Source organism: Arthrobacter sp. TJ-240, assembly GCF_058269195.1.
This window is the reverse complement of record NZ_JBZCNG010000001.1, coordinates 113773-227706: the sequence shown is the minus strand read 5'-3', so window position 1 is coordinate 227706 and position 113934 is coordinate 113773. Positions and strand designations below refer to the sequence as shown.

Sequence of the window (113934 nt, the reverse complement as noted above, 5' to 3'; positions counted from 1 at the left end):
TCCTCAGCAGGGCCAGGCGTTCCGGAGCCGAGGGCCCCTCCCAGGTACGCGGTGCTGCTGTCCCGCTCATGCTCCCACTCCCACTGCCCGCGTTGCGGATTCGTCGTCGTCGTCCTGTCCGGCTGCCTCCTGCGGGAGGTCCTCGAACGATGCGTCCGGGGCGTTCGCCGCGACGTCGAGCGCCTGGTCGAGGTCCCACAGGATGTCGTCGAGGTCCTCGAGGCCCACCGAGATGCGCACCAGGTCCTCGGGGACGCCGGCCGCGGCGAGCTGCTCGGCCGAGAGCTGCTGGTGCGTCGTCGAGCCGGGGTGGATCACGAGCGTGCGCGCGTCGCCCACGTTCGCCAGGTGCGAGGCGATCTGCAGCGACTCGATGAACTTCTGGCCGGCCTTGCGTCCGCCCTTGACGCCGAAGCTGAACACCGACCCGGGTCCCTGGGGCAGGTAGGTCTTCGCGCGCTCGTGGTGGATGTGCGTGGGGAGTCCCGCGTAGTTCACGTATTCCACGCGGGGATCGGCCTGCAGCCATTCCGCCACGGCCTGCGCGTTCTCGAGGTGCTCGTCGAGGCGCTGGGCCAGGGTCTCCACCCCCTGCAGGAGCTGGAAGGCCGACGACGGCGAGAGCGACGGCCCGATGTCGCGCAGCTGCTCGGTGCGGAGCTTGGTCAGGAACCCGTACTCGCCGAAGTTCGCCCACCACTGGATGTTGCCGTAGGAGGGCACCGGCTCGGTCATCATGGGGAACTTGCCGTTGCCCCAGTCGAACCGTCCGCTCTCCACCATCACGCCGCCGAGGGTGGTGCCGTGCCCGCCGATGAACTTGGTGGCGGAATGGATGACGATGTCGGCGCCGTGCTCGATGGGCCGCACGAGGTAGGGCGTGCTCAGCGTCGAGTCGACGATGAACGGGATCCCGGCGTCGTGCGCGACCTTGGCCAGCCCGGCGAGGTCCGCGATCTCGCCTGAGGGGTTCGCGATGACCTCGGCGTACACGGCCTTGGTGTTCTCGCGGATGGCGGCGGCGTAGTCGGCCGGATCGGTGCCGGGCACGAAGGTGGTCTCGATACCGAAGCGCCTCAGGGTGACGTCGAGCTGCGTGACCGTCCCGCCGTACAGCTGCGACGCGGCGACGATGTGGTCGCCCGCCTGGCACAGCGCCGCGAAGGTGATGAACTCCGCGCTCATGCCCGACGCCGTCGCCACCGCGCCGATACCGCCCTCGAGGGACGCGATGCGCTCCTCGAAGGCCGCGACGGTGGGATTGCCGATGCGCGAGTAGATGTTGCCGTACTTCTGCAGCGCGAAGAGGTTGGCGGCGTCGTTGGTGTCCTTGAACACGAACGACGTCGTCTGGTAGATCGGCACGGCGCGCGCGCCGTGCGTGGCGTCGGGGGTACCGCCGGCGTGCAGGGCACGCGTGCGGAAACCGAAGGAACGTTCTGCCATCAGATACCTGCCTTGGTGGATTCGTGGGTTGCGAGGGTGGCGTCCGGATCGAAATCGACTCCGGCGGAGCGCGCGGCGTCCGCCTCGAGCTGCCGCACGATCGGCAGGATGTCCGTGCCGAAGGCAGCGACTTCCTCCTGGAAGTGCAGGTAGCAGGTCAGGAGGAGATTCACGCCGATCTTCTTGTACTCGACGATGCGCTCGGCGATCTGCTCGGGCGTGCCGATGAGCCGGGTCCTGAAGCCGTCGTTGTACTGGACGAGATCCTCGAACGAGGAGTCGGCCCACATGCCCCTGCCGTCCTTCGTGGCCGCTCCGGCCTCCTGGACGGCGTCGCGGAAGCCCTCGACGGCGGGGCGGTGCGCCTTCGCGACGATCTCGCGCAGCGTGTCCCGGGCCTCCTTCTCGGAGTCTCGGGCGATGACGAACCCGTTGAGCCCGTACCGGGGGTGCCGGCCCGCCTGGGCAGCGGAGGCCCGCACGCCTGCGATGTTCTCCCTGAATCCCTCGAGGTCCTTGCCGTTCGAGAAGTACCAGTCCGCCACCCGGCCCGCGGTGGCCTGCGCCGCCGTCGAATTGCCTCCGAAGAAGATCTCGGGGTGCGGACGCCCGGGCACGTCGACGGGCGCAGGGCTGAGCGTGAAGTCGGTGATGTCGTAGTACTTCCCCGACTGGCTGTACCCCTCCTCGGTCCACAGACCGCGCAGCACGCGGATGAACTCCTCCGTGCGGACGTACCGTTCGTCGTGCTCGAGCCAGTCGAGGCCGAAGTTCACGAACTCGTCCTTGAGCCAGCCGGAGACGATGTTGACGGCGGCACGGCCGTTCGAGATGTGGTCCGCGGTGATGATGAACTTCGCGAGCACGCCCGGGTGCCACATGCCGGGGTGCACCGCGGCGATGACCTTCAGCTTCTCGGTCGCGGCGAGGAGCGCGAGGGAGAACGACGTCGCCTCGTGCTGCTTGTCCGCGCCGTAGGACGCGGCGTAACGGGTCTGCGACAGGGCGTACTCGAAACCGGCGTCCTCCGCGATCCGGGCGAGCTTCCGGTTGTACTCGAAGTCCCAGCCGGTGCGCTGCTCGATGGTCGAGACCACGAGGCCGCCGCTGACGTTCGGCACCCAGTAGGCGAATTTCAGCGGGGTGGAAAGGTCGGCGACGCTCATCATGTCCTCCATCGGTCTGGCAGTAGCACCCTACTGTCGCCACGGATCGCGGAGGCCAGGGTTGCTGCGGCGTCAGTGAGCCAGATCTCTCAGCCGCTCGGGATGGTCAGAACGAGTGTGACACCGTGCACTCGCGGAACCAAACAATGTGTCCCCCGAAGAGCTCGCCCTCGACATGAGGAGCAACGATGCTCAACATCTCCAGAACGTGCGCCATGACCCTTGCACTCGCAGGGGTCCTCGCGTCCACCGCCTTCGCCGCGCTGCCGGCGTCGGCCCACGGGCCCGCGGGAGGATCAGGAGCGGAGTCCTCCGCCACCGAGTTCTACGTCCCGAAGACCGACCACGAGGCACAGCGCCAGATCGCCGGGCTGCGGTCCTCGGGTGACCGCCGGACGGCGGACAGCCTCAGTGCGATGGTCTCCACGCCGCAGGCCGTGTGGGTCACGGACGGCGACCCCACCACGGTGACGCGGGAGGTCCGCGCCACCACGCATCGCGCCGCCGGCAAGAAGCAGATGCCCGTGCTCGCCGCCTACAACCTGCCGTTCCGCGACTGCGCGCAGTACTCGGCCGGCGGGGCGACCGACGTCGCCGGCTACAAAACCTGGATCGACGCCCTCGCGGCAGGTATCGAGGATCGGGCCGCGATGGTGGTGCTCGAGCCGGACGGGCTCGGGATCATCCCCTGGTACCGCGGGCTCGACGGCAACCTCGAGTGGTGCCAGCCGGCGGAGGCCGACGCCGCGACCGCGGCCGCGGAACGCTTCGAGATGCTCGACTACGCGGTGGACCGGCTCAAGGCGCTGCCGAACACGAAGGTCTATCTCGACGGCACGCACAGCGCCTGGCTCGGCACGGGGGAGATCGCCAGCCGCCTCATGAAGGCCGGCGTGCAGAAGGCGGACGGGTTCTTCCTCAACGTCTCCAACTACGAGCTCACCGAGCGGCAGCTGAAGTACGGCTCCTGGGTGTCCCAGTGCATCTACTACGCCACCGAGATCGACCCGGGCGCCTACGGCTCCTGCGCCAGCCAGTTCTACCCGGCCTCACCCTCCGGCTTCTCGACGTGGGGCCTGACGGATGCCTGGTACGCCCAGAACGTGGCGGGTGCCCGCAACGCGCCGACGTCGGAGGACCTGGCGCACTTCGTGGTCGATACCAGCCGCAACGGCCGCGGGCCGTGGGTGCCGACGGCGACCTACCCGGATCCGCAGGTCTGGTGCAATCCTCCGGCTCGCGGACTGGGCCATACGCCCACCACGGACACGGGCAACGACCTCGCTGACGCCTTCCTGTGGATCAAGGTGCCCGGCGAGTCGGACGGCGAGTGCAGCCGCGGCCTGACCACCGACGGCGGAGTCGATCCCGAGTGGGGCCGGGTGGACCCTGCGGCAGGCGGCTGGTTCCCGGAGCAGGCCCTCGACCTGATCAGGAACGCCGGCGCCCCCGCCCGGCGCTGATGCACGAGTGGCGTGCGCGGTCCCAGGACATTGCGCACGCCCCTGCCGCCTAGGCTGGAGGACATGGAGAGCTGGAAGAACGCGCAGCGTGCCCACGAGCGGAGGCTCTGGGGCACGCTGCTCTGGGTCGGCGTAGCGCTGACGGCCGCACTGTCCAGCAGCCTCATCGCTGCGGCGATCAGCGCGGAACCAGGGGCGGCCCCCTGGTTCCATCTCCAGCAGTCCGTCCTGCTCGTCCTCACCGTGGCAGGCACCGCGCTCGCCCTCCGCCGGTGGCGATCGGCCCGCATCGGAGGGGCAGGATAACCGCCGTTACGGGAATGTGACAAAACGTTCGAGCAGTAGCTATGTTCTTCTGGTGCCTCTGCCCATGAGAGGTGCTCCTGGACGGAATGCCGAGCCCTGCCGTCGTCCGGGATACGTTCGCAATCACCACGGCGGGGACGGGGGAACCACAGTTCCAGTGGACGCGCAGTTCTGACTGCGGACGTCCTTGGGGTTAAGTCGCACTGCGCACGCCGACCAGGTGATGCGCGCGACCGGGTGACTCCCATCCGAACCCGACAGCTCACCCCGCAGGCATGGGAGAGGTATACATCCATGTCACGAAACATCTCTTCGGCGCGCCACCGTGCCGATATCGACGGCAATCTCGCGCTGCAGGGCCTGTCCCGCGCCGCCAAGGCCAACGCCACCATGATCGGCCGTCCCGTTGCCATCGTCGCCGTCACGTCGGGCCTCGCGCTCAGCGCCGTCGGCACCGCCAACGCCGGCACCTACTCGGACCAGGGCACGACGACGGCTCCCGCCGCCGTAGCAGCCCCGGCCGCTCCCGCAGCAGTAGCGGCCCCGGCCGCTCCCGCTGTCGCCCCCGCTCCGGCAGCAGCTGCGACCGGTGCGACCCACACGGTCGTCGCAGGGGACACCCTCGGCGCGATCTCCGCCAGCTACGGTGCCGACCTGACTGCGGTCCTCGCGGCCAACGGGCTCTCCCTGGCATCGATCATCTTCCCGGGTGATTCCATCGCTATCCCCGCGGGTGGATCGGCCCCGGCGCAGACGGTCTCCGTCCCTGTCGCCGTCGCTCCTGCCGCTCCCGTGGAGCAGGCAGCGGTCGTCGCCCCGGCGCCGGTCGTGCAGCAGGCAGCAGCCGTCGCCCCGGCGCCGGTCGTGCAGCAGGCAGCAGCCGTAGCTCCGGCTCCGGCCGTGCAGCAGGCAGCAGTCGTCGCCCCGGCGGCGTTCGTGTAGCAGGCAGCAGCCGTCGCCCCGGCGCCGGTCGTGCAGCAGGCAGCAGCCGTAGCTCCGGCTCCGGCCGTCTCGACGGACCCGGGTTCGGGCGTCTACCTGGCCTCGGCCGCCGCCACCCCGGCAGCCGGCGGCGTCGGNAGCAGGCAGCAGTCGTCGCCCCGGCGCCGGTCGTGCAGCAGGCAGCAGCCGTAGCTCCGGCTCCGGCCGTCTCGACGGACCCGGGTTCGGGCGTCTACCTGGCCTCGGCCGCCGCCACCCCGGCAGCCGGCGGCGTCGGTGCGACCCTCCTGGCCTCGGCGCAGGGGCAGCTTGCAGCCGGAGCCGTCTATGACTGCACCGTGCTCGTGGAGAACGCGCTGCGCGCCGCCGGTATCGCCGCGGGCGACCTCGGCCCGTCGCAGTTCTTCCAGTTCGGCTCGACCGTGGCGACCCCCGCCCCCGGCGACATCGTCATCACCGGTGGCCACGTGGCCATCTACGCCGGTGGCGGCCAGGTCATCAGCAGCGGCATGAACGGTTCGAACCTGACCATGCAGCACCCTCTCTCGGACCTCCCGGGAGCATCCTTCGTCCGGGTGTAACACCTAGGCGGACCACACACGGGAAGCGGCAGGTGCTTGGACGGGGCACCTGCCGCTTCCTTGCGTTAATAACGGGTGCCGGCGGGCCTGACGGGCACGGACCCGTCAGGCCCGCGCGGCCAGCACGTCCTGGATCCCGGGGATGCACCCCTCGTTCTGCAGCGACGTCGTATCCCCGAGCGGCGCGCCCTCGTAGAGCTGCGTGAGCAGGCGCCGCATGATCTTCCCGGACCGCGTCTTCGGGACATCGGGCACGACGACGACGGCCGAGGGCCGCGCGATCGGGCCGATGGCCTCCGCCACGTGGGCGCGCAGTACAGCGACGACGTCGGCCTCCGGGTCCGCACCCGCCGCGAGCACCACGAAGGCCGCGATGGCGTGGCCGGTCAGCGGATCCGGTACGGGGCAGGCACCCGCCTCGGTGACGAGCGGATGGGCCACCAGCGCGGACTCGATCTCGATGGTGGACAGGCGGTGCCCCGAGACGTTGATGACGTCGTCCACCCGGCCCAGGATCCAGGTGTCGCCGTCGTCGTCGTACCGGGCGCCGTCGCCCGCGAGGAACCAGCCCTGCCGCGCGAACATCCGCCAGTAGGCGTCCAGGTAGCGCTGCGGGTTCCCCCACACCGTCCTGGCCATGGCGGGACCGTGCCGGTCGACAACGATCAGCCCCTGCTCGCCGGGCGGGACGGTCCGGCCGTCCTCGTCGACGATGCGCGTGCTCACCCCGGGCAGGGCGCGTGCCGCGCAGCCGGGCTTGAAGTCGGTGTCGGTGGGGCTGGGGGAGAGCACCGTGGCGCCCGTTTCCGACTGCCACCAGGTGTCGACGACGGGCACCTCGTCGCGGCCGAGGTGCCTCCGGAACCAGCGCCATGCCTCGGGGTTGACGGCTTCGCCCACCGTGCCGAGCACGCGGATGCTCGAGAGGTCGTAGCCGCGCGGGACCCCGTCAGGGAACCAGCCCATGAGCGAGCGGACCAGGGTGGGCGCGGTGTAGTAGCTCGTGACACCGTAGCGTTCGATGATCTCGAAGTGCCGGCCGGGGTGCGGCGTGTTCGGGGTGCCCTCGAAGATGACCTGCGTGGCGCCGTTGGAGAGCGGCCCGTACAGCTCGTAGGTGTGCGCGGTGACCCAGGCCAGGTCGGCGGTGCACCAGTGCACGTCATCGTCCCGCTGTGCTGCATCAGGGTTGCTGAAGAGGTGCTCGAAACTCGACGACGCCTGCGTCAGATACCCGCCCGAGGTGTGCACGAGGCCCTTCGGCTTCCCGGTGGTTCCCGAGGTGTACATGATGAACAGCGGCGCCTCGGCGTCGAAGGCCTGCGGCGTGTGGCGCGGTGAGGCCGGGTCGACGACGTCGTGCCACCACACGTCGCGGCCCCCGGTCCACGCGACGGCCGAGCCCGTCCGGCGGACCACGAGGACGTGCTCGATGCTGTCCACACCCTCGACGGCGGCGTCCGCGTTGTCCTTGACCGGGACGGCGGTGCCCCGGCGGTACTGGCCATCGGTGGTGACGAGCAGTTTGGCCGCGGTGTCCTCGACGCGGAAGCGGAGCGCCTCGGCCGAGAACCCGCCGAACACGAGGGAGTGCACGGCCCCGATCCGGGCGCAGGCGAGCGTGATGACCACCGTCTCGACGAGCACGGGCAGGTAGACGACCACGCGGTCACCCGCCTCGATGCCGAGCTCGAGGAGTGCGTTGGCGGCGCGGGACACCTCGTCCTGCAGCTCGGCGTAGGTCACGCTGCGGCGGTCACCCGGTTCGCCCTCGAAGTGCAGGGCCACCCGGTCGCCGTTGCCGGCCCGGACGTGCCGGTCCACGCAGTTCGCGGCGACGTTGAGCGTACCGCCGGCGAACCACTCGATGACGGGCACGGTGAGTGTCCCGTCCTCCTGGGGGACGGCCTTCCTGAACGTGTGCAGGGTGTGCCACGGGGTGTCCCACTCGAGCCGCTGTGCCTGCTCCGCCCAGAACGCGAGGCGGTCGGCCTCGTCCTGCGCCATCGCCGGCCGGTCTGCCGCCGTCGTGCCCGTCGCACTCACGCCCACCGGCGCACCGCCCAGCGCTCGGCGACGCCGAGGAGTGCGTCCGTGGTCTTGCCGATCACGGCCAGCAGGATGATCGCCAGGATGATGCGGTCCACGCGGCCCGTCTGCTGGGAGTCCGTGAGGAGGAAGCCGAGGCCCATCGACGAGGCGATGAGTTCCGCGGCGACGAGGAACAGCCAGGACTGCGCGAGGGCCAGGCGGAGGCCGGAGAACAGGGCGGGCACCACGGCGGGCAGCTGCACCGTGGTCAGCAGCCGGACGCCGTTCAGGCCGAAGGCCCGCGCCGCCTCGACGAGGTTGCGGTCCACGTGCCGCAGCCCGAGGTAGAGCGTGGTGAACACGGGGAAGAACGCACCGATGCTGATCAGGGTGACCTTGGAGTCCTCGTTGATCCCGATCCAGAGGACCAGCAGGGGGACCCACGCCAGGGACGGCACGGCCCGCAGAGCGCCGACGGTCGGGGTGAGCAGGACGTCCGCGATGCGGGAGAGGCCCAGCAGCGCGCCCGCCAGCACGCCGAGCACGGAGCCGATGAGGAACCCGAGGACCACACGCTGGGTGGAGATCAGGATGTGGTTGGCCAGCTGCCCGCGCTCGATCAGGTCGACGGCCGCCGCGAGCACCGACGCCGGCGACGGGAGCTGCGAGGGTCGGAAGAACCCCGAGGCGGTGCTCAGGTGCCAGGCGAGCAGGATCAGTGCAGGGACGATGAGCCCGAGCAACACGATGACCACACGCCGACCGGCCGTGCCGGTCCTGCCCGGAGTCCTGCCGCCTCCGTCCGAGCCGGTGAGCGGAGACCCGGTGGACGCGAGGCCCTCCTTGCTGATGGGAACGGCACTGCGTCCCGTCAGATGCTCAGCACTCATGAGTCGGAGCCGATGGACGCCGGGTCGGCCTTCTCGACGAGCGAGGCATCGAACAGGGTGTCCAGTGCCTCGTCGATCTGCTCCTGGCTCTGCACGTCACCGGTCTCGACGAACACGGGACCGATCTTCTCGAGCACGCTACGCTGCGCATCGCCCGGAGCGGGATCGACGTCGAGGTTCGTGCGGTCGATGATGACCGAGCTGGCGACGGCCGGGTCGATCGCGGCGACCTCCGCGAGGATCGCGGCGGTCTCCTCAGGGTTCTCCTTGGCCCACTCCCGGGCCTTCTCATAGGCGCTCACCACGGTCTGTGCGACATCGGGCTTCTCGGCCAGGAAGTCCTCCGTGGCGTTGAGGAAGCCGTAGGTGTTGAAGTCGATGTCACGGAAGAACAGCTGCGCCCCGTCCTGTTCGGCCGCCGCCATGATCGGATCGAGGCCCGACCACGCATCGACGGCGCCGCTCGCGAGGGCCGCACGCCCGTCGGCGTGCTGGAGGTTCTCGATGGTGACCTCCGACTGGTCCACACCTGCGGATTCCAGGGCCTGCAGCAGGAAGAAGTACGGGTCCGTACCGCGGGTCGCCGCGATGGACTTGCCCCGCAGGTCCTCCACGCTGGTGATGCCCGAGTCGGGAAGCGTCACCAGTGCAGCCCACTCCGGCTGCGAGTAGATGTCGACGGCCTTGATGGGGGAGCCGTTCGAGCGCGCGAGGAGGGCCGCGGAGCCGGCCGTCGAGCCCACGTCGATCGCGCCGGCCCGGAGCGCCTCGTTGGCCTTGTTGGAACCGGCTGACTGTACCCAGTTGACCGTGATGTCCTGCGCTGCGAGTTCGTCCTCCAGCCAGCCCTGCTCCTTGATGATGAGGCTGAGGGGGTTGTAGGTGGCGAAGTCGATGTTCAGGGTTCCGCCCTGTGTGCCACCCTCGGCTACGGCCTGCGTGTCGGCGGCGTTCTCGCCGGCCATGCACCCGCTGAGGCTGAGCGAGAGGGCGGTGGCGAGGGCGAGATTCGGCAGGAGAGCGCGGCGGTTCATGGTGGTCCTTTGCTGGATGGAGCGGCAGGGGAGAGACAGGGAGAGACAGGGTGGCGCCGGCCGTCGGACGACGGCCGCACCGGGTGGGCGGGAAGCCGGGCTAGTGCCCGGTGACGCCCAGCATGGAGAGCAGCGAGCTCCGGAGGGACCCGAGGTCCGCGGAGTTGCGGTCGCGCGGGCGGCTCCCGGGAACGGCGACGAGCTCGGCGACGCTGGAGCCCGCCGCATCGTCGTCGCCGCGTCCGAGGACGAGGATGCGGTCGGCGAGCTGGAGGGCCTCGTCGACGTCGTGGGTGACGAGCAGCACCGTGGTGGGCTGGGCGCGGTGGATGTCGAGGAGGAGGTCCTGCATCTTGATGCGCGTGAGGGCATCGAGGGCGCCGAAGGGTTCGTCCAGGAGGAGCACACCGGGATTGCGTGCCAGCGCACGCGCCAGCGAGGTGCGCTGGGCCATGCCCCCGGAGACCTCGCGGGGACGATGCTTGGCGAAGGTGTCGAGGCCCACGAGCTTCAGCAGCTCGAGGACCTTCGCCTTGCCCGCGCTTGCGCTGGAGGACTTCGGCAGCCCGATCGCCACGTTCGCCTGCAGCGTGTGCCACGGGAGCAGCCGGGGTTCCTGGAAGGCCACGGCACAACGCTCGTCGATCCCCGTGACGGGGGTCCCGTCGATGAGGACCTCACCGCGGTCGGGGACGTCGAGTCCCGCGGCGGCGCGCAGGAGCGTCGACTTCCCGCACCCGCTCGTGCCGAGAATGGCCAGGATCTCGCCCGGCTTAACCTCCACGGTGACATCCCGCAGCACCGTGCGGCGATCTGCGGGCGAACCGAAGCTGCGGCCGAGGCCGGCGAAGCGGACGCCGAGGGCCTGCTTGGTCGAGGTATGGGTGCTGCCGGGTGCCAGAACTGCGGTCATGGTGTCTCCATCGGTCCTGGCGGTAGCACCCTACGGACCGAGCCTTCACCACCGCTGCGCGGTGGTGCCCGTGGCTCGGACCTCGTTATCGCCCGATGTCAGGGGACGTCGGACGACCAGGGTTGCTGCGGCTTCACTGATCCAGGTCTCTCGGCCGCTCGGGATGGTCACTCCCATGAAACGCCCGCGGCGGATCAGGAGCAAAATAGGGCGTGTAACAAAGGCTGTAACAAAACGCGGCGGCGGACGCCGCGGGGGACCGCACGAGGAGCAGGAGGCGCCGTGGCGCACGTGAACGATCCGCAGGTGATCAAGAGGCTCCTGACCGAGCCCGGCCGGTGGGCGGTGGTGGGGTTGTCGAACAATCCGCGCCGGGCCGCCGTCGGCGTCTCACGCTTCCTCATGGACCGTCTCGGCATGCAGGTGGTCCCGGTGAGTCTCAAGGGCGACGACGTCCACGGGCAGAAGGGCTACACCCGCCTCGCGGACGTCCCCGGGACCATCGACGTCGTCGACTGCTTCGTGAACTCGACGCGCGTGGGCGCCGTGGTGGACCAGGCCATCGCCGTGGGTGCGCGGGCCGTGTGGCTGCAGCTGGGCGTCATCGACGAGGACGCCGCCCGCCGCGCCGCGAAGGCGGGGCTCGACGTCGTCATGGACACCTGCCCCGTCATGGAGGCACCGGCCCTCGGCCTGTAGGAGCCCGTCGCGGCCTGTAGTGCGGGGTGCCTACAGGCGCTGGTACTTCGACCGGATCGCCATGAACACGCCGTAGGCCATCAGGCCGAGCGCTACGGCCCCGAGGAGCCAGATACCGAAGGGCTGGTCCCGCAGAGTCTTCAGGGCGCCGTCGAGCCCCGTGGACTGCTCGGGGCTGTTCGTGATGGTGGCGACGACCACGAGCACTCCGAGGACGCCCAGCGCGAACCCCTTGGCGATGTAGCCCACGGCCCCGAGGACCACCACGGCCTTTCCGGGTCCGCCCGCCGGAAGGCTCGCGAGCTCCCGGCGGAACCGGCGGGTGGTGCCGCTGTAGACGAAGTAGCCGCCCACCACGAGGATGCCCACACCGATCGCGAGCAGGAGGGCAGCGCCTGCGGGGTTGGACATCAGGGTTGCGCTCATCGACCGCGAACTGCTGCTGCTGCTGCTCGAGCCGCCCAGCGCGTACTGACCGAACGCCGCGCCGATCACCCCGTACGCCGCCGCCTGGCCACCGCTCTTCAGGCGGGCCTTCAGCCTGTCCCTGCCGCTCCGCCCCCTTGCACCGAAGAAGATCTCGCTGAGCTGGAAGAGGGCGAGCGCCACGCAGCCGATGAAGCAGAACCACAGGAGCGCCGTCCCGCCCGGGTTTCCCGCGAGTTGCCCGATGGCGCCGCTCTGGTCAGCGCTCCCGGATCCGCCGCGCGCGAGCCCGAGCGCGATGAGCCCGATCATGAAGTGCAGGACGCCGGCGGCCACGTAGCCGGCGCGGGCGGCCAGCTCGAAGCCCTTCGAGTTCACGGCCTCCTCGGCGGCATCCGTCGCTTTCTCGCCCGCATCCCTGTGGCCGCTGTTCGTCCTGCCGTGCCTGTCGTGCTTGTTCTGCTTGTTCGACGCCATCCCTGATGCCATGGTGGTCCGCCTTCCTCGCGGGTCCGGGCCTTCATCCTGCCACTGCTTCCCGTGGTCCGCGCCCTTTCGGGCTAGGTTTGTTCGCAGAACCGGGCGGCGACTTCCCGGAGCCGCAGCTGCAGGGAAGAGGCACGCATGGACCAGTTCACGTACGACGAGCGCGGCGCCACCGACCGGCCCTTCCCCGAGCAGTTCGACGGCGGCTGGCCCTCCGGCTACACCGTGATGGTGGAGTCCCACGAGATCCCGGCCGATGACCCCTCCGCGGCGTTCGTCGCCCTGGCCGAGGGCATCCTGACGTGGGACCTGCACCGGCGTGCCGGGCTGACCATGCAGCCCGATGCCGAGCGTGCCGCCCCCGGCGTCCGCGTCGTGTCCGGATTCGGAGTCGGGCCCGCACGGATCAAGGCGCCCTGCCGCGTGATCTGGTCGCGGGTGCCACAGCTCGACGGCGCCGGCCGAGCCGTTCCCGGCCAGCGCGGGGGGTTCGGCTACGGTACGCTGCCCGGGCATCCGGTGAAGGGGGAGGAGGGCTTCTATGCCGAACTGAACGCCGACAACCGCCTGTTCTTCGTCTGCTCCGCCTACAGCGTGCCGGCCACACCCGTCTTCAGGCTCGCCTCGCCCGTGACCAGGCTGACTCAGCGGTACGTGCTGTCCCGGTACGTGAAGGCCGCGCGTGAGCTGGCGCTCGGGGCATAGCACCTCCGGCCCCGGGGTCGCCGTGATGCCAAACCGTTATGCAACGGAAGCGGGACTTTTCGTTGCCCGAGTCACGTAATCGCTCTAGGTTGAGGAGTACAGCGGTCGCCCAGCCCGTTCCCAGGATTATCGGGATCGGGTGGATGCGGCGATCAGCGGATCATGGATAGTGTGCGCGGCGCCCTCCTCACGGAGGACGCCGCTTGCGTGTGGGGCCGCAAGCTGCGCCGTCGGGGATGGCCCGGGGGATACTACGTGTTTCAGGAGACGCGCATCATGATCGTTGCTAAAAAGTGGGTTGCTGCCGGATCGACGGCCACCCTTCTCGCCGGTGGACTGTTCCTCGGCGCTCCCATGGCCTCCGCCGCACCCGGCGACGCCGCCTGCCTGCAGGCATCCACCCAGTTCAACGCGGCGCTCGGTGCTGCCGGTGTCGACGTCACCTTCGTCAACCAGTTCGAGCTGGCGACGGCCGCCGTCGTCACGGCCGCCCAGAACCTCGAACTGGCTACGCAGGCCGCGCTGACCTCGCAGGCAGCGCTCGACGCCGAAGCCCTGCTGGTACAGGCCGAGACGGACTACACGGCCGCCGTGGCAGTCGTGGTGACGGAGCAGGGCCAGTACGACAGCGCCCTCGCGGCCGCCACTGCTACTGACCAGCAGGGCGACGCAAACCCGTTGAATGACGACGCGGTCGTCGCGGCGCAGGGAGAGCTGACGCTGGCCCTGGCCGCTCAGGCGACGGCACTGAACAACGCGGAGCTCGCCGCAGTCGCCTACGAGACTGCGATCAACACGCCCGACATCCAGGCGGCAACCACCGCCCTGGAGGCCACCGGCGCCCAGGCCGACGCCCTCCTCGCGCAGCTCAGCGGGAACGAAGCCCTCGCGGCCGAGCTCCTCGAGCTGTTCAAGGGCTTCCTCGCGGCCTGCGACGCCAGCGCCATCGGCGTCGACCCCGTCGTCCCCGCGGTCGTCACCCCTGTCGGCCAGGCACCCGTCGCCCCGGTCACCGGTGTCACCGCCCCGACCGGCACCACCGCCCCGACCGGCACCACCGCCCCGACCGGCACCAACAAGGGCCTGAACGTGCAGACCGCCGTCGTGACCGAGGACAACAGCGCAGCTGTCGCCCTCCTCGCGGCACTGCTGGCAGTCGGCGTCGCGGTTCCCGTGGCGACCGCAGCCCGCATGCGCCGCCTCGAGCGCGTACAGCGCTAGCACCCCGGCCGTTCCGCTGCGGGGCTGCGATCCACGGATCGCAGCCCCGTGCGGGGCGGCCCTCTTCTCCTCGACCCCAGGACGGCGCAGCACATGGACCACCACCGGATGCCGGACCTCTCCGCCGCGCAGGAGCCGGCGCCTGCACAGGCGCCGGGCCGGAAGCGCGGCGGCAGGCGCTGGCTGGCGCTCCCGCTCGTGGCAGCCGCGGGCCTCGCACTCGCCGTCTCGGTGCTGCCCCCGGACTCCACCGGAGCGCCCTCCGCAGCGCCGTCGTCGTCCATCTCCGCCGCGGCGACACCGTCGCCCGCTCCTACGGCGCCGTCCGCCGGCCCGGTGGCGCCCGCGAAGGATCCCGGCCCGGCCGCCGCACGGCCCACCGGCTTCTCCTTCCCCGCCGCCGGGATCGACATGACCGTGCTACCGCTGACCCCCAGCGACGCGGATCTCGCCTCACAGACCCTGGTGCCGCCGCTCACGATCGACGCCTACTGGCTCACGTCCTACGGTGTGCCCGGTAAGGGCTCGAACAACACCACCTATATCGCCGGCCACAGCTGGGACGGCAAGGAGGCCCCCTTCAACCGGTTGAGCGACGAGTCCCTCCTGGGCAGCGAGTTCACCCTCACGACCGAGACCGGGGACCTCACCTACGTCGTCGACTCCGTGACCACGCACGACAAGGACACGCTGAAGGACAGCGAGATCTGGAACATCGTGCCGAACCGCGTGGTGCTCATCAGCTGCTACACCGAGGACCCCTGGGGGAAGAACGTGGTCGTCACCGCGATGCCCAAGGTCACCTGACGCGCTGGATCGCGACCCCGGGTCGCCGCAGCACCTGCTGACCGAGGCCGGCATGGGCTACCGGTTCGTGCCGGGGTGAGCGTCGTCAGGAGGCCATGGCGTCAGGCGAAGTGCTTCGGCAGGGTCCCCTCGTGCGCCTCGCGGAGCCGGTCCAGCGGCAGGTTGAAGTAGCCCTGCACGTCGAGCGCCCGGTTCTCCGTGTCCACCACGCCGATGCGCATGGTCGGGAAGTTCCGGGCCGTGCACATGTCGTTGAAGCGGACCTCCTCCGAGCGGGGGACGCTGACGACGGCGCGGGCCTGGCTCTCGCTGAACAGTGCGGTGAACGCATCGATGCCGTCACGCTCGCACACCTCGTCGAGGCCGATGCGCGCACCGACGCCGAAGCGAAGCGCCATCTCGCTCAGGCCGGCGGCGAGCCCACCCTCGGAGAGGTCGTGGGCGGCGTCGATCATGCCGTCGCGCGAGCAGTTCACGAGGATCGCGGCGAGCGTCTTCTCGGCGGCGAGGTCCAGTGCCGGAGGCTGCCCGCCGAGGTGGCCGCGCAGGTTGGCCCACTCCGAGCCGTCCAGCTCGTCCGCCGTCGTCCCCAGCAGGTAGACGGCCTGGCCGTCCTCGCGCCAGCCCGACGGCGTGCGGCGCGCGACGTCGTCGAACACGCCGAGCACGCCGACCACGGGGGTCGGGTGGATGGCGACGCCGCCGGTCTGGTTGTAGAGCGAGACGTTGCCGCCGGTCACCGGCACCCCGAGTTCCTGGCAGGCGTCCGCGAGCCCGCGGACGGTCTCGGCGAACTGCCACATGACCTCCGGGTCCTCGGGGGAACCGAAGTTCAGGCAGTCGGTGACGGCGAGCGGAACGGCACCCGCGGTCGCCACGTTGCGGTACGCCTCGGCGAGAGCCAGGCGCGCGCCTTCGTACGGGTTCAGGTACGAGTACCGCCCGTTGGCGTCCGTGGAGATCGCGACGCCGAGGCCGGTCTCCTCGTCGACGCGGACCACGCCGGCGTCGTCGGGCATCGCGAGCGCGGTGTTGCCCTGGACGTAGCGGTCGTACTGGTCGGTCACCCAGTCCTTCGCGCACATGTTCGGCGAGGCCATGAGCTCGAGGACGGCCTCGCGCAGGTCGGCAGGCCGCCCGGAACCCGCAGGCGAGGCGGTGAAGGCATCCGCCTGGACGCCGTCGAGCCACTCGGGGCGGTGATAGGGGCGTTCGTAGACGGGCCCCTCGTGTGCGACGGTGCGGGGGTCGACGTCGACGATCTTCTCGCCGTCCCACTCGATGATGAGGCGGCCGGTGTCGGTGACCTCGCCGAGCCAGGAGTACTCCACGGCCCACTTGTCCATGATCGCCTCGAACGCGGCCACGTTCTCGGGCGTCACCACGGCCATCATGCGTTCCTGCGACTCCGACATGAGGATCTCGCCGGGGGTGAGCGACGGATCGCGGAGCAGCACGTTGGTGAGCTCCACGTGCATGCCGCCGTCGCCGTTCGAGGCCAGCTCCGAGGTCGCACAGGAGATGCCCGCCGCGCCGAGGTCCTGGATGCCCTCGACCACGGAGGCCTTGAACAGCTCGAGGCAGCACTCGATGAGCACCTTCTCCGCGAACGGGTCGCCCACCTGCACCGCGGGGCGCTTCGAGGGCTTCGAGGAGTCGAAGGACTCCGACGCGAGCACCGAGGCGCCGCCGATGCCGTCCCCGCCGGTACGGGCACCGAAGAGGACCACCTTGTTGCCGGCACCGGAGGCGTTGGCGAGGCGGATGTCCTCGTGCCGCAGCACGCCGACGGCGAGGGCGTTGACCAGCGGGTTGCCCTGGTACACGGAGTCGAAGACCACCTCGCCGCCGATGTTCGGCAGGCCGAGGGAGTTGCCGTAGCCGCCGATGCCGGCGACGATCCCGTGCACGAGGCGTGCGGTGTCGGGGTGGTCGATCGCCCCGAAGCGCAGCGGATCCATGACCGCGACGGGGCGCGCACCCATCGAGATGATGTCGCGGACGATCCCGCCGACGCCGGTCGCGGCGCCCTGGTAGGGCTCCACGAAGGACGGGTGGTTGTGGCTCTCCACCTTGAAGGTCACGGCCCAGCCGTCACCGATGTCGACGACGCCGGCGTTCTCGCCGATGCCCACGAGCAGGTGCTCCTTCATGGCGTCGGTGACCTTCTCGCCGAACTGGCGCAGGTGCACCTTGGAGGACTTGTAGGAGCAGTGCTCGCTCCACATCACCGAGTACATGGCGAGTTCGGCGCCGGTGGGGCGGCGGCCGAGGATCTCCTCGACGCGCCTGTACTCGTTCTCCTTGAGGCCGAGCTCGGCCCAGGGGAGCGACTGCCCCGGGGTGGTCTCCGCGTTCGCGACCGTGTCGATGTTGAACTTCCGCGTGGTCTCCGCAGTCATTTAGCCCACCAGTTTCTTGAGTACCGAGGTGAAGATGCCGAGCCCGTCGGTGCCGCCGCGCACGTCCACGGCGCCGCGCGCCGAGGAGTCGGGGCCGAAGCCCGCCTCGACGGCGTGCTCGGGGTGCGGCATGAGACCGACGACGTTGCCGGCGGCGTTCGAGATGCCGGCGATGTCGCGGCGCGAGCCGTTGGGGTTGCCGTCGACGTAGCGGAAGACGACGCGGCCCTCGCCCTCGAGCTCGTCGAGGGTGCGGTTGTCGGCGACGAACTGCCCGTCCTGGTTCTTGAGCGGGATGACGAGTTCCTCGCCCTGCGCGAACTCCGAGGTCCACATCGTGTCGGCGTTCTCGACGCGCAGGCGCTGATCGCGGCAGAGGAAGTGCAGGGAGTTGTTCTTGATCATCGACCCGGGCAGCAGGTGCGCCTCGGTGAGGACCTGGAACCCGTTGCAGATGCCCAACACGGGGAGGGCGTCCGTGCCGCCGGAGGCCGCTGCCGTGATCTGCTCCATGAGCGGCGCGAAGCGGGAGATCGCGCCGGCGCGCAGGTAGTCACCGTACGAGAAGCCGCCGGGGATGATGACGGCGTCGACGCCCCGCAGGTCGTGGTCGCCGTGCCAGAGCTGGACGGCGCTGCCGCCCGCGAGCCGCACGGCACGGGCCGCGTCGCGGTCGTCCAGGGTGCCGGGGAACGTGACGACGCCGACGGTGACACCGTCGAGCGGGCTGTTCCCGCTGTCGGCAGCGAGCGGCTGGGGTCCACCGATCAGGGGAGTCTCGACGCTCACTGGTCGTCCTCCTCGAGAACCTCCACGCGGGTGACGTCCTCGATGACGGGATTGGAGAGCAGCGTGGTGGCGGCGTGGCGGGCCTGCTCGAGGAGTTCGTCGGTGACCTCCCCGTCCACGGTCAGCTCGAACCGCTTGCCCTGGCGGACGCCGGCGAAACCGGTGAGGCCGATCCGGGGGAGTGCCCCTGCGATCGCCTTACCCTGCGGGTCGAGGATCTCGGGCTTGGGCATGACGTCGACAACAATCCGGGGCATCCGGCAACTCCTGTGAGTGAGCAGTGGGTAAGCAGTAGCCCGGAAGTGCCGTCTCACGCCGTGTCGAGACCATCTAGGTCGACACCGGCGCTCCGCGAGCTTGCGCGTCCAGTCTACCGGGGTTTCGCCGGGCACCCGTGCCCGCCGGGCCCGCGCCGCCGCCCTGCCGTAGGATGCGGGCCATGGCGGAGTCCCTCGAGGCGTGGTCGGAGTTCAATGTCGCCATGGTCGGGGCGACTGCGGCGCTCGCCGGCCTGCTCATCGTGGCCATGTCGGTCAACATCTCCGCGATCATCGGGTCGCCGGCGCTGCCGGCCCGCGCCGCCGCGGCGATCGGCACGCTCACACTCGCGATCGTGGTCGGTGCGATCGGGCTCGCCCCGGCCCAGCCGGCCTGGGCCCACGGACTCGAGGTGCTCGCCGTGGGGTGTGTCCTCGCGGTCGTCGGGGGGATCCTGTTCTCCTGGGTCGCCCTCGTCGAGGTGCTCCGCTGAGTAACCCGTGCCCGCGGAAGCCCGGCCCGATCCCCTACAGCGTCCCGGGTGCCCCCAGCAGGTCGCGGGCCTTGTCCCAGCGGGAGATCTCGCAGCCGTCCGTCAGGGCGAAGGACGCGAGGACGGACGTGCCGTTGAAGTCACCCGTGATGCTCGCGGTCTGCGGCCCGGCGTACTGCTGCGTGCACATGACGTCCTTGTTCGGCTGCGCCGTGAAGAACGCCGTACCGAGCCGGGCGAGGGCCGCGCAGGCCGCCTCGGCGCCCGGGAGGGTCGAGGCGGGGCCGGGTGCGCCGTCGACGCACTCGAGGACGTACTGCACGGGCTCCGCACCGGCATCCTGCCGGAGGGAGATGGTGAGCAGGGCATTGTCCGCGGCGGCGGCCGGCGTCGAGGGCGCGTCGGTCGGGGCGGCGGGCGCCGGGCTGCCGTCCGCCGTGGGGGTGCCGGTGGGCGAGGGCTGGGGAGTGGAGGACTGCACGGCGGTTTCCTGATCTGTCGGTTCGGCCGGTGGTCCGCCCTGGGTACAGGCCGACAGGGCGAGGGAGAGAGCCGCGAGGGGGAGGGTGAGGCGTGCGACGGCGCGGCTGGGTCGACGCCTGGTCGATGTCGGGTCGGGTGTCATCAGTGGGTCCCCTTCGGCTGGCCTCCAGCGTAGCGGCTGGTGGAAGCACAACGAAGGACGACGGCAGGGAGTCCCGCCATCGTCCTTCCCCGTCGTCAGACGAGGGCCAGCGCCTGCTCGAGGTGCTGGAGGAGCGTCCCCCGGAGCGACTGCGACTCCTCGGCGAACCCGCGCTGCAGGCGCACGTACTCCGCCTTGCCCTCGGGCGTCTCGATCCTGATCGGCGTGTAGCCCCATGCGTCGAGGTCGTACGGCGAGGCCCGCATGTCCATGGTGCGGATGCGCCAGGACAGCTCGAAGCAGTCCATGACGAGATCGCTCGGCAGCAGGGGCGTGAGCTTGTACGCCCACTTGTACAGGTCCATGTTCGCGTGGAGGCAGCCGGGCTGCTCGAGGTCGCGCTGGGTCTCGCGGGTGGGGGCGTGCTCGTTGAGGGGGACGGCTTCCGGGGTGTAGAAGCGGAAGGCGTCGAAGTGGGTGCAGCGGATGCGGGAGGAGTCGACGACGGCGTCCGTGCCTCCCGCACCGAGGCGCAGCTCCAGGTACTCGTGCCGTACGCCGTTGACGGACGACCGGTAGGCCATGGCCCACTCGTGCAGCCCGAAGCAGCCGAACTGCGCGGGCCGCACCGCGGTACGGCCGAGGATCAGCCGGGCGAAGTCGATGGCGTCGCGGCGCTCGCGGGCGAACCGCCCGACGTCCACCCGGATCCCGTCGTCGGCGGTGTAGTACTTCCAGCCGCCCCGCTCGGCTGCCGCCGGTCCCATGAGGACGACACCGGCGCCGGGGTGCCAGCGCAGGAGCTGACCCGGCTTCTGGTTGTAGTAGGTGAAGAGGAAGTCCTCCACGGGGTGCTTCTCCCCGCGCGATCGCCGCTCCAGGTAGGGTCCGGAGAAGTGGGCCACCCGGACCTGGTGCTCCCGCTCGCGCTCCTGCCACTCGGCCTCGGGGAGGCGGGTCAGGAGGCCGGCGTGCATTGTTCCATTATCACCCCGCCCCCGATTGGTACATGGCCTGTGTAAATTCTGGGAAACATGCCCGCGGCGGACTGGTCACGGTGTGTTGCCTCAGGTAAGTTGTGACTGCTGTGGCGGTTGTGATCATGATCACAAGCGGGGGATCCTATCCAGGAGTCCACGGCGTAGGGGGAACGGTCACGGCCGGCCCGCACTTTCACGAGAGGCACTACCTTCCAATGACACAACGGAGAAAAGCCGGGCCGGGGCGCAGCACCCTGCGCACTGCCACGGCTATCGTTCTTGGTCTGCCGCTGCTGGTGACATCGACGGCCGTGGCGCCGGCTGCTTTCGCAGCCCCTGCTCCGGCCACCTCGGTCGCGCCCCAGAAGGCGCCGGCCAAGGAGCTCGACCCCGCGCAGTACCCGGATGGCAAGTACATCGTCGTGCTCGCCGACAAGCCGGTCGCCACCTACGAGGGCGGCGTCGAAGGCATCGCGCCGACCAAGCCGCAGCAGGGCACGAAGCTCGACGCCGCCGCTGAGAACGTGCAGCAGTACTCCGAGTTCCTCGAGACCAAGCAGCAGGAGGTGGCCGCCGAGAAGAACATCGAGATCAACCACACCTACACGGCCGCGCTCAACGGCTTCGCCGCGGACCTCAGCACCGACCAGGCCGTGGAACTCGCCAAGAGCGACAAGGTCCTGCTCGTGGCACCGGACGTCGAGAACGCCCCGGACTACTCGAGCATCGACTTCCTCGGACTCAACGGCAACAAGGGCATCTGGAAGAGCCAGTTCGGCGGCGAGAAGAACGCCGGTGCGGGCACCGTCGTCGGCGTCATCGACACCGGCTACGCGCCCGACAACCCCTTCTTCGCCGGCAGCCCGGTCAAGCCGCTCAAGGGCAACTCCAAGCCCAAGGTGGGCGAGCCCTACCTCAACGCAGCCGGCGAGATCGCCATGCTGAAGTCGGACGGCAGCACCTTCGTCGGTGACTGCCAGGTCGGCGAGGACTTCGACGGCAGCCTCTGCAACTCCAAGGTCATCTCGGCGCGCTACTTCGCCGACACGTTCCTCGCGAGCGTCCCCGAAGAGGACCGCGCACCCCAGGAAGTCATCTCCCCCGTCGACATCGACAACCACGGCACGCACACCGCCAGCACGGCGGCCGGCAACGCGGGCGTCACGCAGACCGTCGACGGCCGGAACTTCGGTGTCTCCTCGGGTGTGGCCCCGGCCGCCAAGATCTCCGTCTACAAGACCTGCTGGGAGGACAACGACGCCAGCACCGGTGGCTGCTACTCCTCCGCATCGATCGCGGCCATCAACCAGGCCATCCTCGACGGCGTGGACGTCCTCAACTACTCCATCTCGGGCAGCACGACGACGACGACCGACCCCGTGTCCCTCGCCTTCCTCTCGGCCACGTCCGCGGGCATCTTCGTCGCCGCATCCGCCGGCAACTCCGGCCCCACCCCGAGCACCGTCAACCACGGCGCTCCCTGGATGACCACGGTCGCCGCGAGCACGTTCAACTACGAACTGCAGGGCACGGCCGAGTTCTCCGACGGCTCCAAGTACCGCGGTGCCTCGATCATGCGCACCGGCGTCCCGGCCAGCCCGGTCGTCGTCGCCGCGAACGTCGCAGCCCCGGGTGCCGTCAACCCGAACCTCTGCGGTCCCAACACCCTGGATCCCGCGAAGATCGCCGGCAAGATCGTGGTCTGCGACCGGGGCGTCGTCGACCGCACCGCCAAGAGCGCCGAGGTCAAGCGCGGCGGCGGCGTGGGCATGATCCTCGTGAACCTGGTCGACTCCTCGACGGACACCGACCAGCACGTCATCCCCACGGTGCACGTGAATGCTCCCGAGGCCCTCGAGCTCAAGGCGAAGGTCGCGGCCAACCCGTCGATCACGGTCGCCCTGAAGCCCACGGACACCACGGGCAAGCCGCTGCCCCCCACCCCGCAGGTCGCCGGGTTCTCCTCGCGCGGCCCGCTGCTCGCCACCGATTCCGATCTCCTGAAGCCCGATGTCACGGCTCCCGGCGTGGCCGTCCTCGCGGGCGTCTCCACGGTGGGCTCCAACGGCGCGCAGTTCGGCTTCCTGTCCGGAACCTCCATGGCGTCGCCCCACGTCGCCGGTCTCGGCGCACTCGTGCTGAGCAGGAACCCCACCTGGTCGCCGGCGACCGTGAAGTCCGCCATGATGACCACGGCCACCCCGCTGAAGACCGCCACCGGCGGCGTCGAGACCGACGTCCTCGCCGTGGGCGCCGGCCACATCAACCCGGCCTCCGTCCTCAGCCCGGGGCTGGTGTACGACCAGAACGCCGATGACTACCTGCGCTTCATCGCGGGCACCGGTGTGGAGCTCGGCATCCCGGGCCTCCAGCCCGTCGCCGCCAAGGACACCAACGTCCCGTCGTTCGCGCTCGGGAACCTCACCGGTCGCACCGAGGTGACCCGCACGGTCACCGCCGTCACGCCCGGCCTCTACCGCGCCACCGCCAACGTCCCCGGAGTGAAGGTCACGGTCACGCCGTCGATCCTCAACTTCAGTGCCGCCGGCGAGACGCGCACGTTCAAGGTCTCCTTCGAGAACCAGAGCGCGCCGTTCGGCGAGTTCGCCGCCGGTTCGCTCACCTGGGCCGGCCAGGGCAAGACCGTCACCTCACCGGTGGCCGTCCGCCCCCAGGCCGTCAACGCTCCCGCCGAGGCGGCCTTCACCTCCGCCGGCCCCGACGGCAGCGGAACGTTCGAGGTCACCTCGGGGACGAACACCCCGATCAGGATGACGCTGCAGGGTCTCGCCAAGGCGGACTCCTCGGCCATCAACCTGGTTCCCGGTGGCCTGGCCAACGGGAACGACGCCTCCAACGCCGTCAAGGACGTCACCGTCCCCGCAGGCGCCCCGGTCGCGAAGTTCTCCGTCCTCTCCAGCGACCCGACTGCCGACTTCGACATGTTCCTCGTCACGCCGGCCGGCACCGTCACCCAGGTGGCGACGTCGGACGCAAGCGAGACCATCACGCTCGAGAACCCGGCACCGGGCAACTACCGGATCATCGCCAACCTGTACGCCAGCACCGGCAACGCGCCGACCGCCGGTACCATCGACGCGGCGATCCTGACGGGCGCGGAGAAGAACGCGACCCTGACGCCCAACCCGCTCGCCCTGGCGAACGGCACCAAGGGTTCCGTGACCCTCAACTGGACCGGCCTCGCCGCCGGATCCTACGTGGGCCGCGTGACCTACGACGGTTCCTCGGCCGTGACCTACGTGACGGTCGTCGTCGACGGGAAGGGCGCCGCTGCGGTCCAGCCCGCCGCTCAGCCTGCGGCCGAGCTCCCCACCGTCAGCCCGGCGGACAAGCTCGTCACCGGTCCTCGCGAGTCGACCACTCCGACCGGCGGCAAGTAGCACCGGCAGCAGTGACCGCCCGTAAGGGCCCATGACGAAGGCCGGTGGATCATCGATCCACCGGCCTTCGTCATGTCGGCGCCGTCGTCGTTCCTGCCTTCACCGGCGAGTGCCCGGGTACCCCCGCGCGTCGGCCTCCGAGACGCACTCCGGTGTCGAGAACCAGGAACGACGGAAGGTCAGGCCGGCACCGGCACCGGCGGAACCGACGGAGTGGGTGGTGTCAGCGCCCGGAGCCGGCGTAGACGGTGGCCGTGGTGTCGCCGTCGAGCTCGAAGGCGGCATGGACAGCGCGGACGGCGTCGTCGAGCAGATCGGCGCCCGTGACCACGGAGATGCGGATCTCCGACGTGGAGATCATGTCGATGTTCACGCCGGCATCGGACAGGGCGCGGAAGAACCGGTACGAGACACCGGGGTTGGAGCGCATGCCCGCGCCGATCAGGGAGAGCTTCCCGATCTTCTCGTTGTACTCCACCGTCTCGAAGCCCACGCGGTCCTGCGCGGCACCGAGCGCGGCGAGGGCCTCGGCGCCGTCGACGATCGGCAGGGTGAACGAGATGTCCGTGCGGCCCGAGCCGTGGGTCGAGACGTTCTGGACGATCATGTCGATATTGGTGTTGGCACCCGCGACGATCCCGAAGATCTCCGCCGCCTTGCCGGGGATGTCGGGCACGCCGACGACGGTGACCTTCGCTTCCGAGCGGTCGTGGGCTACACCGGAGATGATGGGCTGTTCCAAGGGTTCTCCTTCTTGAATCTTGATCTGGTCGTCAGGGCTGGGCAGCACCCAGGTGCCCTCGTTGTGGGTGAAGGAGGAGCGGACGTGGAGGGGCACCCCGAAGCGCCGCGCGTACTCGACGCAGCGCAGGTGCAGGATCTTCGCGCCCGAGGCGGCCATCTCCAGCATCTCCTCGCTGGAGATGGTGTCGATCTTCTGCGCGGACGCGACGACGCGCGGATCCGCGGTGTAGACACCGTCGACGTCGGTGTAGATCTCGCAGACGTCGGCGTCGAGGGCTGCAGCGAGCGCGACGGCGGTGGTGTCGGACCCGCCGCGGCCGAGGGTGGTGATGTCGTTGCTCTCACGGCTCATGCCCTGGAACCCGGCGACGATCGCGATGTCGCCCTTCTCGATGGCAGTCAGGATGCGGTGGGGCGAGACGGCGATGATGCGCGCCTTGCCGTGGATCGCATCCGTGATCATGCCGGCCTGGCTGCCGGTGAAGGACTGGGCGGAGGCGCCGGCCCCGTGGATGGCCATGGCGAGCAGTGCCATGGAGATACGCTCGCCCGCGCTCAGCAGCATGTCCATCTCGCGGGCGTCCGACGTCGGGCTGACCTGGGCGGCGAGGTCGAGCAGCTCGTCGGTGCTGTCACCCATGGCGGAGACGACGACCACCACGCGGTGGCCCGCGGCCTGCGTGTCCACGACGCGCCGCGCGACCCGCTTGATGCCCTCGGCGTCGGCTACGGAGGATCCGCCGAATTTCTGGACTATGAGGCTCATGCACTCGCTCACTGGGGACGACGGCGGACCTCGCCGTGCTGATTTGGAATCCAGGGGCGGCAGCACCGGCGCCTCGGGGACATCGGACGGGAATCCAACACCCGTGCCAGTGTAGCGGCGGGCCGTTTGCGCGCTCAAAGTCCGGGTCGGATTAAGAACAGCCCCGCAGGGCGGCCTTTTCGTGCCGCCCTGCGGTCCGGATGCGGCGGTGTCGCCTACGCTCGTACCATGACAGACGAATTTGGGGGAATCGTTGTCGAGGGGGTTGCACGGAGCTTCGGCTCGGTGCAGGCGATCCGCGACATCGATTTCGTGGCTCCGCCCGGGGAAGTGACCGCTCTGATCGGTCCCAACGGCTCCGGCAAGACGACTCTGATGCTGATCATGGCGAGCCTGCTGGCGCCCGATCTCGGTACCGTGCGCGTGGCGGGTTTCGATCCCGTCACGCAGCCGGGGGAGGTGCGGAGCCGGATCGGCTGGATGCCGGACACGCTCGGTGTGTGGGAGTCCCTCACCGCCGTCGAAGTGCTGAGGACCGTCGGTGCCCTCTACGGCATGAGCGGCGCCGACAGCGCCCGGCGCGCCGAAGAGCTGCTGGTCACCGTGAACCTCACCGAATTCGGCCGGCGGCCGGCGCGCGTGCTCTCGAGGGGACAGCAACAGCGGCTCAGCCTCGCCCGGGCCCTCATCCACGACCCGCAGGTACTGCTCCTCGACGAGCCCGCGTCCGGGCTCGACCCAGGATCGCGGGTGGAACTGCGATCCCTCCTGCGCGCGCTGGCCGCGGCGGGCAAGACCGTCGTCGTGTCCAGCCACGTCCTGTCGGAGCTCGACGAGATCGCCGACCGTGCCGTCTTCGTCAGCCGCGGGCAGTCCGTCAAGAGCCAGACGCTCGACGAGGCCGGCAGCCAGACCCGCCGCTACTACGTCCAGGCACAGCCCATGACGGTGCTCGCGGAGGCACTGCAGAGCTACGGGGTCCGGTTCGAGAGGCGCGGGGACTCCCGGCGTGAGGAGTTCCTCGTCCAGCTCGGCAGCACGGCGGAAGCCTCCTGGCTGCTGCGCACCCTGGTCATGGCCGATGTCGTCGTCACCGCCTTCGCGCCCGCAGGAGGCGCCCTCGAAGAGACCTACATGAGCCTGGATACGGACCGACTATGAGCACTGTTACCGAACCCTCCTCACCGCAGCCCGTCCGGTCCTCCGCGAGGCTGCCCTTCCGGTCCGCCGTCATGACCGTGTTCTCCCTCGAGATGCGCCAGCGCCTGCGGGGCAGGGGCTGGTACTGGATGCTCGCCATCTGGTTCGTCGTGATCGCCTTCATCTTCGTGCTCGGGACGGCGTTCCTCGGGGCGACCGGCAACGAGGGCGGAATCCTGTTCGACCTGGTGGTCGGCTTCGTGCTGCTGTTCGGCCTCCTCGTCGCTCCGGGGCTGTCCGCGAACGCCGTGAACGGCGACAGGGCGGGCGGCACCCTCGCGATCCTCCAGGTGACCCTGCTGACCCCCGGGCAGCTGCTCATCGGCAAATGGCTCGCCTCCTGGGTGGGATCACTCGCGTTCCTCGTCCTCAGCAGCCCCTTCATCTTCTGGGCCCTGGCGCTGGGAGGGGTCAACGCCGCGGAGGCGCTGGTCTCGCTCGTCATGCTCGCGGTGGAACTCGGCGTCGTCTGCGCCATCGGCGTGGGCGTCTCGGCGCTGGCCAACCGGCCCCTGTTCTCGATCGTCAGCACGTACATGCTCGTGGCGCTGCTGGCGGTCGGCACCGTGATCGTCTTCGGGCTGAGCACCACGCTCGTGATGGAGGAACGCACCGTCCGGTCCTCGTACTACACCTATCCGGAGAGCAGCCTCGACAGCATGGGCATCCCGGAAGAGGGCGCCGAGGCGGTGTGCCAGACCCAGACCTACACCTCCGACCTCCCCGACACGCAGTACATCACGTGGCTGCTCGCGGCGAACCCGTTCGTGGTGGTCGCCGACGCCGTGCCGTACAACCTTCCCGAAGCGGACGTCGACCCGGCGGCGGGCGGGATGGCCGGCGGCTACTACGCGCCGGGCGTCATGGAGACGGTCAGCCAGGGGGTGCGCTCCGCCCAGGCGGGGCCGGACCTCGAGGTCACCTGCGAGGAGTCGATGGGCGGGCGCCAGCCGCTGCCGCAGGGCGTGCCGATCTGGCCGCTGGGCCTCGGACTCCAGCTCCTGCTGGCCGGAGGGCTCCTCCTCGTCGGCCGCCGGAGACTGACCATGCCGGCCAGGCGCCTGGCGCAGGGCACACGCATCGCCTGACGGTCCCCGTGTCCTGATGGCCGCTGTCCGACGGGGCGTCCCGATCCGCACGGACCAGGGTCGCCCCGCGTCAGGCCCTCGTCGGCGCTGTCGGCGGGTCTCGGGGCCGATCGTGTCAGGACATGGCGCGACGGCCCTCGAAGGCCCGTCCGAGGGTGACCTCGTCGGCGTATTCGAGGTCGCCGCCGACCGGCAGGCCGGAGGCGAGGCGGGTCACCGGGATGCCGATGGTCTTCAGCATGCGCACCAGGTAGGTGGCCGTCGCCTCACCCTCGAGGTTGGGGTCGGTGGCGATGATGATCTCCTGGACCTGCTCGTCCGAGAGACGGGACAGTAGTTCGCGGATGCGCAGCTGGTCCGGGCCCACCCCGGCGATGGGATTGATCGCGCCTCCGAGGACGTGGTACCGGCCACGGAACGAGCGTGTGCGCTCGACGGCGATCACGTCCTTGGATTCCTCGACCACGCAGATCATGGACGGGTCGCGGCGGGGGTCGCGGCAGATGGCGCACTTGTCCTGTTCCGCGACATTGCCGCAGATGGTGCAGAACTTCACGCGTTCCTTGACCGTGGTGATCGCGGTGACGAGGCGCTTCATGTCCTCGCCGTCCGCCTCCAGGATGTGGAACGCGAGGCGCTGGGCCGACTTCGGCCCTACCCCCGGCAGGCGTCCGAGCTCGTCGATCAGCTCCTGCACTGCACCTTCGTACACGATGGTCCCTTTTCTGCTGTCTGGTTGACCGACTTCGTCGTGGCCGTCGGCATGCTGCTCGCCACCCCGCGACGGGCACGGGAGCGCCCCTCCATTGTCCGCCCTGCACGGCCGCAGGCAGGTCGCACGGCAGACCGATTCCGCCCTCGGCATGCCCTTACGCGCCGAGCGGCGTCACTGACCGTCGATGCTGCGTTCCTCGACGAGCCGACCGTTGAGGATGCGTTCGATCGCCGTGCGGCCCACGAGTCCGGACTCCTCGATGGTCTCGTCGTCCGCGCTGGGCTCGTCCACCACGAAGCGCCTGTCCACGGCACCGCGGGCGGCCGCAGCCTCTTCGGCGCGCTTCCGCTCGGCCTCGTCGAGGAGCTGCTGATAGCGGCTGATCGGCTTCGGCCGGATGGTCCCGGCGGGAGCCGGACGATCAGGGGCAGCGGTTCCAACCGATCCGGAGGGGGCGACGGGCCGGGTGGGCCCGGTGCCGGTGCCGGCCGTGGCTCCTGCGGCTCCGGTGGACCCCGCGGGATCGGTGGATGCGGCGGATCCTGATGACCGGTCCGGCACGGGGCCGCGTGCACCCGAGCCTGCCAGGCCGCGAGGCGGCGGGGTCGCGGGCGGCGTCGTGGCTGCGGGAGGACTCCAGACCACCGACCGGGACGGTGCCGGTTCGGCAACCTGTGCCGCAGGGGTGGCTCCTGGCGCTCGCTGCGGTGCCGGCGCCGACGCAGGCTCGGCCGGAACGCCGCTGCGAGCCGGCGAGGGAGCAGGGGCAGGACGCGTTGCCGCTGCCTGCGGTTCCCGGGAGCGCCGCTCGTAGGGATCGTCCGGCACCTGCCCCCAGTCGTTCCCGGGGTCGAAGGCTTCCTCGGGAGGCTCGACGAGCGCCCATGAGTCGTCCGACATCGAGGGATCCCACGCGCTGACGGACTCCGACCCCGGGCCGTCGGTGGGCGCGGCGGCCCGACCCGGTCCTCGGGTGTCCGCCCGGCGGGAACCTGTGCTGCCCGGCCTGCTCTGCGGGGCGTTCCCCGGAGTGCCGCCCTGCCGGTCCGGGGTGCGGCCCGGCTCGACGCCTCGGACCACGGGACGGGTTGCCGGGTGGCTGCCGTTGCGGGTCGATGCGGAGGGCGGCTGAGCCTGTTCGCGGGTGGACAGGGCGTCCCCGGAAGGGGTTCCCGCCGCGAGCGCTGATGGCGGCACCGATGGCGGCACCGACGGAGCCGCCGGCCGCTCAGCGGCAGGGGGCAGGGCTTCCGCCCCGGCCACGGCCGCCGTGGCGGGTCCATCGGCAGAAGAGTTCACCCCACCGGTGCGGGCACCGTCAGCGCCACTGCGAGCGATCGACGGCGCGGGAGTGCCGAGGCCCGGGTTACTGCCCGGGGCCGCCTGACTGGCCGGTACTTTTGGGCCCGACTCACCTGCCCCGCCGGCGTCGTGGACCGCCTCGATGGAACACGTGAGCCCGAGGACCGTGTGGATGGCCTGTTTCACGTTGTCCACGTGGGGGCCGCGCTGGAAGCCGATGGCGTTGCCCTGGTTGGCGAAGGCCAGCACCAACTGGTTGCCCTCGAAGGAGCGCGGCTTCGCGGAGACGTTGACGATCAGCCACGTGGCCCGCTTGATCCGGGCGACCTCGTCCATGATCTCGGGCCATGCACGGCGGATCATCTCGACGCTGCCGCCGGAGGCGCCGGACGCACCGGGCTGGCTCTGCTGGCCGGGCTGGACAGGCTGGCCGGGCTGGCTCTGCTGGCCGGGCTGGCCCTGGTCCGGGCGGCGGGCCTCCTGCTGAGGCTGCCCCTGCTGCGGGGTGCCCTGGGCAGACATAGGCGGTCCGCCCTGGACCGGCCCTCGCGCCGGCTCCTGCTGGGTGCCCTGGGCAGGTTCGTGCGGTCCGTCCTGCGGCTGGGTGGGCGCGCCCCAGGACGGCGCGTTCCCCTCGTGGGCGGGGGCCCCGTTCGACGGACCGCCCACGGCGTCGGGACGCGGACCGCGTTCGGTCCCGGCCTGCAGATCGGCCGGCGGCTGCCGCTCGCCGCCACCGGATCGAGCGCGTCCGTCGTCCTGCTGCGGTGCGCCGAGAGCCGGCGCGGCAGGCTGCGCCGAGGACGACGCAGCAGGCACCGCAGCATCGGCCGCGGCGGGAGCGTGGCCGCTCGCGGGCCGTTCCGCCGGAGACCCGGGCCCGGGCCCGGGAGCGGCAGGCGACGTGGCCGGCGCTGCGGGGGCCTGACCGGAGGGACTCGCGGATCCGCCCGCTGCGGGCTGCTTCGCCGGTCCGCCCTTCGACGGCTCGGACTCCGCGAACGCGGAATCCGTGGAGACCCCCCAGCTGCCACCCCAGTCGGGGGAGGAGTCGGCAGGTGCAGGCACTGCGCCCGGCCGGTCGCCGCGGGACGCTCCGGGGACGGCGGGGGAGTGCGCGCCCGGTCCTGCGGCAACGACGGCGGGAGCGGCCGGGTCGGCGGCGGGCAGCGACCAGCGGGCCGCGGCCTCCTCCGCCGTCCGGGGGACATCGAGGCGGGGACGGGCCGGTGTCTTCGGTGCTTCCTCGGCGGGGGCCTCCGCCGCGGCTTCCGCAGCGGGGGTGCCGGCGGCGTACTCGAGGCGGCGCTCGATGCGGTCCACCCGCGCCAGGGTGCCGCGGACCGTGGCGTCCGCGGCCGGGAGCAGCAGCCGGGCGCAGAGGAGTTCGAGGTGCAGGCGCGGCGAGGTGGCACCGGTCATCTCGGTCAGGGCCGTGTTGGTGACATCGGCTGCGCGGGAGAGCTCGCCCGCACCCAGCTGGTTGGCCTGGGAGCGCATGCGGTTCAGCTGGTCGTCCGGGACGCCGCGGAGGATCGACGCCGCACCCTCGGGGACGGCGTTGATGACGATCAGGTCGCGGAAGCGCTCCAGCAGGTCCTCGACGAAACGGCGCGGGTCGTGCCCCGTCTGGATCACGCGGTCCACGGCGTTGAACACCGTGGCGGCGTCCCCGGCGGCGACGGACTCGACGACGTCGTCGAGCAGCGTGGCATGCGTGTAGCCGAGGAGCGAGACCGCGAGCTCGTAGTCGAGCCCGTTCTCGCCCGCACCGGCCATCAGCTGATCGAGCACGGAGAGGGAGTCGCGCACCGAGCCGCCGCCGGCGCGGATGACGAGCGAGAGCACGCCGGGTGCCACCGGCACGTTCTCCTGCCGGCAGAGCTGCTCGAGGTAGGCCATGAGGGGCTCGGGCGGGACGAGGCGGAACGGGTAGTGATGCGTGCGGGAGCGGATGGTGCCGATCACCTTGTCCGGCTCCGTGGTCGCGAAGATGAACAGGATGTGCTCCGGCGGCTCCTCGACGATCTTCAGGAGTGCGTTGAAGCCCGCCGACGTGACCATGTGCGCCTCGTCGATGATGAAGATCTTGAAGCGGTCACGCACGGGTGCGAAGGTGGCGCGCTCGCGGAGGTCACGGGCGTCGTCCACGCCGCCGTGGCTGGCGGCGTCGATCTCGATGACGTCCAGGCTGCCGGATCCGTTGCGGGCGAGCTCGACGCAGCTGTCGCAGGTGCCGCACGGGGTGGAGGTGGGGCCCTGGGCGCAGTTGAGGCAGCGGGCGAGGATGCGGGCAGAGGTGGTCTTGCCGCACCCGCGGGGCCCGGAGAAGAGGTACGCGTGGTTGATGCGGTCCTTGTCGATGGCCGCCATCAGGGGTTCGGTGACATGCTCCTGGCCGATGACGTCCGCGAAGGTCTCGGGACGGTAGCGGCGGTAGAGGGCTGTACTCACGGAAGAACCTTATCGGTTGGTGCTGACGGTTTGCATGCCGGACCGTCGGGGGCCGGGAACGGGCCGGCGGACAGGACTGCAGGGTCCACGACCCACGGATCACGGGGCAGTCGGGTGGGGTCGAATGATGCGAGAGCCGCTTCGAGCGACCCTCCGGGAAGGCCCAGCGACGCCAGGATGACGCCCAGCACCGCGTGCGGTGACCAGCCCAGCCGCGCGAGGTCCTCCAGTGTCACAGCGCCGTCCCGTTTTGCCAAGCGGCGGCCTTCGGGCGAGACGGCCAGGGGTACATGGGCGTACGTGGGGACCGGCAGGCCGAGCAGCGAGGCGAGGTAGGCCTGCCGCGGAGCGGACTCGAGCAGGTCGTCGCCCCGCACCACCTGGTCGATCCCCTGGGCGGCGTCGTCCACGACGACCGCGAGGTTGTACGCGATCACGCCGTCGTTCCGCTGCAGCACGAAGTCGTCCACCGGGGCGGTGACGTGCCCGGCCAGCAGGTCCTCGATGGCCCAGGTCCCGACGCCGGCCGCGAGCCGAAGCCCCGGTCGCCGCTGCGCCCGCCGTCGTTCCCGTTCGTCCTCGGCGAGCCCGCGACAGGTGCCCGGGTAGAAGCCGGGCCGGCCGTGCGGGGCGCTCGCGGCCTCGGCGACGTCCCGGCGCGTGCAGAAGCACTCGTACACCAGGCCCTCCGCCTGCAACCGGCGCAGAGCCTGCTCGTAGCGGCCGGCGTGCCTGCTCTGGCGGACGACGGGCCCGTCGGAGAGGATGCCCAGCGCGGCCAGCTCGGCCAGCTGCTCCGCCTCGGCACCGGCCCGCACGCGGTCGAGGTCCTCGACGCGGAGGAGGAAGGTCCTGCCCGTGGACCGGGCGAAGAGCCAGGCGACGACGGCGGTGCGGAGATTGCCGATGTGCAGCTGCCCGGAGGGGCTGGGGGCAAACCGGCCGGCGCCTCTGCCTGCCACGTCCGACCTCCCGCCGTGCTCGCTTAAAGTGAAGACCCCCCATGCACCTGCCAGAGCCCGCTTACCCTTGCTACCTTCCGGTCCTGGGGGAGTTCACAGGATGACACCACATGAGGGGCCGGGAAATAGTCTACACAGGAGCATGCGCGGCTTTCGAATCGGCGGGGGAGGGGGCGCTGGGAGGCCCGCGCCGGGCACGATTCGGCAGGATCCGCTTGTATGGGTATTCTGGTATCTGCTCCAAAGGAGGAGGATTCGCCTAGCGGCCTATGGCGCACGCCTGGAACGCGTGTTGGGTTAACGCCCTCGGGGGTTCAAATCCCCCATCCTCCGCAAGCAGCGGGAGAGCCCGTGTGATCGTTGAGATCATGCGGGTTCTCTTGCGTTTAAGCACCTGTCGCATCGTCCGTCTGTATCGTTATCTGTTACGTTGCCGTCCATGGGGTATCAGGGACGCATGTCCACCTTCGAGACGACGAACAACGGCAGGCGCGTGTGGTGCGCTTCGTACTGGTACATCGATGAGGCTGGCAAGCGCCGCTTCATCCGTGGGTACGGGGACACCGCGAGGGAAGCAGTCCGACGACGGACGGACAAGATGGCTTCGATCATGCAAACGGGCCTTGATGCTCCGCGACGTGCCACGACTCCGAAGGTCAGCGCATACCTCGACATCTGGCTGGACTCACCGACCAACAAAAAACTGAGCGACGAGTCTTACCGGAAATACCGCAAGGACATCGAAAACCACATCCTGCCGCACATCGGTAGTGAGCCGCTTGAAAAACTGACTGACAGTGTTCTCACTGATCTCTTCTATTCGAAGCTCGACAACATCGGTTCTTCTGCCCGACTGCATACCTACAAAACTTTCAGCACCATGCTCAACCACGCGAAAAAACGTGGAGTCATTCAAACAAATCCGCTTTACGGGGTCGCTACACCAACTCATAAATCAAACGTCGCCGAGAATGACGACCGCTATATCAATAAGCGACTGGGAATTGCTCCGTACTATTTAGAGTGGATCGGTAATCCCGAAAACGAATACCACGAGCACTTCAACCGCATTACGTTTATGTTTCTCGGCTTGAGGCGTTCTGAACTTCTCGGACTTGAATGGTCTTGCATCAACAATCTGAAGAAGAAGAACGGCGCGTCGTTGATCATCCGACAACAACTATCACGTCATGAAAAACACACCGGCAATTCGGGCTATTACCTCAAAGATACAACTAAGGGCAAGAAACCACGAACAATCGATCTGCCGGAGTTCTGGCGACTGCGCCTTCTTGACGAAAAGAAAAAGAATCGTAAAGCGGTTGACCAACAGTTCGCCGATTTAATCTTTCTGACGCCTGCGGGGATGCAAACTTCCTATAACCTGCACCTCAAAAAATGGAAGGAATCGCTTGACGGATACATGACTAAAAATGGGACTCCGTCGATCGAAGCAGACTACTTCCGGCCTCATGCCGTTCGCCACCTAACAGCTTCACTAATGTATGCAAGCGGTGTTCCTCTTGAAGTCGCACAGCAAATTCTCGGTCACAGTGACAAAGCTATGACTCTTCATTACACTCACACGACAAAGGCGGCGATGAAGGGTGCGACCGAAGCGCTCAATCCTTTCATGAACCGATGATTGGCTGACTACTTACTCTGCTCGCTACACGCGGGGACGTTTGCTATCGCCCAAACTCCCCTGCACCCCTCAAAGACTTACAACCGGTCCGCGCTTCGCTCGACCTCTTGAGAGGTTCCACAAACTGTCCTCAAATGTGCCGAAAAAAGTGCGGTCGAACTTGATGCGTGATTGCGATTGCTCATGGGAAGATTCGTGACGCTACACCGTCCTTTCCTGGTCATCCTGTCTGCATTCTGATCTTCGTCTACGTGACGACTCTCTATACATAATCAAGTTGTGCGGCCGGCTGCGCCGTCCACACCTCCACTCGCCGCCCGACTACGGCGCTCAATGACCTCACACAGCTGCGGTCGTCACGCAACCAAACTCCGTCGCGCAGCTCGCGCCCGTCATCGGCCTGTCCTCGCTCGGCGAGCCTCGCTCGAACCAGTCCACTCCTGTCGGCTCCTCCGACTCCATCGCGTGGTCACACAACGAACCTTGCTTGTGTGCGGTCCTATCGCGCCGCTGGCGACTCGCGGCAGCTTCGCTGGCCTCGTCTTACTTCGCTATGACTTGCGTCGGCCAATCCTGAACCTCTTATCTGCAACGATCCCCAGATCTGCGCGCCCGATTTGAACCAGTTCGTCCACCAGTTCACCACCCCGCTTCGAGATGGCGTTCCACTCCTTCTCTGAAATCTCATCACTACCCACCGCTTCTAGCATGTCCAGAATCACCTCGTTGGCGTTCTGTCTATAAACCTCCGTCAGATTCCCACCCAGCATATTAACTCGCAGTTCTACGTGCTCTAGATCATTGATCTGGCCACGCCACAAGTTCTCTACGCCTTCAAAGTCGTGACCATGCGCTATCGCTGATTCAGTTTCGAGGCTACTGACCTTCAACCCAACCGCGAATGTTGAGTTGATCTCAAGAAGCAGATCGAGCAGTTCGAGGTACGCTGCTCCACGTTTCTCCCGCACCCAATCCTTCTCCGAAAGACGTTGCGAGAGGTGAGAGCCAATCCACACCGCAAATATAGTGACGAGACCCGTGACAAGAACACCCAGAAATTCCATAATCACGAGTGTAGTCTGGATGCGAACATTCGAACGAACGCTGCGGCGCTACCAGCCGTTCTAAGCGCTTTGCAATCGTTCGACGTGTGCGTGTACCACTTTGCACTCTAACCCTCTCAGATCGTCTCCTACTGCCGTTTAGTGGGTAGTGAACGGGATGCACCGGCAAGGAGCTACAAGTGCTTACGATGGATCATGACTACTTACCAAAGCTGCCACATCGCGTCCTGCACCGAAGACGGAATTTGGACCCTTACCGTGCATGGGGGCGAGTACGAGAGGTCCGTTCCTCCTTACTCCTATTGTGCCGGTCATGTGCTGGGAAAAGTGCCGCTATCTGACGGCAGCTACAATCCGTACACAATCATCATCACTGGCCCATATTCGATTCCCGTGGAACCAGTGCCTGCAAGGCGATGATCAAATTATCTCTTGTCTCAGGTAAGAGGGCATAGAAAAAGGCGGCCACAACCGCGAGGTGCAACCGCCTTTATCCTGTCTGTTATCCCCAGCTATGTCCGCTGCCGATCATGCTCATTAAAGTGTGCGCATCGTCTGCGAAACCTGCAATGTGCAGCGGCACCATCTCGTGGTCGTCCTCACCCTGAATCCACATCACTGCTGGCCGACCCGGTTTTGCTTTCGCCCACAACTGCTGACTGCGGTGCGCGTCGGGTATCTCGTCATCTTCCTCCCAATGGGCGATGTCTGCCCGTGCTTGCGTTCGTAGATTGACCGTCTCGATCTTGTACTGGAACATCGCCTATCTCCTTGCTGGTGCCATTCTCGTATCGATTCCGCACGGTTGTGCAGATCGCTGTTTATTCGGTGAATGTCTTTGCTACTGCCGACAATCCGTCTAGTTTGCCGTGGTCCCGCCGTTACTGGTGCTGACCGTCTCACCAGCTGTCTCACCGAAAAACGAGTCCAACGTTTCTTGCGTTAAGTCCACGTCGATCCATTCCTCCCGAAGCACTGCACGTCGATCCGTGTCCCATGTTTTCGCCAACACTTCAAGGCCCGACTGATGCGATGCGCTGCTGTTCTGCTCTGCGTATCGCTTGCGTTCCTCGACCAACGTTGACCGCGTGAGTCCTGCCAGCGACCACTGCTTCGACCGAGTAATCATTTGGCCTGCGTACCCGAACGATCGGTGTGCCGCTCCAGAGCAGGTTCCGTCTCCCTTGCATCCTCGACTGCCGCAAATCAACCGCGCTGCGTGCTTGTCCAACCTGTCGTAATGCTGCCTGCGTGGCTCTGAAATCAGGCCCTCATCTCCCTGCTGTTTCGCTGTGTACGCGACGACCTTTGACATGTACCGGACGGATGACGCGGTTGAATCTCCACTGATGCCCTGCACGTCGACCTGCTTACCCCATGCAAAATCGCCGTAGCTGTACGTCCTCATCAACTGAAGTGCCTGCCACGTTTTAGCTGCGTCATGACTTGTTGGAACGCGCATGATCCCGTGGAAATGGAGTGCCCCTCGTGCCTGCCACTCCCGAGCGAACGACCACTCAAGATCGGGAAGGAGATCCTCTGTGTACTTCATCGTGCGCCGGAACAACTCGCTTGCTGCCTGATTCCACCTGACCTGATTGCTGTACCTGTACCCGCGCTTCGTCGGTGTTCCCCTGAGTTCGTCTCCGGCCTCGTGAACCGATCCGCATGTGCAACGACCTACCTCTGATCCCTTGCTCTTCGGAACACGGTGGATCCCTCCAAAGGATGGCGCAGTCAACGTCACGAAGTAGAACCTGAACCCTGCCAACGCCTCCGCACTGATGCCGTCACGCTCTGAGACGTTGCATCCTGACCCGATCAACCGCTTCTGGTCCGTTGCGTGCATGACTGAACATGCGATGCATTCACTGGCCTTCTTCGACTGGCACCGAACGTAAGATACGATGCCGTTTCCCTTGCGAACCTTCCTCGGTCTGCTGCACGTCGTACGCCGCATGCTCGCGATCAGGAGGCCTTTTACAGCTGAACCCTCCACGGCAACTCACCGTCCAAAGTGATCAACTTCAGCGTCCGTCTTGCTCGTGTGACTGCCACGTAAAACAACCGGCGTTCTTCGTCTGTCTCGTCGCAACCGTTGAACCCTGATGCCCTGAGATCAACGACCGTCACGCTGTCCCACTCACTGCCTTTTGCCTTATGAACCGTGCTGACGTGAACCTCTGCACCGTCTACCTGATCCGTCCATGACCTCTGAACGATGCGACCTGATGCCTCCAATGCGACTGCGATCCGCTCAAGGCTGTTCTTCCCTCTGCCAACGACTGCATGCGACCCGACAGGCTTGCTCGTGACCACATGACTTGCAACGTCGTCGTAGCTGACCTGTTCGACCGTGACTGTGCCGCCGTGCTGATCCGTGTGCAAGACATCCGATGCGACCTGATTTGCGACCTCGAGGATTTCTTCTGCACTACGGAACGACTTCGACAACGTGAGTTCCTGCCACTCTGCCAACGATCCGAACAGGCCACCATCGACGCCTGCGAAACTGAACACTGCCTGGTTGGAATCCCCGACCCACGTCATGCGATCACGCGTAAGACCTTCAACAAATTTGACCTGCAACGCTGACAGATCCTGTGCCTCATCCACGATCACTTCATCGGCCGCCTGCGGTGCAACGTGTGCGGCAAGCACCATGAGGTCATCGAAGTCGTAGACCTTGCTTTGACGCTTTAACGACCTGAACATCTTGACTGCCTCGATCAGCTCCTGTGCCGACAACTGCGCGAGCGTGACCCCACCGAACGATTCGTTGAACTTTGCGTTGCTCAAGCGAAGGACCGCGTTGGTGCTGCCGTCTGTCGGGCTGATTCCGAGGGTCGTCAATGCCTGCCTTGCGTACTTCTCGCATGTGCTGACGCGTGGCATATCCCTGCCGTTTGCCTCGCACCACTCCTCCATGACCTTCCATGCCGCCCCGTGAACCGTGCTGACGTTGACCGCGTGTAATCCCTTGCTGTCAAGGCGTGTCCTGATCTGATCGCGGGCCGATCTGGTGAAGCAAAGCGTCTGAATTGCGTCGGGCGATGTTCCTTCATCTATCAACGACTTGATGCGTAATGCGACTGTTTCTGTCTTGCCTGTCCCTGCTAATGCCTTAACCAACAGCCGTGTGGAGCGGTCTGCCGCAACGTCGATCTGTTCCTGTGTGTACTGCATGATTACTCCTTTCGATGCCCACAACGGGGACTAGTACGGTGTGGGCACCGTCTGGATCAGGCCTTGAACCTGCGTGCTACCAACGCATCAAAATCCGTGCGCTTGATACGCCACTTCGTCTTCAACTTCAGGACCGGAACGCGATCCTCGACTAGAAGGGCTCTCACCGTGTTGGGCGATAGACCCAACTTCTCAGCAATCTCATTCGTGCTCATCCACTCGTCTGTCATCACTGCTCACCTCCCTTCGCTGTCTTGATGTACGCGTCAAAAACGCCTGTCGGCTTACCCTGCGACTGCATGAACCTGACGAGGTCCTCCGTGCTGATGTCACCCTTCTTGACCTCTGGTGCGCGTTGCTCGACCTCCTCAGGAATCAGGACGTCCGGCGTTGGCCACCGACCATGCAGGATGTGATCGAAGATCTCCAGGCAGTCCATGAAGGACTCGAACCACTCGCCGTATGCCTTGCGAAGTATGGTCATTGGCAGTCGTGTTCGAAGATGCCAGCATCAAGCAGCGTCTGACAGTTCGCCACCATCGACGTGTGATCGCCCGGTTCGTTCGGGTACTGATCGATGTACTGATCGGCCGTGATTGTGTAGCTGTACGTGTCGCCGTTGACGGTGACAGTGATCAGGTATGACGGCGAATCTGTCTCGGTTTTAGCAGTAGGAATCTCTACGAAATCAGTCAGGCTCCATGTCTCGCCTGCTCCCATGCTGCGTTGCAATACGAGGTCGCCGGTCCGCTGATCGTTGGCCTGCACGTGGAAGGGCATGTCGCGGTACTCGTACCCGAGTTCGAGTGACGCCATAACGAAGTAGCCGGTCGTTGGTACTACTGCATTGGGGTCTTCCTCGACCGGTGCTGGTGTCGGTGCCGGCGCGTCCTCAACGGGTGTGACCTCGTCAGGGCAGTTGCCACGCTTCGCTGTGATCGATGGGTCGTCGTTCCACACTGCGATGACGCATGGTCCCGCGTCGTCGCCTGCAGGGTATGCGATGCCTGCTGTGGCTATGCCGCCGAGGGTTGCCAACCCTGATGCGAGCATGAGTGATGCTGTGATTGCTACAGATTTCCTGAACACTTTCTGTCTCCCTTGAAACGTTGTGGGCGGGACGGGGCGCCTCGTGACTGGTTCGATGACGCCCCATCCCATGAACCGGATTAGCTCTGGTGTGGCTTCGCGGTTGTAGCGCTGAGCTTGCCGACGATCGATGCGAGGTCGACCTTCTGAATCTGCTCAACAGGTTTGATGCGCTCCGTCACGATCGACACACCAATGCGGCCGTTGTTCGTCTGGTAGTGAGTAATCCACGTCATGCCTGACAGTCCGTACTGCACGAACGGTGCGACGTCGCATGCCTCGAGGACGGACAGTGTTACCTCTCGTTCCTCACCGACTGCCGTGCCGTCGTCATCGAGCCGTAGGGCCTTCAACGAGGTACGAAGCTGCACGCGGCCGCTGCCGTCTGGTGCTGTCTTTGTCTCCGTCTTGCCTGCGTCATCGGTGAACGACTTAGGGGTCATGTCCTCCGCCTTCGTCGGGAAGAGGCTGATGAAGCGGGTGTTCTGAACGAGTTCTCCTGCGGTGGCGATTCTCATGATTTTTCTCCTTGTTTCGGCAGGCCGTTCGGCCGGCGTACATGACGAATATCGCGCAGATCGAAACCGCAGGATCGAGGACGCTACTACGTCATTTCTGCTGTTTTTCGACGCCCTGAGATGGGCTCATCGGCTGCTGCCGGTGTAAACTTATTGTGTGATCTTCGTCACACTGTATCGTTTTCTGTATCGTTATTGCCGCTGATGCCAGTTTTGCCCCGGAATCTAGCTGAAAGATCAAATCCCCCATCCTCCGCTCGATGCACACAGGTGAACCCCGGCCCTTCGGCCGGGGTTCAGCTGCTTTAAGCGACCGATGGGTCCGCGGTCCCCGCCACTCGCCGGATGCGTTTCTTCGCCGCCGCCTCCGCGGGGCCTTCGGGGCCGAGCCCCAGCCGGATCACGCCGAGGACGAGCCGGACCGCCGTGCGGATGGGCAGGGGGATCGGCCCGAGGGACGGCACCTCGAGCCCCAGCAGCTCGCGGTGCCTGGGCTCGAGGGTGGCCACCGCCCCCGCGAACAGGACCCGGTACCCGAGGCGTTGGGAGCGGGGAAGCGGGGGACGGCGGACGTAGGTGAGCGCCTCCTGCACCTGGTCGCTGTTCGTCAGTTCGCCGTCGAACGCCGCGAGCTGCGCCCGGAGCTCGGCCACGGACCGCGGGGGGTCCTCGAGACCCATCAGGTGCCCCGCGTGCGCCCACTCCTCCACGTACCGGTCCGCGCCGCCCGGGATCGGGCCGCCATAGGCGGCGTGGGCGGCCACGAAGGCGTCCGCGAACGCGAGGTGCACCCACCGCACGAGGTCGGGATCGGCTGCGGAATAGGGGCGTTCGGCTCCGCGGCTGTCGGTGTACGTACCCTTGACGCGCGTGTGGAGGTGCTGCACGAACGCCGACCCCTCCTGCGCGGCGACCTTCGAGCCGTACGTGACGGTGAAGATCCAGCGGATGGTGTTCGCCAGCCGACCGAGCGGCTCCTCGCGGAAACTGGAGTGCGCGTGGACACCCGCCATCGCGCCGGGGTGAAGCGCCTGCAGCAGCAGGGCCCTGATGCCTGCAACAGTGGGTGTCATCGAGCTGTGCACCGTCCAGACCGCGGACCCGACGGGGAAGTAGCCCGCGTCATCGCCCTTCTCGAACTCGAACTGCCACTGCGGGATGGTGGGGTCGCCGTCCGTGAAAGTGGTTCTGAGCTGCAGCTTCCACGTGTCGATGATTCCCATGCCACGCCCTATCCTGTTGATGACCTGCGGTGGACCGGAGGCCTGCGCGGCCACCCCTTCTTCCAACGTTTCCCCGCGTCCGTTTGCTCCTGCCGCGTCCGATCCCGCCGCCATCCGTGCGGCGGGACGGGACGAAGCAGGGAGACCATCACCTATCAGGGAGCAGCAATGTCCTCGTCCCACCTGTACGAGATCGACCTCACCATGAACGACGGCACGCGTAAGTCCTTCGGCGAGTTCCGCGGGCGGCCCGTCCTGGTGGTGAACGTGGCGTCCAAGTGCGGGTTCACCCCGCAGTACGCGGGCCTCGAGAAGCTCTACGGGACGTATGCAGAGGAGGGCCTGGTGGTGCTCGGCATGCCGTGCAACCAGTTCATGGGCCAGGAGCCGGGGAACGACGGCGAGATCGCCGAGTTCTGCTCCACGACGTTCGGTGTGACGTTCCCGCTGCTGTCCAGGGGCGACGTCCGCGGGAAGGACCAGCACCCGCTGTACGGGGAGCTGACGAAGTTCAGGAACGGCGTCCTGCCCGGTCTCGTGAAGTGGAACTTCGAGAAGTTCCTCGTCGACCGCGAGGGGGACGTCGTGGCGCGTTTCGCCCCCACCGTGGAGCCGGATGCCCCCGAGGTCATCGCGGCGATCGAGGACGTCCTGGCGCGTCCCGCCGCCTGAGCCGTCGCGGCGTCAGCCGAGCGAGGCGACGCAGCGTGCGAGGAACGCGGCTCCCGCCTCCTCGTGGACGAGCGAGCCCTCCGTGATCACCTCGTAGGGCTTCGCCGGGATGCCGTCGGCGGGCCGCACATCGACGTGCGCGACGTCGAACCCCTGGTCGTGCAGGTAGTCCGCCATGGCGTAGTCGGTGCGGGAATCACCGACCGTCCGCCACGTCCGCGGGATCTCCAGGAGCGGGGCGATGAGCGTGAGGGCGCGCTCGGCGCCGAGGTCCTTGCCGACCCGCACCGATTCCATGTCGGTGGAGATGATCGTGGGGTCCACGCGGTAGTCGATGTCGCCGTTGCTGTCCGGTTCCTCGCGGTCCAGCCGGCAGGCGCCCATGTCGTGGCTGTGCATGATGTCGAGGGCGTCGCTGTCGAAGGAGAGCTGCGCCTCGAGGTAGTCGGCGTTCGCCGCGTCGAGGGACTGCTCCACGGACACCATGGCGAGCTTGGTCTCGTCGAAGAACATCAGGTCCGCGTACTTGTCCTCCACCAGGTCCCTCACCTCGTCGGCGAAGCTGGCCGGGAGCGCGAGCTCGCGGTCCACGAAGACCTGCCCCGCGCCGTCGGCCGTGAACGAGAACCAGGTGGAGCCCTTCTCGCAGACGGCGTGGAAGGTGATCCCGGCCGGGATGCCCTGGGCGAGCATCGGAGCCATGACCTGCTCCCTGATGAAGGCGTCGGAGCGCCCGGTGTTGAAGACCACCGGCCACCCCGCGGAGGCGAGCGTGAGCAGGTCGGCGATGATCCTCGTCGGCACGGTCCGCGTGACGGGGCTCGCGACAGGGCCGTCGACGTCGAGCAGCAGGCCCTGCGCGGGCCGTGCACCACCCGGCCCGGGAGCGGGGGGAGCGTCGGGGAGCAGGTCGATGGGGGCGTCCGTAGGCATGCTCCCATTATGTTCCCGAGGTGCTCGCTCCCCGTATTCGTCCCCGGCCGGCCGCCGTCCGGCAGCGGCCTGCCGGACACCGGGCGGCCGCATGGAAGACTGCTGGGCATGAGCAGGCCGGGCATCGTCGTCGTCGGATCGATCAACGCGGACCTCGTGGTCACGCTCGAACGGCACCCGCGACCGGGCGAGACCGTGCTGGGCCGCTCCATGACGGTGCTGCCCGGCGGCAAGGGCGCCAACCAGGCGGTCGCCGCGGCACGCCTGGGCGCCGACGTCCTCATGGTCGGCGCCGTCGGGTCCGACGCCTACGCGGACACCGCGCTCTCGGCCCTGGCCGCGGCGGGTGTGGACCTCAGCTCCCTCGAGCGGACGGACGGCGGCACAGGCGTGGCCGTCGTCGAGGTGTCCGACGACGGCGAGAACACCATCGTGGTGCTGCCCGGCGCCAACGGGGAGATGACGCCCCGGATCGTCGCGGCGTCGGCCGCCGTCATCGGGGCGGCGGCCGTCGTCGTCGTCCAGGGCGAAGTGCCCGCGGCCGTGACCGAGGCGGCCGTGCGCGCCGCGTCCGGGCGCGTGATCGTGAACCTCGCACCGGTCGTCGCGGTCGACCCGGAGGTGCTCCTGCGCGCGGATCCGCTGGTCGTCAACGAGCACGAGGGCGCCCTGGTCCTCGCCCAGTTGGGCGCCGGGCACGCATCGGGCCACGCGGCCGTCGTCGAGGCGCTCCTCGGGTGCGGTTTCGCGTCGGTGGTGATGACGCTCGGTGCAGCCGGCGCGCTGGTGTCCGACGGCGGTCCCGTCCGGGCGGTGCCCGCGCCCCGGGTCATCCCCGTCGACACCACGGGTGCAGGTGACGCCTTCGTCGGAGCGCTCGCCGCGCGGCTCGGGGCCGGAGACCCGCTCGAGGACGCCGTCCGGTTCGCCGTGCGGGTGGGCTCCTACGCCGTCCAGCACGCGGGAGCGCAGCCCTCCTACCCGTCGCTGGACGACGTGCTCCCCGGCGACGGCCAGGGTGTCGACGTCTGATGACCCGACGTCCTGCGCACGCCGCGGCATAACCTTTGGGCCACGAGATCGCCGCCCGGGTCCCCTCGCATTCCCTTTGGCTGAAGCAACAACCTAGGCTGTAGCAGTGATCTTCAAAGCAGTACGCGACGGACGGCCCTACCCGGACCACGGACACGTGACCCCCAGGGACTGGGCGGAAGTACCTCCCCGGCAGGTGCGACTCGACGAACTGGTGACCACCAAGACCACCCTCGACCTCGAGGCGCTCCTCGCCGAGGACTCGACGTTCTTCGGCGACCTCTTCCCGCACGTCGTGGTCTGGAACGACGTCATGTACCTGGAGGACGGCCTGCACCGTGCGGTCCGGACCGCACTGCACCAGCGGAGCATCCTGCACGCGAGAGTCCTCGTGCTCGATGACTGAGCAGGAATCGTCGCGGCGTCAGCGGGAGCAGGAGTCGCCCCGCCGGCAGCGCGCACAGGCGAAGCGCGACCCGACCGAGTGGCATGGCCACCGCATCGTCACCGAGACCGACCTCGGGGCGGCCTTCGAGGACGACGACGCCGCTCGCCGGCGGCGCTCGTCGATGCGCCGGATCCGGCACGGGGTGGTCCTGGTGCTGCTGGTCGGCCTGGTGGCGGCAGGTGTCGTCGTCGCCCTCGGCCTGGCGCGCGGCGACATCACCCTCGGGTCCTCCAACGTCGTCCCCGAGCCCATCTCCACCTGCCCGGCCGGTCCGTTCGACTACCAGGACCCGAGCGCGATCAACGTCAACGTCTACAACAGCACCACCATCGACGGGCTCGCCGGTACCGCGGCCGATCAGCTCCGGGGGCGTGCCTTCGCGGTGCGGGAGATCGGCAACCGCGAGGGCGTCTCCGTGGCCGGGGCCGCGGTCGTCGTCTCGGGCGAGGGCGGGCGGGCCAACGCGTTCACGCTGCAGCGCACCCTCCCGGACTCCTTCTACGTGCCCGACGAGCGCGAGGACAGGACGGTCGACGTCATCCTGGGCCCCTCCTACTCCGGGCTCGTGCCGCCGGAGCTCGTGGACATCACGCCGGCGGGACTCAACTGCGCGCCGGAGGAAGGCGCGCCCCCCACCCCGGCACCCGCCGCGCCCTAGGCTGCGCCGGGGTGGCCTGCGTTCCTCGACCGTCGGTCAGGGAGCGGCGCGGTTCCGCACGACATGACGCCGGAGGGCGAACGGATAGACGACCCACAGCAGGAGCACCACGAGCAGGATCGATCCGGCGACGACGAGGCCCGCGGTCCGGCCGACCACGAGGTCGAAGATCAGCCACGCGGTGCCCGCGAGGACGAGCCCCACGAGCGCGATCGTCATGCGGATGATGACCGCGGTGTGCTGCACGAGGATCGCCTTCACGCGCAGACCGAAGAGGACGCGATGCAGGTTGACGGATGACAGCACCAGGGCCGTGATCAGCGCCGACAGGCAGACCAGGCACAGGTAGACCAGCACCTGCGTGTCGTCGAGGTCGTCGAACCGGCTCTGGAAGGGCAGGGTCAGCAGGAATCCGGTGAGGATCTGGATGCCGGTCTGCATGACCCGCAGTTCCTGGAGCATCTCCTGCCAGTTCCGGTCGAGCCGCTGGTTGCTGCTCTCGCCGCGCCCGTCGTCGTCCGTCGCGGGGTCCGCGTCGGGGTCACCGACGACGTCGTCCTCAGCAGCGGCACTGCCCTTACCGTGCACACCGTCGCGGTCCACGCCTGGCTCGTGCTGGTCCGCTGCGGTGCTCACGATGCGCCTCCCTGCCCGCTAGGAGCGGGCGCTTCCCTGCCATACGGCGTCGAACGGGGCGTTGGACGCCACGCGGTTGCGGATACCCTCGGTCACGAACGCCTTGGCGGTCCGGGCGGCGTCGAGGGGTGCCGCGCCCTTGGCGAGCTCGGCGGCGATGGCCGCGGCGAGCGTGCAGCCGGCACCGCTGACAGCGACCTCTCCGACCTTCGGTGCGGACAGCACCTCCAGGGTCTCGCCGTCGAAGTACACGTCCAGGGCGTCAGGTCCCTCGAGCCGCACGCCGCCCTTGGCCAGGACGACGGCGCCGCTCTGGCGGTGGATGATCCGGGCGGCTTCCTCGAGATCCTCGATCGTCTCGATGGTCATACCCGAGAGGGACTCCGCCTCGAAGTGGTTGGGGGTCACGAAGGTGGCCAGTGGCAGGATGTTCGCCTTCAGCGCCTGATCGGTGTCCAGCGCTGCCCCGGGCTCCTGCCCCTTGCAGATGAGCACCGGGTCGAGGACCACGTTGTCCCATTCCTGGCTCTGCAGGGCGGTGGCCACGGTGTCGATGGTCGCGGGGGTGCCGAGCATCCCGAGCTTGACCGTACGGAGCGGGTAACACGACTGGATGGCCTCGAGCTGGTCGGCGATCACCTGCTGGTCGACGGGTACGAAGCGGTGCTGCCACTCGTTCTTCGGGTCGAAGGAGACGATGCAGGTCAGGGCGACGATGCCGTAGACGCCGAGCTCCTGGAAGGTCTTGAGGTCTGCCTGGGCGCCGGCGCCACCCGTCGCCTCGGATCCGGCGATGGTCAGGGTGACGGCGGGGGGCACGGGAGTCTGGGTCTCGGACATCCTCCTAGTCTGCCCGAACCGGCTCCGGGGCGGCCACCCGATCGCGGGCGAGGACGTCGTCGAGCGCAGGACCCAGGGTGGGGTAGGTGAAGTGGAAGCCGGCGTCGAGCAGCCTGCGCGGGCTCACCCAGCGGCTCTTGAGCACGAGCTCGGCCTCGGTGCGGATGATCATGCCCCCGAGGCCCAGGAGCCAGGCGGGGGTCGGCAGCCCGGCAGGGACGTGCAGGCGCTGCCGCACGGCCGCCATGAGTTCCGCATTCGTTACCACCTCCGGGGCCGCGACGTTCACGGGACCGGAGAGAGACGGTGTCACGGCGATGAAGACCACCGCGCGGAAGAGATCCTCGAGGTGCACCCAGCTGAATTTCTGCGACCCCGTCCCCATGGGGCCGCCGAGTCCGGTGCGGGCGAGGACCGTCAGGGGCGTCATCACGCTGCCGGGGCCGAGCACGATCGAGATGCGCAGTGCGACCTTCCGGACGCCCGGCACGTCGGCGTCGGCCTGCGCCCTCTCCCAGGCCCGAGCCACCGAGACCGAGAAGCCGGTGCCGAGCTCGCCGTCGTCCTCCGTCTGCGGCCGGTCCATCGCATGACGGTAGATGGTGCCGGTGCTGGCGTTGATCCAGGCCGGTGGGGGTGTGCCGCCACCCGCCCGACACCGGGCGAGCGCACGCCCGAGTTCCTCCGTGGTGTCCACACGGGAGGAGAAGATCACGTCCGCGTTCCGCTTGTTGTAGCGGCAGTTCACGCTGCGCCCGGCGAGGTTGACGAGGAGGTCGGCGCCGTCGAGCGCGGTCGCGATGCCCTGCGTGTCGCCCCACACGGTGGGCCCGGCGCGGCCGATGGTGCGGACCTCCACGCCGGCATCGGTGAAGCGGCGCACGAGGTGGCTGCCGATGAAGCCCGAGGCCCCGGCGATGACGACGGTGGTGATGTCCGTGCTGATGTCCGTGCTGATGCCCGGGCTGATGTCAGGGGTTGTGCTCATGGCGGACCAGCTTCCAGATACTGGCGCGGGCCAGGGCGGCCGCGCCTCCGATGATGAGGGCGGTGGGCAGGCTGTCCCCGAGGAGGGTGGACGGCGAGAGCAGCGTCGTGACGAGGAAGGCCACCAGGGCGAACCCGGCGAAGAAGACCCCCACATGGACCCACTGGTTGCGCACCGGGCGGAGGAGCAGCCCCAGCACGATCGCGACGGGCAGGCCGGTGATCAGGCCGACGCCGAGGCCGTACCAGAGTGCCAGCAGGAAGACGCGCGGAGCGTCGGCCCCCCACGAGGAGGCGAACGCGAGCGCCAGGGCGGTGAGGCCCACGAGGAACCCGACGGCGACGCCGCCCGGCCCGAAGGTGACGCGCGGATGCGCGGGGGGCCGTCCGTCGTCCGCTGTCCCCCCGTCCCCGGGGGGCGCGTCGCCCGCGCTCACTCGCGTGTCCCCCGGATCAGCTGCACGATGTCCTCGACGATCTTCCGGACCACGGGGAGCCGGGAGAGGATCACCAGTTTCGAGATCAGCGGCGCGGCCTGATGGATGAGCCGGCGCGTGCGGGCCTGTTCGGGGGAGGAGTCGTAGACCCAGAAGAGGGTCACGGCCATGTAGGCGTACCAGAGGAGCTCGGGCAGGTCGTCGCGGATGGCGAGCGGCGGTTGCGGCCGCGACAGGGCCACGGCCTGCCGGAACAGGGCGATGGCGCGGGCGCGGGCGACGGCGGATTCACTGCCGAAGGGGCTCGTCGTCGCCGAGGGCCTGATGGCGATGCCGATGAAGTTCGAGCCGAAGTCGTGGTACGGCGCCATGACGTCGATCCCCGAATTGAGCACGAGACGCAGCAGTTCCCCGAGGTTCTGGCCCTCGCGCAGCAGCGGCAGCACACGGGCTCGGTGTTCCTCCTGCAGGCTGCGGTAGAGCTCGTGCACGAGGTCGTCCTTGGATGCGAAGTAGTAGTACGCACTCCCGGTCGAGACGTTCGCGGCCGTGGCGATGGCGCGCATGGTGGTCTTCTCGTACCCGGCCTCGCGGAAGAGCCTGAGCGCGGTGGACACCAGCAGTTCCCTCGTGGCTTCGCTCTTGGCGGTCGGCGTGGGCATCGGGCTCCTGTCTGAACGTGTTCAATTCGGAGTGTAGCCCTCATTTGAACGCGTTCAAATACAGCTTCCTGCGCTGGTCGGGCCTGCCGCCGCTAGGCGTAGTACCTCCCCAGCACCTCCGCCTTCAGGTCGTAGAACGTGCCGTCCTCAATGGCTGCCCTCGCATCGTCGACCATCCGCACCACGAAGCGCTCGTTGTGGATGGAGATCAGCGTCGCGGACACCATCTCCTTGGCCTTGAAGAGGTGGTGGATGTAGGCGCGGGTGTAGTGGGTGCACGTGTAGCAGTCGCAGCCCTCGACCAGGGGCGTGAAATCACGACGGAACCGGGCGTTCGAGAGATTCCAGCGGCCGTCCGGCGTGTAGAACGCGGAGTTCCTCGCCACACGGGTGGGGGAGACGCAGTCGAACGTGTCCGCACCGTTCTCGATGCCGGTGAAGAGGTCGTCCGGCTCGGAGATGCCGAGCAGGTGCCGCGGCTTGTTCTCCGGCAGCTCGTCGCTGCACCAGCCGAGGATCGTCCCGAGGTTCTCCTTCTCGAGGGCCCCGCCGATGCCGAAGCCGTCGAAGTCCATGCCCCCGAGGTCGGCGGATGCCTTCCGGCGCAGATCCTCGTACTGCGCGCCCTGAATGACACCGAAGAGTGCCTGGTAGGGGCGGTGGCTGCGTTCGGCCGTGAGCCGCTCGTGCTCGGCGATGCAGCGCAGGGCCCACAATCGCGTCCGCTCGAGGGATTCCTCCTGGTAGCCGCGCGAGTTCATGAGCGTGGTGAGCTCGTCGAAGGCGAACATCACGTCCGCGCCGAGCTGGTGCTGCACCTGCATCGAGATCTCGGGCGTGAACCGGTGGCGGTCGCCGTTCAGGTGACTCTTGAACCAGACGCCGTCGTCGTCGATATGGGCCAGGCGCTCCTTGCCGACGGCCACCCGGTCGTCCGCTCCGGCCTGGTCGGCGTCCACGGGGACGTCCATGGTGATGACCTTCTTGAACCCCGAGCCGAGGCTCATGACCTGGAAGCCGCCGGAGTCGGTGAAGGTCGGACCCGGCCAGTTCATGAAGGCGCCCAGCCCTCCGGCCTCGTCGAGGATGTCCGCGCCGGGCTGCAGGTACAGGTGGTACGCGTTGGCCAGCAGCGCCTGGGCGCCGAGCTCGGCCATGGCGCCGGGGAGCACGGACTTCACCGTCGCCTTCGTGCCGACGGGGATGAAGGCCGGCGTCCGGATCTCGCCGTGCGGCGTGGTGATGGTCCCGGTGCGCCCGTGCCGTCGGGCGCCGCTGCCGGCCCCCGGCGTCGTCTCCTCGAGTCGGCTGGAGACGGTGAAGGAGAACGAGGACTGCTGGGACTGTGGATGCACCACCCTATTTTGCCAGCCCGGCGGCGGCGGGCCGACCGGCAGCCACGAACGGACCGCACGGCCGCCCGCAAGGGGCGTACCGCACGTGACGCCCGGCTATGCGAGCTGGTCGTTGAGCGCCCCGACGGCGGCGAGCTCGGCGGCGATCCTCCGCTCGAGGACGTCGCGGCTGAGCGTCTCGGACCCGCCGTGGGCCCGCAGGTAGAGCAGCACACCGATGCGCAGCACCCGCCAGTCGCGCTCGACGTCGGTCTTCCCCGCCGCCGAGGCGCGCAGGATCTCCGGGTCGTACACGTTCGGCTCGTTGAGCTGACGCTGCCGGTACATCGCGGAGGTCTTGGCGCGCAGCGGGTCCGTCTCGGCGTCATCGGCTGCCCGGATCGCGGCGGAGTACCTGGCCGAGCGGGCGTCGTCGTGCCGTGTGAGGTAGGCGGCGATCGCGAGGCCTCCCTCGATCCACTTCCACCGCCCGAAGTTGCCGTCGAAGGGCAGCTCCGCGAGGAGGTCTGCGACGGTCAGCGCCGACGCGGTGTCGCCCTCGTCGATCAGCAGGGCGAGCGCGAGCTGGTGCAGGTCCTGGAGGTTGCTGCCGGACTTGAGGTTGATGCCACGCGCCAGGCGCCCCGCCACCTTCTGGATCGCGTCGCTGTCGGGGTGCGCCAGCGCGATCTGCGCCACGAGCGCCTCGGGGGAGCCGTGGTCGGCGGCGACGGCGGATACACCGATCTCCGCGTCGGCGGGTTCGAGATAGACCATCGAGCCCGTGGCGATCGAGATGCGGCGGCCTCCGTCGATCGTCGCGACGACGAGCGCGGGTACCCCGAAATCATCGTTCTCGACCGCGACGGCCGAGACCTCCGCCAGCTCGCCTCCGTCGGGGAGTGCCAGGACGTCACCTGCCCTGAGCGCCTCCGCCGGGACCGCGCGCAGTCCTGTCCTGCCTGTCTTGTCCATCATGTACGTCGTGCCAACCTCTGCCAGTAGCCCCCTGGATCTTCTGCGGCGCGCCCGCGCGCCCGTTTCACGATACGGTAACGCGGGCGCCGGCGGGTGCCCGTCAGCGGCCCCAGCCGGCGTGCGCGAGCGCCTGGCGCAGCAGATCGCCGCGCCCGCCCGAGAGCTCGGACTGGATAGCGGGGCCCAGCGCCTCGGCGGGCGTCAGCCAGGACAGCTCGAGCGCGTCCTGCCGCGGGGCGCACTCGCCGGTCACGGGGATGATGTACGCGAGGGCGACGGCGTGCTGACGGTCGTCGGTCAGGCCGGTCTCGGAGGGGGACGGGAAGTACTCCGCGATCGTGAAGGGCAGGGGCGACGGCGCCAGCTGCGGCAGGGCGAGCGGCCCCAGATCCTTCTCGAGGTGGCGCAGCAGCGCAGCCCGGATGGTCTCCCGGTACATGACGCGGCCGGAGACGAAGGTCCGCAGCATCTCGCCCTGTTCGTTCGCCTGCAGCAGCAGACCCACCTCGTTGACGTAGCCCAGCGCGTCGCAGCGCACCGGGATCGCCTCGACGTAGACCATGGGCAGACGGCGGCGGGCCTCGTACAGGTCTTCTTCGGAGAGCCAGCCCGGGTTGGGGTCAGGGGTGCGTACGTTCATACCCCCAGTTAAGCAGACGCCGCCCGGGCTCAGCCCTGTCGGTGCACCGTGTACCCACCGAAATCCCGCAGCCACTCGCTGATCCACACGTCGGCACCCCAGGGAGCGCGGACCTGCAGCGACCTCCCGAAGCCCTCGTCGATCACCACGGGCTCGAAACCGCCGCCCGTGAGGCCCCCGACCAGATCCCGCACGTCGCCGTCGTACTCGAACGCGAGCTCCACTTCCATGCGTTCGGCGGCATTAACGGCCACGAGGCCGCCGTTCTTCGCCCGGAAGTCGTGCCGGGTGCCCGCAGCGGAGCTGATCCTCGCTTTCGCCCCGATGCCCCGCAATACCTCGGCGGCCGGGCCGACCTCGGGTGTGTGCCAGACGGCAAGGACCGACAGCGGGGACGGCAGGGCGCCCGTGTCGCGAGGGCCGGCATCCGCGAGGAAGGACACGCCGTCCGGGGCGGTGATCCGCGCGGCCAGGCCATGACCCTCCTCGGACAGTTCGACGGCGGTCCCGGACTCCTCCGTCCGCCGGGCGAACTCCCGGACATCACCGACCTCGAACGCGAGGGCGGCTCGGCCGTCGTCCGCACTGCCCGGCCGGCAGGATTGCAGGGCCACGCGGCCGCCGCCGGCGTCGAACACGGCACAGGAGTCGCCGGGGACGGGCTCCGGGGCAGGGGCGAGGCCGAGGGCCCGGAGGAAATTCCCCGCGCCGGGGAGGTCGGAGGTATGGACGAGGGGGCGCACGCGGAGCATCGGTTCTCCCTGGGGTAGGTGCGGAGGGCCTGTTCCGCGACCGCGGACAGGCTCAGGGTCTCATCGATCCTGCGGTGCTCGAGCTCGCGCACGAGGTCCGGGGGGCAAACACGCGTCGACCCGCCCTGCGGGTGCGTCGGTCGTCACCAGGATGTCGGCAATCCGGTAGCCGCCCGGGGAGTGCGGCCCTAGGGTGGTGGCATGAAGGCCGAACTCCCCGAACTCCTGATGCCCGACGCCGCCGCCTGGCACCGCTGGCTGGAGGACAACCACGAGTCCTCGCCGGGCGTCTGGCTGATCGAGCACAAGAAGGGCGGGACGACGACGACCCTCACCTACGCGCAGGCCCTCGACGAGGCGCTCTGCTTCGGCTGGATCGACGGCCAGGCGAAGACCCGCGACGAGGGCAGCTACCTGCAGCGCTTCACCCCCCGCGGCCCGCGGAGCATGTGGTCGATCCGCAACCGGACCTACGTGGACAGGCTGCGCGCCGAGGGACGGATGCGCGAGGCAGGGGAGCGGGCCGTCGCCGCAGCCCAGGCCGACGGCCGATGGGAGCGCGCGTACGCCGGCCCCGCGACCGCCGAGATGCCCCCCGAGCTCATGGCCGCGATCGAGGCCGACGCCGGCGCGCTCGCAACCTACCGCACACTGTCGTCGCAGAACCGGTACGCCATGATCTTCCGCCTGACCCAACTGAAGACCGACGCGGCGAAGGAAAGGAACATCACCAGGTTCGTCGCGATGCTGTCCCGGGGCGAGACCTTCTACCCGCAGGGCAAGAGAAACGGCGAGGGTGCCGGATAGTACGCCCTTCGGCAATTCTTTACCAGATGTTAATGGTTCCCGCTGGTTCTCCCGCGGATCCGCTCGCTATGGTCGAGGGACGGGTCCGGTTCCCGAAAGAATCCTGAAATGCTCCCATCCGGTCTGGAGGGTGCAACGAACGAGGACCGAACAGTTGGGCGAACAGCGCTCCAGCCACCTATCGAAGCACCATCCCGCTCAGCTGTCAGTACTGCTGGGGAGCAGAAGCTGAGTCGGAGCAACGTCATTCGCATCCATCGCAGGGGCCAGCGGCTCGTGACGATTCTCAACAGGGGTATGTCTTGCCGCCACTTCGCGGGCGCCGGCGGTCTCACCGGCACACGGTCTCTCGGCCTCTTCTGCAGCGCATCATCGCGATGTGGCTGGCGGTCGTGCTCGGTGCGGGTTCGGTCATCGCGCTGTCCGTCGCCACCGCGCCGAGTGCACATGCGGCGCGGATCGCGAATGTGTCGGTCAATGGCACCGGGTACGTGCAGACGTTCACGCAGCCGAACGCGGAGAACATCACGGGCACATGGGGCCTCAGCGGAGCCACCGCGCAGGGGGTGAGCGGCGGTGCGACCTCCACTCTTCCAGTCCGCGGTACGTCAGCGGGAACCTTCACCCCGCTTCTTCCCAGCGGCACGGTCGTCACGCAGGTCGACACCGCGCCCGTGAACTGTACGCCGCGTGGCAATACGAACGTCTACTGCCCCGGCTCCGGCACCATCACCGTGAGCTTCAGCAAACCCGTGACCAATCCCGTGTTCCACGTGGCAGGGCTCGGTGGCAACATCAACAATGCGGGTGTCCCGATCAGTACCTATTCCGCATACGGCACGCTGTCCTCCGTACCGGCGGGCGCCACGCTCGGCGCACCCGCTCCAGGTTCCACCAGCCTCGAGGTCGTCAACGGCAACCAGTTCCGTACCAACGTGAACCAGCCCGGCGCCACCTGCAATGCCACCGTCCCCGCGGGCTGCGGCAGCATGACCATCAACGGGACCAACCTCACTCAGATCACCTTCACCATGGGTTTCAAGGTGTACGGCGGTACCAACGCGCTCGCAGCCACCAACATCGACCAGTACAACGCCTTCGTCACGCTGGACGATCAGCCCGTCCCCGTCGCCGCTCCCGACACCAGCACCACCAAGCGCAACGTCGCGGTCACCACGTCCGTCCTCGCCAACGACGTCCCCGTCGCCGGCAAGCCGCTCGCGCCCGGTACGGTGACCCTCTTCGCAACCGGCGCGACTCCCGCCGCCAACGTGAAGACGCTGACCATCCCGAATGAGGGCACCTACACGGTCAACGCCACCGGCCAGGTCATCTTCACCCCCCTGGCGACTTTCGTCGGCACCGCGACGCCCGTCAACTACCGGGTCTCGGACTCCGACAACTCCACTGCGACGTCCACCCTCACCATCACCGTCACCGCCGATCCGCCCGGCCTTGTTCCCGACGCCCCGACTACCAGTCAGGGCGTGCCGGTCACGTTCGACCCCACGGCCAATGACAACGGCGTCGACTCGCCCATCAACAAGACCTCCGTCCGCCTCCTCGATCGCGCGACCGGCCAGTTCGGTACCAGCGTCACCGTCACGGGCGAGGGCACCTATACCGTCAGCGCCGCCGGAGACGTCACGTTCACACCCGTGACCACCTTCTCCGGCACGGCCACCGCAGTGACCTACCGCGTCGCCAACCAGGCCGGGGTCACCGCGACCTCCACCATCACGCCCACGGTCACCCTCGGGGCGACGATCACAGTGCGCAAGAACCTGCCGACGCGAACGGCGGCGAACGACCAGTTCACCCTGTCGCTGCGAACGGGAACGACCGTGCTCGCGACGGCCACGACCTCCGGCACCGCCACCGGCCTCCAGACGACGCAGATCAGCCGCGCACTCGTGCAGCCCGGTTCGACGTACACGATCTCCGAGACACAGAGCACCGGCGCCGGGCTCGGTTACGCCAATGCCTACGAGTGCACCCGCGCCGGAACCGTGATCGCGTCCGGGGCAGGGGCAGCAGGCACGATCACCATTCCCAACGAGGCGGGGGCCGACGTCGTCTGCACCTTCACGAACACCCCGCAGACTGCACGGCTCTTCTGTGACACGAACCACTTCTACTCCATAACAACGGCCGGTGCGCTGGAGCAGGGCGACATCGTGTCAGGAAGTGTTGCTCCGGTCGGCTCATGGACGGGCGTTGCAGGGGCCAACGCCCTCGGTATCGGCTCGGGCGGCAACGTCGCCTACGCGATCGACCAGTCGCCCGATGGTAGCGACGTGGATGCGATTCTCAAGTGGACCCCGGGCGGGGGTTTCGTGACGCTGCCGAATACCTCGTACCTGACCGTGGCCGGTGGGGCCCAGGTCGCCGGCACCATCGTTGCCGGCGCGGTCGACCCGAAGAGCGGCCGCTACCTCTTCGGTATGTTCGCCAACGCGCAGTTCCATATCTGGAGCTTCACCGATACCCCCGGCACGCCCGGCTTCGCCTATGTGGGCGCATTCAGCACCGGCACGACGCCGAACGGCAACGGTGACATGGCGTTCGACGCCGCCGGCAACCTGTACGTGGTCGGTGCGTCGACGGTCAACTCCGCGAGCAGTGCGACGATCTACACGGTCACCGCCGAGACACTCGCCGCCGGCCCGCTCGTGGTGAACGCCTCGACGGTCAGGACGTTGACCGGGACGGACGCCGCCTTCACCGATTTCAAAGGCGTCGCGTTCTCACCGCGCGGTACCGTCTACCTGGCCAATGCGGGCAGCGCTTACGAGTTCGACGCCACCACGTGGCGTCGCGTGAGCGGCACGCCGCGCATCACCATCGACTCCCTGGACCTCGCGAGCTGCTCGTCGCCGGCGACGATCACCGTGCAGAAGAATGTGGTGGGGCGCCAGAGCACGAGCGACCAGTTCACGCTGACGGCATCGGCGGGATCTCCGTCGACGGCGTTCGCCACTGCAACGACGAGCGGTACGACCAATGGGCGGCAGACCGCGCAGATCGGACCCCACCCTGTCCCGATCGGTACCTCGGTGACGATCTCCGAGGCCATGACCGCCAATTCCTCCACCCCCATCACTGCGTACACCACAATCTACGAGTGCTGGGCAGACGGTGTGCGGCTGAGCACGGGCACCACCCCGACCGGCACCGTCACCATACCGAACAGGCTCAGCGCGAGTGTGAACTGCACGTACTTCAACTCTCCTGCCCCGGTCTCGAGTGTTCAGATCACGAAGACCATCCAGGAGTTCTCGGGCCTCACCCGCGCCGGTGTCGGATGGGCCGTGGGCACGACGGCGGCGGCGACAGCGGGAACCGCGACGGCCCTGCCCAGCCAGGCGCTGACACAGCCGGCACCGACACAGCAGACGAATGCCGACGGCAAGGCGAGCTGGACGGTGCTGTTCGGCTCGACGACGTCACGGGCAACGGTCGTCGTCTCCGAGGTCCAGCAGGCGGGCTTCGCCTTCGTCAGCGGCTCGTGCCGGATCACGTCGAACGGCACAGCCCGCACGGTCACCATCACTCAGACCGGGTCGACCATCAGCGCCAACCTCACGGACGTCGCCCCCTCTTCGGCGATCGAGTGCACGTTCGTGAATCGGCCCACGTCATCCCTCACGCTCGTGAAGGAGGTGGCCTTCGGGTCCGCGCTGCCGACCGACTGGACCCTGAGCGCCGTCGGACCCGCGGGGGCACTGCCCGGGCCCTCGGGACGCTCTGGCTCGGCAGCGGCAACCGGCGTCCCGGTCACGCCCGGGGTCGCCTACCGTCTGGCCGAAGCCGGCGGTCCCCTGGCCTACGTACAGACCGACGCTTGGCAGTGCCGGACGGCGACGGGCGTGACCGTCGCCGTCAGCGCCGCGGGAGATGTCACCCCCACGACGGGCGCCACGATCACCTGCACGGTGAGGAACGCGACAGCGTCCCTCACCGTGCTCAAGCAGGTGATCGACCCACGGGCGGGTTTCCAGGCCGCGGACTGGACGGTCACCGCGACCCCGGCCGCTCTGGCAGGAGGCACCCTCCCGACGGAGACGCGACCCGGTGCCGAATACGTCGCGTCGGGGAATTCCGCGAGCACCTTCGACGTGCGCCCGGGTCATGGCTACACCCTCTCGGAAGCGGCCACGGATCCCGCCCGCAAGCTCGCCTACCAGGAACTACGCCTCGAGCGGCTGTCCGGCTCGACGTGGGTCCCGGTGGCCTCACGAACTATCGCCGCTCCGCCAGCGGGCCAGACGGCGGTCTACCGCTTCGTCAACGCCCCGGTGGAGCCGACCACACTGCCGCTCACCGGCGGTACCAGCGCCGACGCGTTCTACATCGGTGGAGGAGTGCTGCTCGTCGCGGCCCTCGCCCTCATGTTGTGGAACAGCCGTCGACGAATGCGGGGCGCCTTCCGCTGATGCGCACACCCACCCTTCGTGCCCGCTGTTCCTGCTCTTGATCCTTCTTCCTTGGTCTCACCCTTGCACCCACCTCACTCATAGGAGATAACACGTGTCCATTCCCATCCTCCGGCGGCTTTCTGCCGCGCTCGGCGTGCTGGCGCTGAGTACGGCGGCAGCATTCGTCGCCGTCTCACCGGCGGCGGCCGTCACCGAACCGGGCAACATCGACCCGACCGAGGCCCGCAGTCTCACCATCCACAAGTTCGCACTCGGCCCGGAGAACGGCCAGAACATCGGTACCGGCCAGGAAGTCACGGTTCCCGGTACTCCGCTTGCCGGCGCGACCTTCACCGCAGCGCTCGTGCAGGGTGTCGACCTCACCACGCCGGATGGCTGGACACAGGTGTCCGCGCTCACCCCGGCCACAGCAGCCTCCCGCGTGACCGTCGACAACACCTACACCGCGACCACTGGCACCAACGGCGTCGCGGTCTTCGACACCCTTCCCCTCGGGCTCTACCTCGTGACCGAGACCGTCCTGCCCGCAGGAGCCACCAACCCGGCTGCACCGTTCCTCGTCACACTGCCCTTCCCGACCGGCCCTGGTGGCGCGCCGTCGAACCAGTGGATCTACGACGTCCACGCCTACCCGAAGAACGCCGTCACCGACCTCACGAAGACGCGGGTCCCGGCGCCCGCCAACTCGGTCGAGGCCCGGAACCCGGACCTCATCCGCTGGGCGATCAACTCCGACATACCGACCCTCGCCGCTGGTGACGCCCTCGATACGTTCATCCTCACCGACACACTGCCGGAGCAGCTCGAGTACCTCGCCACCGGCCCGACAGGAGTCGCCCCGACCAGCGTCCGGGTCGCCAACGCAGCCGGCGTCACCCAGAACTTCGCCGCCGGAACGGATTACACCCTCGAGTACGACGACGTGGCACGCAGCCTCACCGCCACCTTCACCCCGGCAGGCCTCACCAGACTCCGGGCCTTGCCCGGAGGGGATGTCACGCTCACCGTCCTGAGCCGCGCGGAGGCGATCCCCTCCAACGGCATCATCACGAACACGGCCTCGAGCGTCGTGAACGGCGCCACGGAGACGGTCACCGGCAGCACCCCGATCGGCCAGCTCACAGTGTTCGCCTTCCAGGGTGAGAACGGGGTGCGGACACCCCTCGCGGGTGCCGTGTACCAGGTGTTCCTCAACCAGAACGACGCCAACCTGGGTCAGAATGCCGTGTTCATCGACGGCATCCAGAACTGGACGACCGGGGCGAACGGTTTCGTCGCGATCCCGATCATCACGCCGGGCAACTACTACGTGCGCGAGATCACGCCTCCGGGTGGATTCCAGATCCCCGCGCCGAACCAGGTCCAGACGCAGGTCGTCGCCGGCCCCAGCTCGACCACCGCACCTGTCCAGAACTACGTCGAATTCGAACACGACCAGGTTCCGGCCTTCGCACTCCCCCTCACGGGTGGTGACGGTGCCCTGTGGTTCACCGTCGGCGGTATTGGCCTCATCGCGATCGCCCTCGGTACCGGAGTCATCGCTGCGCGCCGTCGTGCCACTCTGGCACTCGCAAACGCGTAACGTAGCACCGTGAATGCGAAGGTGGGGCGTCGGAAAGGCGTCCCGCCTTCGCTCGTCCCGGGCGAATCGGTCCGACCAGCCGTCACCGGTCCGCACTCGGTTCCGACCGGGCGCGAGCGGAACCGACACCTCCGATGGCGGCTCCCCGTGCTGCCACTGCTGGTCGCGCTGGCGATCGTCGCTGGAGCGGCGCTCCTCCTCTACCCGGCTGCGGCCGGGTGGTTCAGCGCGGTGGAGCAGTCGCGCGAGATCGACAAACTCACCCAGGGGATCAACGACCTCGGCGCCGAGACCCTGCACGAGAGACTCGCCGAGGCACGTGAGTACAACCAGGGCCTGAGCGGGAGTGGAGCAGCCGTCGCAGCGAACGAACGGCTCCCACTCGCGGACGAACCCCGTCCCGATAACGAACGCGCGTATTCCGCCATGCTTCGCGGTGATTCGGAGGGCCTGATGGCGCGCATCAGGATTCCCTCGATCGAACTCGATCTCCCGATCTACCACGGCACGAGCAATGCGGTCCTGGAGCGCGGCATCGGACACCTCGAGGGCACCGCGCTCCCCGTGGGCGGGCCGTCGACCCACTCCGTGATCACCGGACACAGGGGCCTTGCGACCGCCGAGCTCTTCAGCAACCTCGACAAGGCCGGTGTCGACGACACTTTCACCATCGAGGTCTTCGGCGAGACGCTCTCCTACCGCGTCATCGAGACCCTCGTGGTCGAGCCGCAGGACACCGAGAGCCTCCTGATCCAGCCAGGGAAAGACCTGATGACCCTCGTCACCTGCACTCCGCTCGGAATCAACAGTCACCGCATCCTGGTGACGGGGGAGCGCGTGATCCCCACCCCCCAGGCCGACATCGACGCAGCGGGGGACGCCCCCGACGTGCCCGGCTTCCCGTGGTGGATGGTCACCGCCGGCGGAGTGATCCTGGGCGCCGGTACCTACGTGTGGGTCTCAGGACGACCACCGCGGGCCGTCCGGCTGCAGATGGCGCAGGAGCGTCCGGCGTCCGTATAGCCGACTGATCCGCGGACGCCGGAGGGCGTGTCAGTACCGGAGGACCCGGTGCCGGCACGCCCTGTCCGCCTCCAGGACCATCCACGCCTGGAGCTGCGAGGAGAGGCTGACGGGTCCGTCCTGGCGCGGCGGGAAGACGAGCGCGGTCGGACCCACCTCCGAGCGGGCCGCCCAGAGCCGCTCCGCGGTGGCGCCCAAAAGGGCCCGGGCCGTCGATGCGGCCTCCGGGGCGATACCCGGGGTCGAGACGCCGAGCGCCAGGTAGCGCGCGAGGATCCCGGTGAACAGCCCGGCGTCGCCGCCCGCGGAGAGCGGCAGTACGCCGTCGTCGTCGGCGAGGTTCCGGGACACCGCCTCGATGAGGTCCGCCGCGTGCCCGAGGTTCGTCCCGCCGCCCGTCGCGACCAGGGCACCCAGCACGGTGCCCTGGTTGTAGGTGTGGACGGTGCGTTCCACTGTCCCCTCGGGGCTGCCGTCCGCCTTCACGCCGTCGAGGTACAGCCCCGTCGTCGGGTCGTACAGGCGCGCCCGGAGCCAGTCCAGCAGCCCCTGGGCCCGGTGGGTGTCCCCGGCGCGGGCGAAGAAGAGTGCGGCGGGAGCGGTGCTGGGGGTGTTCTTGTAATCGCGGGTGGTGTTCCAGTAGACGCCACCGCCCAGGTCCTGGGTGTGCGCCGACGCCAGGGCGCGTCCGAGGATCCGCACGCGGCGCCGCGGCCGCCGTCGTCCCTCCACCGCGTCGAGGCGCTGCAGGGACAGCGCCAGCCAGGCCATGTCGTCGTAGTAGGCGTTGCGCCACCGGCCGCCGTTCCGCAGCCAGATCCCGCGGGCGAGCTTCTGTGCGTCGGCCAGTGCGCCTCCGGCGGGATCGCGCAGGTGCTCGTCCAGGAGGCAGTCGAGGTAGTGCGCCTGCCACCAGTAGTGCCAGTGGCTCCTGGGGTCGGTCGGCGGCGGGAAGGCGATGGCGCCGAGCCTCGTCCCGGGCACGCGCAGGCTCCGGCGCGCGTAGAGGCGCCGGATACTGCTCGCGGCGCGGGAGGCGGCGTCGTCGGGGGTGGGCATGTGACTACCCTAGCCACGCCCGCCTCCCCCGGGATTGGGCAGGATGCGCAATCGGAGGCCCGCCGGGTGCGCAGTGGGCCACGTCACAGTAGTCTGGGCGCAGGAGTGGCCAACGGCGGTCCTCCCGCCGCGGAAGGAACAGCATGGACATCAGGGGAGCGGTGGCGCTCGTCACCGGAGGCGCTTCGGGACTCGGTCTCGCCACGGCCCGCAGACTGTCCGACGACGGCGCCTCGGTGGTGCTCGTCGACCTGCCGCAGTCAGCCGGCGCGGACGCCGCAGCAGGCCTCGACCCCTCCGGTGCCCGCGCGCGGTTCGTCGCCGCCGACGTCGCCGACCCGGCGCAGGTGCAGGCCGCGGTCGCCGCCGCGGTCGAGCTCGGTCCGCTGCGCATCGTCGTCAACTGCGCCGGCATCGCCACGCCGGGCAAGGTCCTCGGGCGCGACGGCGTCCTCCCGCTGGACCAGTTCGCCCGCGTCGTCACCGTCAACCTCGTCGGCACGTTCAACGTCATCAGGCTCGCAGCGGAGGCCATGGCGGCCACCCCTACGGTGACCGGGCCCGGCGGGTCCGACGAGCGCGGCGTCATCATCAACACCGCATCCGTGGCGGCCTTCGACGGGCAGATCGGCCAGCCCGCGTACTCGGCGTCGAAGGGCGGCGTCGCCGCGATGACGCTGCCGATCGCCCGCGAGCTCGCGCGGTCCCTGATCCGCGTGGTCACGATCGCCCCGGGCATTTTCGAGACGCCCATGATGGCCGGCCTGCCGCAGGAGGCCCAGGACTCCCTCGGCGCCCAGGTACCCCACCCCTCACGCCTCGGCAAGCCTGCCGAATACGCGGCCCTCGCCGCCCACATCGTCGAGAACCAGATGCTCAACGGCGAGACGATCCGCCTCGACGGCGCCATCCGCATGGCGCCGAAGTAGAACACACGCTCCGGTCTCGACGCCCCGGTCTCAATCGAAAGGACGGCTCGATGGAGAGCCAGCTGCCCACCGCCGATTTCCTCGGCTTCGAATCCCTCCTCACCAGACACGAGCGGGAGAAGCTGCGGGACGTCCGGGACTTCCTCGCCAAGGAGGTCTCGCCGCGCGCCGTCGAATGGTGGAACCGTGCCGAGTTCCCCCACGAGCTGCTCCCGAAGCTCGCCGGCCTGAACCTCAGCACACCCGTGCAGCAGGGCTACAGCCACCTGTTCAGCGGCATGGTGATCGCCGAGCTGACCCGGGCCGACACCTCGATCGCGACGTTCTTCATGGTCCACCACGACCTGTTCGTCGAGGCCCTCCACACCTTCGGCAGCGACGACCAGAAGGCACGGCTCCTGCAGGACGCCATGGATCTGAGGATCACCGGGGCCTTCGCGCTCACGGAGCCGCTGCACGGGTCCGACGTCGCCGGCGGCATGACGACCACAGCCACACGCGACGGCGACACCTGGGTCATCAACGGTGCGAAGCGGTGGATCGGCAACGGGACCTTCTGCGACTACATGCTCCTCTGGGCGCGGGACACGCACACCGGGGGAGTGCGCGGCTTCATCCTGGACGCCACCCTGCCCGGCGTGACCCGGACTGCCATTGCGAACAAGACGGCGCTGCGGACGGTGCAGAATGCCGACATCCTCCTGCAGGATGTCCGTGTCGCCGAGGCCGACCGCTTCGCCGGTATCGAGTCCTTCGACGACACCCGCCAGCTCCTGCTCGGGTCCCGGATCCTCGTGGGCTGGCAGGCCGTGGGCCAACAGCTGGCCGCGTTCGACGTCGCCCGGCAGTACGCCGTCGAGCGCCACCAGTTCGGTCGGCCGATCGCCGGATTCCAGCTCATCCAGGACCAGCTCGTCACCATGATGGGCAACACCACGGCGAGCCTGGCCGTGATGGCGCGCGTCGCCCAGCTGCAGGAGCAGGGCGTGTCCGACATGCCCCAGGCCGCCTTCGCGAAGTCCTTCACCACGGCGCGCATGCGCGAGACGGTGGCCCTCGGGCGGGGCATCCTCGGCGGGAACGGTATCGTCACGGAGTACGGGATGGCCAAGATCTTCGCGGACGCCGAGGCCGTCTACACCTACGAGGGGTCCTACGAGATCAACAGCCTCATCGTGGGCCGGGCGCTGACGGGCCTCTCCGCCTTCGCCTGACGCGTCCCTCAGGGAAGGGCCCCCTGGGAGCGGTCTCCCGGCCACATGACGGACGAGGTGAGGCGGCCGCCACATTACTGGGTAGGATCCCAACAGCAATCCGTCGTATCCAGTGCCGCATACGCCCCGTTTTCCGTGCCCTGAAAGCAGGCTGTTGTGACAGTGCCCCTCGAAGTGTCCCCTCTGCAGGCCGCCGACCCCTTCGGGGGTGCTGCGGGCGATCTCAGCTCCGACCTCCGCGCCGACGTGCGGCGCGTGAGCACGCTGCTCGGCGAATCGCTCGTGCGGCAGCACGGCCAGGAGCTCCTCGACCTCGTGGAGCGTGTCCGCCGGCTGACCAAGCAGTCCAAGGAATCGGGCGCCGGTGCCGACGCCGGTGAGCGGGCAGCCCTGACGGAGCAGGTGCGGGAGTTGCTTGCAGCGCTCCCCATCGACCGGGCCACGGAACTGGTCCGGGCCTTCGCCGCCTACTTCCACCTCGCCAACGCCGCCGAGCAGGTGCACCGCGTGCGCGGGCTGCGGACACGGTCGGAGGAGGACGGCTGGCTGGCGCAGACCGTATCGCGCATCGCGGCCGATGCCGGTCCCGAAGCCCTCGCCGACGTGGTTCAGGCCCTCGACGTCCGCCCGGTGTTCACGGCCCACCCAACCGAGGCCTCCCGCCGCTCCGTCCTGGACAAGCTGCGCCGCCTCTCCGACATCCTCGCGGACACGACGGAGGAGGGCTCGCAGCAGCGACGCCGCCAGGACAGGCGGCTGGCCGAGGTGATCGACCTCATCTGGCAGACCGACGAGCTGCGCCAGGTGCGGCCCACGCCGATCGACGAGGCCCGCAACGCCATCTACTACCTCGGCGACATCCTCACCACGTCCATGCCCGAACTGCTCGAGGACCTGTCGGACCTCCTGGCCGAGCACGGTGTCGCCCTGCCGGCCGAGGGCGCGCCGCTGCGGTTCGGGTCGTGGATCGGCGGTGACCGCGACGGGAACCCGAACGTCACGGCGGCCGTCACCCGGGAGATCCTGCAGATCCAGAACCAGCAGGCCGTCCGGATCGCCATCCATTTCATCGACTGCCTGATCTCGTCGCTGTCGTCCTCGACTGCGATCGTCGCGGCGTCCGCGGAGCTGGGTGCGTCCATCGAACGCGACCTCGCGAACCTGCCGCGGCTCGACAAGCGGGTCCTCGCACTCAATGCGCAGGAGCCCTACCGGCTCAAGCTCACGTGCGTGAAGGCGAAGCTCCTCAACACCGCGGCCCGCGTGCAGAACCAGACGGCGCACGAGCCCGGTCGCGACTACGCCGGCACCGATCAGGTGCTGGCGGACCTGCGGCTCGTCGGCGACTCCCTGCGGCAGCACTCGGCGGGGCTCGCAGCGGACGGCGCGCTCGCGACGGCGTCGCGCGTCATCTCCTCCTTCGGCCTGCACCTCGCCACGCTCGACATCCGCGAACACGCGGACATGCACCACGACGTCGTCGCCCAGCTGACCGACCGCCTCGGCGAGCTCGACGTGCCCTACCTCGAGCTGACGCGCGAGGACCGCCTCCGGGCACTGTCCCGCGAACTGGCGTCCCGACGGCCGCTCGCCTCGGTCACCCCACCGCTCGACGACGGCGCACGGCGCACGTTCGACGTCTTCCGCGAGATCGGCTCGGCGCTGGAGACGTACGGCCCCGACGTCATCGAGACGTACATCGTGTCCATGACCCGCGGGGCGGACGACGTGCTCGCACCGGTGGTGCTGGCCCGGGAGGCGGGGCTGGTCGACGTCGTCGGCGACGGCTCCGGCGGCCCGGACTCCGGGGCGTTCGCGAAGATCGGCTTCGCGCCGCTCCTCGAGACGGTGGACGAGCTCCGCGTCTCCGCCGACATCGTGGACACCCTGCTGTCCGACCCGACGTACCGCGAGGTGGTGCGTCTGCGCGGGGACCTGCAGGAGGTCATGCTCGGCTACTCGGACTCCAACAAGGAATCCGGCGTGCTCACGAGCCTGTGGGAGATCCACAAGACCCAGCGCCGCCTGCGCGACGTCGCCGCCAGACACGGCGTACGCCTCCGCCTGTTCCACGGCCGCGGCGGATCGGTGGGGCGCGGTGGCGGACCCACGTACGACGCCATCCTCGCGCAGCCCAACGGCGTCCTCGAGGGCGAGATCAAGTTCACCGAGCAGGGCGAGGTCATCAGCGACAAGTACTCGCTGCCGGCCCTGGCCCGCGAGAACCTCGAACTCTCGCTGGCTGCCGTCATGCAGGGCTCCGCGCTGCACCGCACGCCCCGTACGTCCGACGACGACCGCGGCCGCTGGGCCGAGGTCATGGAGACCGTGTCCGACGCCGCGTTCGCCCGGTACCGCTCCCTGATCGACCACGAGGACCTGCCCGCCTACTTCCTGGCCTCGACGCCGGTGGAGCAGCTCGGGTCCCTCAACATCGGCTCGCGCCCGTCGAAGCGCCCCGACTCGGGAAGCGGCCTCGGCGGGCTCCGCGCCATCCCGTGGGTGTTCGGATGGACGCAGTCCCGACAGATCGTCCCGGGCTGGTTCGGCGTCGGCTCCGGGTTGCGGGCCGCACGGGAGGCGGGTCACGGGGAGCTCCTCACGGAGATGCTCGAGCGCTGGCACTTCTTCCGCACCGTCGTCTCCAACGTCGAGATGACGCTCGCCAAGACCGACCTCGACATCGCCGCGCACTACGTCGAGGCCCTGGTGCCCGGTGAACTGCAGCACCTCTTCGGCGTGATCCGCGAGGAGTACGCGCTGACCCTGGCCGAGATCCGGAGGCTCACCGGCGAACACGAACTGCTCGACAACCAGCCCGTGCTCAAGCGGTCGCTCGCCGTCCGCGACCAGTACCTCGACCCGATCTCCTACCTCCAGGTCGAACTGCTGCGCCGCGTGCGGGCCGAGTCCGACGGCGGACGGCCCGACGAGCAGATCCAGCGGGCCATGCTGATCACGATCAACGGTGTCGCTGCGGGGATGCGCAACACGGGCTGATCCCGGTCTCCCCGGGTCCTGGTCGCCGTCCCGCCGGTGGGGCCCCTTCGGAATAGGTGCCGACCGGTGCCTGTTGCCGCCTCTGGAAGCCGAGCGGCATCGGCCGGACCACCCCGAGGAGGAGCACCATGAAGGCAGTGTTTTACGAGCAGTACGGCGATCCCGACGTGCTGCAGTACGGCGAGCAGCCCGACCCGAAGGTGGGGCCGGACTCGGTGCTCGTCGACGTCCGCGCATCCTCGGTGAACCCCGTGGACTGGAAGATCACCGCGGGCTACCTCGACGGAGCACTGCCCACGTACTTCCCCGTGATCCCGGGCTGGGACGTGGCCGGCGTCGTCGTACAGCCCGGCCCGTCCGTCACGGAGTTCCAGGCCGGTGACGAGGTCATCGGGTACGTCCGCATGGACACCGTAGGGCTCGGCACCTTCGCCGAGCAGGTGGCCGCCCCCGTGCGGGCGCTCGCCCGCAAGCCGAGGAACGTGTCCTGGGCCGAGGCTGCGACCATGCCTCTCGCAGGGCTCACCGCGTACCAGTCGCTGCAGGCCGTCGGGGTGGGGGCGGGTGACACCGTCCTGGTGCACAACGGCGCCGGCGGAGTGGGCACCTACGCCATCCAGATCGCGAAGGCGTGGGGTGCACGCGTCCTGGCCACCGCGTCCGAGAAGAACCACGAGTTCCTGCGCTCGCTGGGCGCCGAACCGGTGACCTACGGCGAGGGTCTCTCCGGTCGCCTCGCCGAGCTGGCACCGGAGGGGCTCGATGCCGTCGTCGACTTCGTGGGCGGGGAGGACCGCGTTGTATCGCTCGAGCACCTGAAGTCCCCTGAGCGGGTCGCGTCCGTCACGGATGCCGAGGTCAAGGACGAGGGCGGCCGCTATATCTTCGTCCGGCCCAACCCGGCCGATCTCCTGGCGCTGACCGAACTCGTCGAAGCGGGCAGCGTGAAGCCCGTCCTCGCGGAGAGCTTCCCGCTGGAGCGCGCCGCGGACGCCTTCCGCAGCAGCATGGATGGTCATGTACGGGGCAAGATCGCCGTCACGGTCGGTGAGCAGGGCTGATCCGGGAGCCCGCTCCGCTCTGCAGACTCCTCGCGCTCCGGCCGGAGTACGCCTAGTAGCGCGACTCCTCGTAGTCGTCCCCGGTGAGGTCGATCGGGTCGCGCTGCGCGTCCTCCTGGGCGCGCAGCCAGCGCCGGTAGGCGTGATCCACCCGGTGCCGGCGGGAGCCCGCGGTGATGAGCAGCAGGAAGATGGCGAGGACTGCCACGAACGCCACGTTCACCGCGAACGGCTGCCCGAGCACCCGCTCGACGGCGATCCACAGCAACCCCCAGGACGTGGCAGCGGCGACGGCGAGGCGTCCGCGGTCGGTCGAGCAGATCACGGCGGCGGTCATCAGGACCGCGACGATCCCGAAGATGGCCCACGCACTGCCTCCCCAGCCGAAGAGGTCGACGCCGCCGGCGGTGAGGACCGCCGCGGCATTGGCCGCCGCTGCCACGAGCACCCACCCGAGGTAGAGGCCGATCGGCGTATCCACGAGTGCGCCTTCGAGCCGCGTCCCGTTCGGGTGGTTGTTCATGGTCCGAACGGCCGCGAGGAGGGTGAAGAAGAGCAGCATGATCACCACGAGGCTCAGGGCCAGCAGGTCGGCCTGGGCGCTGAGGATCCAGGCGAGGTTCAGCAGCATCGACGCGGCGACGATCCAGCCCAGGCGCCGCTGGCGTCCCGTCCGGCGTTGCGACGGCAGCCACTGGAACGCGGTGAACGCCACGAGTCCCGCGTAGATGACGCTCCAGATGGAGAACGCGGACGACGACGGCGCGAGCAGCGTCGCGTCCGGAGCGAACAGCCCGCCCGCGGCGTCCCTGATCGACGGACCGCCGAAGGCCCCGACTCCCGCGGCCGAGCCGAGAATGCACGCCACAGCGCAGACGGTGACGACGATCTGCCGCACGATGTCCTGATCCCAGGTGCGGGCGTGGCGCGCGGCTGCGGTGCTGCCGCGACGGGCCGCACTGGCGGCCGCGGTGCTGCCGCGACGGGCGGCACCGTAGGTCGCATCCGCGGCGGTTCTCGCCTTCTCGGCCGCGATGCGGAGTCGGTCGGAAGAGCGTGCGCCGCCGACGCCCTCCGGGCTGGAGCCGTCGCGGCCGGAGGGTGTCGGCGGTCCGCTGACGGCGCCTCCGGGCCGAGGTTCGGCAGCGGCGCTGCGGGCAGGGGTGACGCGTCCGTCCGGTGAGCCGGCTTGCGGTGCCGGGGCCGGCGCACCGGGATCGGACGGCGTCCCGGACTGTCCGTCCTCGTGCGCGGCCGTGGTGCGGGGTTGCGCCGCCCGAAGGCGGTCGAGGACGCTCGCCGTGTCGGTGCGCGGCTCGGCCGCGGGCGTCCGACGGGCGATCGTCGGCGGCCGGACCGGCTTCTCAGGAAGCCGGGGTCCCGGGGTCTTCGGGGTGCTCATGCGCTGTGGAGGCCTTCCGGTGCTTCTTCACGGCGAGGATTGCCGCCGTGATGGCTCCTACCAGCGTACCGACCGCCATTCCGAGCAGGGCACTGACGCCCGCGGGCAGCCCGGTGGATGCGCCCGCGACGAAGCCGAGCCCGATGAGCCACGCGGTCCACAGCACGCCACCACCGGCGGCGGCGAGCATGAACGGGCGGACGGGCAGTTCGGCGATGCCCGCCGCTGCCACGCTCGCGGTACGTCCGCCGGGGAGGAAACGGACGGCGACGACGGCGGCGTAGGTGGGTGAGGTGCCGGCCTTCTCGATGGCGTTGCGCAGCCCGCGATGGATCGCGCGGCCCCACCGGAAGCGGTCGAGGAAGTGGGTGAGCCGGCGCCGGAACAGCAGGAAGATCGCCACGTCGCCGAGCCAGCTCCCGGCGAACGTGGTGAGGACGGCGAAGGGGAGCAGGAGCCCGCTGTGGGCGGACATGGTGCCGGCGCCGATGACGAGGAGTTCCGAGGGCACGACGGGAAGCACGACGTCGACGACGATGACGGCGAACATGACGAGGAGGTAGAGCGGTGCTGGGATGTCCGTGCCGGGCAGGTCCACCCTGCAAATCTACCGCCCGGTCACTACCTCGGTCCCGGGCTACCCGGGGTCAGGGTGGTCAGGTGAACTCGCTGAGGGCGAGGCCGGACTCGAACTGCCGGTCCGCGCCGGTCAGCGGGTCGCGGAATGCGATGCTGTGCGCGAGCAGCTGCAGCGGCCGCGTGTAGTCGTCCGGTGCCTGCGGGTGGAGCACGGGGTAGAACGGGTCGTTGATTATGCCGAGCCCGAGCGAGGCCATGTGCAGCCTCAGCTGGTGCGTCTTGCCCGTGTGCGGCTGCAGCCGGTACAGTCCCCGGTCCTTGCGCTGCTCGAGCAGACTGACGGTGGTGTGCGTGTTCGCGGGCCCCTCCACCTCCTGCGCCAGGAGGTAGGTGCGCGACTTCACGATCCGGCTCCGCACGTCGAGCGGCTCGGTGTCCAGGTGCAGTTCGGGCCGTACGGGCGCCACCGCACGGTACTCCTTGCTGATGCGCCGGTTCTCGAAGAGCAGCTGGTACGCGCCGCGCGTCTCGGGATCGACGGAGAACATGAGGATGCCCGCCGTCATGCGGTCCAGGCGGTGCATGGGGATGAGGTCCGGGAGGCCGAGCTCCACGCGCAGCCGGACGAGGGCGGACTCCGCGACGTACATCCCGCCCGGGGTGGTGGGCAGGAAATGCGGCTTGTCGACGACGAGCAGGTGCCCGTCCCGGTGCAGCACGGTCAGCTCGACCGGGAGCCGCTCCTCCACCGGGAGCTCCCGGTAGTACCAGACGAAGGTGTGCTCGCCCAGCGGCGTGGTGCGCGTGAGGACCTCGCCGCCGAGCGCGACCACCTCGCCGCGGTCGAAGCGCTCGCCGATGCCCTCGGGATCCACGTGGTCGAACCGGTCGAGGATGTACTCGAGCGCCGTCTCCCAGGGACCCTCGGCGGGTAGCCTGAGCCGGGTCGCGTTGACGCCGTTGCGGACGGGCAGGGGTGAGCGCATCGCCATCACCGCATCACCCGCCCGTCGCCGTCCACCCCGTCAGGGTAGTGCCGCCCCGGCCGGGGTTCCCAATCGCGGCTGGCAGTGCGGGCAGTAGTAGAGCTCGCGCAGTTCGGTCTCCCGGTCGCCGAGCTGCTCGAGGGCCACGGGCGTCCCGCAGCGCAGGCATCCGCGACGGGACCGCCCGTAGACCCAGAGCGTGTTACCGCGCAGCTGCCCCGTGGTGGCCCGGGTGCTGCGCGCCTTGTTCGCCTCGAGGAGCTTCTTCGACAGCTCGACGATGCGCGGCAGGTTCGGCACCTCGCCCGTGGGCGTGAGTGGATGCACCCCCGCGAGGAAGCACAGCTCGCACCGGTACACGTTGCCGATCCCGGCGAGGTTCCGCTGGTCGAGCAGGGCCAGGCCGATGGGCCGTTCGGGCTGCTCCAGCAGTCGGCGCAGCGCCTCGTCCGGGTCCCAGTCGGGCCCCAGGAGATCGGGCCCGAGGTAGCCCACGGCGTCCTCCTCCTCGGCGCGCGGGATGACCCGCAGGAACCCGAGCTCGAACCCCACGACGACGGCGTCCTCCGTCTCCAGGATGCACCGCGCCTTGAACGCGGGACGCCGCCACTTCTCACCGTGGGAGTAGACGTGCCAGAGGCCCTCCATCTTGAGGTGCGAGTGGATGTCCCAGCCGTCGTCGCCCCCGCCGCGGATGAGCAGGTGTTTTCCCCGGGCCACGGCCTCCTGCACGGTGTCGCCGGTGAAGTCCACCGTGGCGAAGCGGGGAACGCGGATGTCGCAGCGCGTGAGCACCTTCCCCGCGAGGGCGCGGTGCAGCTCGCGGGCGGCCCGCCAGACGGTATCCCCCTCAGGCACGGATCCTCAGCCCTTTCGGTGTGGAATGGAAGCCGGCGGCGGCCAGTGCGCGGCCGATGTCCGTGTCCAGGATCTCCCCGCCGTTCACCTTCTCGAGGGCCATCTTGTCCGCGGCGCCCCGGCGGATGATCGTGACCAGGGACAGGGCGGCGACGCGCAGGACATCGGCGTCCTCGGTGAAGGTCAGCAGGGTCTTCCCGCCGCGCTCCACGTAGAGGGCGAGCGCTCCGTCCACGAGCACCACGAGGGCGCCCGCCTTCCGCCCCGCCCGGTGTCCGCCGTCGGCCTGGGGCCAGCTCAGCGCGGCACCGTAGGGATTGGCGGGATCGGTGGCCGCGAGCGCGACGGCCTTCAGGGGAGGGGCCTCGCCGCCCAGTACGTCCTGTGCCGTGGGCAACTGGTTGTCGGCGCTGAACGAGCGCAGCCGGTCCACCGTGGCGGGCACCGCGAACTGGGCGGCACCGAGGTGCTCGATGAAGTAGCCACGCCGGCACCGGCCCATCTCCTCGAGGCGTGCCAGCACCTTGTACATGAGGCCGAACCCTCCGGGGATGCCCTCCTGTCCCACGGCGCCACGCGTGACGACCCCGTACCGGTCGAGGAGCAGCTCCGCCGTGGCGTGGGCGTGCAGCGTCGTCTCGGCCTCCACCCCGGGCAGCATGTTCCAGCGGCCGGCGGCCAGGGGAGGGGTGGGCCGCTGGTAGCTGCCGCCGTCGTCCGCCGCGGCGCTCAGGCGCATCGACGCCCCGGTGAGGGACTTGCCGGGCGCGCGGCCCAGCCGCCCCGCCCGCGACGTCCGGGCCCGGGCCGGGACCGGTTTCTGCTTGTGCGCCGTCTTGCCGTGCGCGAGCAGTGCCCGTACGGGCGTGAAGGTGTCGTTGCTGATCCGGCCGGCCCACACCAGGTCCCAGAGGGCGGTGATGACGGCGGTGTCGGGGGTCGCCTCCTGCACGTCGAGGAGGTTGGTGAGCTGCCGCAGGAAGTAGCCGCCGCCGCCGGCCAGCAGGTCCAGCAGCGCCGTGTGCAGGGCGGTCGGCTCGAACGCCGGATCCGGCCGCAGGGTCAGGGGTGCGTTCTCGGCGAGGTGCAGCGCGATCCAGCCGTCGTTGCCGGCCAGGGACCCGGCACCGGACCACAGCACCTCCCCGGTCGCCGTCAGCTCGTCGAGCATCGCCGGTGCGTAGTTGGCCACGCGCTGCGCGAGGATGAGCGGCTCCCACGCCGAGGCGGGGATCGGTACGCCGGAGAGCTGGTCGATGACGGTGATCACGCCGTCGAGGCCGCGCAGGCCGGAGCCGATGTGCTGCCAGGCGGGCAGGAACCGGCCGTACGCGGCCGGGTCGACGGGCTCCACCTCCTGCCGGAGCGCGGCGAGCGACCGGCGGCGCAGGCGGCGGAGCACCTCGGCGTCGCACCACTCGCTCGCTGCGGGCGCATGCACGGTGATGGTGCCCGGGGCGGCGCCCGAGGCTGCCGAGATGTCGAGGACGGGCACGGACTCCGCGGGGCGGAACTCGCCCTCCACCACGCGCCCTGCGCCGGCGAGGCGCTGCAGCGCGCCGGCGACGACGGCGACGCCGAGGCCCAGGCGGGCCGCGGCCTCGGCGGCGGTGAACGGACCGTGCGTGCGCGCGTAGCGGCCTACGAGGTCCCCGAGCGGGTCGTCGACGGGTTCGATGAACGCCAGCGGGATGCCCATGGGCAGCGGGACGCCGAGGGCGTCGCGCAGGCGGGCCGCGTCCTCGACGGCCGAGATCCGCTCGGCGCCGGCGATGTGCACGGTCAGCGCACGGTTCGCCTTCACGAGTGCCGCTACATGGCGGCCCACCACCTCGAGGGACGCGTGGGCGCGTACCGGGGCTGGGGAGCCGGCCATCAGCACCTCGTCGGATGCATCCCCGTCCGGGGAAGCGTCGGGGGACTCGGCGTCCGGACGCGTGGCGGCATCGACGGTCACGGGCTGCTCGTCCGCGGGGGCCTCGAGCCGCTCGGCGATCTCCTCGACGGTGAGCGGTCCGAGCAGGCGCAACAGGTCCGCGACGCCCTCGAGCCCCCGCGCCAGGCGGTCGGGCCGGAGGCGCTGCAGCTCGAGTTCCGTCTCGGCGATGACCCGGGCATCCAGCAGTTCCCGCAGCTCGGCCCGGCCGAGCAGTTCGTTGAGGAGCGTCGGGTCGAGCGAGAGCGCCGCGGCCCGCCGTTCGGCCAGCGGTGAATCGCCCTCGTACAGGAAGGACGCCACGTAGCCGAACAGCATGGACCGCGCGAAGGGCGAGGGCTGCTGCGTGGTGACCTCGACGATGCGCAGTTCCCGGCGCTCGATGGACGCGGCGAGCTCCTTCAGAGCGGGCAGGTCGTAGACGTCCTGCAGGCATTCGCGCACCGTCTCCAGCACGATCGGGAACGTCGGGTACTTCTTGGCGACGTCGAGCAGCTGCGCCGACCGTTGCCGCTGCTGCCACAGGGGCGTGCGCTTGCTCGGGTTCTGCCGTGGCAGGAGCAGGGCGCGGGCGGCGCACTCGCGGAACCGGGACGCGAAGAGCGCGGAACCGCCCACCTCGGCGGTGACGATGCCGTCGAGCTCCTCGGGGTCGAACAGGAAGAGGTCGGCGCCGGGGGGCTCGTCCTCCATGAGCGGCACCCGCAGCACGATGCCGTCGTCGGATGCCATCGCCGCGCCGTCCATGCCGTACCGCTGCTCGAGCCGGGCGCCGACGGCGAGCGCCCAGGGCGCGTGCACGGGCATGCCGAAGGGGCTGTGCAGCACCACGCGCCAGTCGCCGAGTTCGTCGTGGAACCGCTCGACCACGAGTGTCCGATCGCTCGGCACCACCTCGGTGGCCTCGCGCTGCTCCGTCAGGTAGGTGATGAGATTGCCGGACGCCCACGCGTCCAGGCCGATCCTCTCGCACCGCTCCCGCGCCTTCTCCGGCGTGGACCCCGACATCTCCCGGTTGAACGCGCCGAGGGCGCGGCCGAGCTCCACGGGCCGGCCGAGGGAGTCGCCTTTCCAGAACGGGAGCTTGCCGGGCTGGCCGAAGGCGGGGGAGACCAGCACGCGATCGTGGGTGATCTCCTCGATCCGCCAGCTGGTGGCGCCGAGGGCGAAGACATCGCCCACGCGCGATTCGTACACCATCTCCTCGTCGAGCTCGCCGACGCGGCGGCCGCCCGCGCGCGGGCCCTCGCCCTCCGACCCGACGAGGAACACCCCGAACAGCCCGCGGTCGGGGATGGTGCCGCCGGAGGTGACGGCCAGACGCTGCGCCCCGGGCCGGCCCGTGATGGTTCCCTCCACGCGGTCCCAGATGATACGAGGGCGCAGCTCGGCGAACTCGTCGGACGGGTACAGGCCGGCGAGGAGATCGAGGGTCGCGTCGAACGCGGACCGCGGCAGGGTGGCGAACGGTGCGGAGGCGCGGACGACGTCGAACCACTCCTCGACGTCGATGGTGCCGAGCGCGGCGGCCGCGACGGTCTGCTGCGCCAGGATGTCCAGCGGGTTGGTGGGGATGTAGAGGGGTTCGATCTGCCCGGCGAGCATGCGCTCCACCGTGACCGTGGTGTTGATGAGGTCGCCGCGGTGCTTGGGGAACAGCACGCCCTGCGAGACCTCGCCCACCTGGTGGCCGGCGCGGCCCACGCGCTGGAGGCCGCTCGCCACGGAGTGCGGCGACTCGACCTGCACCACGAGGTCCACCGCGCCCATGTCGATGCCCAGCTCCAGCGAACTCGTCGCGACGACGCAGCGCAGCCGCCCTGATTTGAGATCGTCCTCGATGAGCGCGCGCTGGTCCTTGGACACCGAGCCGTGATGCGCCCGCGCGAGAAGCGGCTCGGCGCCGCTGGTCTGCCCGGCCTGCGCCATCATCTGGGCAGGGGTCGCCGTGGTGTGGGCGAACGACGGCGCGGCCGTGGGTTCGACGGCGGCCGGGTTGCCGCCCGCGGCCCACACGGCGTCGCGCTCGCGGCGCTCCGCGTGGATCTCGTTCAGCCGCGCGGTCAGGCGTTCAGCGAGCCGGCGCGAGTTCGCGAACACGATCGTGGACCGGTTCTGCTCGATCAGGTCGACGATCTTCTCCTCGACGTGCGGCCAGATGCTCGCCTGCGGCACCGGATCGCCGTCGTCCTCGGTGTTCGAGGCCGCCCCGCCGAGCTCCGTCATGTCCTCCACGGGCACGGTGACGGTGAGGTCCCACTTCTTCTCGGACGGCGGGGCCACGATCTCCACGGGCGCATTGCCCGCGAGGAACCGGGCCACGGTCTCCTTGGGCTCCACCGTGGCCGAGAGGCCGATGCGCTGCACGGGCTTGTCCAGCAGGGCGTCGAGGCGGGCCAGGGACACCGCGAGGTGCGCGCCGCGCTTGGTGCCCGCGACGGCGTGGACCTCGTCGATGATGACGGTGTCCACCTCCATCAGGGTCTCGCGTGCCTTCGACGTGAGCATGAGGAACAGCGACTCGGGCGTGGTGATGAGGATGTCCGGCGGCCGGGTGAGCATCGCCCGGCGCTCGGCCTGCGGGGTGTCGCCGGAGCGGACGCCGACCGTGATGCCGGGCGCGGGCAGTCCGAGGCGCTTGGCCGTCTGCGTGATGCCGATCAGGGGCGCCCGCAGGTTCCGCTCGACGTCGACGCCGAGCGCCTTCAGGGGCGAGATGTACAGCACGCGGGTGGTGCGTTTCGGCTTCGCAGGGGCTTTCCGGCCCTTCCCGGACGCCGGCGCCGGGGCGTCGGCTTCGGCCTCCCCGCTGCCCTCGCCCGAGGCGATCAGGCGGTCGAGCGCCCAGAGGAACGCCGCGAGTGTCTTGCCCGAGCCCGTAGGGGCGACGACGAGGGCATTGGAACCGGCGGAGATGGCGGACCAGGCGCCCTCCTGGGCAGGGGTGGGCTCGGTGAAGGCACCGGCGAACCACTCGTGCGTGGCCGGGGTGAACCTCGTCAGTACCTGCGTCGTCACCTCTTCATCATGCCCCAGCGCACCGACACTCGATGGGGGGACGGCGCACCGGATACCTGCCGCCGTGGCGGGCACGGCGGGAGTAGGTTTCAGGGACGAGCCGCGCCGCGCGGCCGGGGGGAGGAGTCGTGATGGCGGAAGAAACAGGGACGGCGCGGCCCCGGGCCCCGCGCGGGCACGTGTCCCACAACTGGCTGCCGGTGGCGGGCATCGGGTCGCTCTTCCTCGGCGGCGCGGCGGCGGCGCTCGTGTTCGACGGCGACACGGGCCGCATGGCCGTCTACTTCGTGGTGGGAACACTCGTGGTGATCGTCCTGACCACGCCGTGGCTCGTCCGGAACCCGCCCGCGATGCACGCGGGCGCGGGCACGTACCTGGTGCTCGCCGTCGTCGTGGAACTGGGCGCGCTCCTCGGCGGGGCCGTGGAGGCCTTCCGGGGGCTCGGCGCCTGGGTGGTGCTCGGGATCGGCCTGGCGGTGTACGGGTACCTCGAGCGGGGCCGCGTCATGATCACCGCCGGAACGGGCGCCGCACTGCTGGGCGTCGTGGCCATCACCGCCGCCCGGCCGTGGCTGACCCTGGTGCTCACGGTGGCCACCGCCGCGCTGCTCGTGGTCGCGGCCTGGCGGCTCCGGCTGCTCGGGCCGTGCGCTACCGTGCCGGCACGACCGGCGTCCGGGGCGCGTCAGGTCGAACGGGCGGCGCAGAGCACCGGAGCCGACCCGTCAGGACGCGGGCTGCAGCGTCCCGACGGTCATCAGCACCACGGACGCGGCGGAGCAGGCGGGGATCTGCTGGGGCAGCACGAGTGAATCGGTGGCACCGGGAGGGTAGATCCGCAGGCCCGCGGCCGTGGTGAGCCCGCAGTCCGTGCCGTAGTTCTGGGCGTTGGTCTGCCGCAGTGTGGTGGTGGTCGACGCCCCCGGGGCGAGCGACACGGGGGTCGATGCCGAGCCGTCGCGGTCCGCGGGGGCCCCGATCTGGACGCCGCCCGCATCCACGAAGGACACCCCGGGGAAGCCGTCCAGCGTGCACTCCTGATCGGAGGAATTGGTCAGCACGAGCGTGCGGTACACGCTGCCCGCCGCGCCGCCGCCCGGCTGGTCGGCGATGCTTCCTGTGAGCTGCACGGCCGTGCAGGTCCCTCCTGCGGCGGGCTCCGACGGCGGCGCCGTGGGCGCTTCCGCGGTCGGGGACGCCGACGCGGAGGGGGCGCTCGACGGCGCCTCGCTCGTGGTGTCGGCCGACGCCGACGCCGACGCCGATGCCGATGCGTCGGCCGACGGCGATGCCGACGGCGATGCCCCGGTCGACGCTGACGCTGACGCCGACGCCGACGCGGCGGTCGACGCCGGTGCCGCCGTCCCGCCGTCGTCCGTCCCGGACGATGCGCAGCCGCTCACCGCGATCAGGGTTCCGGCGGCCGCAGCGGCCATGATCCAACGCTTGCTCCCCAGCAGACTAGTCATGCCCTCACCCTAGCTCCGGGATGCCGGAGCGCCAGTAGGCGGACACGGCCGTACCGGGATCGTTACCTGCGCCGCCCGGCCGGGATGCCTATTCGTGGTGGTAGGACCGGCCGCCGGCGATCTCCTGCGCGCGGTACACCTGCTCGGCCAGGATGAGGCGCACCAGCTGGTGGGGGAAGACGAGCGGCGAGAGGGACCAGACGAAGTCGGCACGCTGGTGCACCTGCGCGTCCACGCCGTACGCGCCGCCGATGATCACGGTGACGCTGCGCGAGGCCTGGAGCGGCGCGAGGAGGGTGCGGGAGAGCGTGGGCGAGTCGATGGCCCGACCACGCTCGTCGAGGAGGACCACGTAGTCGGTGCCGAGCCGGGCCAGGAGCCGCTCGGACTCCTCCCTGCGGGCGGCGTCGTGCTCCCGCGCCGAATGGCTGATCAGCTGCCAGGACAGGTCGAACGGCTTCTTCAGGCGCTTCGCGTAGCGCTCGATACCCTCGGACACCCAGCTCTCGTGCTTGCGGCCCACAGCGAGCACCCGGATTGCCATGACCTCAGGCTATCGCTCCCGAAGGGGCCTCGTGCGGGCCCCCGGCGGAAGTTCCGAGCGGGCGCGACGTGCCGGTGACGGGCGTCAGGAGGCCTCCGAAGGTGAACGGCGGGCGAACGCGAGGCAAAGAACGAGCGCCTGCACAAGGATTTCGCGGGCCGAACTTTTCCTGCCGGACCGCCGAAACCGTAAGTACGCTGACGGAACTTCACCGGAGCCCACGAATCGGACCACCGAATCGGACCACGAATCGTAGAAGGAGGCGGCAATGTCGACCATCACCGACCGAATGGACGTACCGAGCACAGCGGACAACGAGGCACGCCCCCGACGACGAACGGTCGGCGTGATCCTCGCCGGCGGCATCGGCACCCGCATGGGCCTCGAGATCCCCAAGCAGCTGGTGCCCGTGGCGGGCCGCACGAGCCTCGAGCACACCGTGGATGTCTTCCAGCAGTGCCCCTTCATCGACGAGATCATCGTGATGATGGATCCCGGCACCATGGACCGCGCGGAGCGGCTCGTGACGCGGGACCGCTTCCCGAAGCTCTCGGGGCTGCTGCCTGGTGGCCGCGACCGCAACGAGACCTCCTACCTGGCCCTCCGGGAGATCGCCACGCCGGGCGCGAAGGTCGTCTTCCACGACGCCGTCCGCCCGCTCGTCGATCCGTCGATCATCCGCGCGTGCGTCGACGCGCTGGACACGTACGATGCCGTCGACACCGGCATCCCCTCCGCGGACACCATCATCGAGGTGGACGAGCACGACATCATCCGCGCCGTCCCGCCGCGCGCGTCCCTCCGCCGCGGGCAGACGCCCCAGGCCTTCCGGTGGGACACCCTGATGGAGGCCTACGGACTCGCACACGCCGACCCGGGCTTCGCAGCGACGGACGACTGCTCGGTGGTGCTGAAGTACAGCCCGGACGTCCCGATCATCGTCGTGCCCGGCCACGAGGCCAACATCAAGATCACGCACCCCATCGACATCCATCTGGCCGACAAGCTGTTCCAGCTCAAGCACCAGCACGCGGACCCGGTGCCGTTCGCGGCGGCCTCGCTGCGCGACGCCGTCGTGGTGGTGTTCGGCGGCAGTTCGGGCATCGGCAGCGAACTCGGCCGGCAGCTCGAGGACGAGTGTGCGCACGTCGTCTCCCACAGCAGGACCGGCAGCGGCACCTTCGTGGAGGACCGCGACTCCGTCTCGCGTGCGCTCGCCGCGGCTGCCGCCGAGTACGGGCGGATCGACCACGTGGTGCTCACCGCCGGTGTCCTGACCATCGGCAACCTCGTGGACCTCAGCGACGAGCAGCTCCAGCACGACGTCGGCGTGAACCTCATGGCCGCGTTCGTCGTCGCGCAGGAGGCCCACTCCTACCTCGCCGCCTCGCGCGGGTCGCTGCTCCTGTTCTCGTCCAGCTCCTACACGCGCGGCCGCGCCCAGTACACGGTGTACTCGGCCACGAAGGCTGCGCTCGTCAACCTGACCCAGGCGCTCGCTGACGAGTGGAGCAGCGACGCGATCCGGGTCAACTGCATCAGCCCGAGCCGCACCGCGACGCCCATGCGGCAGAAGGCGTTCGGCCGCGAGGACGAGACCACCCTCGTGCAGGCGTGCGACGTCGCCCGCGTGTGCTCCCAGGTGCTCGCCTCCGACATCACGGGCCAGGTCTTCGACGTGCGGCTGCTGCAGGTCGACCCCCTGGCCACGCAGTTCGAAAGCGTCCGGTGAGGGCGGGGCCCCTCACAGCCGACGCGCAGCGGCTGGTGATCCCTGACGCCCGCATCCCCTCGGGCGATGCCTGCTCCGTGCTCCTCGGCGGGCGCCGCATCTGGACGGTCCGCGCCCCCGAACCGGGCGACGACGGCGCCCTGAACCTGCCGTGGCCGCCCTCCCTCGCCGAACGGCTCACGGGCCGGGCCCGGCTCGCCGTCGAGCACGCGGGCCGGGAGGTCGCCGCGGCGACGGTCGCCTTCGACGACGACCCATCGGAGTTCGCCCTGGCGGAGCCCGGCACGGGGATCCCGCAGGTCGTCAACAAGTGGGGCCGGATCGCCCGGTCCTTCGAGGGCCGGGACGCCGCGCTCATCGAGCAGGTCCTCGACGAGGCCGAGCGCCTCATCGAGGTGCTGCACCGCACGCTCGGGATCGACCTGTTCGTCACCGGCGGCACACTCCTCGGGCCCATCCGCAACGGGCGGATCCTCCCGCACGACGACGACGCCGACCTCGCCTACCTAAGTGCGCACACCAACCCCTCGGACGTCGTCCTCGAGAGCTTCCGCATCGAACGGACGCTCGCCGAGCAGGGGTACGAGACGGTCCGGCATTCGAGCGGGCACCTGCAGCTGCTGTTCCCCGGGAGCACGGTGACGGACCGTTTCTACCTCGACATCTTCACCTACTTCGAGTGCGAGGGCTGGTTCTACGGGACGTTCCACGCCCGGGAGCCCGCGGACACCGTCACCCTCCACCCGCTGAAACCGTTGCCCGTGAACGGCCGCATGCTGCCGGGTCCGGCCGAGCCCGCGCAGCTCCTCGCCGCGATCTACGGGCCGTCCTGGGAGGTCCCCGACCCGACGTTCTCCTTCATCACGCCGCCCGCCGCGTTCCGCCGCTACTACTGGTGGCTGAACCACTTCGACGTGGACCGCGAGAACTGGGAGGACCACCACCGCGTCGCGATCGAGGGGGGCGCGGAACGGGCGCCGTCGGGCCTTGCCGTCGCCGCCGCGGAACAGCTGCCGCCGTCGTCCACCGTGCTGGATCTCGGCTGCGGTCTCGGCGCCGACGCCCGCCACCTGGCCGACCGCGGCCACCGCGTCCTCGCCGTCGACTACAGCCGGCCCGCGCTCGCCTGGGCGAAGGAGCACCTCGCCGACGACGGGCTGACCTTCGAGCGCGCGAACCTGACCATGGCCCGTCACGCGCTGCACCTGCGGAGGCGCTGCGCGGAGCTCGACACGACGGTGCACGTGCACGCCAACCACCTGTTCAACGCCCTCAGCCCGCTCGGCTGGGACACCACGCTGATGCTCGTCAAGCACCTGCTGGCGGCCCCCGGGAGCACGGCGTTCCTCGAGGTCGGGGTGGCGGGAGAGGAGGGGTCGGCGAGCTGGATGGAGTACCAGCCCGTGGACTGGACGCGATTCCAGGAACAGCTGCACCGGTACTCGCTGAGTGCCGAGGAGCAGGACGACGACGGAGCAGGCCAGGCGACGAGCCGCCGCGTGCTCGTGAGGAGGGAGAGGGCATGACCGACACGACCCAGGCAGGCACCCACGCCACGGCCGAGGACATGGAGCTGCAGTTCGCCGAGCCGGAGGGCCTCGCGGAGCAGATCCTGGCGCTCCGAACCGAGGTGGAACAGCTGCGGGCGGACGTCGTCCGGCTCGACGCCGACCTCGACGAGTCACGCAGGCTGAACCTGCGCGCCGCCGAGCTGCTCGACGTCGTCTACGAGGAACTCGGCGCCCGCCGGACCCCGCGGGAGGACGCACCGTGAGCGCGCCGAGCGAGGGCGGGCCACCGCTGGAGATCATCGGGGGCTTCGAGAGCACCTTCATGCCCGCGCACGACCGGGACATCTTCGAGACCACGGAACACGACACCCGCTGGCGCGAGGACCTCGCCCTGCTCTCGCGCTCCGGCATCACCCGGCTGCGCTACCCCGTGCGGTGGCATCGCATCGAGGAGACCGAGGGCGTCTTCGACTGGTCCGCCACGGACGAGGTGCTGGGGTACCTGCGCGAGCACGGCTTCCGGCCCATCATCGACCTCGTGCACCACACCAGCTACCCGGCCTGGCTGACCGACGGGTTCGCCGACGCCCGCTTCGGCGAGGTGTACCTGCGGTACGCGGAGGCCTTCGCCCGCCGCTACCCGTGGGTGGAGGAGTACACGCTCTTCAACGAGCCGTTCGCCACGCTGTTCCTCTGCGGGCACGAGGCCATCTGGCCGCCCTACCACTCGGGGCTGCAGGGGTTCGTGGACCTCCTCGTCAACGTGCTGCCGGCAGTCGCCGGGGCGAGCACCCTGTACCGCCGGCTGCTGCCGGACGCCCGGCACGTCTGGGTCGACACCTGCGAGTTCCACACGGGCTCCGACGCCTCCGGGCAGCGGTACGCGGACATGGCCAACGACCGCCGCTTCCTCGCCCTCGACGCGTTCCTCGGCCGGGGGTACGACGTCGACAGCCAGCTGGGCCGCGACCTCGCCCCCGTGGGCGGTGAGCGCCTGCTCGCCCTGCCGGCGGGGACCATCGACGTCCTCGGCCTGGACTACTACGCGCACTGCCAGTGGAACTTCGGCGAGGAGGGAGGGACGGCGCCCACGCCCACCCCGCTCCCACTGGCCGACCAGATCCAGCAGTACTGGGAGCGCTACGGGCTGCCGTGCATGCTCACCGAGACCAACGTCCGCGGCCGTACCTCCGACCGCGCCACGTGGCTCAAGTACGTGCTCGAGCAGTGCGAGCAGGCCCAGGCCCGCGGCGTCGTGCTCGAGGGCGTGTGCTGGTTCCCCGTCGTCGACTCCACCGACTGGAACTCGCTGCTCTTCCGCTGCGAGGGCCACGTGGATCCCGTGGGCGTGTACTGGCTCGACGAGGACCTCGAGCGGCGCACATCGGTGATGTCGACGTCGTACGCGCTCGCGGCCGGAGGAGTGCGCTCCGGCGAGCTCCCCGCCTACACCCTCGGTGAACCCGTGGCCACCTGGCTTCACGGCTACCGGCAGCAGATGTCCCACTGGGACTGGCAACAGCCCCCCGAGACCGATCTCGGCTCACGTCTCCCCCGTACAACCACTCGAATGGAATTGAGGATCGTCGATGCAAAGTGAACTCATTGTCATGTCCCACCTGCGGTGGGAATGGGTCTGGCAGCGGCCTCAGCAGATCGTCTCCCGCCTGAACCGGGCGCCGGGACGCAAGACCTTCTTCGTCGAGGAACCCCTCACGCCCCCCGGCGTCGAACTGACGGAGAACCGGCTGGGCACCACCGAGATCGACGGCCTGACGCGCGTCTACCTCGAGATCCCCGAACAGGGCCGGCACGTGGGCTTCTTCGACGAGGTCATGCCCGACTACGTGGCGCACCTGCCCCAGCTCCTGGGCCCGCCCACGGGCGACCGCGTCGTCTGGATCTACACGCCCCTGGTCCTGGAGGCAGCGCTCGCCCTCGAACCGACCACGCTCGTGTTCGACGTCATGGACGACCTCGCGGCGTTCAGGAACGCGGCCCCCGAGCTGCTCGTGCGCCAGCGCCAGGCACTGAAGCGGGCCGACGTCGTGTTCGCCGGTGGGCGCTCGCTGCACCGGTCCGTGGTGAAGCAGGGCCGGGAGGACGCCCACCTGGTGCCGAGCGGTGTGTCCGTGAAGCACTACGCGGCGGCGGCGCGGGCGGCCGAGCCCGACCGCAGCAAGCCGGTGGCCGGCTACGTGGGCGTACTGGACGAGCGGATCGACCTCGACCTCGTCGCGGGCCTCGCGGAACGCCTGCCCGAGTGGGAGATCCGGATGATCGGGCCCATCTGCAAGATCGAGGAGTCGGATCTGCCGCAGGCGCCCAACATCACGTACTACGGGCAGCAGGACTACAAGGACCTGCCGGCGCACATGGCGGAGTTCGATGTCGCCCTCATGCCGTTCGCCCTCAACGAGGCCACGAAGTCCATCAGCCCCACCAAGACGCTCGAATACCTGGCATCCCGTCTGCCCGTGGTCTCCACGCGCGTGCCCGACGTCGTCGCGGACTTCCCCGGCGTCGTCGAGCTGCAGGACGACGCCGAGGGCTTCGCCGCGGCCTGCGAGGCGCTGAGGGGCCGTGCCGGCGGACCGCCGACGCCCGAGCTGCGCAAGCTGCTCAGGCGCCACGACTGGGATCGGATCGCCGAGCTCATGGACAAGACGGTGTTCGACCAGGAGCGGGCGGCGCCGGTACAGGCCACGGCCGAGGCGACCGCCTAGCACCCATGCCGACCCACGACAGGCGGGAGGATGCTCCGCTGTCCCGGGAACATCCTCCCGCCGACCACCTCCTGCTCCACTTCAGCGACACCCACTTCGTGACCGGCGGGCCGCTCTACGGCGGCGTGGACGCGTGCGAACGCCTCGCCCAGCTCCTGGCGGAGATCGGGCGGTCCGGGGTCCGCCCCGACGCCCTCGTCTTCACCGGTGACCTCACGGACAAGGGCGACCCCGACGCCTACAGGGCCCTGCGCGGACTCGTCGAGCCCTTCGCCGACGAGCTGGACGCTCCCGTGATCTGGCTCATGGGCAATCACGACAAGCGCCCGGCCCTGCGTGCAGCGCTGCTCGGCGAACCCCCCGAGGACACCCCGCTGTACCGCAGCCACCGGCTCGGCGGGCTGCGCGTGATCGCGCTCGACACATCCGTGCCGGGGCACCACCACGGGGAGCTCGACGACGTGCAGCTCGCCTGGCTGGAGGCCGAACTGGCGCGGCCCGCACCCGAAGGCAGCATCCTGGCCCTCCATCACCCGCCCATCCCGATGGTGCAGGACCTCGCCGTTCTGACGGAGCTGCGCCGGCAGGATCGGCTGGCGGAGATCGTGACGGGGACGGACATCCGCCTGATCCTGGGCGGGCACGTGCACTTCCCCTCGTCCTCGCTCTTCGCCGGGATCCCCGTGTCGGTCGCGTCGTCGACCTGCTACACGCAGGACCTCAACGTCCCCGTGGGCGGGATCCGGGGCAGGGACGGGGCGCAGGCGTTCAACCTCGTGCACATCTATCCGCACACGATCGTCTCCTCGGTCGCGACCATCGGGTCCGATCCGACGGTGGGGGAGTACATCCGGCCGGAGGAGGCACGCCGGCGCCTGGCGGCCGTCGAGGGGATCACCCGGACGCGGCGCTGAGCGGGGGAACCGGCCGGGTTCAGCCGTCCGCGTCCTCGCGGGACGTGATGCCGAAGCTCGGGGACTGCAGCTCGGTGAAGTTCCCGACGGTGGCGCGCACCGTGCACCCCGGCGTGATCTGCAGTGCCGTGACGGTGAGCCCCGAACTGTCGACGGCGAGCGCCCCGCCGCAGCCGTCGGAGAACCGCACCCCGTCCTCGCCGCCTGCAACCGCGGCGAACATCTGCGACGGCTTGCCCGACGCCGGACTCACGTAGAGCGGGTTCAATTCGTCCGGGCCACCGGCCCACACGGGGATGAGCGTGATCTTCAGAGGGCTCGGCGTCACGACGCGCGCCGGGGTGCGGACCTCCACGCCGGTCAGACGCTGAACGGGGTAGGCGGTGCCTGTGACGGCCGGGTCCTGCGTCGCGGCCGACGTCGCCTCGGACGCGCCGCGCACCCACGCATCGAGCGCCTGCTGGTCGGTGGGTTGCGCCGATACCGAGGCGGTCACTTGGACAGACCCTCCCGCCGGGACCTGCAGGTCCGACAGCGTCCAGCCGCACGCGACGTCGAGCCCGGTGATGGAAGCCTGGTTGCGCTTCGCGGGGGCACCCTCCCAGGTGACGGCTGGACACGCCTCACCCTCGGCCATCCCGGGGACCACCTCGAGGAACTCCCCGGAAAGCGGCGCCTTCTGTGCTGCGTAGGTGAGCGTCAGACGGATCCGGCCGGAGGAGGGCTCGTAGGAGGCGGCACGCGAGATGGTCAGGCCGGTGGGCAGGGCGGTGTCCTGCCCCTGGGCCGACAGCGGCTCGCCGGCGCCGGCGGACACCGCCGGCTGCTCGGCAGGACTGAGGACCACGAACCCGACGACCATCCCCACGAGGAGGAGCACCGCGCTTCCCGCGAGGAGGAGGGCCTTGCGTGTGCGCCAGAACGGGGGCGCGAGCGCGGGTTCGAGCCGGGTCTCGGCCACCGGCCGCGCCTCGCGGCGCGGCATCGGACGGGCGATGGTCGCGTTGCCCGCATCCCCGAGCCGCGGGACCTCCGTGTCGTCGGTGGGCGGGGCGGCTGCCAGGGCTGCCAGGTCGGCATCCGTGAAGGCGCCACGGACCACCGTGGCGGGGCGTTCGACGTCGTCGAAGTCCGCCGGGGCTTCCCCGCGCGCGAGGGGCGCGCTCGCAGCGAGGCGAAGCGCGAGGCGTCGCAGCGTAGCTGCCGCCTCGGGGGCGGTGGGGCGCTCCGCGGCGTCCTTGGACAGGAGCCCGGCCAGGACGTCCCAGAGGGCGTCGTCCACGGCGATCCTCGGCGGATGAGCGGAGACATGGCGGTAGGCGACGCTGAAATCCGTCCCCGGGCCGGCGAAGGGGGTGCGTCCGGCGAGCAGCTCGTAGAGCAGGACCCCCGTGGAGTAGACATCACCCGCAGGGCCCGAGCGGCCCTGGCTGATGAGTTCGGGCGGCATATACTGCGGAGTGCCGATGAGGCCCGTCGTCTGGCGGACCCTCTCGCCCACGACGTCGGAGATGCCGAAGTCGGAGACCCGCACGTCACCCGGGGTCCATCCGGTCCAGGGCCGGGCGAGGAGCACGTTGTCCGGCTTGATGTCGCGGTGCGTCACGCCTCGGGAGTGGGCGAACGCCAGCGCGTCGAGCACCTCGGCGGTGAGGCCCAGCGCGTCTGCGGGCCGCAGCGTGCCGGCCTCCCGCACGACGTCCCGCAGAGACCCGCCGGCGACGTAGTCCATGACGATGGCCAGCCGCGCACCCTCCACCACCATGTCGCGCACCGTGACGATGGAGGAGTCCTGCAGCCCGAGCAGCACGGACCGCTCACGGACGAACCGCTCCACCAGCGAGGGATCATCGGCGTGTTCGGGGCGCAGCACCTTCGCGGCGAGGACCCGGTCGTCGCTCGCGGTGACGGTCCACACCTCACCGACGGCACCGGAGCCGACCCGTTCACCGAAGCGGTAGGACGCACCGAGCGCCTGACCCGTCTGTGCGAGTTGCATTCCGTTCCCTCCACCTCTCTCCGACGCCGTCGGTCTGATCTGCCGGGCGCTCCCGCGTGTCGGGGCCCCTGTCATCGTAGGTTCCGGTCAGCCTGCAGGACTGATCGACTGGATGAGCGCTACCTGCCCGCCCACGCCGAGGTAGCCGCGTCCTGCGGTCATCGCCACCGGCGCCTTCCGGGGCAGCGCCGCACCCAGCAGCTCGCCGTCGTAGTCCACGTCCGGCTGCAGCAGCACGCCGAGGCGTGACTTGCGAACCGCCTTGGTCCAGTGTCCGTACAGTCCGCGGAGATCCGCGGCCCGGCCGGCCGCGATGACGCACAGCCCCGACTTCCCGGAGGCCACGATGCCCACGATGGACTGGTCGGGGTCCTCGAAGCGCTCCGCGTCGTCGATCAGGAGGAACACAGGGCCGCGCTCGAGCCGCAGGGACGCCAGCAGGGCCGGGACCTCGTCCGCGCCGACGGCCGTGCGGTCGAGGGCGGCGGAGGCCAGGGGTGAGCGGCGGTCGCAGATGCCCCAGACCTGGGCTGGTCCCTGGGGCGTGGCTGCTCCCCGCAGGGCCGCGGCGAGTGCCATGAGCAGTGTGGACTTCCCTGATCGGGCGGGCCCGGTGATGAGCGCATGCTCACCCTCGTAGATCTCCAGGAACGCGGGGGAGAGGTCCGACTCCTGGAGTCCGATCGGGATGCGCCACGGCTCGGCGTCCAGCTGCGGTCCCACCCCCAGGTCCTGCAGGGTGACGTCCGCGGGCAGGCGCCGGATCGCGCGGGACTTCGCGGGGGCGTCGGCCCAGCTCTGCCGTACCCGGTCCATCGCGGCCGCGACACCGATGCGGGGCGTGGCCACATGCATCTGGAGCGCGGTGCGGGGGTCCACGCAGCGGCCCGGGAGCGCGGCCGGGATCTGCTTGCCCCGGACGCCGAGGGAGGAATAGTCGTAGGTGTCCGCCAGCCGGAACAGCCATCGCTGGAGGGTCACCTCGTTCATGGCCGAGGGCACGGCCTTGGCGCGTGTGGTGGAGACCGCGAAGGAGAGCCCGAGCGCCGGTCCGTCGGCGTACGCACGGTACAGCAGGTCCAGCAGCTGTTGTCCCTCGTAGTCCTGCAGCTCGTCCCGCAGGGAAGCCAGGCCGTCCAGCAGAACCACCGTGCGGCGGTGCGTGCCCGGCTCCGCGCGGCGCCGTTCCAGCTCGCCGTGCAGGTGCCGCAGGAAGCGGGCCTGCTGCTCCTTGGCGCCGGCCCCGGATCCCACGTAGGCGACGGTGTGCGGCAGCCCTTCCAGGGCCTCGAGGGCCCGCGAGCCCAGGTCGAGGACCATCAGGTCGAGGTCGGCCGGATCCGTGTCCCGGGCGAGGGACAGCGCGATGGACGCCAGCGCGGTCGTCGTTCCGGAACCGGCCACGCCCATCAGCATCAGGTTGCCCGCAGACAGGTCCCAGCCTGCCGCGGACTGGCGCTGCAGCTCCGGCTCGTCCATGAGCGTCACCAGCACGGAGGAGCCCCGCACGCCGCCCACTCTCGGCAGGTGGAGGGGGCCCGGTTCGGCCAAGCCGTCGTCGTCCCCCTCGGGGAGGAACCCGTCCAGCTCCACGCGCTCGCCGAGGGCCTCGGGCCAGACCTGCCGCGGCGGCGCGTAGCCGGCGTCGGCGTTGGCCCCGACCACGGCATCGATGAGGAGGTCGAGGTCGTTCTCGTCCGACGTCGCGGCTGCCGACGGCGCTTTCGGAGCCACAGGGACGCCGAACCGGTGCACCTCGCGGACATCCACCGCCGCGCCCCCGCCGGCCTGCGCGCGTCCGGTGACGAGCGCCGTCTGCACGGGCGTGATCTCGTCCTGGCCCAGCTTCACGAAGGCCCGGCCCATCTGGGCCCGGCCGATCGCCGAGGCCGCCGGGACACCGATGACGTTGCTGGAGTCCTCGCGGCTCTGCACCCGCAGCGCCACCCGGAGGTTGGTGTTCGCGAGGATGTCCTCGCTGACGACGCCGGCTGGGCGCTGCGTGGCCAGGATCATGTGCACGCCCAGGGTCCGGCCCACAGCCCCTACGCTGACGAGCGCCTTCAGCACGTCCGGGAAGTCCTTGGCCAGCATGGCGAACTCGTCGATCACGAGGAGCAGCCTCGGCATGGGTTCGGCAGGGTTGGTGGCGAGGTAGGCGTTCAGGTTGTCGATGCCCTCGCCGGCCGCCGCGAAGACCCGCTGGCGGCGCTCCATCTCCGCCTCGAGAGCCAGGAGGGCGCGGTCGGCCAGTTGCTCGTCCAGGTTCGAGATGGTGCCGATGGTGTGCGGAAGGCGTTCGCAGGCCTTGAAGGCTGCCCCGCCCTTGAAGTCCACGAGGATGAAGTTCAGGCGGGTGGGATCGTTGCGCGCCGCTAGGCCTGCCACGAGCGAGCGCAGGAACTCGGACTTGCCGGAGCCTGTGGTGCCGCCCACCAGGCCGTGCGGGCCGTCCTTGACGAGGTCCAGCGTCAGGGTCCCGTTCTCGTCGGTGCCGATCGGCGTCGACACCCCCGGGGAGGCTTCCCACATGCGGCGGATGGTGGCCGGGTCCGGGCGTTCGTAGCCCAGGAGCCGGGGCAACCGCACGAGTGCGGGGAGCGAGGCGCCGGGCACACTCAGTTCCGGGTCGTCGAAGCGCGCCAGGCGCATGGCGCAGCGCAGGGCTTCCTCCTCGTCGAGACCCGCGAGGATGACGTCATCCACGCGGACCAGGTCCTCCGGTTGCTCCACGGTGGCCGCTGCGTCCGCCCCCACCCTGATGATGGTGGTGCAGGCCGCCGGCAGTTGCTCCTCGGAGGTGGCGATGACGATACCCGCCACCCGGGACGTGCGCTGGTGCGCCATCAGGGAGGCGCCGGGCACGGAGCGGCCCATACCGAGCAGCGCGCGCGCCGGGGCGTCCCGGCCCTCGGTGAGGACTTCTGAGTCCAGGACCACCAGCAGGGCCGGCGTGGGCAGTTCCGTGACCGTGTCCTTGAGCGAGCGGAGCATGGCGAGACTCGTCTCACGGTGATCGGACATCCACCGCCGGCCCGTGCTGCTGCCGGCCTGGCGGGTGTGCGGGAGCCAGGAAGCCCACTCCCACTCGTCGGCGCGTCCGGCGTCGCAGAAGACGCCGACGGTCAGGTCCGCGGGTCCCACGTGCACCGCGGCCTGGGCGAGGAGGGACCGTGCGAGCGCCAGGGTCCCTTCCCGCGGTCCCACCATGCCCACCACTCCGGCGTCGGTCAGGTCCACCAGCACGGGTGCGGCCAGCAGGCGCGCGGCCGTGAGGGAGTCCTTGACCTTCTCGTGCAGGCGAGGGCCGCCCGACCGCTCCACCGGGGGCTTCCACGGGACGTCCCCCGTTCCGGCGTGCAGGGCCAGGAAGTCGTCGGCGTCGGCGCGGCGCTGCCACAGGGAGGTGGCGGGGAGGGCCGCGCGCCGCACGACGGTCGCGGGGTCGGGGATCAGCCGGTGGCGCAGGGCGGTCTCGGTCTCCGCTGCCGCACGGATCTGCTGCTCGAACTCCTCGATCGCTCCGGTGAAGCGGGCGTCCTCGTCCTTGAGGCCGCGGGCGTGACGGCGTTTCTGTTCGAACCACATGCCCACGGCCATGACCGGGCTGAGCATGGCGAACATCGCGAAGCGGAGGTCCCGCAGGATGAGGACCATGGCCACCGCCATCACGAGGGGCGCGAGCACGCTGATGTAGCTGAACTTGCCCGCGGGCGGGACGTCCTTGGGGCTCGGGGGGATGAGCGCGTCGGCCGCCGGAGCCTGACCCGGACGGGGCGGCCGGTTGAAGGGCGCCGTCGCCGCAGGCGTCAGGTTGTGCAGGCTGCCCGGTGCGGGAGCCGGGGTCTCGTCGAGGGACCGGCGCAGCAGGAGCACTGTCCCGCCCGCCGTGATCGTCGCGATGTCGCGGACCAGGACGCCGTCGTCCCCCACAGGCTCCCCGTCCACGAGGGTGCCGTTCGTGGAGCCGCTGTCCAGCACCCGCACGCCGTCGTCCTCCCGGCGAAGGCGGCAGTGCTCCCAGGACGCGCTCTCGGCGGGCAGGGTGAGATCGGCGTGCGGTGACCGGCCGATGAGCATCTCGCGACCGCGAGGGACGTCGATCACCGTGCCTGCGTGCTGGCCGCCGGCGAGTGTCACGCTCCAGTCGAGGACGCGCAGGGGAGCCGGCCACGGCGCCCGGGCGATGCGGCTGCCCTCCAGGAGGACGAGCTCCGAGACGGGGGTGGACCCGCGGACCTCGGTCTCGTCCACGAACACGGACCCGTCGGGCGCGAGGCGAGGCCCGCCGGCGATCTCCACCAGGTCCGCCAGCGTGGTGGCCGGTGCGGCGTGCGCCACCTCGCACTCGAAGCGACGCTCGTCCAGATCGATCAGCACACGCACGGTGGCGTTCCTTCTGTCGTGGATTAGGCCCGTCCACGGAGGGTGGGCCGGGGAGGTTCGGTCAGGGGCTGGGCGTGAGTGCCGGCGCCGGCACCCAGACGAGGCGTGGGGCGTTCTCGTCCGCCGGGCGCAGGCCCAGGTCCTGGGGGGACGCGTAGACCGGCATGGCCTTGGCGGTGAGCGCCTCGGGGCGCGAGAAGTCCAGCGGCGGCCCGGCGAGCCCCTCGCCGGGGCCCAGCGAGACGGAACGCAGCGCCTCGCCGACCTCCGACGAGTCACCGCTGCCGGCCAGGGCGGCCGCCCGCACCAGGGCGACGACGGCGTCGTGGCTGGCCGCGTCAGCTGCCCAGGCATCGGCCGAGAAGGGGGCGTCACCGGTCAGGTTCTTGATGTCGGTGTCGCCCGCGGCCAGGCGCACGGCGGACAGGAAGGCGGACATCCCGCGCCCTTGGGCATCCTGCTGCAGGGCGGTGCTGTCGCCGGCGGACGGTGCGATGCCGACCAGCTGCCCCGAGGCGGTCCCGTCGAGATCGGAGAGCGCGGAGGCGAAGTCCGGGGCGGTCGCGCCGTCGGGCAGGATCAGGGGTACGGAGACGTCACGGGACTGCAGGGCCTGGACCAGACGGGCCAGCCGCTGCGGAGTGGCGGCGGAGACGACCACGGCGTCCGCCAGACCAGCGACCCCGGTGGACCCGCCGCCCGCGGGGTCGTCCGGCGCGCGCTGCTGGTTGCCGGTGAGGATGGCGGCCTCCTGCGCCAGGCTCGTCACGTCGTCGAAGTCCTGGAGATCGAGGGTCTGCGCGACCGGTACATCCGCGGACGTCGTGCCGCCGTCATTGACGAGCAGCACACTGGTCCTGCCGTTCACCGCTGTCCGGAGGGCCACCTCGACGGAGGTGCTGGACGGCACCGTGGTCCAGAGGGACGGCGCGGCCTCCGTCGGCTGCGCGTACGGCAGGACCGTCGGGAGGCCGAGCTCCGCTGCGGCCCGGGCCGCCGCCTGGGCTTGAGGGCCGGCGCTCGCCACGACGACACCGGACACGCCCTGCTCGGCGAGTGCCTGGACGGCAGCGCGTGCGCCGTCCTCCGTGCCGCGGTCGTTCTGGGTGGACAGGGCGACGGCGGCGCCTCCCTGGCGGAAGCGCTGGGCGGCGACGACCGCGCCCTGGGCGGCCCGGTTGTACTCGGAGCCGGGCTCGCCAGATTGGCCGTACGTCAGGACGACGCCGATGGTCACGTCCTCGGGCAGGCCCTCGGCCTGCAGCGCCACGGGAACCGTTGCGGCGACCGGGTCGGGCCGGATGGCCTCCGCGGGGCGGTTCAGCATCACGGTCAAGGCGATCACGGCCGCGACGACGACGACCGCCGCGGCGACGAGCAGCGTCATGAGCCTGGTGCGCGAGCTCATATGCCGGCGCCGATCGTCAGGGTATAGAGGGTCTGCGAGGTCGCGCCCTCCGGCACCTCGAGGTGGAAGGGTGGCAGTTCCTCGACGGCGGCGAGGGAAGCCTTGAACTGTGCCTGGCGCAGCAGCAGCCCGTTCACATCCCGTGAGCGGATGTTGGTGTACCCCTCGGCATTCTGGGAGGCGAGGGCCAGCTGGAAGTCGGCGGTATCGGCCTTGGCTGCGCTGGTGGCCATGGAGCCGAGGAGGCCGGAACCGTTCACCGTGCGGTCGCCGAGGTCGAGCATCACGTTGTTCAGGCTCGAGGCCAGCAGGGCACCGGCGCCCTCGACGTCGCGGGTCGAGCCGGACGTGCTGGAGGCGATGTTCACGAGCGAGGCCTGCGTGCTCCTGTCCAGGCTCTCGGCCAGGACGTCGCCCCGCTGGTTCAGTTCGTTCCGCTGCTTGTCCACCGTCCCTCCGGCGTCGGTCACCACCTGGTCCGACGTCGACTTCAACCCGGAGATGGAGCGGTCGAAGGCGGTGATCACGGACGCGGAGCCCGCGTCGCCGATGTCGGCGACCTCGCGCACCTGGTCATCCACGGCCTTGTAGATCTCGGTGGCGGTCCCGACCGAGACCTCACCGAGGGATTCCATGATCCTGTCCCCGAGTCCGTCCTGCTGCTTCTGCAGCCTATCGAGCGTCGTCCCGATCTCATCGGAGGGCACGATCGCCTTCCCGAGCGAGTCCTTCAGGTTCTCGAGCTCGGACTGGGTGCTGGTGGTGTTCTTCGTAGCGGCGGTGTCGAGCGCCGCGACTGCCTCGTCGAGCGCGTCCAGCGCGGCGTCGGTGTCGTCGATCGTGGTGTCCAGGGCATCGAATGCCTGGGCGATCTGCTGATCGGGGTCCGTGGTGTCGACGGCGGCGAGGACCGAGTCCCAGGCTGTCGCCTGATCGCGGAGCCGGACGTCCAGCGGATCCTGGAAGCCGACGGGCTGGAGCAGGTCCCGCGGAGGGAGCACCGTGACCTGCATGACCCTGTCCATTGCGGGGACCGTGGCCGCTTCACCCGTGATCGGCTCGTCCGTCGCGGAGTCGCCCGGCGCGGGGGAGGTGGGCACGGATACGTCCGGCACGGAGTCCGTGGGCGTGGGCGTGGGCGTAGGTGTGGGGTCGCCCGGCGCGGTTTCGGTGGGTCCGGGCGTAGGGGCGGTCCCGGTGGGCGTCGGGGTCGGCAGGGTGGGATCGGGTGTGGGTTCGGGTGTGGGTTCGATCGGCGTGCACGGCGTGGCCGTCAGGTAGGAGCGCAGCTGGTCTGCGTCCCTGGTGGACATCCGGCCCTTTTCAGCCAGTTCACACAGCTCATCGGCGAGCCGCTGGCTCTGCTGCATCATCGACCCGTCCAGGAGCGAGCCCTCACCCAACTCGCTCCTCGCGGCCGTCGCGGTGTCGCCGATGGCCGTCAGCCTGTCCCGGAGCCCGTCGATGCTGTCACGGGCAGCCTGGGACGCGTCGCGGGTCACGGTGACGGAGTCACGGGCGGACGCGATGGCGTCCTTCACATCGGCGAGGGCCAACGTGTAGTCGTCGTCGGCCGCCGCGCTCTCGAGCAGCGCATCGAGGTCGATGCGCACCTGCTCCAGTGCGTCCCGGGAAGCTCTCTGATTCTTGATCGCCAGTGGGAGCGACTTCAAGTCCAGGTTTTTCACGAGCTCGCGGCCTTCCGCCACCAGGCCCAGCAGTGCCGCGGTGACGGTCACTGCGGAGCCGCGGAGGGAGCACGTCACCGAGCCCTGCGCGGCGCACTCCTCCGGCGTCGGGTTCTCGGGCCCCACGGTGATCCTGAGGGAGTCGGCGACGGAGTCCCGGCAGTCAGCACTGACCTTCGCATAGGCGTCGAGCTGCGCCGCCATGGTCAGGATGCTGGAGTACACCGTGGCGGTCTGCCCGGGCCTGGGCACCTCGGCGGTACAGCCGTCCCCGTTGATCGGGATTGTCGTGGGTGCGGCCGAAGTATCGCCCAGCATGGAGTCCACGGCGGACACCGTCTGCTGCAGCTGGGACATGGTGGTGGACTGCGTCGTGCTCGTCGCGGCTGTCAGATCCGCACCGAGGACCTGCAACTGGTCCTCCAGGTCCTGCATCGTCCGGGCCAGGGCCTGGGAGTTGTCGCGCAATTCACCGGCAGTCTCGACACCCAGGGTCTCGGAGGTCGTCTCCAGGTTCTGCCGGACGTCCGTGATGGTGGCTCCTGCCCTGGTCAGCACGATGTTGACATCGGCGACGAGGGCGATGGTGCGGCGTTGCAGGTCGAGTTCGGACCCGCTGCCAGAGGAGAAGGCGCCGGCGACCACGCCGTCCGCGGTGAGGTCGGTGTTGAGGCCCGGCTGCACCGCCAGATCGAATGCGGGAACCTGGAAGTCCTCGACGTCGGCCACGAGGCGCAGCGTGGTGCTGGCTCCGGAGCGGGGCGGGGCCAGCACCGTGGCCCACTGCACGACGGCGGCGCCGTCCTCGGTGCTGCTCAATACGCCGTTGGTGCCGGCCGTTCCGTCGGCGGAACCCGGGGTGACGTCGTCAGCCCGTACGCCCTCGAGCTTCGTCGAGGCGGCGATCGTCAGAGGGGCACCCACCAGGGCGGTGTCGGAGCGGGTCTGGCCCGCGGCGTCGTACTCGATGGCCCGAGGTTTCACGGTGAGGTTCTCGAGTGTCAGGTCGATCTCGACCGGTCCGGTGTGGCCCTGCAGCTCGGCGAGGTCGGAACCGGACTTCCCACCGGCCCGGTACTGCAGGCTCACCCGAACCGGCAGCTCGCCCACCGTGTCGGCAGTGCTGTACTCCGTGTTCTCCGTGGAGGACTCACCGGTCGCGGCCACCGAGATGGTGGTTCCTTCGATCGTCTCGATCCCGGCGGCGGGAGAGAGGCCCACGCGGACGTGCTGCAGGAGCTTGACGGGGTCGGATACCGGCTCCGGCTCGGGGGTGGGCGTGCAGGACGTCGTCGCGATCAGTCCCGCGGCGATGAGGACAGCACCCAGCCCTCTTCTGGGCGCTATGCCGCCTCTGAAGTTGTGCTGGTGCGTGCGAGACCGTGCGGCCATGATCGTCCCCAATTCCGTTCGATGCCTTGAGCATCATACTCACGCGCAAACACATTCTTCGTCCGGCGCTCCTACGGGATTGTTTCGGGTATTCCGAGGTGGGCTTTGCATTGGTAGTGGCTTTTACCGACAGGTGTTGGTAGCGTCGCGTGCGTCCGCTCGCTGGTGATTCTCTTATCCGGCATTGAAGCGGTGGTCTCTTGGGGAGGATGTTTTTCATGTCGCGTGTGTTGTCTACCGAGCAAGCGAAGTCTGCTATCGGTCAGGTCCAGTCGATCATCAATGGTGGTTTCACGGATCAGATCTCGGCGCTGGATGCGCAGGGCAAGATCCTGTCGGATCCGAATATCTGGGACGGGCCGTTGGCCTCGCAGTTCCGCGGTTCGACGTGGCCGGAGACGAAAGCCGCCCTGGACAAGGCCCGCCAGGAGCTCGAGGAGCTGCGGACGCAGCTGCAGAAGATCTCCCAGGACATCTTCTCCGCCGGCGGCGGCGCCTGAGCACGAGCCTTTCGCGGTGACTTCCGGCTGACCGCGCCACTCGTTGGAGTGGCCCGGTCAGCCGGACCGCCACGGAAACGGTGGTTCCCCCGGTCAGGGTCTTCCCTGGGCGGGGTTTCTCAGGTTTTCTTCCCGGTGCGTGGTGTTGTCCGCGCCGGTGCTGCTTTTCCTGGTCTCTTTTCTTGTAGGTCCTTTTTCTTTCTGTCTGTCCCGCGCGGGTCTCTGCCCGGCGGGTTCGATGGCTTTTCCTGTTGTTTTCTTGCTGTTGTTCTTTGCCTGGGGGGCGTTGGTCGTGACCGATTTCGTGGAGATGCCGTTGTTGCCGGAATCGGATGCCTCCCATGGTGGGCGGTTCGATTACTCCGTGGCGGGAACGGTGCGGCGGGCGTTCGAGTCGGCGGCGTCCCGGTTGGAGAACCAGGCGGGGACGCGGGCCTCCTATGTCACGGCGGCGAAAGAGGATTTCAAGGGCCGGTTCTCGGAGATCTTCCAGGCCAACGCCACGACCGCGGCCGGTGACGCGACCGCGTTGGCTGCGGCGTTGCGGACGGTGGCCGGGTATGTGGGGCAGATGATCGACGCCGGGCACGAGGAGGACGCCCGGCGTCGGGCGAACAACGAGTGGGTGCGTGAGCACAACGACCGGAACCTGATCGAGAAGGGCTGGGACTTCTTCGCGGGTGAGGGGGACCGACCGAACATGGACCCGGGGGCGGCTCCGTCGTTCGCGCCTGCGTCGGCGTCCACGGGATCCCGGCAGACACCTGCACCCGGTGGCGGCGGGTACGGGGGTGGAACGTCCTCGGCCCGGCCGGAGCACCTGCGCTCCTTCGCCACCAACGCCCGTGGCCTGGACGAGGGTCTGTCATCGGCCCCGGGCGCCCTGTCCGCGCACCTGTCCTCCTTCGCGTCGAGTTGCTCATGGGGGACCCTGGAGGCCTCCGGGGTGATCAGCGCGTACCGCGAGTATTTGCGGGCGAATGAGAACGACGCGGTGTGGGCGGTCACTGTTGCTGACGCGTTCGCCGCAGCCGGTGGCGAGGGTGCCGTTTCGACGGTGTCGGATGCTGCGTTGAACGAGGCTCTGGCCGCGGCCGGGGTCAGCGCTGCCCGGTCGGCGTTGAGCATTGACCCGCCGGCGGCGGCGGGGGCGATGCCGACCAGCGGGTACGCGAATGATCCGGTGAACACCGCGACCGGGAACTTCATCGAACCCGAAACCGACCTCGGGTTCACCGGGGTCGCCTCGGGTCTGGTGCTCTCGCGGATGTACAACTCGCTCGGTTCGGGTCTTGAGGTGCCGGGGGTGTTCGGTCCGGGCTGGGCTTCCATCCTGGACCAGCACCTGAGCCTTTCGGACGAAGGTGCCCGCTGGGTACTGGCCGACGGCCGCGCCGTCGACTTCCCCCGCACCGGGGACGCGTGGGACCGGGCCGTGGGGGAGAACTACTGGCTGGCCCGCGAACCCGCCACGACCGCCGACCTGACGGAACTGGACTCTTTGGCTGACCTGTCTGAAGGCACGAAGGGCTCCTCCGAGCTGCTGGTGGTCCGGAACAACCAGGGCGCCTGGTGGGCCTACTCCCTCGCCGGGGTGTGGCTCGGGACCGGATCCGGGCCCGGCCGCACCATCTCCGTGACCCGGGAAGCATCGGTCGACGATGGTGCGCCGCTCGTCACGCGGGTGTCGCATGGGCGGGGCCGGTTCCTGGACGTCGAGTACGTGGCCGGGCGTGTGGCGGTGGTTCGGTCCTCGGACGGGCGCCGGTTGGAGTACGGGTACGACGACACCGGCAGGCTGGTGGCGGTGACCACGGAGACGGGGACCCGGTCGTACCGATGGAACGAGCAGGGCCTGATCGACGCCGTGGTCTCCGCCGCCGGGGTCCTCGAGGCAGAAAACACGTACGACGAGCAAGGCCGGGTCGTCCTGCAGGTCACCCAGCACGGGCGAAGGGTCCGGTTCGCGTACCTGCCGGGCCGTGTCACGGTCGTCTCCGACGAGGACGGCACCCGGTCCAACTCGTGGGTCGCCGACGCCAAGGGCCGCCTGGTCGGGGTCCTGGATGCCGAGGACCGGCGCCAGTCCATGGCCTACGACAGGCACGGGAACCTGGTGTCCCTGACCGAGCGCGACGGCTCCGTCACGGTCCACGCCTATGACGAGCGGGGCCGACGGACCCGGACGGTGACGCCGGAGGGCGCGGACCTGACCTACGGCTGGGACGAGCACGACCGCCTGACCACCCTGGTCACCGCCACCGGATCCGTCGTCACCTACGACTACGCCGACGACGTGTCACGAAACCCTTCGGTGATCGTGGACCCCCTGGGTGGGCGCACCGAACTCCAGTGGGATAACGGGCAACTCATGCGGGTCATCGACCCGCTAGGGGTGCCGGTCGGGTTCGAGTACGACCGCTTCGGGGACCTGATTTCCACCCGCAACGCTCTGGGGAACACTGCGAGGATCGTCCGGGACCAGGCAGGCCGCCCGGTGACAGCGATCAGCCCCTCCGGGGCTGCAACCCGGTTCGGCTATGACGCGGCGGGTCTGCTGGTCCGCCGTGAGGACCCGGACGGGGCGGTGTGGTTGTTCGAGCACGACCCGGCCGGGCGTCCGACGGCGTCCATCGCCCCGGACGGGGGCAGGACCGTGCTCGCGTACGCGCCCAACGGTGAGCTGGTCCGCACCATCGACCCGCTGGGACGCAGCATAGAGCGGGTCGTGGACGAGCTCGGGAACGTCACCGGGGCGGTGCTGCCCGACGGCGCCCGGTGGGGGTTCGCCCATGACGCCCTGTCCCGTCTGGTGGGGATCACGGATCCGGCCGGGCAGGACTGGGTCCGCGAGTACGACCGGGTGGGTGCGCTGACCGCGGTCATCGACCCGACCGGGGTCCGCACCGACACCACCACCGACCGGACGGCGGGGACGGCGACGATCACCGACGCCTTCGCGACCGCGACCTACAGCTTCGACGAATACGGGCGCCCGACCCGGGTGACGGGCGCGGACGGGCTCGCGGAGCTGACCACGTACGACGGCGCCGGCAACCCGGTTGAACTCCTCGACGGCGAGGGCGGGCTGACCGTCCTGGGCCGGGACGTGGCGGGGAAGATCACCTCCATCACCTCGCCGGCCGGGGCGGTGACCCGGTACGAGTACGACGCATGCGGGCGGCCCTGGAAGACCACCGACCCGACCGGCGCCACCACCGTGCTCGCCTACGACGCCGATCAAAGGGTGGTGTCCCGGACCCTGCCCACGGGTGAGGTCGAGTCCTTCACCTACGACGCATGCGGCAGGTTGATCCTCCGCCGCACCCCCGGCAACGGGACCGCCCGGTACGGGTACGACGCGTGTGGGCGGCTGACCTTTTCGCAGGACACCTGGTACGGCACCCGACGGTTCACCTACAACACGGCCGGGGAACTCACCTCCACCATCAACGGGGTCGGCGGCCGGACCCGGTTCGAGTACGACGCCCGCGGACGGCTGAGCAAGGTTACCGATCCCCTCGGTGGAGTGACGACCCGCACCTACACCCAGACGGATCAGGTCGACTCGGTGACGGACCCGCTGGGTCGGGTCACGACCGCGACCTACGATCCGGCCGGGCGGCAGCTGTCCCAGACCGACCCCGACGGACACACCACCACCTGGACCTACGACGCCGCCGGGCGGGAAGCTTCAACCTCTGTCGATGGGAAACTCCTGGCCGCGATTGAGCGTGATGTCATGAACCGGCGGGTGGTCATCACCGACCACACCGGGAACACCGGCGCCGGTCAGGGCGCCGACGGGCTGGTCGTGGAGCACGAGCTCGCCTTCAACCGGCGCGGGCAGCTGACCTCCCGTACCCGGGGCGGGCAGGGCCTGTCGTGGGCGTACGACGCCGACGGGAACCGGACCAGCTTCACCGACGCCCAGGGCACGACCACCACCTACGCCCGTGACATGGCAGGACGGCTCACCACCGTCACCAACCCCCATCTGGGCGACGCGGTGTTCACCCACGACCCGTCCGGGCGCCTCACCCGCATCACCGCCGGAGACCTCATCCAGGCCTGGACGTACCGCAACGGCAACCTGTCCGAGCACGGTCGGAGTGTCCGGCCGGCCCCGGGCAGTGCCGGGGGTGTGGATGTGACGCTGATCGGCCGGGACGATGACGGCCGCATCACCGCCCTGACCCGCACCGGAGCAGTCACGCGATACGGCTACGACAATGCCGGACAGATGATTTCTGCTGTCACCACCCCCACCGCTGCCGACGGCGGGCCGGAGGCACCGGCAGCAATCTCGGAGTGGGAGTACGACGCCGGCGGACGCATGCTGTGCGAGGTCACCCCGGCGGGATCACGGGTGTTCGAGTATGACGGCGCAGGACAACTCGTCGCCGTCACGAGCCCTGATGGTGCCCGGGTGGAGTTCGTCCATGACGGGTTGGGCCGGCGCACCCGGCTCATCCGCGCGGACGGGTCCTGGACCGAATACGCGTGGGGACCCACCGGACACCTCACCGGCACGTGCGAGCGCACCCCCGACGGGGAGACCACGTCCCGGCACGAGCTGTGGATCGACGCGCTCGGCGAACTCGCCGGCATCGACGGCACCCGCCTGTGGTGGGACAGCGCGAACCCCATCCCCGCTCTCACTGGCATCACTCCCACCACGGACGAGTACGGCGGTGAGCAGGTGCTGTCGCTGCCCGGTGGTGTGACCGGGATCGGGCAGGCGTGGACCGCGTCTGGGTGGCGGGCCGCCCGCCCTACCGACGAGACTGACCCGTGGGCGGTGCTCGGCAGTCCATCCGTACCCGGACCCGCCTCTGGTGGAGGACCCGGTGGAATGACCGGCGGTATCGCCGGTGCCGGTGCGGGTGCGGGTGCCACCGGATTCAGTCCTGGTGCTGGACTGGCGGGGGTGTTGCCGGTGGGTGTCAGCCTGACCGCTAACGGCGGCGTGGACATCGCTGGCCTGGAGTGGCTGGGAGCGCGCGCCTATGACCCGGTCACCCGCGGATTTCTCTCCCCAGACTCTTTGGCCCCGGTCCTGGGGGCGGGCTGGGACGGCAACCCCTACGCGTACGCGGGCAACAACCCGCTGGGCACGACCGATCCCACTGGGCTGCGGCCGTTGACCGACGCGGACCTCAGTGCCTATGACGGTACTGCCGGTGGGGCCATCGCAGCAGCAGGAGACTGGTGGAAGGACAACTGGGAATACGTTGCTGCCGGGGCCGCGATCGTGGCAGGCGTTGCGCTGATGTTCACGGGTGTCGGCGGGCCTGCAGGGCTGGCCCTGATGATGGGCTCGGGTGCTCTGCTGATGGGCGGATCGTCGATCGCAGCTCAGAAGGCGGAGAAAGGCACCGTCGATTGGGGGCAGGTGGCTGTCGCCGGTGCCGTGGGTGCGGCGGGAGCGCTTGCCGGCCCGCTGGCCGTCGGCGGGGCCCGTGCGCTCAGTGTGGGAGCAAGCCGCGCAGGAACGATGCTGAGCACGAGGGTGCTGCCCGCCGTGGTCTCGGGTGCCGGTCGTGCCGGTTCCGCCGTGGCCTCGGGAGCCGCTCGTGCCGGTTCGGCGCTGGCCTCGAGCGCCACCCGGGCAGGCGCGGCGGTCTCCAGTGTCGCCTCACGAGTAGGCTCAGCTACGGTCTCCGGAGCCTCCCGTGTCAATACCAGTGTCGGGAACTACGTGTCGGCGTTGCCGGGACAGCAAATGCTCAGGTCCGCAGTCACCAACGGAGTATCCGGTGCTACGGGAAACACAGGGATGTACTACGTGACGAATCCACAGGAGGACTGGTCACTCCGGGGTGCCACCGGTGCATTCGTGAACGGCGGCATCAGCGGCGGGCTGGGATCCCAGGGCGGATATATGGCAGGCCCTCTGCTCGGCCGTCTTTCGACGTACACCGGATATGGTGTCGCGACGGGTGCCTCATTGCTTGGAGGCTTTGCGGACCACGCAATCACCGGAAAAGAGTACGGTGCATACGAGATGATGTTCGACGGCTCGGCCGGTGCCCTGACTTCGCGTTTCCCTGGGGCTTCCGACCTGGGCTCCAACCCCAGCTGGATGACACACTCGCTGGCTGCCTACGGTGGGGTTCATGCCGGAGCTATCGTGGAAAGCGTGAAATTCGTCAGCAATGAACTTGTCGAAAGAGGAACGGGGGCGGCTCCGTGGTAAGCGATGGCATGAGCCCTGAGGCAAGGAAGGAAGCTCTGAGGGCTTCGCTCACCGAGGAGGATCTGCGCCTGGGGAGAAAAGCCTCCAGATTGATGGACACCTTCTGCATCGTGGCCTTGGTGGCTTGTGTGGGTATTGCCGTCTTCGCTTTCGCAAACGTTCCGTGGGATACGCGGATGCCGTATGACGGCAAATACAACCGGAGTGGAACCGGTATTCCGATGCAGATCGCAATGATTCCCTGCCCGCTGGTTCTGATCGGTTTGTGGCGATCAGGGCGAAAGCCTGATGCGCATCAGATGACGAAGGGCGGGCGTACCGGGCTGTACATTCTCGGAACCACGATGATTTCGGCGTGCGTCGTCGCCCAGTGGGTGATGGCAAGCGGGATCCTGACAGCCGGTGGTTATCTCCCCGGTTAGGCGTCCTTGGACTTTCTGGTGTGCCGGCTGTTTCCCGGCCGGGTTCGAACTCGGGCTGGATGTCCCGTTCCTTGGCTGCGTACGGTGGAACCCACGCCGGAACTATCGTCGAAGAAGTTGAATTCGCTCGTAGAATCTTGTCGAAAAGGAGACGACCATGGTGGGCGAAAGCACGATCTAGGGCGGGGAAGAAGCGAATCCGCTTGGCGCGGCCGTTGCAGGTGTCGGTTCGCGTTTCGCCTCGGCGGTGGTCTCTGGAGTTTCTCGTGTCAGTACTAGCGCTGTGAGCTACGTGCGCACCTGCCCAGGCAGCAGATACTGAGGTCTGGCGTGACGAACGGCTTGGCCGGAAGTGAAAACAACGCGGGGATGTACCTCCTGACGGCCCTGCAGGCCGAGTGGTCCCTGCAGGCTGCAGGCTGCAGGCTGCTGGCGGATAAGGTGCAGGTGGTTTCGTCAGCGGCGCACTGGCTTCCGAATCGGGCTACCTCGCCGGTTCCGAAACAGGCTATTTCGCGCGGATGAGTCAGTACGCCATCGCAGGGGAGGGTCCCTGGCCGGAGGCGCTGTCGATCATACAATCACCGGCGAGGAGTACGGTCTTCTCGAGATGGAATTCGGCTCAGTTGGCGGGGCGGCTCTTCCCCTTTTCCCGGAAGCATCCGCCCCGGAGCCCAATCCCGGGTGAGGGGACGCACTCCTTCGCCGCATACGGCGGGGCTCATGCTGGGGCTTTTCTGACAGCGTGAAATTCGTAGCCGAAGAGACAGGAGTAGCGCCATCGCGAGCGATAGTGTGAGTCCTGGCGCAGGGGATGAGGCCGTGCCTGAGGGATTTACGGAGGAGGACCTCCGCCTGGGCAGGAGGGTTTCCAGGATCATCTATCTCTCCTGTGGTGTCGCGTTTGTGGCATGTCTGGGAATTGCCGCCTTCGTTCTCGTCAGTGTTCCACTGGACACCCGAATGCCCTACAGCAGCAGGTTCGGCAGGAACGGCATTCCGGCACCGATTGCAATGCTTCCCGCCTTGGTGGTCCTCTTCGGAATGTGGAGGGCAGGCAGAAAACCTGATGCCCACCACATGCGGAAAGGGTCCCGCGTCGGGTCGTATATCCTCGGGACTGTCATCATCGCTGTATGCGTCTTCTTCCAAGGGGCGTTCGCGCAAGGGATCCTTGTCGAGGGTGGCTTCCTCGCCGGATAGATCGTCTCGAGGCCATTCCTTGGACCGTCCGGTCGGCTGATCAGGAACGATGAAGAGGGTTATGAATCGGCCTCCTCGACGAGGTCGGCTCGATACGGTCGTACCGACTGGTGGAGTGACCGACCGGAGACTCGGACACCGCGCGTTTGCCGGCTCCGCTCCTTTCGCCATTTCCGCGAGCGTCGTCTCCACCATTCCGCGGAGCGGCTTTCTGCATAACGAGGTGGAGCCGCCGCCGGCGATGCATGGAGAATCCGACACGGAGCATCACAGGAGTGCCCGGAGAAGGACGTCGAATAGGGTGAAATGATGGTCTCCAAAACAATGACACCCCAGAAGTCCGCCCGCCGCAGTGCCGTCGGCGTCGCGCTTGCCCTGTCAGCTGTGTTCGCGCTTTCCTCCTGTGCTGCTGCCGCCGAACAGCCTCCGCAGACGCAGGCGTCCACGGAAGCGGTGGAAGCGCCCACTCCGGAAGCTGTGTGGCCGGACGGCGAGGAGCAGGGGACGCTGGCAAACCCCTACAGCATCGGTGAGGAGATCACCGACGGCGACTGGTCGCTCACCATCGAGAGCGTCAACCTCGATGCCAACGCGGAGATCGCAGCGCTGGATACCGCCCTTTCGAAGGTCGCCCCGGATCCCGGCAAGACGTGGGTGACGTTCATGGCCACCTGGACCTACAACGGCACTGAGCCCGCGGAGGGAGGTACCCAGTTCTCGATGGTGAACAAGGACTGGAAGGATGTGGACGATCGCGACAACGAGCACGTCAGCACCTTCAACGATGTCTCCACTCTGAGGGAGAACGAGACGACGGCGCCTCCCGCGGAGAAGGGATTCACCGTCACGGAACAGGTGATCATGCAGATGCCGGTGGAGCACGCGAACACTTCCAGCATGATCAACGCGAGATTCAATTCCGCCGATTACAACCATTTCCTCATCGAGCTCACATAGCTCCGGAGCCTTCGTGATCGCACTCGACGGCCCGAGTGCCGGTGCCCGGGCGTAGGGTGGAGAGCTGACGAGAGGAGCACCCCATGAAGAAGATCCTCATGGTTCTGACCAGCGTTTCCGAGATCGGCGACACGGGAGAGAAGACCGGCTACAACGTGGCCGAGGCCGCACATCCCTGGAAGGTCTTCAAGGACTCCGGGCACTTCGTCGACTTCGCATCGATCCAGGGCGGGCAGCCCCCGCGCGACGAGGTGGACGCGGCGGATCCCGTGCAGGTCGCCTTCACCGAGGACGAGACCACGCGCGCCGGCCTCTACAACACGGCCCGCGTCGACGTCGTCGACCCCGACCAGTACGACGCCGTCTACCTCGTGGGCGGCCACGGCACCATGTGGGATTTCCCGGACAGCGAGGGCCTGCAGAAGCTCGTGGCCGGCATCTATGACGCGGGCGGCCTGGTCGGAGCGGTGTGCCACGGACCCGCCGGGCTGGTGAACGTGGAACTGGACAACGGGTTCCGCCTCGTCGAGGGCCGCAAGGTGGCCGCCTTCACCAACGACGAGGAGGTCGCCGCGGGCAAGGACAAGGTCATCCCCTTCTCCTTGGCGGACCGTCTCGAGGAACAGGGCGCGACCCACGTCTTCGCGGATGTCTTCGAGGAGAAGGTCGTGGTCGACGACCGGCTCGTGACCGGCCAGAACCCTGCGTCGGCAGCGGGCGTGGCCAAGGAGATGGAGAAGCTCTTCGCGGTGGTCATCCGCAAGGAGAAAGCCGAGGAACAGCACGAGACGGAGGCCCTGCGCGCCGAGAAGGATGCGGTCAAGGCTGCGGCGGCCGGCGACGAGGACTGAGGTCGGATGGTCTCGCCGGGGGCCGCGGCGTCCGCTCCGCGGATCCCCCGACGAGAGTTTATAGGTCCGGCTGCGCCGAAGGGATGTACCCCGACCTCAGGGCGTCTGCTCGTCCGTCGCGCCCTGTTCCTTCTTGAGGATGACGCCCGCGATGACGCTTGCTCGCGCAAGGACGTCGAGTTGTGCCGGGTTGTACAGCGCCGTGAGCGATTCGACGACCGTGGTCCGGGTGACCTCGAGGCTTTTGGAGAGGTGCTTCCCGGGCTCCGTGAGCCAGGGGTAGTCCCTGATGGCACTGACGATGGTCGGTGCGTAGCGTTCGGCGAGTTCGGCGCGTGCTGGTTCATCGGCGTCAGGGGCCAGCTCGTCGAATTCCTTGCTCGGCGACTCCGGATCCTGCCGGATCATGGTTCGCAGGTCCTGCATCGCGTCGTCGTCGTACAGCTGGGAGTAGATCAGCATCAGCGACTGGTCCGGCTCGGACAGCCGGGGCGCCACGTCCTCGAATCCTGCCGGGACGCCCGTCACGGAGGAGCCCTGGAGGATCGCCTGGATCTCCGCCCTGGCGCGCTGCAGTCTCTCGATGCTCACGGCGAGGTCCACATCGATCGCCTTCAGGGCCTGGGCCGATGAGTCGCCGTCGAATGACACGTCGTCGATCTGGTCGAGCGGGACGCCGAGATCACGCAGGCGGCGGATCTTCAGGAGGCGTACCAGATGCCGGACCTGGTACTGCTTGTAGCCGTTGGACATCCTGTCGGGCTGCTCGAGCAGACCGATCTGGTGATAATGGCGAACGGTGTTCACCGTCGTCCCCGCCAGTTCGGCGATCTCGCGGGTGCTCCACGTCATTCCCGTCACTCCTTCCGCGTCCTCGTCCGCGCGTTCAGTCGCTGTGCCCGCTGTCCGTCAGCCGGCCCGTGGGAAACCATCGTCCCACCGGCCGAAGACCCTGCGGCTTCCGTTACCAGCCCAGGAATCCGACGAGTCCTGCCGCGAGAGCCGCGATGACGCCGGTCCACAGGACGATGGCGATCGCCTGCCAGAGCAGGACCCGCTCCTTCCGGACCCCGGATGCTGCGAAGAAGGCGGCGGTGAGTTGCGTGGGAAGCGCAAGCGGGGCGAGGAGGCTCGCGCCCGGCACTCCGAACCGGGAGAGCCAGCCCTGCAGGCGACGCTGCCCCTTGACGCGCCGCGCTGACGGAGCGGCGGATGCAGGATCCGTCGCCTCGCGCTCGTCCCTGCGGCCTGCCACGACCTTCTCACGGACACGTGAACTGACGGTGACGACGGCGAGCACGCTCAGGAAGTTGCCGATCATGGCAGCGAGGGCCGCCACGACCGGATTGATCCCGAGGATGATGCCGATTCCGGCGGCCCCCTCGCCCTCGATATAGGGGACCATGCCTGCGACGCCGACGCCGAGCGGTTGAACCAGCTCGGGCAGTTGCTGCACCCATTCCCTGATTCCTTCATACGGGTTGTCCACGTTCTTCTCCTTCGTCTCTTCCGCGGCCGATGCCTCTTGCTCCATCGCCCATTACCATGTTTTGGTTGCGGGGTCAAGAGCGTTGGCGCGGTCTGGTTTATTCCAGGTGCTGACCATTGAAGAGGGTGTGCCAGGAACAGGGTCAAGGCCGCGGGAGGAGTGATGCGTCACGCTACTCGCTGAGGGGTGACACGACATCTCCGTTGCTCCCGACGTCGCGGGCGCACGCGTTGACCGTGTGGTGAGGGCAGGGTGTCGCCGCATATCCGGGCGGTGACATCGATCTGCGCTGGCGCGCGATGTTTGCAAAGACGCTATTCAGCTTCGGGACGTGGTGGAACCTCGTCGGACGACGCGCATGCATTGACATTCGCTTGTCTCGGGAGCACGCTGTGACCCTCGCTCGCACCTGTTCGGTTCGGCCCCGGCCGGGAGCCGCCGAACCCTCACCGCCGGAGCGCTCGGTCTCTCCTCCGACGCATGGTTGGAACCCGCTCACCGAGGAGGACGCGATGTCCGCAATAACTGTCACTGCCCTTGAGTCCAGATCTTTCGATGATCCCGACGAGAAGCGCCGTCCGCCCAAGACCAAGGTCGACGTGGTGACCCTCGGCAACACCACACTGGGAAGGTTCACCTTCGAGCCCGGCTGGCGATGGTCCGAGACCGTCAAGACGGTGGTGCACACCGAGAGCTGCCAGAACAACCACCTGGGGGTCTGCACTGCTGGGACGCTCGAAGTGGAAATGGAGGACGGCACCCGCACCACCATCCACGCCGGCGACGCTTATTCAATCCCCGCCGGTCATGATGCCTGGGTCGAGAACGATGAGACGTTCGTGGGTTACGAGGTCATGAGCGCGGCCGTCTATGCCAAGCCGGCCTGATTTTTCGGAGGACACTCCCTGAGGAAGGTGTCACGTTCTAGGGCTCCCCAGGATTGTCGCTGGCGCTCCCACCTGCCCCGCGCACTCTCTGCCGGATGCGTGTGGCGCCACCCTGGGATTGCCTCATGAGCCGCGCGCAGAGCACCGTCGAAACCGTCCGGGACGAGATCATCGTGGCCATCGCCGAGGTCCGCGCCGCCGCGCTGCTGGGCCAGGATGAGCAGCGGGCCTGTACCGCTCACTGGCTCGAACAGCAGTCCGCTGACGTCACGGATCGACGCGGTCTCCGCGAAGCGTCAGCCCAGTCGCTCACCCTCTACCGCGGCGGGATGGGGTCGTTCTGCGATGTCGGATACGAGGATCGGGTCTCTCTCTGGCACGACACCATGATCAAGTACTCAATCCGCAGCGGGGGAGCGTCGCCGTCCTTCCCCTCACCTATTGCTCCCGGCCATGGCGCGTCCGGGAGGTCTTTGAGTTGCGGTGCCTAATCCACCTCGTGCCCCGTCGCGGCCAGGCCTTGGTTGGGACTGGAGACAATGGAGAAACGGGCGGAGCGACCTATGTGTTGATGTTCCACAAATGTGGATTCCGGTGGCGCCTGAGGTTGAGCGGTGACACATATCGACAGCGCTTCACGGGGCGGGCCTGATCCGCCGAAGTGGGGTGAGAAAGCGCTGGGTCGCTTACCTGAGGCTGTTTCGGGCGGGCGGCGCGTTAGGCCGGCACTTTTGCCCTGGAGGTGCGGTTGGCAAAGAAACGTGGTCGAGCGAGAACCGCCCAGGACCGATGAGGCCGATTGCCAGGGCTGCGGTTCCGAGGAGCAGGACCAGTTCGTATCCGTTGTCCGAGACGAACACGCCGGAGGACAGGTGGACGAGCACCAGCGCGCCAGCCATGTTGAGGGCCAGCAGAAGCGCGACTGGCCGGGTCAGGATGCCAAGAATGAGCGCGATGCCACCGATTAATTCCAGTGTCGCGACGGCAGGTGCGGCGAGTTCGGCGAGGGGGATGCCCATCTCGCCGAAGGCGGCCTGTGTGCCGGCGATCGTCCATTCTGTGTACTTCTGCCAGCCATGGGCGGCGAAGAGGAATCCGACAACTACCCGCAGGAGGGTCTGGGCGGTGGTGGTCATGGTGGGGTTCTTCATGGGAGTCCTATTCGATGAGGGGGAGATGGGGTCGAGTGCCCTTGCGGCGCTGACCGATTGATCGGTGCCGCAGGGCAATGCTCTAGCGGACGAGTGCGAAGCCGCTCGTCCAGGAGATCTGCTCGCTGGCGGCGAGGGTCAGCTGCAGGAATCCGATTGACTCGAGTTCACGGGCGCGTGCCAGCGGGCCGGCGTCGAGGGCGCCGACTCCGCCTTCTTCCACGGCTGCGGCGAGAGTTCTCTTGGCGTCGATATCGTCACCGGCGATCAGCACCGTCGTCCTGTTCGCGCCGACCGACCTGGAGGCGAGCGTTGCGGCGAAGTTCGTGTTGAAGGCCTTGAGGACCTTTGACGATGGCAGGGAGGCGGCCAGCTCTGCGGCGGCGGAACTATCGGCTGGAACCACCAGGGAGTTGAAGGTCTCAAAGTTCAGCGGGTTGGTGATGTCGACGACGATCTTGCCGGCCAATTGATCGCCGTACATAGCGATGATGTCCTGGAGCGCAGGGTAGGGAACCGCGAGGATCACCACATCGCCCTTGATGCGCGCATCGATGCTCGTGGTGTCGATGTGCTCGACGGCTGCTCCGCCCGCCTTGAGCATGCCAGCGATTGCAGCACCCATGTTGCCCTTGCCGAAGATGGTGAACGCCGTCATAGTCAAGCTCCCTCGCATATTAGTTGTAGATACAACGAACAAGCTAGCACTAATTGGTTGTAGCTACAACTCAAGCGTAGGATGAGCGTATGGAGGAACCGAGATGGCTCACAGTTGACGAACACACCGCATGGGTGCGCGTAGCGGCTGTACTGGAGCTGCTGCCCGGTGCTCTTGATGCGCAACTCACGCACGATGAGGATCTGACCCACTTCGAATATTTTGTGTTGGCGTCCCTGTCGGAAGTGGCCGATAGAACGCTGCGTATCAAGGCACTCGCCTCCCTGACCAACGCGACCCTACCCAGGCTGTCGCGGGTTCTTACCGGTCTGGAGCGGAAGGGGCTCGTTGAGCGGTCCCCATGTATCGAGGACCGGCGGGCAACGAATGTCACCCTGACGGAGGTCGGCTGGACGAAGGTCGTGCACTCAGCTCCGGGCCATGTGGAGAACGTCCGCACCCTGGTGTTCGATCAGCTCAGCGCTGAACAGGTAAGTCAACTCTCGGATATTGCGGCAGCACTGCTCACGCGACTCGATCCAGAAGGTCGCATGTTCGCCACGCAGGGCGAGTAAGCGCAACCTCAGCATCTAGCGCCACAACACCCGGCTCGTTGGAACCTTTCCTTACCTTGACACTCGGGGCTGCTTCGCGGCTGCGATCTGCTGACTACTTGAGCGCAGCTAGGCTGCCGTCACGATGACGGTGTTACCCCAGGGGTCCTCGGTGACAATATCGTCGCCGACCTTCTGATGGTCGAGGCCTGCCGTGTCCGGGCGCGCTTCGAGGGCCGTGCGTTCTTCTGCATTCTCGAGTCGCCCTGTGAGGGACCCAAGTCCCAGCTCGCTGCTCCCGCAGTTCTACAAGGCAGCCTGTACCGTGCTCCAGGATGCCTGCGTGTACGCGCCGGGCCCCATCGGCGTCGGAAGCACGACCCACATCGAGGCGCCGACGTTCGAGGTGGTGCGTCTGTATGCGCTGGAGGATTTTCGGTCGAAGACGAGGGGAACTACTTCCTCGAGCCCGAAGGAACGGCGAGGGCACTGACGTTCATTGTTTCTGCAGCAGAAGATGCTTCGTGGCTCATGACCGGTATCGGCGGACTCCGGGAACCAGGCTGGCCGCAGACGATGGTCCGGGAACCGCCGGCTGAGGTCTGACTTGCGCCTGCCGCACTGATGCTTCATCTGTGCGGCAGGAGGTACTCAGGGAGAGCGGGCTTCGGTTGGTCCTGAGCCGGCACACCGTAGGGTGAGGCACTATGTCGATCACCTTCACACGCATTGATCCCGTCGGAGCCGACCGCGAACCTCTCATATCTTTCATGACGCGCAACCAATTCCCTTTCCACGTCTGGTCGCACCCCACACGCGAGATTGTGGAGACCGCCATCGAGAAGGGGCGCTTCCGCGATGAGGACAACGACTCTTTCTGGATGGACCATAGCGAACACGGTCGCATTGGCTTCTTCCGGTTCGAGGACCTCAGTGATGGCAGTCCGCTGTTCGACCTCCGACTGGACGAACCTTTCCGCAAGCGTGCTCTTGGAGCAGAGATTCTGCGGGCGGCCACACATCACGTCTTCACGACCATGCCGACGGTCAACCGATTCGAGGGACAAACCAGGGAGGACAACGTGGCCATGCGCAAGACGTTTCTCCGCTGCGGGTGGGTCAAAGAAGCTCACTACCGCGAGTCCTGGCCGAGCGAAGACGGAACGCTGCTTGCTTCAATCGCCTACGCCATTCTTCGACGTGATTGGGAGACGGGACAGACCACACATCTGATCTGGGAGGATCTCAGCGTGTAATGCTCCACGGCTGCATGTATGGGAGAGGAGGACGAAACTCATGGACGTTGACCTGCGAATACCAGAACCACACGAGCTCAGCAAGATCTCTCGCGTGTTGGGGGACTGGCAACATGACAGGGGACCCTTACACCTCCATCCGGGCGATCTGGGCTGGTACTCGCTCCGTGGGGCTATTGCCACTGCCGCTGCAACGCGGGTGTGGTCATGTAGTGAGGCGGCTCTGGCGATCGCGCTTGTCGACGGCCCCCAACTGCTGCGGTTCGCCATGGATCCGGCGCTGCATCAGGACGAATCTCTCGCGCGCCGCGTCGTCGCTGATGTCAGTGAGCCGGCGACGGGTGTCCTCGAGGCAGGAAGCGCGACCATCGAGGCGCGTGGCGCCGCGGCTCTTTCCGAGCAACTCGCGAAGGAGGGGTGGTTTGCCGACGAGCCGTGGACGCCGCTCCGGTGTGATCTGACAGCACCAGTCAAAGCTACGGATCTCCGCATCGAGACCGTGAAACCGGCTTCCACCGATGAGTGGGTGGCTGTTCACTGGTCGGCCTTCCGAGGAACGCCCATGCCGGAGGAGCGGGTTCACGGCTTCGTGAATGGATGGCAGGCAGCCGCGAAGGGACCATTCTTCGGCTCCGCGCGCATCCTGTCGCTGTACGACGGCAGCCATGCAGTCGCCGTGGCCGCGGTATGGTCCGCCGGCGTCGGGCGTCCCGGGCTCATCGAACCGATGGGCGTGCATGAGGACCACCGTGGTCGCGGCTACGGCACGATGATGACGCGTGCAGCCGCGGCGGCGCTTCGCGAGATGGGCTCATCAAGCGCAGCAGTCTGTGCAGAGAGCTCCAACGTCGGAGCTGTGTCCACTTACCTGGCGGCCGGATTCACTGCACACGCCGAGGTCTCCGACTGGCGTCGCGGTTCGTGACGCCTCGACGGTGGCTACCAGGCAGCATCGCTAGCCCAAGCCACAGCGGCGGTGCGGAGCGCATCGACGAAGTCGCGCTTGTGATCCTGGTATCCGAGCATGGTGGTGCCCGATGCGGAAGCGGCAATCAGCTTCACCTGTCCGTAGCGTTCCGCCCAGTCCGGATGCGCGCGAAGAAAGTCATGAACGGC

Annotated in this window: 97 protein-coding genes, 1 tRNA gene, 1 other RNA gene and 2 riboswitches (2 of these 101 cut by a window edge); of the genes, 45 read left to right on the top strand and 54 right to left on the bottom strand. The window is 69.0% G+C overall.

Translation table 11 applies throughout. The features are described from left to right. The 3 genes in view from AC4D2C_RS01050 to sfnG are tightly spaced (each overlapping or abutting the next) and all read right to left on the bottom strand, a layout consistent with a single transcriptional unit that may run on beyond the window. A protein-coding gene (locus AC4D2C_RS01050; RefSeq protein ID WP_490911806.1) for a CoA-binding protein crosses the window boundary here: on the bottom strand, window positions 1-70 show its start. The gene continues 431 nt to the left of window position 1, outside the view; 70 of the gene's 501 nt are visible here — the first part of the coding sequence; its start codon is at window positions 68-70; the stop codon falls past the left edge of the window. Then, a complete protein-coding gene (locus tag AC4D2C_RS01045; RefSeq protein WP_490911805.1) occupies window positions 67-1446 on the bottom strand; it encodes an O-acetylhomoserine aminocarboxypropyltransferase/cysteine synthase family protein in 1380 nt (459 codons plus the stop codon). Before AC4D2C_RS01045 ends, AC4D2C_RS01050 begins: the two co-directional genes overlap by 4 nt. Then, complete coding sequence (gene sfnG / locus AC4D2C_RS01040; RefSeq protein WP_490911804.1) at window positions 1446-2612, bottom strand: dimethylsulfone monooxygenase SfnG; 1167 nt, start codon at window positions 2610-2612, stop codon at window positions 1446-1448. The genes AC4D2C_RS01045 and sfnG overlap by 1 nt, the downstream gene beginning before the upstream one ends. 5 nt (window positions 2613-2617) lie before the next feature. Next, window positions 2618-2721: riboswitch (SAM riboswitch) on the bottom strand. Window positions 2722-2827: 106 nt separating this feature from the next. Here sfnG and AC4D2C_RS01035 point away from each other — a divergent pair. The 4 genes from AC4D2C_RS01035 to AC4D2C_RS01020 all read left to right on the top strand — a co-directional run bounded on the left by AC4D2C_RS01035 (window position 2828) and on the right by AC4D2C_RS01020 (window position 5904). Then, on the top strand, window positions 2828-4075 hold the full coding sequence (locus AC4D2C_RS01035; RefSeq protein WP_490911803.1) for a glycoside hydrolase family 6 protein: 1248 nt from the start codon (window positions 2828-2830) through the stop codon (window positions 4073-4075). Between the two features lie 63 nt (window positions 4076-4138). Beyond that, a complete protein-coding gene (locus tag AC4D2C_RS01030) occupies window positions 4139-4381 on the top strand; it encodes a hypothetical protein (protein WP_490911802.1) in 243 nt (80 codons plus the stop codon). A gap of 108 nt (window positions 4382-4489) precedes the next feature. Beyond that, window positions 4490-4670, top strand: a riboswitch (cyclic di-AMP (ydaO/yuaA leader). Window positions 4671-4675: 5 nt separating this feature from the next. Then, the gene (locus AC4D2C_RS01025; RefSeq protein ID WP_490911801.1) at window positions 4676-5323 is read left to right on the top strand and encodes a LysM peptidoglycan-binding domain-containing protein; all 648 of its coding nucleotides are present in this window, start codon (window positions 4676-4678) and stop codon (window positions 5321-5323) included. A gap of 170 nt (window positions 5324-5493) precedes the next feature. Continuing rightward, window positions 5494-5904, top strand: a complete 411-nt coding sequence (locus AC4D2C_RS01020) for an NlpC/P60 family protein (RefSeq protein WP_490911800.1) — start codon at window positions 5494-5496, stop codon at window positions 5902-5904. 105 nt (window positions 5905-6009) lie between these two features. On the opposite strand, the gene acs is transcribed toward AC4D2C_RS01020, so the two are convergent. The 4 genes from acs to AC4D2C_RS01000 form a co-directional block, all read right to left on the bottom strand. Then, the gene (gene acs / locus AC4D2C_RS01015; protein WP_490911799.1) at window positions 6010-7911 is read right to left on the bottom strand and encodes an acetate--CoA ligase; all 1902 of its coding nucleotides are present in this window, start codon (window positions 7909-7911) and stop codon (window positions 6010-6012) included. 35 nt (window positions 7912-7946) lie between these two features. Beyond that, window positions 7947-8825 carry an ABC transporter permease gene (locus AC4D2C_RS01010; RefSeq protein ID WP_490911798.1) on the bottom strand — a complete coding sequence of 293 codons (879 nt, stop codon included), beginning with the start codon at window positions 8823-8825 and terminating at the stop codon, window positions 7947-7949. Further along, window positions 8822-9859 carry an aliphatic sulfonate ABC transporter substrate-binding protein gene (locus AC4D2C_RS01005; RefSeq protein ID WP_490911797.1) on the bottom strand — a complete coding sequence of 346 codons (1038 nt, stop codon included), beginning with the start codon at window positions 9857-9859 and terminating at the stop codon, window positions 8822-8824. Before AC4D2C_RS01005 ends, AC4D2C_RS01010 begins: the two co-directional genes overlap by 4 nt. Window positions 9860-9959: 100 nt before the next feature. Next, window positions 9960-10772, bottom strand: a complete 813-nt coding sequence (locus AC4D2C_RS01000; RefSeq protein WP_490911796.1) for an ABC transporter ATP-binding protein — start codon at window positions 10770-10772, stop codon at window positions 9960-9962. 282 nt (window positions 10773-11054) lie between these two features. Here AC4D2C_RS01000 and AC4D2C_RS00995 point away from each other — a divergent pair, with 282 nt between their 5' ends. After that, complete coding sequence (locus AC4D2C_RS00995) at window positions 11055-11471, top strand: CoA-binding protein (RefSeq protein ID WP_490911795.1); 417 nt, start codon at window positions 11055-11057, stop codon at window positions 11469-11471. Between the two features lie 30 nt (window positions 11472-11501). Here the strand turns inward: AC4D2C_RS00995 and AC4D2C_RS00990 are convergent, their stop codons facing one another. Further along, window positions 11502-12386: a DUF1206 domain-containing protein gene (locus AC4D2C_RS00990; protein WP_490911794.1), complete on the bottom strand. Its 885-nt coding sequence runs from the start codon at window positions 12384-12386 to the stop codon at window positions 11502-11504. Window positions 12387-12521: 135 nt separating this feature from the next. Here AC4D2C_RS00990 and AC4D2C_RS00985 point away from each other — a divergent pair, with 135 nt between their 5' ends. The 3 genes from AC4D2C_RS00985 (at window position 12522) to AC4D2C_RS00975 (ending at window position 15116) form a co-directional block, all read left to right on the top strand. Then, window positions 12522-13088: a DUF1990 domain-containing protein gene (locus AC4D2C_RS00985; protein WP_490911793.1), complete on the top strand. Its 567-nt coding sequence runs from the start codon at window positions 12522-12524 to the stop codon at window positions 13086-13088. A 162-nt stretch (window positions 13089-13250) separates the two neighbouring features. Then, the gene (locus AC4D2C_RS00980) at window positions 13251-14309 is read left to right on the top strand and encodes a hypothetical protein (RefSeq protein ID WP_490911792.1); all 1059 of its coding nucleotides are present in this window, start codon (window positions 13251-13253) and stop codon (window positions 14307-14309) included. A 93-nt stretch (window positions 14310-14402) separates the two neighbouring features. Further along, entirely contained in the window at window positions 14403-15116 is a 714-nt protein-coding gene (locus AC4D2C_RS00975; RefSeq protein WP_490911791.1) for a class F sortase, read from the top strand. A 101-nt stretch (window positions 15117-15217) separates the two neighbouring features. Here the strand turns inward: AC4D2C_RS00975 and purL are convergent, their stop codons facing one another. From purL to purS, 3 genes are read right to left on the bottom strand one after another with little or no spacing between them, the layout of a single operon-like run. After that, window positions 15218-17518 (bottom strand): phosphoribosylformylglycinamidine synthase subunit PurL, encoded by a 2301-nt coding sequence (purL, locus tag AC4D2C_RS00970; RefSeq protein ID WP_490911790.1) that lies wholly within the window; start codon window positions 17516-17518, stop codon window positions 15218-15220. After that, window positions 17519-18286, bottom strand: a complete 768-nt coding sequence (gene purQ / locus AC4D2C_RS00965) for a phosphoribosylformylglycinamidine synthase subunit PurQ (RefSeq protein ID WP_490912992.1) — start codon at window positions 18284-18286, stop codon at window positions 17519-17521. Window positions 18287-18303: 17 nt separating this feature from the next. Next, entirely contained in the window at window positions 18304-18564 is a 261-nt protein-coding gene (gene purS, locus AC4D2C_RS00960) for a phosphoribosylformylglycinamidine synthase subunit PurS (RefSeq protein ID WP_490904653.1), read from the bottom strand. Between the two features lie 182 nt (window positions 18565-18746). Between purS and AC4D2C_RS00955 the strand changes: the two genes are divergently transcribed. Continuing rightward, on the top strand, window positions 18747-19058 hold the full coding sequence (locus AC4D2C_RS00955; RefSeq protein ID WP_490911789.1) for a hypothetical protein: 312 nt from the start codon (window positions 18747-18749) through the stop codon (window positions 19056-19058). 34 nt (window positions 19059-19092) lie between these two features. On the opposite strand, the gene AC4D2C_RS00950 is transcribed toward AC4D2C_RS00955, so the two are convergent. Next, window positions 19093-19683 carry an SSI family serine proteinase inhibitor gene (locus AC4D2C_RS00950; protein ID WP_490911788.1) on the bottom strand — a complete coding sequence of 197 codons (591 nt, stop codon included), beginning with the start codon at window positions 19681-19683 and terminating at the stop codon, window positions 19093-19095. A 95-nt stretch (window positions 19684-19778) separates the two neighbouring features. Beyond that, on the bottom strand, window positions 19779-20660 hold the full coding sequence (locus AC4D2C_RS00945) for a 3-methyladenine DNA glycosylase (protein WP_490911787.1): 882 nt from the start codon (window positions 20658-20660) through the stop codon (window positions 19779-19781). A 218-nt stretch (window positions 20661-20878) separates the two neighbouring features. Between AC4D2C_RS00945 and AC4D2C_RS00940 the strand changes: the two genes are divergently transcribed. Then, window positions 20879-24064, top strand: a complete 3186-nt coding sequence (locus tag AC4D2C_RS00940; protein ID WP_490911786.1) for a S8 family peptidase — start codon at window positions 20879-20881, stop codon at window positions 24062-24064. Between the two features lie 223 nt (window positions 24065-24287). On the opposite strand, the gene AC4D2C_RS00935 is transcribed toward AC4D2C_RS00940, so the two are convergent. Then, complete coding sequence (locus AC4D2C_RS00935; RefSeq protein WP_490911785.1) at window positions 24288-25574, bottom strand: aspartate kinase; 1287 nt, start codon at window positions 25572-25574, stop codon at window positions 24288-24290. A gap of 228 nt (window positions 25575-25802) precedes the next feature. On the opposite strand from AC4D2C_RS00935, the gene AC4D2C_RS00930 reads away from it, so the two are divergent. Further along, the gene (locus AC4D2C_RS00930) at window positions 25803-26735 is read left to right on the top strand and encodes an ABC transporter ATP-binding protein (protein WP_490911784.1); all 933 of its coding nucleotides are present in this window, start codon (window positions 25803-25805) and stop codon (window positions 26733-26735) included. Beyond that, window positions 26732-27862, top strand: coding sequence for an ABC transporter permease (locus AC4D2C_RS00925; RefSeq protein WP_490911783.1), 1131 nt, complete (start codon window positions 26732-26734; stop codon window positions 27860-27862). The genes AC4D2C_RS00930 and AC4D2C_RS00925 overlap by 4 nt, the downstream gene beginning before the upstream one ends. Before the next feature lie 115 nt (window positions 27863-27977). Here AC4D2C_RS00925 and recR read toward each other — a convergent pair whose 3' ends face one another. The 4 genes from recR to ffs all read right to left on the bottom strand — a co-directional run bounded on the left by recR (window position 27978) and on the right by ffs (window position 33418). Further along, on the bottom strand, window positions 27978-28574 hold the full coding sequence (gene recR / locus AC4D2C_RS00920; protein ID WP_334208587.1) for a recombination mediator RecR: 597 nt from the start codon (window positions 28572-28574) through the stop codon (window positions 27978-27980). A 174-nt stretch (window positions 28575-28748) separates the two neighbouring features. After that, complete coding sequence (locus tag AC4D2C_RS00915; RefSeq protein ID WP_490911782.1) at window positions 28749-32333, bottom strand: DNA polymerase III subunit gamma and tau; 3585 nt, start codon at window positions 32331-32333, stop codon at window positions 28749-28751. Continuing rightward, the gene (gene gluQRS, locus AC4D2C_RS00910) at window positions 32330-33295 is read right to left on the bottom strand and encodes a tRNA glutamyl-Q(34) synthetase GluQRS (protein WP_490911781.1); all 966 of its coding nucleotides are present in this window, start codon (window positions 33293-33295) and stop codon (window positions 32330-32332) included. The genes AC4D2C_RS00915 and gluQRS overlap by 4 nt, the downstream gene beginning before the upstream one ends. 27 nt (window positions 33296-33322) lie before the next feature. Further along, an RNA gene (ffs, locus tag AC4D2C_RS00905) (signal recognition particle sRNA small type) lies at window positions 33323-33418 on the bottom strand. 125 nt (window positions 33419-33543) lie between these two features. Here ffs and AC4D2C_RS00900 point away from each other — a divergent pair. Both AC4D2C_RS00900 and AC4D2C_RS00895 read left to right on the top strand, forming a co-directional pair. Then, a tRNA-Ser gene (locus AC4D2C_RS00900) sits at window positions 33544-33628 on the top strand. A gap of 124 nt (window positions 33629-33752) precedes the next feature. Next, on the top strand, window positions 33753-34940 hold the full coding sequence (locus AC4D2C_RS00895) for a tyrosine-type recombinase/integrase (RefSeq protein ID WP_490911780.1): 1188 nt from the start codon (window positions 33753-33755) through the stop codon (window positions 34938-34940). A 551-nt stretch (window positions 34941-35491) separates the two neighbouring features. Here AC4D2C_RS00895 and AC4D2C_RS00890 read toward each other — a convergent pair. From AC4D2C_RS00890 to AC4D2C_RS00850, 9 genes are all read right to left on the bottom strand, one after another. Next, on the bottom strand, window positions 35492-36004 hold the full coding sequence (locus tag AC4D2C_RS00890; protein WP_490911779.1) for a hypothetical protein: 513 nt from the start codon (window positions 36002-36004) through the stop codon (window positions 35492-35494). A 502-nt stretch (window positions 36005-36506) separates the two neighbouring features. Further along, window positions 36507-36764: a hypothetical protein gene (locus AC4D2C_RS00885; protein ID WP_490911778.1), complete on the bottom strand. Its 258-nt coding sequence runs from the start codon at window positions 36762-36764 to the stop codon at window positions 36507-36509. Between the two features lie 99 nt (window positions 36765-36863). Further along, a complete protein-coding gene (locus AC4D2C_RS00880; RefSeq protein WP_490912990.1) occupies window positions 36864-37964 on the bottom strand; it encodes a replication initiator in 1101 nt (366 codons plus the stop codon). A 20-nt stretch (window positions 37965-37984) separates the two neighbouring features. Further along, on the bottom strand, window positions 37985-39190 hold the full coding sequence (locus tag AC4D2C_RS00875) for a UvrD-helicase domain-containing protein (RefSeq protein WP_490911777.1): 1206 nt from the start codon (window positions 39188-39190) through the stop codon (window positions 37985-37987). Between the two features lie 56 nt (window positions 39191-39246). After that, the gene (locus AC4D2C_RS00870; RefSeq protein ID WP_490911776.1) at window positions 39247-39420 is read right to left on the bottom strand and encodes a helix-turn-helix domain-containing protein; all 174 of its coding nucleotides are present in this window, start codon (window positions 39418-39420) and stop codon (window positions 39247-39249) included. Continuing rightward, the gene (locus AC4D2C_RS00865) at window positions 39420-39674 is read right to left on the bottom strand and encodes a hypothetical protein (protein ID WP_490911775.1); all 255 of its coding nucleotides are present in this window, start codon (window positions 39672-39674) and stop codon (window positions 39420-39422) included. Before AC4D2C_RS00865 ends, AC4D2C_RS00870 begins: the two co-directional genes overlap by 1 nt. After that, on the bottom strand, window positions 39671-40279 hold the full coding sequence (locus AC4D2C_RS00860) for a hypothetical protein (protein WP_490911774.1): 609 nt from the start codon (window positions 40277-40279) through the stop codon (window positions 39671-39673). The genes AC4D2C_RS00865 and AC4D2C_RS00860 overlap by 4 nt, the downstream gene beginning before the upstream one ends. 80 nt (window positions 40280-40359) lie before the next feature. Continuing rightward, window positions 40360-40797 carry a hypothetical protein gene (locus AC4D2C_RS00855; RefSeq protein WP_490911773.1) on the bottom strand — a complete coding sequence of 146 codons (438 nt, stop codon included), beginning with the start codon at window positions 40795-40797 and terminating at the stop codon, window positions 40360-40362. 305 nt (window positions 40798-41102) lie between these two features. Further along, the gene (locus AC4D2C_RS00850) at window positions 41103-42020 is read right to left on the bottom strand and encodes an oxygenase MpaB family protein (protein ID WP_490911772.1); all 918 of its coding nucleotides are present in this window, start codon (window positions 42018-42020) and stop codon (window positions 41103-41105) included. Between the two features lie 168 nt (window positions 42021-42188). On the opposite strand from AC4D2C_RS00850, the gene AC4D2C_RS00845 reads away from it, so the two are divergent. Continuing rightward, window positions 42189-42692 (top strand): glutathione peroxidase, encoded by a 504-nt coding sequence (locus AC4D2C_RS00845; protein ID WP_490911771.1) that lies wholly within the window; start codon window positions 42189-42191, stop codon window positions 42690-42692. Window positions 42693-42704: 12 nt separating this feature from the next. Here AC4D2C_RS00845 and AC4D2C_RS00840 read toward each other — a convergent pair whose 3' ends face one another. After that, window positions 42705-43625: a Cof-type HAD-IIB family hydrolase gene (locus tag AC4D2C_RS00840; RefSeq protein ID WP_490911770.1), complete on the bottom strand. Its 921-nt coding sequence runs from the start codon at window positions 43623-43625 to the stop codon at window positions 42705-42707. A 108-nt stretch (window positions 43626-43733) separates the two neighbouring features. Here AC4D2C_RS00840 and AC4D2C_RS00835 point away from each other — a divergent pair, with 108 nt between their 5' ends. The 3 genes from AC4D2C_RS00835 (at window position 43734) to AC4D2C_RS00825 (ending at window position 45763) form a co-directional block, all read left to right on the top strand. Continuing rightward, entirely contained in the window at window positions 43734-44657 is a 924-nt protein-coding gene (locus tag AC4D2C_RS00835) for a ribokinase (protein ID WP_490911769.1), read from the top strand. Between the two features lie 106 nt (window positions 44658-44763). Then, window positions 44764-45063, top strand: a complete 300-nt coding sequence (locus AC4D2C_RS00830; RefSeq protein ID WP_490904635.1) for a type II toxin-antitoxin system VapB family antitoxin — start codon at window positions 44764-44766, stop codon at window positions 45061-45063. Continuing rightward, the gene (locus AC4D2C_RS00825; RefSeq protein ID WP_490911768.1) at window positions 45056-45763 is read left to right on the top strand and encodes a LytR C-terminal domain-containing protein; all 708 of its coding nucleotides are present in this window, start codon (window positions 45056-45058) and stop codon (window positions 45761-45763) included. Before AC4D2C_RS00830 ends, AC4D2C_RS00825 begins: the two co-directional genes overlap by 8 nt. Window positions 45764-45799: 36 nt before the next feature. Here AC4D2C_RS00825 and AC4D2C_RS00820 read toward each other — a convergent pair whose 3' ends face one another. From AC4D2C_RS00820 to AC4D2C_RS00780, 9 genes are all read right to left on the bottom strand, one after another. Further along, window positions 45800-46399 (bottom strand): DUF6328 family protein, encoded by a 600-nt coding sequence (locus AC4D2C_RS00820; protein WP_490911767.1) that lies wholly within the window; start codon window positions 46397-46399, stop codon window positions 45800-45802. Window positions 46400-46417: 18 nt separating this feature from the next. After that, window positions 46418-47239 (bottom strand): bifunctional hydroxymethylpyrimidine kinase/phosphomethylpyrimidine kinase, encoded by an 822-nt coding sequence (gene thiD, locus AC4D2C_RS00815; protein ID WP_490911766.1) that lies wholly within the window; start codon window positions 47237-47239, stop codon window positions 46418-46420. A gap of 4 nt (window positions 47240-47243) precedes the next feature. Then, window positions 47244-48227: a TIGR01777 family oxidoreductase gene (locus AC4D2C_RS00810; protein WP_490911765.1), complete on the bottom strand. Its 984-nt coding sequence runs from the start codon at window positions 48225-48227 to the stop codon at window positions 47244-47246. Beyond that, window positions 48211-48663 (bottom strand): hypothetical protein, encoded by a 453-nt coding sequence (locus tag AC4D2C_RS00805; protein ID WP_490911764.1) that lies wholly within the window; start codon window positions 48661-48663, stop codon window positions 48211-48213. The genes AC4D2C_RS00810 and AC4D2C_RS00805 overlap by 17 nt, the downstream gene beginning before the upstream one ends. Further along, complete coding sequence (locus AC4D2C_RS00800; protein ID WP_490911763.1) at window positions 48660-49325, bottom strand: TetR/AcrR family transcriptional regulator; 666 nt, start codon at window positions 49323-49325, stop codon at window positions 48660-48662. Before AC4D2C_RS00800 ends, AC4D2C_RS00805 begins: the two co-directional genes overlap by 4 nt. A gap of 92 nt (window positions 49326-49417) precedes the next feature. Then, window positions 49418-50680, bottom strand: coding sequence for a tRNA guanosine(34) transglycosylase Tgt (tgt, locus tag AC4D2C_RS00795; protein ID WP_490911762.1), 1263 nt, complete (start codon window positions 50678-50680; stop codon window positions 49418-49420). A 96-nt stretch (window positions 50681-50776) separates the two neighbouring features. Continuing rightward, window positions 50777-51637, bottom strand: a complete 861-nt coding sequence (locus AC4D2C_RS00790; RefSeq protein WP_490911761.1) for a DUF6707 family protein — start codon at window positions 51635-51637, stop codon at window positions 50777-50779. Window positions 51638-51737: 100 nt separating this feature from the next. After that, window positions 51738-52277: an NUDIX hydrolase family protein gene (locus AC4D2C_RS00785; RefSeq protein ID WP_334208602.1), complete on the bottom strand. Its 540-nt coding sequence runs from the start codon at window positions 52275-52277 to the stop codon at window positions 51738-51740. A 29-nt stretch (window positions 52278-52306) separates the two neighbouring features. Beyond that, window positions 52307-53029, bottom strand: a complete 723-nt coding sequence (locus tag AC4D2C_RS00780) for a VOC family protein (RefSeq protein WP_490911760.1) — start codon at window positions 53027-53029, stop codon at window positions 52307-52309. A gap of 201 nt (window positions 53030-53230) precedes the next feature. On the opposite strand from AC4D2C_RS00780, the gene AC4D2C_RS00775 reads away from it, so the two are divergent. From AC4D2C_RS00775 to AC4D2C_RS00760, 4 genes are all read left to right on the top strand, one after another. Further along, window positions 53231-53836 carry a YdeI/OmpD-associated family protein gene (locus AC4D2C_RS00775; RefSeq protein WP_490911759.1) on the top strand — a complete coding sequence of 202 codons (606 nt, stop codon included), beginning with the start codon at window positions 53231-53233 and terminating at the stop codon, window positions 53834-53836. A gap of 377 nt (window positions 53837-54213) precedes the next feature. After that, entirely contained in the window at window positions 54214-58272 is a 4059-nt protein-coding gene (locus AC4D2C_RS00770) for an Ig-like domain-containing protein (RefSeq protein WP_490911758.1), read from the top strand. A 94-nt stretch (window positions 58273-58366) separates the two neighbouring features. Then, window positions 58367-59857: a SpaH/EbpB family LPXTG-anchored major pilin gene (locus AC4D2C_RS00765; RefSeq protein WP_490911757.1), complete on the top strand. Its 1491-nt coding sequence runs from the start codon at window positions 58367-58369 to the stop codon at window positions 59855-59857. A gap of 147 nt (window positions 59858-60004) precedes the next feature. Then, window positions 60005-60880, top strand: a complete 876-nt coding sequence (locus tag AC4D2C_RS00760) for a class C sortase (RefSeq protein ID WP_490911756.1) — start codon at window positions 60005-60007, stop codon at window positions 60878-60880. A 30-nt stretch (window positions 60881-60910) separates the two neighbouring features. On the opposite strand, the gene AC4D2C_RS00755 is transcribed toward AC4D2C_RS00760, so the two are convergent. After that, window positions 60911-61939, bottom strand: a complete 1029-nt coding sequence (locus tag AC4D2C_RS00755; protein WP_490911755.1) for a glycoside hydrolase family 76 protein — start codon at window positions 61937-61939, stop codon at window positions 60911-60913. A gap of 143 nt (window positions 61940-62082) precedes the next feature. Here AC4D2C_RS00755 and AC4D2C_RS00750 point away from each other — a divergent pair, with 143 nt between their 5' ends. The 4 genes from AC4D2C_RS00750 to AC4D2C_RS00735 all read left to right on the top strand — a co-directional run bounded on the left by AC4D2C_RS00750 (window position 62083) and on the right by AC4D2C_RS00735 (window position 68143). Continuing rightward, window positions 62083-62868 carry an SDR family NAD(P)-dependent oxidoreductase gene (locus AC4D2C_RS00750; protein ID WP_490911754.1) on the top strand — a complete coding sequence of 262 codons (786 nt, stop codon included), beginning with the start codon at window positions 62083-62085 and terminating at the stop codon, window positions 62866-62868. 50 nt (window positions 62869-62918) lie between these two features. After that, a complete protein-coding gene (locus AC4D2C_RS00745) occupies window positions 62919-64082 on the top strand; it encodes an acyl-CoA dehydrogenase family protein (RefSeq protein WP_490904612.1) in 1164 nt (387 codons plus the stop codon). 162 nt (window positions 64083-64244) lie between these two features. After that, a complete protein-coding gene (gene ppc, locus AC4D2C_RS00740) occupies window positions 64245-67082 on the top strand; it encodes a phosphoenolpyruvate carboxylase (protein ID WP_490912989.1) in 2838 nt (945 codons plus the stop codon). Window positions 67083-67210: 128 nt separating this feature from the next. Continuing rightward, window positions 67211-68143, top strand: coding sequence for an NADP-dependent oxidoreductase (locus tag AC4D2C_RS00735; protein ID WP_490911753.1), 933 nt, complete (start codon window positions 67211-67213; stop codon window positions 68141-68143). Between the two features lie 52 nt (window positions 68144-68195). Here the strand turns inward: AC4D2C_RS00735 and AC4D2C_RS00730 are convergent, their stop codons facing one another. The 5 genes from AC4D2C_RS00730 to AC4D2C_RS00710 are packed head-to-tail and all read right to left on the bottom strand — an operon-like array spanning window position 68196 to window position 76922. Next, on the bottom strand, window positions 68196-69545 hold the full coding sequence (locus tag AC4D2C_RS00730; RefSeq protein WP_490911752.1) for a TspO/MBR family protein: 1350 nt from the start codon (window positions 69543-69545) through the stop codon (window positions 68196-68198). Then, window positions 69508-70143: a DedA family protein gene (locus AC4D2C_RS00725; protein WP_490911751.1), complete on the bottom strand. Its 636-nt coding sequence runs from the start codon at window positions 70141-70143 to the stop codon at window positions 69508-69510. Before AC4D2C_RS00725 ends, AC4D2C_RS00730 begins: the two co-directional genes overlap by 38 nt. A gap of 58 nt (window positions 70144-70201) precedes the next feature. Continuing rightward, a complete protein-coding gene (locus AC4D2C_RS00720) occupies window positions 70202-71110 on the bottom strand; it encodes a pseudouridine synthase (RefSeq protein WP_490911750.1) in 909 nt (302 codons plus the stop codon). 39 nt (window positions 71111-71149) lie between these two features. Then, on the bottom strand, window positions 71150-71968 hold the full coding sequence (locus tag AC4D2C_RS00715) for an Fpg/Nei family DNA glycosylase (protein ID WP_490911749.1): 819 nt from the start codon (window positions 71966-71968) through the stop codon (window positions 71150-71152). Continuing rightward, complete coding sequence (locus AC4D2C_RS00710; RefSeq protein ID WP_490911748.1) at window positions 71961-76922, bottom strand: Lhr family helicase; 4962 nt, start codon at window positions 76920-76922, stop codon at window positions 71961-71963. Before AC4D2C_RS00710 ends, AC4D2C_RS00715 begins: the two co-directional genes overlap by 8 nt. Before the next feature lie 131 nt (window positions 76923-77053). On the opposite strand from AC4D2C_RS00710, the gene AC4D2C_RS00705 reads away from it, so the two are divergent. Beyond that, window positions 77054-77734, top strand: a complete 681-nt coding sequence (locus AC4D2C_RS00705; protein WP_490911747.1) for a hypothetical protein — start codon at window positions 77054-77056, stop codon at window positions 77732-77734. Here AC4D2C_RS00705 and AC4D2C_RS00700 read toward each other — a convergent pair. Further along, the gene (locus tag AC4D2C_RS00700) at window positions 77648-78052 is read right to left on the bottom strand and encodes a DUF4232 domain-containing protein (protein WP_490911746.1); all 405 of its coding nucleotides are present in this window, start codon (window positions 78050-78052) and stop codon (window positions 77648-77650) included. The genes AC4D2C_RS00705 and AC4D2C_RS00700 overlap by 87 nt on opposite strands. A 4-nt stretch (window positions 78053-78056) precedes the next feature. Between AC4D2C_RS00700 and AC4D2C_RS00695 the strand changes: the two genes are divergently transcribed. Further along, a complete protein-coding gene (locus AC4D2C_RS00695; protein ID WP_490911745.1) occupies window positions 78057-78404 on the top strand; it encodes a hypothetical protein in 348 nt (115 codons plus the stop codon). 75 nt (window positions 78405-78479) lie between these two features. Here AC4D2C_RS00695 and AC4D2C_RS00690 read toward each other — a convergent pair whose 3' ends face one another. Continuing rightward, window positions 78480-78935, bottom strand: a complete 456-nt coding sequence (locus AC4D2C_RS00690; RefSeq protein ID WP_490911744.1) for a 23S rRNA (pseudouridine(1915)-N(3))-methyltransferase RlmH — start codon at window positions 78933-78935, stop codon at window positions 78480-78482. A gap of 268 nt (window positions 78936-79203) precedes the next feature. On the opposite strand from AC4D2C_RS00690, the gene AC4D2C_RS00685 reads away from it, so the two are divergent. The 6 genes from AC4D2C_RS00685 to AC4D2C_RS00660 are packed head-to-tail and all read left to right on the top strand — an operon-like array spanning window position 79204 to window position 85818. Further along, entirely contained in the window at window positions 79204-80667 is a 1464-nt protein-coding gene (locus tag AC4D2C_RS00685; protein ID WP_490911743.1) for an SDR family NAD(P)-dependent oxidoreductase, read from the top strand. Beyond that, window positions 80664-82193 carry a class I SAM-dependent methyltransferase gene (locus AC4D2C_RS00680; protein ID WP_490911742.1) on the top strand — a complete coding sequence of 510 codons (1530 nt, stop codon included), beginning with the start codon at window positions 80664-80666 and terminating at the stop codon, window positions 82191-82193. Before AC4D2C_RS00685 ends, AC4D2C_RS00680 begins: the two co-directional genes overlap by 4 nt. Further along, window positions 82190-82441 carry a DUF6752 domain-containing protein gene (locus tag AC4D2C_RS00675; RefSeq protein ID WP_490911741.1) on the top strand — a complete coding sequence of 84 codons (252 nt, stop codon included), beginning with the start codon at window positions 82190-82192 and terminating at the stop codon, window positions 82439-82441. The genes AC4D2C_RS00680 and AC4D2C_RS00675 overlap by 4 nt, the downstream gene beginning before the upstream one ends. Continuing rightward, window positions 82438-83778: a family 1 glycosylhydrolase gene (locus AC4D2C_RS00670; protein WP_490911740.1), complete on the top strand. Its 1341-nt coding sequence runs from the start codon at window positions 82438-82440 to the stop codon at window positions 83776-83778. The genes AC4D2C_RS00675 and AC4D2C_RS00670 overlap by 4 nt, the downstream gene beginning before the upstream one ends. After that, on the top strand, window positions 83768-84904 hold the full coding sequence (locus AC4D2C_RS00665) for a glycosyltransferase (protein WP_490911739.1): 1137 nt from the start codon (window positions 83768-83770) through the stop codon (window positions 84902-84904). The genes AC4D2C_RS00670 and AC4D2C_RS00665 overlap by 11 nt, the downstream gene beginning before the upstream one ends. 5 nt (window positions 84905-84909) lie before the next feature. Beyond that, window positions 84910-85818, top strand: coding sequence for a phosphodiesterase (locus AC4D2C_RS00660; protein WP_490911738.1), 909 nt, complete (start codon window positions 84910-84912; stop codon window positions 85816-85818). Between the two features lie 19 nt (window positions 85819-85837). On the opposite strand, the gene AC4D2C_RS00655 is transcribed toward AC4D2C_RS00660, so the two are convergent. The 4 genes from AC4D2C_RS00655 to AC4D2C_RS00640 form a co-directional block, all read right to left on the bottom strand. Then, a complete protein-coding gene (locus AC4D2C_RS00655; RefSeq protein ID WP_490911737.1) occupies window positions 85838-87817 on the bottom strand; it encodes a serine/threonine-protein kinase in 1980 nt (659 codons plus the stop codon). An 87-nt stretch (window positions 87818-87904) separates the two neighbouring features. Then, window positions 87905-92203: a type VII secretion EssC family protein gene (locus tag AC4D2C_RS00650; protein WP_490911736.1), complete on the bottom strand. Its 4299-nt coding sequence runs from the start codon at window positions 92201-92203 to the stop codon at window positions 87905-87907. Between the two features lie 61 nt (window positions 92204-92264). Beyond that, entirely contained in the window at window positions 92265-93611 is a 1347-nt protein-coding gene (locus AC4D2C_RS00645; RefSeq protein WP_490911735.1) for a hypothetical protein, read from the bottom strand. Beyond that, on the bottom strand, window positions 93608-96691 hold the full coding sequence (locus tag AC4D2C_RS00640) for a hypothetical protein (protein ID WP_490911734.1): 3084 nt from the start codon (window positions 96689-96691) through the stop codon (window positions 93608-93610). Before AC4D2C_RS00640 ends, AC4D2C_RS00645 begins: the two co-directional genes overlap by 4 nt. Before the next feature lie 218 nt (window positions 96692-96909). Here AC4D2C_RS00640 and AC4D2C_RS00635 point away from each other — a divergent pair, with 218 nt between their 5' ends. The 6 genes from AC4D2C_RS00635 (at window position 96910) to AC4D2C_RS00610 (ending at window position 106823) form a co-directional block, all read left to right on the top strand. After that, entirely contained in the window at window positions 96910-97191 is a 282-nt protein-coding gene (locus AC4D2C_RS00635; protein WP_490911733.1) for a pyrophosphorylase, read from the top strand. Between the two features lie 292 nt (window positions 97192-97483). Further along, window positions 97484-103390 carry a DUF6531 domain-containing protein gene (locus tag AC4D2C_RS00630; protein WP_490911732.1) on the top strand — a complete coding sequence of 1969 codons (5907 nt, stop codon included), beginning with the start codon at window positions 97484-97486 and terminating at the stop codon, window positions 103388-103390. A gap of 8 nt (window positions 103391-103398) precedes the next feature. Beyond that, entirely contained in the window at window positions 103399-103812 is a 414-nt protein-coding gene (locus AC4D2C_RS00625) for a hypothetical protein (RefSeq protein ID WP_490911731.1), read from the top strand. 822 nt (window positions 103813-104634) lie between these two features. After that, window positions 104635-105015, top strand: coding sequence for a hypothetical protein (locus AC4D2C_RS00620; protein WP_490911730.1), 381 nt, complete (start codon window positions 104635-104637; stop codon window positions 105013-105015). A gap of 309 nt (window positions 105016-105324) precedes the next feature. Further along, window positions 105325-105972, top strand: a complete 648-nt coding sequence (locus tag AC4D2C_RS00615; protein WP_490911729.1) for a hypothetical protein — start codon at window positions 105325-105327, stop codon at window positions 105970-105972. Window positions 105973-106055: 83 nt separating this feature from the next. Continuing rightward, window positions 106056-106823: a type 1 glutamine amidotransferase domain-containing protein gene (locus AC4D2C_RS00610; RefSeq protein WP_490911728.1), complete on the top strand. Its 768-nt coding sequence runs from the start codon at window positions 106056-106058 to the stop codon at window positions 106821-106823. A 96-nt stretch (window positions 106824-106919) separates the two neighbouring features. On the opposite strand, the gene AC4D2C_RS00605 is transcribed toward AC4D2C_RS00610, so the two are convergent. After that, window positions 106920-107675 carry a MerR family transcriptional regulator gene (locus AC4D2C_RS00605; RefSeq protein ID WP_490911727.1) on the bottom strand — a complete coding sequence of 252 codons (756 nt, stop codon included), beginning with the start codon at window positions 107673-107675 and terminating at the stop codon, window positions 106920-106922. A gap of 112 nt (window positions 107676-107787) precedes the next feature. Then, complete coding sequence (locus AC4D2C_RS00600) at window positions 107788-108357, bottom strand: small multidrug efflux protein (protein ID WP_490911726.1); 570 nt, start codon at window positions 108355-108357, stop codon at window positions 107788-107790. Between the two features lie 467 nt (window positions 108358-108824). On the opposite strand from AC4D2C_RS00600, the gene AC4D2C_RS00595 reads away from it, so the two are divergent. After that, window positions 108825-109199 carry a cupin domain-containing protein gene (locus tag AC4D2C_RS00595; protein ID WP_490911725.1) on the top strand — a complete coding sequence of 125 codons (375 nt, stop codon included), beginning with the start codon at window positions 108825-108827 and terminating at the stop codon, window positions 109197-109199. Between the two features lie 125 nt (window positions 109200-109324). Beyond that, a complete protein-coding gene (locus AC4D2C_RS00590) occupies window positions 109325-109690 on the top strand; it encodes a hypothetical protein (RefSeq protein WP_490911724.1) in 366 nt (121 codons plus the stop codon). A 195-nt stretch (window positions 109691-109885) separates the two neighbouring features. On the opposite strand, the gene AC4D2C_RS00585 is transcribed toward AC4D2C_RS00590, so the two are convergent. Together AC4D2C_RS00585 and AC4D2C_RS00580 are read right to left on the bottom strand one after the other, a co-directional pair. Continuing rightward, window positions 109886-110350 carry a DoxX family protein gene (locus AC4D2C_RS00585; protein WP_490911723.1) on the bottom strand — a complete coding sequence of 155 codons (465 nt, stop codon included), beginning with the start codon at window positions 110348-110350 and terminating at the stop codon, window positions 109886-109888. 82 nt (window positions 110351-110432) lie between these two features. Beyond that, entirely contained in the window at window positions 110433-111008 is a 576-nt protein-coding gene (locus tag AC4D2C_RS00580; protein WP_490911722.1) for an NADPH-dependent F420 reductase, read from the bottom strand. A gap of 89 nt (window positions 111009-111097) precedes the next feature. On the opposite strand from AC4D2C_RS00580, the gene AC4D2C_RS00575 reads away from it, so the two are divergent. The 3 genes from AC4D2C_RS00575 to AC4D2C_RS00565 all read left to right on the top strand — a co-directional run bounded on the left by AC4D2C_RS00575 (window position 111098) and on the right by AC4D2C_RS00565 (window position 113743). Beyond that, window positions 111098-111583, top strand: a complete 486-nt coding sequence (locus AC4D2C_RS00575) for a MarR family winged helix-turn-helix transcriptional regulator (RefSeq protein ID WP_490911721.1) — start codon at window positions 111098-111100, stop codon at window positions 111581-111583. A 686-nt stretch (window positions 111584-112269) separates the two neighbouring features. Further along, entirely contained in the window at window positions 112270-112818 is a 549-nt protein-coding gene (locus AC4D2C_RS00570) for a GNAT family N-acetyltransferase (protein WP_490911720.1), read from the top strand. 40 nt (window positions 112819-112858) lie between these two features. Beyond that, window positions 112859-113743, top strand: coding sequence for a GNAT family N-acetyltransferase (locus AC4D2C_RS00565; protein WP_490911719.1), 885 nt, complete (start codon window positions 112859-112861; stop codon window positions 113741-113743). A 14-nt stretch (window positions 113744-113757) separates the two neighbouring features. Here the strand turns inward: AC4D2C_RS00565 and AC4D2C_RS00560 are convergent, their stop codons facing one another. Continuing rightward, window positions 113758-113934, bottom strand: partial view of a GrpB family protein gene (locus tag AC4D2C_RS00560; protein ID WP_490911718.1) — the 3' end only. 444 nt of this gene lie beyond the right edge of the window; only the last 177 of its 621 coding nucleotides appear in the window; its start codon lies beyond the right edge, outside the window — the gene reads right to left on this strand; its stop codon occupies window positions 113758-113760.

Excerpts from the sequence above, each read along its gene's own strand:
- AC4D2C_RS00745 (WP_490904612.1), top strand. The coding sequence starts at position 62,919 with ATGGAGAGCCAGCTGCCCACCGCCGATTTCCTCGGCTTCGAATCCCTC.
- AC4D2C_RS00840 (WP_490911770.1), bottom strand. The coding sequence starts at position 43,625 with ATGCCTACGGACGCCCCCATCGACCTGCTCCCCGACGCTCCCCCCGCT.
- AC4D2C_RS00585 (WP_490911723.1), bottom strand. The coding sequence starts at position 110,350 with ATGAAGAACCCCACCATGACCACCACCGCCCAGACCCTCCTGCGGGTA.
- AC4D2C_RS00735 (WP_490911753.1), top strand. The coding sequence starts at position 67,211 with ATGAAGGCAGTGTTTTACGAGCAGTACGGCGATCCCGACGTGCTGCAG.
- AC4D2C_RS00770 (WP_490911758.1), top strand. The coding sequence starts at position 54,214 with ATGTGGCTGGCGGTCGTGCTCGGTGCGGGTTCGGTCATCGCGCTGTCC.
- AC4D2C_RS00635 (WP_490911733.1), top strand. The coding sequence starts at position 96,910 with ATGTCGCGTGTGTTGTCTACCGAGCAAGCGAAGTCTGCTATCGGTCAG.
- AC4D2C_RS00785 (WP_334208602.1), bottom strand. The coding sequence starts at position 52,277 with ATGAACGTACGCACCCCTGACCCCAACCCGGGCTGGCTCTCCGAAGAA.
- AC4D2C_RS00605 (WP_490911727.1), bottom strand. The coding sequence starts at position 107,675 with ATGACGTGGAGCACCCGCGAGATCGCCGAACTGGCGGGGACGACGGTG.
- AC4D2C_RS00870 (WP_490911776.1), bottom strand. The coding sequence starts at position 39,420 with ATGACAGACGAGTGGATGAGCACGAATGAGATTGCTGAGAAGTTGGGT.
- AC4D2C_RS00880 (WP_490912990.1), bottom strand. The coding sequence starts at position 37,964 with ATGCGGCGTACGACGTGCAGCAGACCGAGGAAGGTTCGCAAGGGAAAC.
- AC4D2C_RS00935 (WP_490911785.1), bottom strand. The coding sequence starts at position 25,574 with ATGAGCCTCATAGTCCAGAAATTCGGCGGATCCTCCGTAGCCGACGCC.
- sfnG (WP_490911804.1), bottom strand. The coding sequence starts at position 2,612 with ATGAGCGTCGCCGACCTTTCCACCCCGCTGAAATTCGCCTACTGGGTG.
- AC4D2C_RS00925 (WP_490911783.1), top strand. The coding sequence starts at position 26,732 with ATGAGCACTGTTACCGAACCCTCCTCACCGCAGCCCGTCCGGTCCTCC.
- acs (WP_490911799.1), bottom strand. The coding sequence starts at position 7,911 with ATGGCGCAGGACGAGGCCGACCGCCTCGCGTTCTGGGCGGAGCAGGCA.
- AC4D2C_RS00875 (WP_490911777.1), bottom strand. The coding sequence starts at position 39,190 with ATGCAGTACACACAGGAACAGATCGACGTTGCGGCAGACCGCTCCACA.
- AC4D2C_RS00640 (WP_490911734.1), bottom strand. The coding sequence starts at position 96,691 with ATGGCCGCACGGTCTCGCACGCACCAGCACAACTTCAGAGGCGGCATA.
- AC4D2C_RS00855 (WP_490911773.1), bottom strand. The coding sequence starts at position 40,797 with ATGAGAATCGCCACCGCAGGAGAACTCGTTCAGAACACCCGCTTCATC.
- AC4D2C_RS00930 (WP_490911784.1), top strand. The coding sequence starts at position 25,803 with ATGACAGACGAATTTGGGGGAATCGTTGTCGAGGGGGTTGCACGGAGC.
- AC4D2C_RS00600 (WP_490911726.1), bottom strand. The coding sequence starts at position 108,357 with ATGGAGCAAGAGGCATCGGCCGCGGAAGAGACGAAGGAGAAGAACGTG.
- AC4D2C_RS00775 (WP_490911759.1), top strand. The coding sequence starts at position 53,231 with ATGAAGGCCGAACTCCCCGAACTCCTGATGCCCGACGCCGCCGCCTGG.
- AC4D2C_RS00755 (WP_490911755.1), bottom strand. The coding sequence starts at position 61,939 with ATGCCCACCCCCGACGACGCCGCCTCCCGCGCCGCGAGCAGTATCCGG.
- AC4D2C_RS00980 (WP_490911792.1), top strand. The coding sequence starts at position 13,251 with ATGGATAGTGTGCGCGGCGCCCTCCTCACGGAGGACGCCGCTTGCGTG.
- AC4D2C_RS00945 (WP_490911787.1), bottom strand. The coding sequence starts at position 20,660 with ATGCACGCCGGCCTCCTGACCCGCCTCCCCGAGGCCGAGTGGCAGGAG.
- AC4D2C_RS01030 (WP_490911802.1), top strand. The coding sequence starts at position 4,139 with ATGGAGAGCTGGAAGAACGCGCAGCGTGCCCACGAGCGGAGGCTCTGG.
- AC4D2C_RS00865 (WP_490911775.1), bottom strand. The coding sequence starts at position 39,674 with ATGACCATACTTCGCAAGGCATACGGCGAGTGGTTCGAGTCCTTCATG.
- AC4D2C_RS00730 (WP_490911752.1), bottom strand. The coding sequence starts at position 69,545 with ATGAGCACCCCGAAGACCCCGGGACCCCGGCTTCCTGAGAAGCCGGTC.
- AC4D2C_RS00590 (WP_490911724.1), top strand. The coding sequence starts at position 109,325 with ATGAGCCGCGCGCAGAGCACCGTCGAAACCGTCCGGGACGAGATCATC.
- AC4D2C_RS00825 (WP_490911768.1), top strand. The coding sequence starts at position 45,056 with ATGACTGAGCAGGAATCGTCGCGGCGTCAGCGGGAGCAGGAGTCGCCC.
- AC4D2C_RS00845 (WP_490911771.1), top strand. The coding sequence starts at position 42,189 with ATGTCCTCGTCCCACCTGTACGAGATCGACCTCACCATGAACGACGGC.
- purL (WP_490911790.1), bottom strand. The coding sequence starts at position 17,518 with ATGACTGCGGAGACCACGCGGAAGTTCAACATCGACACGGTCGCGAAC.
- AC4D2C_RS00750 (WP_490911754.1), top strand. The coding sequence starts at position 62,083 with ATGGACATCAGGGGAGCGGTGGCGCTCGTCACCGGAGGCGCTTCGGGA.
- AC4D2C_RS00610 (WP_490911728.1), top strand. The coding sequence starts at position 106,056 with ATGAAGAAGATCCTCATGGTTCTGACCAGCGTTTCCGAGATCGGCGAC.
- AC4D2C_RS00665 (WP_490911739.1), top strand. The coding sequence starts at position 83,768 with ATGCAAAGTGAACTCATTGTCATGTCCCACCTGCGGTGGGAATGGGTC.
- AC4D2C_RS00660 (WP_490911738.1), top strand. The coding sequence starts at position 84,910 with ATGCCGACCCACGACAGGCGGGAGGATGCTCCGCTGTCCCGGGAACAT.
- AC4D2C_RS00800 (WP_490911763.1), bottom strand. The coding sequence starts at position 49,325 with ATGCCCACGCCGACCGCCAAGAGCGAAGCCACGAGGGAACTGCTGGTG.
- AC4D2C_RS00570 (WP_490911720.1), top strand. The coding sequence starts at position 112,270 with ATGTCGATCACCTTCACACGCATTGATCCCGTCGGAGCCGACCGCGAA.
- AC4D2C_RS00625 (WP_490911731.1), top strand. The coding sequence starts at position 103,399 with ATGAGCCCTGAGGCAAGGAAGGAAGCTCTGAGGGCTTCGCTCACCGAG.
- AC4D2C_RS01010 (WP_490911798.1), bottom strand. The coding sequence starts at position 8,825 with ATGAGTGCTGAGCATCTGACGGGACGCAGTGCCGTTCCCATCAGCAAG.
- AC4D2C_RS00685 (WP_490911743.1), top strand. The coding sequence starts at position 79,204 with ATGTCGACCATCACCGACCGAATGGACGTACCGAGCACAGCGGACAAC.
- AC4D2C_RS00615 (WP_490911729.1), top strand. The coding sequence starts at position 105,325 with ATGGTCTCCAAAACAATGACACCCCAGAAGTCCGCCCGCCGCAGTGCC.
- AC4D2C_RS00950 (WP_490911788.1), bottom strand. The coding sequence starts at position 19,683 with ATGACACCCGACCCGACATCGACCAGGCGTCGACCCAGCCGCGCCGTC.
- AC4D2C_RS01035 (WP_490911803.1), top strand. The coding sequence starts at position 2,828 with ATGACCCTTGCACTCGCAGGGGTCCTCGCGTCCACCGCCTTCGCCGCG.
- AC4D2C_RS00655 (WP_490911737.1), bottom strand. The coding sequence starts at position 87,817 with ATGCAACTCGCACAGACGGGTCAGGCGCTCGGTGCGTCCTACCGCTTC.
- AC4D2C_RS00835 (WP_490911769.1), top strand. The coding sequence starts at position 43,734 with ATGAGCAGGCCGGGCATCGTCGTCGTCGGATCGATCAACGCGGACCTC.
- AC4D2C_RS00565 (WP_490911719.1), top strand. The coding sequence starts at position 112,859 with ATGGACGTTGACCTGCGAATACCAGAACCACACGAGCTCAGCAAGATC.
- AC4D2C_RS00595 (WP_490911725.1), top strand. The coding sequence starts at position 108,825 with ATGTCCGCAATAACTGTCACTGCCCTTGAGTCCAGATCTTTCGATGAT.
- AC4D2C_RS00940 (WP_490911786.1), top strand. The coding sequence starts at position 20,879 with ATGACACAACGGAGAAAAGCCGGGCCGGGGCGCAGCACCCTGCGCACT.
- AC4D2C_RS00895 (WP_490911780.1), top strand. The coding sequence starts at position 33,753 with ATGTCCACCTTCGAGACGACGAACAACGGCAGGCGCGTGTGGTGCGCT.
- AC4D2C_RS00990 (WP_490911794.1), bottom strand. The coding sequence starts at position 12,386 with ATGGCATCAGGGATGGCGTCGAACAAGCAGAACAAGCACGACAGGCAC.
- AC4D2C_RS00975 (WP_490911791.1), top strand. The coding sequence starts at position 14,403 with ATGGACCACCACCGGATGCCGGACCTCTCCGCCGCGCAGGAGCCGGCG.
- AC4D2C_RS00850 (WP_490911772.1), bottom strand. The coding sequence starts at position 42,020 with ATGGGAATCATCGACACGTGGAAGCTGCAGCTCAGAACCACTTTCACG.
- AC4D2C_RS00580 (WP_490911722.1), bottom strand. The coding sequence starts at position 111,008 with ATGACGGCGTTCACCATCTTCGGCAAGGGCAACATGGGTGCTGCAATC.
- purS (WP_490904653.1), bottom strand. The coding sequence starts at position 18,564 with ATGCCCCGGATTGTTGTCGACGTCATGCCCAAGCCCGAGATCCTCGAC.
- AC4D2C_RS00890 (WP_490911779.1), bottom strand. The coding sequence starts at position 36,004 with ATGGAATTTCTGGGTGTTCTTGTCACGGGTCTCGTCACTATATTTGCG.
- AC4D2C_RS00690 (WP_490911744.1), bottom strand. The coding sequence starts at position 78,935 with ATGGCAATCCGGGTGCTCGCTGTGGGCCGCAAGCACGAGAGCTGGGTG.
- AC4D2C_RS00790 (WP_490911761.1), bottom strand. The coding sequence starts at position 51,637 with ATGATGGACAAGACAGGCAGGACAGGACTGCGCGCGGTCCCGGCGGAG.
- AC4D2C_RS00985 (WP_490911793.1), top strand. The coding sequence starts at position 12,522 with ATGGACCAGTTCACGTACGACGAGCGCGGCGCCACCGACCGGCCCTTC.
- AC4D2C_RS00720 (WP_490911750.1), bottom strand. The coding sequence starts at position 71,110 with ATGCGCTCACCCCTGCCCGTCCGCAACGGCGTCAACGCGACCCGGCTC.
- AC4D2C_RS01025 (WP_490911801.1), top strand. The coding sequence starts at position 4,676 with ATGTCACGAAACATCTCTTCGGCGCGCCACCGTGCCGATATCGACGGC.
- AC4D2C_RS00675 (WP_490911741.1), top strand. The coding sequence starts at position 82,190 with ATGACCGACACGACCCAGGCAGGCACCCACGCCACGGCCGAGGACATG.
- AC4D2C_RS00705 (WP_490911747.1), top strand. The coding sequence starts at position 77,054 with ATGGCGGAAGAAACAGGGACGGCGCGGCCCCGGGCCCCGCGCGGGCAC.
- AC4D2C_RS00575 (WP_490911721.1), top strand. The coding sequence starts at position 111,098 with ATGGAGGAACCGAGATGGCTCACAGTTGACGAACACACCGCATGGGTG.
- AC4D2C_RS01005 (WP_490911797.1), bottom strand. The coding sequence starts at position 9,859 with ATGAACCGCCGCGCTCTCCTGCCGAATCTCGCCCTCGCCACCGCCCTC.
- AC4D2C_RS00780 (WP_490911760.1), bottom strand. The coding sequence starts at position 53,029 with ATGCTCCGCGTGCGCCCCCTCGTCCATACCTCCGACCTCCCCGGCGCG.
- thiD (WP_490911766.1), bottom strand. The coding sequence starts at position 47,239 with ATGTCCGAGACCCAGACTCCCGTGCCCCCCGCCGTCACCCTGACCATC.
- AC4D2C_RS00810 (WP_490911765.1), bottom strand. The coding sequence starts at position 48,227 with ATGAGCACAACCCCTGACATCAGCCCGGGCATCAGCACGGACATCAGC.
- AC4D2C_RS00645 (WP_490911735.1), bottom strand. The coding sequence starts at position 93,611 with ATGAGCTCGCGCACCAGGCTCATGACGCTGCTCGTCGCCGCGGCGGTC.
- AC4D2C_RS01045 (WP_490911805.1), bottom strand. The coding sequence starts at position 1,446 with ATGGCAGAACGTTCCTTCGGTTTCCGCACGCGTGCCCTGCACGCCGGC.
- AC4D2C_RS00885 (WP_490911778.1), bottom strand. The coding sequence starts at position 36,764 with ATGTTCCAGTACAAGATCGAGACGGTCAATCTACGAACGCAAGCACGG.
- AC4D2C_RS01000 (WP_490911796.1), bottom strand. The coding sequence starts at position 10,772 with ATGACCGCAGTTCTGGCACCCGGCAGCACCCATACCTCGACCAAGCAG.
- AC4D2C_RS00955 (WP_490911789.1), top strand. The coding sequence starts at position 18,747 with ATGGCGGAGTCCCTCGAGGCGTGGTCGGAGTTCAATGTCGCCATGGTC.